At 44.6% G+C, this 115,343-nt stretch carries 113 protein-coding genes, 1 tRNA gene, 1 other RNA gene and 6 pseudogenes (2 of these 121 cut by a window edge); 13 read left to right on the top strand and 108 right to left on the bottom strand.

Annotation, left to right across the window (positions count from 1 at the left end; translation table 11 throughout):
- Positions 1 to 1,376, bottom strand: partial view of a 3-hydroxyacyl-CoA dehydrogenase/enoyl-CoA hydratase family protein gene (locus tag AC1WMD_RS10485; protein ID WP_494257133.1) — the 5' portion only. Its footprint begins 1,009 nt before the window's first position; 1,376 of the gene's 2,385 nt are visible here — the first part of the coding sequence; it begins with the start codon at positions 1,374 to 1,376; its stop codon lies beyond the left edge, outside the window.
- Positions 1,377 to 1,563: 187 nt separating this feature from the next.
- Here AC1WMD_RS10485 and AC1WMD_RS10480 point away from each other — a divergent pair, with 187 nt between their 5' ends.
- A complete protein-coding gene (locus tag AC1WMD_RS10480) occupies positions 1,564 to 1,713 on the top strand; it encodes a YuzL family protein (RefSeq protein ID WP_088124205.1) in 150 nt (49 codons plus the stop codon).
- A 125-nt stretch (positions 1,714 to 1,838) separates the two neighbouring features.
- On the opposite strand, the gene AC1WMD_RS10475 is transcribed toward AC1WMD_RS10480, so the two are convergent.
- Positions 1,839 to 2,756, bottom strand: a complete 918-nt coding sequence (locus AC1WMD_RS10475; protein WP_043905953.1) for a proline dehydrogenase family protein — start codon at positions 2,754 to 2,756, stop codon at positions 1,839 to 1,841.
- Between the two features lie 158 nt (positions 2,757 to 2,914).
- Here AC1WMD_RS10475 and AC1WMD_RS10470 point away from each other — a divergent pair, with 158 nt between their 5' ends.
- Complete coding sequence (locus tag AC1WMD_RS10470; protein ID WP_043905954.1) at positions 2,915 to 3,178, top strand: hypothetical protein; 264 nt, start codon at positions 2,915 to 2,917, stop codon at positions 3,176 to 3,178.
- A gap of 18 nt (positions 3,179 to 3,196) precedes the next feature.
- Positions 3,197 to 3,529 carry a spore coat protein gene (locus tag AC1WMD_RS10465; protein ID WP_043905955.1) on the top strand — a complete coding sequence of 111 codons (333 nt, stop codon included), beginning with the start codon at positions 3,197 to 3,199 and terminating at the stop codon, positions 3,527 to 3,529.
- Positions 3,530 to 3,699: 170 nt separating this feature from the next.
- Here the strand turns inward: AC1WMD_RS10465 and ymaG (AC1WMD_RS10460) are convergent, their stop codons facing one another.
- The 5 genes from ymaG (AC1WMD_RS10460) to AC1WMD_RS10440 all read right to left on the bottom strand — a co-directional run bounded on the left by ymaG (AC1WMD_RS10460) (position 3,700) and on the right by AC1WMD_RS10440 (position 7,104).
- Positions 3,700 to 3,852: an inner spore coat protein YmaG gene (gene ymaG, locus AC1WMD_RS10460; RefSeq protein WP_186003882.1), complete on the bottom strand. Its 153-nt coding sequence runs from the start codon at positions 3,850 to 3,852 to the stop codon at positions 3,700 to 3,702.
- Between the two features lie 163 nt (positions 3,853 to 4,015).
- Positions 4,016 to 4,330: an inner spore coat protein YmaG gene (ymaG, locus tag AC1WMD_RS10455; RefSeq protein WP_494257131.1), complete on the bottom strand. Its 315-nt coding sequence runs from the start codon at positions 4,328 to 4,330 to the stop codon at positions 4,016 to 4,018.
- 134 nt (positions 4,331 to 4,464) lie between these two features.
- Positions 4,465 to 5,832 (bottom strand): adenosylmethionine--8-amino-7-oxononanoate transaminase, encoded by a 1,368-nt coding sequence (gene bioA / locus AC1WMD_RS10450; RefSeq protein WP_494257130.1) that lies wholly within the window; start codon positions 5,830 to 5,832, stop codon positions 4,465 to 4,467.
- Entirely contained in the window at positions 5,822 to 6,541 is a 720-nt protein-coding gene (bioD, locus tag AC1WMD_RS10445) for a dethiobiotin synthase (RefSeq protein WP_494257129.1), read from the bottom strand. The genes bioA and bioD overlap by 11 nt, the downstream gene beginning before the upstream one ends.
- A complete protein-coding gene (locus tag AC1WMD_RS10440; protein ID WP_043905959.1) occupies positions 6,541 to 7,104 on the bottom strand; it encodes a biotin transporter BioY in 564 nt (187 codons plus the stop codon). Before AC1WMD_RS10440 ends, bioD begins: the two co-directional genes overlap by 1 nt.
- Before the next feature lie 560 nt (positions 7,105 to 7,664).
- On the opposite strand from AC1WMD_RS10440, the gene AC1WMD_RS10435 reads away from it, so the two are divergent.
- Positions 7,665 to 8,225: an FAD-dependent oxidoreductase gene (locus AC1WMD_RS10435; protein ID WP_494257127.1), complete on the top strand. Its 561-nt coding sequence runs from the start codon at positions 7,665 to 7,667 to the stop codon at positions 8,223 to 8,225.
- Positions 8,226 to 8,257: 32 nt separating this feature from the next.
- Here the strand turns inward: AC1WMD_RS10435 and AC1WMD_RS10430 are convergent, their stop codons facing one another.
- The 14 genes from AC1WMD_RS10430 to hpaB form a co-directional block, all read right to left on the bottom strand.
- A complete protein-coding gene (locus AC1WMD_RS10430; RefSeq protein ID WP_043905961.1) occupies positions 8,258 to 8,728 on the bottom strand; it encodes a flavin reductase family protein in 471 nt (156 codons plus the stop codon).
- Positions 8,729 to 8,907: 179 nt separating this feature from the next.
- A complete protein-coding gene (locus tag AC1WMD_RS10425; RefSeq protein ID WP_043905962.1) occupies positions 8,908 to 9,651 on the bottom strand; it encodes an ABC transporter ATP-binding protein in 744 nt (247 codons plus the stop codon).
- Positions 9,645 to 10,427 carry an ABC transporter ATP-binding protein gene (locus AC1WMD_RS10420; RefSeq protein ID WP_494257126.1) on the bottom strand — a complete coding sequence of 261 codons (783 nt, stop codon included), beginning with the start codon at positions 10,425 to 10,427 and terminating at the stop codon, positions 9,645 to 9,647. Before AC1WMD_RS10420 ends, AC1WMD_RS10425 begins: the two co-directional genes overlap by 7 nt.
- Positions 10,424 to 11,488: a branched-chain amino acid ABC transporter permease gene (locus AC1WMD_RS10415; protein ID WP_494257125.1), complete on the bottom strand. Its 1,065-nt coding sequence runs from the start codon at positions 11,486 to 11,488 to the stop codon at positions 10,424 to 10,426. Before AC1WMD_RS10415 ends, AC1WMD_RS10420 begins: the two co-directional genes overlap by 4 nt.
- Before the next feature lie 12 nt (positions 11,489 to 11,500).
- Positions 11,501 to 12,382, bottom strand: a complete 882-nt coding sequence (locus tag AC1WMD_RS10410) for a branched-chain amino acid ABC transporter permease (RefSeq protein WP_043905965.1) — start codon at positions 12,380 to 12,382, stop codon at positions 11,501 to 11,503.
- 72 nt (positions 12,383 to 12,454) lie between these two features.
- Complete coding sequence (locus AC1WMD_RS10405) at positions 12,455 to 13,624, bottom strand: ABC transporter substrate-binding protein (RefSeq protein WP_043905966.1); 1,170 nt, start codon at positions 13,622 to 13,624, stop codon at positions 12,455 to 12,457.
- Positions 13,625 to 13,856: 232 nt separating this feature from the next.
- Positions 13,857 to 14,501 (bottom strand): GntR family transcriptional regulator, encoded by a 645-nt coding sequence (locus AC1WMD_RS10400; protein WP_494257124.1) that lies wholly within the window; start codon positions 14,499 to 14,501, stop codon positions 13,857 to 13,859.
- Between the two features lie 45 nt (positions 14,502 to 14,546).
- Positions 14,547 to 16,061: a 5-carboxymethyl-2-hydroxymuconate semialdehyde dehydrogenase gene (hpaE, locus tag AC1WMD_RS10395; RefSeq protein WP_043905968.1), complete on the bottom strand. Its 1,515-nt coding sequence runs from the start codon at positions 16,059 to 16,061 to the stop codon at positions 14,547 to 14,549.
- An 18-nt stretch (positions 16,062 to 16,079) separates the two neighbouring features.
- Positions 16,080 to 16,469 (bottom strand): 5-carboxymethyl-2-hydroxymuconate Delta-isomerase, encoded by a 390-nt coding sequence (locus AC1WMD_RS10390; RefSeq protein ID WP_043905969.1) that lies wholly within the window; start codon positions 16,467 to 16,469, stop codon positions 16,080 to 16,082.
- A 19-nt stretch (positions 16,470 to 16,488) separates the two neighbouring features.
- The gene (locus AC1WMD_RS10385; protein ID WP_043906649.1) at positions 16,489 to 17,226 is read right to left on the bottom strand and encodes a fumarylacetoacetate hydrolase family protein; all 738 of its coding nucleotides are present in this window, start codon (positions 17,224 to 17,226) and stop codon (positions 16,489 to 16,491) included.
- Positions 17,201 to 18,016, bottom strand: a complete 816-nt coding sequence (locus tag AC1WMD_RS10380; RefSeq protein ID WP_494257123.1) for a fumarylacetoacetate hydrolase family protein — start codon at positions 18,014 to 18,016, stop codon at positions 17,201 to 17,203. The genes AC1WMD_RS10385 and AC1WMD_RS10380 overlap by 26 nt, the downstream gene beginning before the upstream one ends.
- A 23-nt stretch (positions 18,017 to 18,039) precedes the next feature.
- The gene (gene hpaI, locus AC1WMD_RS10375) at positions 18,040 to 18,957 is read right to left on the bottom strand and encodes a 2,4-dihydroxyhept-2-ene-1,7-dioic acid aldolase (protein WP_494257122.1); all 918 of its coding nucleotides are present in this window, start codon (positions 18,955 to 18,957) and stop codon (positions 18,040 to 18,042) included.
- Between the two features lie 159 nt (positions 18,958 to 19,116).
- Positions 19,117 to 20,100 carry a 3,4-dihydroxyphenylacetate 2,3-dioxygenase gene (hpaD, locus tag AC1WMD_RS10370; protein ID WP_043905972.1) on the bottom strand — a complete coding sequence of 328 codons (984 nt, stop codon included), beginning with the start codon at positions 20,098 to 20,100 and terminating at the stop codon, positions 19,117 to 19,119.
- 21 nt (positions 20,101 to 20,121) lie between these two features.
- Positions 20,122 to 21,606: a 4-hydroxyphenylacetate 3-monooxygenase, oxygenase component gene (hpaB, locus tag AC1WMD_RS10365; protein WP_043905973.1), complete on the bottom strand. Its 1,485-nt coding sequence runs from the start codon at positions 21,604 to 21,606 to the stop codon at positions 20,122 to 20,124.
- Between the two features lie 205 nt (positions 21,607 to 21,811).
- On the opposite strand from hpaB, the gene AC1WMD_RS10360 reads away from it, so the two are divergent.
- Together AC1WMD_RS10360 and katA are read left to right on the top strand one after the other, a co-directional pair.
- The gene (locus AC1WMD_RS10360; RefSeq protein WP_494257120.1) at positions 21,812 to 22,711 is read left to right on the top strand and encodes a LysR family transcriptional regulator; all 900 of its coding nucleotides are present in this window, start codon (positions 21,812 to 21,814) and stop codon (positions 22,709 to 22,711) included.
- A gap of 131 nt (positions 22,712 to 22,842) precedes the next feature.
- On the top strand, positions 22,843 to 24,309 hold the full coding sequence (gene katA, locus AC1WMD_RS10355) for a catalase KatA (RefSeq protein WP_494257119.1): 1,467 nt from the start codon (positions 22,843 to 22,845) through the stop codon (positions 24,307 to 24,309).
- 135 nt (positions 24,310 to 24,444) lie between these two features.
- Here the strand turns inward: katA and AC1WMD_RS10350 are convergent, their stop codons facing one another.
- The 30 genes from AC1WMD_RS10350 to AC1WMD_RS10205 form a co-directional block, all read right to left on the bottom strand.
- Positions 24,445 to 25,731, bottom strand: a complete 1,287-nt coding sequence (locus AC1WMD_RS10350) for an EAL domain-containing protein (RefSeq protein WP_494257117.1) — start codon at positions 25,729 to 25,731, stop codon at positions 24,445 to 24,447.
- A gap of 887 nt (positions 25,732 to 26,618) precedes the next feature.
- Positions 26,619 to 26,909 carry a hypothetical protein gene (locus tag AC1WMD_RS10345; protein WP_233504775.1) on the bottom strand — a complete coding sequence of 97 codons (291 nt, stop codon included), beginning with the start codon at positions 26,907 to 26,909 and terminating at the stop codon, positions 26,619 to 26,621.
- 9 nt (positions 26,910 to 26,918) lie between these two features.
- A complete protein-coding gene (locus AC1WMD_RS10340) occupies positions 26,919 to 28,121 on the bottom strand; it encodes an RNase A-like domain-containing protein (RefSeq protein WP_494257116.1) in 1,203 nt (400 codons plus the stop codon).
- Entirely contained in the window at positions 28,118 to 28,432 is a 315-nt protein-coding gene (locus AC1WMD_RS10335) for a DUF5082 domain-containing protein (RefSeq protein ID WP_494257115.1), read from the bottom strand. Before AC1WMD_RS10335 ends, AC1WMD_RS10340 begins: the two co-directional genes overlap by 4 nt.
- Before the next feature lie 163 nt (positions 28,433 to 28,595).
- Positions 28,596 to 29,087 carry a type VII secretion protein EssA gene (essA, locus tag AC1WMD_RS10330; RefSeq protein WP_494257114.1) on the bottom strand — a complete coding sequence of 164 codons (492 nt, stop codon included), beginning with the start codon at positions 29,085 to 29,087 and terminating at the stop codon, positions 28,596 to 28,598.
- Positions 29,077 to 31,884, bottom strand: coding sequence for a type VII secretion protein EsaA (esaA, locus tag AC1WMD_RS10325; protein ID WP_494257112.1), 2,808 nt, complete (start codon positions 31,882 to 31,884; stop codon positions 29,077 to 29,079). The genes essA and esaA overlap by 11 nt, the downstream gene beginning before the upstream one ends.
- A 19-nt stretch (positions 31,885 to 31,903) precedes the next feature.
- Positions 31,904 to 36,343: a type VII secretion protein EssC gene (gene essC, locus AC1WMD_RS10320; RefSeq protein WP_494257111.1), complete on the bottom strand. Its 4,440-nt coding sequence runs from the start codon at positions 36,341 to 36,343 to the stop codon at positions 31,904 to 31,906.
- Positions 36,344 to 36,384: 41 nt separating this feature from the next.
- Entirely contained in the window at positions 36,385 to 37,719 is a 1,335-nt protein-coding gene (essB, locus tag AC1WMD_RS10315; RefSeq protein WP_494257109.1) for a type VII secretion protein EssB, read from the bottom strand.
- Between the two features lie 33 nt (positions 37,720 to 37,752).
- Entirely contained in the window at positions 37,753 to 37,992 is a 240-nt protein-coding gene (gene yukD, locus AC1WMD_RS10310) for an ESX secretion system protein YukD (protein ID WP_043905980.1), read from the bottom strand.
- Positions 37,993 to 38,071: 79 nt separating this feature from the next.
- Positions 38,072 to 38,365, bottom strand: a complete 294-nt coding sequence (locus tag AC1WMD_RS10305) for a WXG100 family type VII secretion target (RefSeq protein ID WP_043905981.1) — start codon at positions 38,363 to 38,365, stop codon at positions 38,072 to 38,074.
- A 558-nt stretch (positions 38,366 to 38,923) separates the two neighbouring features.
- On the bottom strand, positions 38,924 to 39,487 hold the full coding sequence (locus tag AC1WMD_RS10300; RefSeq protein WP_494257106.1) for a 3D domain-containing protein: 564 nt from the start codon (positions 39,485 to 39,487) through the stop codon (positions 38,924 to 38,926).
- Between the two features lie 382 nt (positions 39,488 to 39,869).
- Positions 39,870 to 40,222, bottom strand: a transfer-messenger RNA (tmRNA) gene (gene ssrA / locus AC1WMD_RS10295).
- Between the two features lie 104 nt (positions 40,223 to 40,326).
- On the bottom strand, positions 40,327 to 40,794 hold the full coding sequence (gene smpB, locus AC1WMD_RS10290) for an SsrA-binding protein SmpB (protein ID WP_043905983.1): 468 nt from the start codon (positions 40,792 to 40,794) through the stop codon (positions 40,327 to 40,329).
- Positions 40,795 to 40,881: 87 nt separating this feature from the next.
- Positions 40,882 to 43,161 (bottom strand): ribonuclease R, encoded by a 2,280-nt coding sequence (gene rnr, locus AC1WMD_RS10285; RefSeq protein WP_494257216.1) that lies wholly within the window; start codon positions 43,159 to 43,161, stop codon positions 40,882 to 40,884.
- 21 nt (positions 43,162 to 43,182) lie between these two features.
- A complete protein-coding gene (locus AC1WMD_RS10280) occupies positions 43,183 to 43,923 on the bottom strand; it encodes an alpha/beta hydrolase (protein WP_494257105.1) in 741 nt (246 codons plus the stop codon).
- A 78-nt stretch (positions 43,924 to 44,001) separates the two neighbouring features.
- The gene (gene secG / locus AC1WMD_RS10275) at positions 44,002 to 44,235 is read right to left on the bottom strand and encodes a preprotein translocase subunit SecG (protein ID WP_043905986.1); all 234 of its coding nucleotides are present in this window, start codon (positions 44,233 to 44,235) and stop codon (positions 44,002 to 44,004) included.
- 181 nt (positions 44,236 to 44,416) lie between these two features.
- Positions 44,417 to 45,913, bottom strand: coding sequence for a carboxylesterase/lipase family protein (locus tag AC1WMD_RS10270; RefSeq protein WP_494257103.1), 1,497 nt, complete (start codon positions 45,911 to 45,913; stop codon positions 44,417 to 44,419).
- Between the two features lie 167 nt (positions 45,914 to 46,080).
- Positions 46,081 to 46,491 (bottom strand): YjdF family protein, encoded by a 411-nt coding sequence (locus AC1WMD_RS10265; RefSeq protein WP_494257101.1) that lies wholly within the window; start codon positions 46,489 to 46,491, stop codon positions 46,081 to 46,083.
- 594 nt (positions 46,492 to 47,085) lie between these two features.
- Positions 47,086 to 47,553 carry a DUF4367 domain-containing protein gene (locus AC1WMD_RS10260; protein ID WP_043905989.1) on the bottom strand — a complete coding sequence of 156 codons (468 nt, stop codon included), beginning with the start codon at positions 47,551 to 47,553 and terminating at the stop codon, positions 47,086 to 47,088.
- A 536-nt stretch (positions 47,554 to 48,089) separates the two neighbouring features.
- Positions 48,090 to 48,818, bottom strand: a complete 729-nt coding sequence (locus AC1WMD_RS10255; protein ID WP_494257100.1) for an RHS repeat-associated core domain-containing protein — start codon at positions 48,816 to 48,818, stop codon at positions 48,090 to 48,092.
- Between the two features lie 508 nt (positions 48,819 to 49,326).
- Positions 49,327 to 49,629 carry a hypothetical protein gene (locus tag AC1WMD_RS10250; RefSeq protein WP_494257099.1) on the bottom strand — a complete coding sequence of 101 codons (303 nt, stop codon included), beginning with the start codon at positions 49,627 to 49,629 and terminating at the stop codon, positions 49,327 to 49,329.
- Between the two features lie 444 nt (positions 49,630 to 50,073).
- Positions 50,074 to 51,366: a phosphopyruvate hydratase gene (gene eno, locus AC1WMD_RS10245; protein WP_494257098.1), complete on the bottom strand. Its 1,293-nt coding sequence runs from the start codon at positions 51,364 to 51,366 to the stop codon at positions 50,074 to 50,076.
- A gap of 17 nt (positions 51,367 to 51,383) precedes the next feature.
- The gene (gene gpmI / locus AC1WMD_RS10240; RefSeq protein ID WP_494257097.1) at positions 51,384 to 52,919 is read right to left on the bottom strand and encodes a 2,3-bisphosphoglycerate-independent phosphoglycerate mutase; all 1,536 of its coding nucleotides are present in this window, start codon (positions 52,917 to 52,919) and stop codon (positions 51,384 to 51,386) included.
- A complete protein-coding gene (gene tpiA, locus AC1WMD_RS10235; protein ID WP_494257214.1) occupies positions 52,912 to 53,673 on the bottom strand; it encodes a triose-phosphate isomerase in 762 nt (253 codons plus the stop codon). The genes gpmI and tpiA overlap by 8 nt, the downstream gene beginning before the upstream one ends.
- Positions 53,674 to 53,711: 38 nt before the next feature.
- Positions 53,712 to 54,896, bottom strand: coding sequence for a phosphoglycerate kinase (locus AC1WMD_RS10230; protein WP_494257095.1), 1,185 nt, complete (start codon positions 54,894 to 54,896; stop codon positions 53,712 to 53,714).
- Between the two features lie 123 nt (positions 54,897 to 55,019).
- Positions 55,020 to 56,027, bottom strand: a complete 1,008-nt coding sequence (gap, locus tag AC1WMD_RS10225; RefSeq protein WP_043905994.1) for a type I glyceraldehyde-3-phosphate dehydrogenase — start codon at positions 56,025 to 56,027, stop codon at positions 55,020 to 55,022.
- A gap of 41 nt (positions 56,028 to 56,068) precedes the next feature.
- Entirely contained in the window at positions 56,069 to 57,088 is a 1,020-nt protein-coding gene (locus AC1WMD_RS10220; RefSeq protein WP_494257094.1) for a sugar-binding transcriptional regulator, read from the bottom strand.
- 128 nt (positions 57,089 to 57,216) lie between these two features.
- On the bottom strand, positions 57,217 to 57,462 hold the full coding sequence (locus AC1WMD_RS10215) for a glutaredoxin family protein (protein ID WP_043905996.1): 246 nt from the start codon (positions 57,460 to 57,462) through the stop codon (positions 57,217 to 57,219).
- A 14-nt stretch (positions 57,463 to 57,476) separates the two neighbouring features.
- On the bottom strand, positions 57,477 to 58,784 hold the full coding sequence (gene rpoN / locus AC1WMD_RS10210; protein ID WP_494257212.1) for an RNA polymerase factor sigma-54: 1,308 nt from the start codon (positions 58,782 to 58,784) through the stop codon (positions 57,477 to 57,479).
- A 199-nt stretch (positions 58,785 to 58,983) separates the two neighbouring features.
- Positions 58,984 to 59,055 (bottom strand) — tRNA-Arg (locus AC1WMD_RS10205).
- A 223-nt stretch (positions 59,056 to 59,278) separates the two neighbouring features.
- Between AC1WMD_RS10205 and clpP the strand changes: the two genes are divergently transcribed.
- The gene (gene clpP, locus AC1WMD_RS10200) at positions 59,279 to 59,869 is read left to right on the top strand and encodes an ATP-dependent Clp endopeptidase proteolytic subunit ClpP (protein ID WP_017435708.1); all 591 of its coding nucleotides are present in this window, start codon (positions 59,279 to 59,281) and stop codon (positions 59,867 to 59,869) included.
- Positions 59,870 to 59,912: 43 nt separating this feature from the next.
- On the opposite strand, the gene AC1WMD_RS10195 is transcribed toward clpP, so the two are convergent.
- The 14 genes from AC1WMD_RS10195 to hisG all read right to left on the bottom strand — a co-directional run bounded on the left by AC1WMD_RS10195 (position 59,913) and on the right by hisG (position 71,744).
- A complete protein-coding gene (locus AC1WMD_RS10195; RefSeq protein WP_494257093.1) occupies positions 59,913 to 60,170 on the bottom strand; it encodes an HPr family phosphocarrier protein in 258 nt (85 codons plus the stop codon).
- A 24-nt stretch (positions 60,171 to 60,194) separates the two neighbouring features.
- Positions 60,195 to 61,157, bottom strand: a complete 963-nt coding sequence (gene whiA, locus AC1WMD_RS10190) for a DNA-binding protein WhiA (RefSeq protein WP_043906044.1) — start codon at positions 61,155 to 61,157, stop codon at positions 60,195 to 60,197.
- Between the two features lie 19 nt (positions 61,158 to 61,176).
- Positions 61,177 to 62,154 carry a gluconeogenesis morphogenetic factor MgfK gene (mgfK, locus tag AC1WMD_RS10185; protein ID WP_043906045.1) on the bottom strand — a complete coding sequence of 326 codons (978 nt, stop codon included), beginning with the start codon at positions 62,152 to 62,154 and terminating at the stop codon, positions 61,177 to 61,179.
- Complete coding sequence (rapZ, locus tag AC1WMD_RS10180) at positions 62,151 to 63,047, bottom strand: RNase adapter RapZ (RefSeq protein ID WP_043906046.1); 897 nt, start codon at positions 63,045 to 63,047, stop codon at positions 62,151 to 62,153. Before rapZ ends, mgfK begins: the two co-directional genes overlap by 4 nt.
- Before the next feature lie 19 nt (positions 63,048 to 63,066).
- The gene (locus AC1WMD_RS10175; RefSeq protein WP_494257091.1) at positions 63,067 to 63,525 is read right to left on the bottom strand and encodes an 8-oxo-dGTP diphosphatase; all 459 of its coding nucleotides are present in this window, start codon (positions 63,523 to 63,525) and stop codon (positions 63,067 to 63,069) included.
- Positions 63,526 to 63,874: 349 nt separating this feature from the next.
- On the bottom strand, positions 63,875 to 64,822 hold the full coding sequence (gene trxB, locus AC1WMD_RS10170) for a thioredoxin-disulfide reductase (RefSeq protein WP_043906048.1): 948 nt from the start codon (positions 64,820 to 64,822) through the stop codon (positions 63,875 to 63,877).
- A 76-nt stretch (positions 64,823 to 64,898) separates the two neighbouring features.
- Positions 64,899 to 66,377, bottom strand: coding sequence for a tetratricopeptide repeat protein (locus AC1WMD_RS10165; protein WP_494257090.1), 1,479 nt, complete (start codon positions 66,375 to 66,377; stop codon positions 64,899 to 64,901).
- 102 nt (positions 66,378 to 66,479) lie between these two features.
- On the bottom strand, positions 66,480 to 67,112 hold the full coding sequence (gene hisIE / locus AC1WMD_RS10160) for a bifunctional phosphoribosyl-AMP cyclohydrolase/phosphoribosyl-ATP diphosphatase HisIE (protein ID WP_494257088.1): 633 nt from the start codon (positions 67,110 to 67,112) through the stop codon (positions 66,480 to 66,482).
- Positions 67,109 to 67,867, bottom strand: a complete 759-nt coding sequence (gene hisF / locus AC1WMD_RS10155) for an imidazole glycerol phosphate synthase subunit HisF (RefSeq protein ID WP_494257087.1) — start codon at positions 67,865 to 67,867, stop codon at positions 67,109 to 67,111. The genes hisIE and hisF overlap by 4 nt, the downstream gene beginning before the upstream one ends.
- The gene (gene hisA, locus AC1WMD_RS10150) at positions 67,864 to 68,601 is read right to left on the bottom strand and encodes a 1-(5-phosphoribosyl)-5-[(5-phosphoribosylamino)methylideneamino]imidazole-4-carboxamide isomerase (RefSeq protein ID WP_494257211.1); all 738 of its coding nucleotides are present in this window, start codon (positions 68,599 to 68,601) and stop codon (positions 67,864 to 67,866) included. The genes hisF and hisA overlap by 4 nt, the downstream gene beginning before the upstream one ends.
- Complete coding sequence (gene hisH / locus AC1WMD_RS10145) at positions 68,601 to 69,236, bottom strand: imidazole glycerol phosphate synthase subunit HisH (protein ID WP_494257210.1); 636 nt, start codon at positions 69,234 to 69,236, stop codon at positions 68,601 to 68,603. The genes hisA and hisH overlap by 1 nt, the downstream gene beginning before the upstream one ends.
- A 2-nt stretch (positions 69,237 to 69,238) precedes the next feature.
- Positions 69,239 to 69,826 carry an imidazoleglycerol-phosphate dehydratase HisB gene (gene hisB / locus AC1WMD_RS10140; RefSeq protein WP_494257086.1) on the bottom strand — a complete coding sequence of 196 codons (588 nt, stop codon included), beginning with the start codon at positions 69,824 to 69,826 and terminating at the stop codon, positions 69,239 to 69,241.
- Between the two features lie 14 nt (positions 69,827 to 69,840).
- A complete protein-coding gene (gene hisD / locus AC1WMD_RS10135; protein WP_494257085.1) occupies positions 69,841 to 71,109 on the bottom strand; it encodes a histidinol dehydrogenase in 1,269 nt (422 codons plus the stop codon).
- Positions 71,110 to 71,123: 14 nt separating this feature from the next.
- Positions 71,124 to 71,744, bottom strand: coding sequence for an ATP phosphoribosyltransferase (gene hisG / locus AC1WMD_RS10130; protein ID WP_043906055.1), 621 nt, complete (start codon positions 71,742 to 71,744; stop codon positions 71,124 to 71,126).
- 39 nt (positions 71,745 to 71,783) lie between these two features.
- Between hisG and AC1WMD_RS10125 the strand changes: the two genes are divergently transcribed.
- The gene (locus AC1WMD_RS10125) at positions 71,784 to 71,960 is read left to right on the top strand and encodes a hypothetical protein (RefSeq protein WP_186003891.1); all 177 of its coding nucleotides are present in this window, start codon (positions 71,784 to 71,786) and stop codon (positions 71,958 to 71,960) included.
- Positions 71,961 to 71,984: 24 nt separating this feature from the next.
- Here the strand turns inward: AC1WMD_RS10125 and AC1WMD_RS10120 are convergent, their stop codons facing one another.
- From AC1WMD_RS10120 to AC1WMD_RS10060, 13 genes and pseudogenes are all read right to left on the bottom strand, one after another.
- On the bottom strand, positions 71,985 to 73,163 hold the full coding sequence (locus AC1WMD_RS10120; RefSeq protein ID WP_043906057.1) for an ATP phosphoribosyltransferase regulatory subunit: 1,179 nt from the start codon (positions 73,161 to 73,163) through the stop codon (positions 71,985 to 71,987).
- Between the two features lie 482 nt (positions 73,164 to 73,645).
- A pseudogene (locus AC1WMD_RS10115) lies at positions 73,646 to 73,964 on the bottom strand (RHS repeat-associated core domain-containing protein); the annotation flags it as partial.
- Positions 73,965 to 74,189: 225 nt separating this feature from the next.
- A complete protein-coding gene (locus AC1WMD_RS10110; protein WP_006324135.1) occupies positions 74,190 to 74,513 on the bottom strand; it encodes a hypothetical protein in 324 nt (107 codons plus the stop codon).
- A 434-nt stretch (positions 74,514 to 74,947) separates the two neighbouring features.
- Entirely contained in the window at positions 74,948 to 75,175 is a 228-nt protein-coding gene (locus tag AC1WMD_RS10105) for a hypothetical protein (protein ID WP_494257209.1), read from the bottom strand.
- Positions 75,176 to 75,371: 196 nt separating this feature from the next.
- Positions 75,372 to 75,534: pseudogene (locus AC1WMD_RS10100) on the bottom strand (RHS repeat-associated core domain-containing protein); the annotation flags it as partial.
- 287 nt (positions 75,535 to 75,821) lie between these two features.
- Positions 75,822 to 76,250: a WapI family immunity protein gene (locus AC1WMD_RS10095; RefSeq protein WP_052351505.1), complete on the bottom strand. Its 429-nt coding sequence runs from the start codon at positions 76,248 to 76,250 to the stop codon at positions 75,822 to 75,824.
- Between the two features lie 477 nt (positions 76,251 to 76,727).
- Positions 76,728 to 76,847, bottom strand: a pseudogene (locus AC1WMD_RS10090) (RHS repeat-associated core domain-containing protein); the annotation flags it as partial.
- A 143-nt stretch (positions 76,848 to 76,990) separates the two neighbouring features.
- A complete protein-coding gene (locus AC1WMD_RS10085; protein WP_014195316.1) occupies positions 76,991 to 77,644 on the bottom strand; it encodes a hypothetical protein in 654 nt (217 codons plus the stop codon).
- Positions 77,645 to 77,667: 23 nt separating this feature from the next.
- A pseudogene (locus tag AC1WMD_RS10080) lies at positions 77,668 to 78,633 on the bottom strand (RHS repeat-associated core domain-containing protein); the annotation flags it as partial.
- Between the two features lie 45 nt (positions 78,634 to 78,678).
- The gene (locus AC1WMD_RS10075) at positions 78,679 to 79,410 is read right to left on the bottom strand and encodes an immunity 26/phosphotriesterase HocA family protein (RefSeq protein WP_052351508.1); all 732 of its coding nucleotides are present in this window, start codon (positions 79,408 to 79,410) and stop codon (positions 78,679 to 78,681) included.
- A 113-nt stretch (positions 79,411 to 79,523) separates the two neighbouring features.
- A complete protein-coding gene (locus AC1WMD_RS10070) occupies positions 79,524 to 79,961 on the bottom strand; it encodes a DUF4304 domain-containing protein (RefSeq protein WP_052351509.1) in 438 nt (145 codons plus the stop codon).
- A 20-nt stretch (positions 79,962 to 79,981) separates the two neighbouring features.
- A pseudogene (locus tag AC1WMD_RS10065) lies at positions 79,982 to 80,950 on the bottom strand (RHS repeat-associated core domain-containing protein); the annotation flags it as partial.
- A complete protein-coding gene (locus tag AC1WMD_RS10060) occupies positions 80,926 to 81,108 on the bottom strand; it encodes a hypothetical protein (protein WP_043906059.1) in 183 nt (60 codons plus the stop codon). The gene AC1WMD_RS10060 and the pseudogene AC1WMD_RS10065, both read right to left, overlap by 25 nt.
- 283 nt (positions 81,109 to 81,391) lie before the next feature.
- Here AC1WMD_RS10060 and AC1WMD_RS10055 point away from each other — a divergent pair, with 283 nt between their 5' ends.
- Positions 81,392 to 81,847: a MarR family winged helix-turn-helix transcriptional regulator gene (locus AC1WMD_RS10055; RefSeq protein ID WP_494257082.1), complete on the top strand. Its 456-nt coding sequence runs from the start codon at positions 81,392 to 81,394 to the stop codon at positions 81,845 to 81,847.
- Positions 81,848 to 82,011: 164 nt separating this feature from the next.
- On the opposite strand, the gene AC1WMD_RS10050 is transcribed toward AC1WMD_RS10055, so the two are convergent.
- The 12 genes from AC1WMD_RS10050 to AC1WMD_RS09995 all read right to left on the bottom strand — a co-directional run bounded on the left by AC1WMD_RS10050 (position 82,012) and on the right by AC1WMD_RS09995 (position 94,352).
- The gene (locus AC1WMD_RS10050) at positions 82,012 to 82,530 is read right to left on the bottom strand and encodes an acyltransferase (RefSeq protein ID WP_494257080.1); all 519 of its coding nucleotides are present in this window, start codon (positions 82,528 to 82,530) and stop codon (positions 82,012 to 82,014) included.
- A 3-nt stretch (positions 82,531 to 82,533) separates the two neighbouring features.
- Positions 82,534 to 83,175, bottom strand: a complete 642-nt coding sequence (gene ppaX, locus AC1WMD_RS10045) for a pyrophosphatase PpaX (protein WP_494257078.1) — start codon at positions 83,173 to 83,175, stop codon at positions 82,534 to 82,536.
- Positions 83,175 to 84,110: a nucleoside recognition domain-containing protein gene (locus AC1WMD_RS10040; RefSeq protein ID WP_494257076.1), complete on the bottom strand. Its 936-nt coding sequence runs from the start codon at positions 84,108 to 84,110 to the stop codon at positions 83,175 to 83,177. Before AC1WMD_RS10040 ends, ppaX begins: the two co-directional genes overlap by 1 nt.
- Positions 84,111 to 84,126: 16 nt before the next feature.
- Positions 84,127 to 84,936: a prolipoprotein diacylglyceryl transferase gene (gene lgt / locus AC1WMD_RS10035; protein ID WP_494257075.1), complete on the bottom strand. Its 810-nt coding sequence runs from the start codon at positions 84,934 to 84,936 to the stop codon at positions 84,127 to 84,129.
- An 18-nt stretch (positions 84,937 to 84,954) separates the two neighbouring features.
- Positions 84,955 to 85,890, bottom strand: a complete 936-nt coding sequence (gene hprK, locus AC1WMD_RS10030; RefSeq protein ID WP_494257073.1) for an HPr(Ser) kinase/phosphatase — start codon at positions 85,888 to 85,890, stop codon at positions 84,955 to 84,957.
- 123 nt (positions 85,891 to 86,013) lie between these two features.
- Positions 86,014 to 86,373, bottom strand: coding sequence for a phage holin family protein (locus tag AC1WMD_RS10025; protein WP_043906066.1), 360 nt, complete (start codon positions 86,371 to 86,373; stop codon positions 86,014 to 86,016).
- A 31-nt stretch (positions 86,374 to 86,404) separates the two neighbouring features.
- The gene (locus AC1WMD_RS10020) at positions 86,405 to 87,484 is read right to left on the bottom strand and encodes a DUF4097 family beta strand repeat-containing protein (protein WP_494257071.1); all 1,080 of its coding nucleotides are present in this window, start codon (positions 87,482 to 87,484) and stop codon (positions 86,405 to 86,407) included.
- A 21-nt stretch (positions 87,485 to 87,505) separates the two neighbouring features.
- Complete coding sequence (locus AC1WMD_RS10015; RefSeq protein WP_043906068.1) at positions 87,506 to 87,835, bottom strand: magnetosome magnetite crystal formation protein family; 330 nt, start codon at positions 87,833 to 87,835, stop codon at positions 87,506 to 87,508.
- 93 nt (positions 87,836 to 87,928) lie between these two features.
- Complete coding sequence (gene uvrA / locus AC1WMD_RS10010) at positions 87,929 to 90,793, bottom strand: excinuclease ABC subunit UvrA (RefSeq protein ID WP_494257070.1); 2,865 nt, start codon at positions 90,791 to 90,793, stop codon at positions 87,929 to 87,931.
- A 10-nt stretch (positions 90,794 to 90,803) separates the two neighbouring features.
- Positions 90,804 to 92,783, bottom strand: coding sequence for an excinuclease ABC subunit UvrB (gene uvrB / locus AC1WMD_RS10005; RefSeq protein ID WP_494257068.1), 1,980 nt, complete (start codon positions 92,781 to 92,783; stop codon positions 90,804 to 90,806).
- A gap of 155 nt (positions 92,784 to 92,938) precedes the next feature.
- A complete protein-coding gene (locus tag AC1WMD_RS10000; RefSeq protein ID WP_043906071.1) occupies positions 92,939 to 93,160 on the bottom strand; it encodes a CsbA family protein in 222 nt (73 codons plus the stop codon).
- A 16-nt stretch (positions 93,161 to 93,176) separates the two neighbouring features.
- Positions 93,177 to 94,352 (bottom strand): PDZ domain-containing protein, encoded by a 1,176-nt coding sequence (locus AC1WMD_RS09995; protein ID WP_494257066.1) that lies wholly within the window; start codon positions 94,350 to 94,352, stop codon positions 93,177 to 93,179.
- A 232-nt stretch (positions 94,353 to 94,584) separates the two neighbouring features.
- On the opposite strand from AC1WMD_RS09995, the gene AC1WMD_RS09990 reads away from it, so the two are divergent.
- A complete protein-coding gene (locus AC1WMD_RS09990; protein WP_494257065.1) occupies positions 94,585 to 95,100 on the top strand; it encodes a MerR family transcriptional regulator in 516 nt (171 codons plus the stop codon).
- A gap of 184 nt (positions 95,101 to 95,284) precedes the next feature.
- Here the strand turns inward: AC1WMD_RS09990 and AC1WMD_RS09985 are convergent, their stop codons facing one another.
- On the bottom strand, positions 95,285 to 95,539 hold the full coding sequence (locus AC1WMD_RS09985) for a membrane protein (protein WP_043906073.1): 255 nt from the start codon (positions 95,537 to 95,539) through the stop codon (positions 95,285 to 95,287).
- Positions 95,540 to 95,570: 31 nt separating this feature from the next.
- Positions 95,571 to 95,695: pseudogene (locus tag AC1WMD_RS09980) on the bottom strand (IS1595 family transposase); the annotation flags it as partial.
- Positions 95,696 to 95,886: 191 nt separating this feature from the next.
- On the opposite strand from AC1WMD_RS09980, the gene AC1WMD_RS09975 reads away from it, so the two are divergent.
- Both AC1WMD_RS09975 and AC1WMD_RS09970 read left to right on the top strand, forming a co-directional pair.
- Positions 95,887 to 97,557 (top strand): DUF6044 family protein, encoded by a 1,671-nt coding sequence (locus AC1WMD_RS09975; RefSeq protein WP_494257063.1) that lies wholly within the window; start codon positions 95,887 to 95,889, stop codon positions 97,555 to 97,557.
- 17 nt (positions 97,558 to 97,574) lie between these two features.
- Positions 97,575 to 98,567, top strand: a complete 993-nt coding sequence (locus AC1WMD_RS09970) for a glycosyltransferase family 2 protein (RefSeq protein WP_494257061.1) — start codon at positions 97,575 to 97,577, stop codon at positions 98,565 to 98,567.
- A gap of 38 nt (positions 98,568 to 98,605) precedes the next feature.
- On the opposite strand, the gene AC1WMD_RS09965 is transcribed toward AC1WMD_RS09970, so the two are convergent.
- The 12 genes from AC1WMD_RS09965 to hpf all read right to left on the bottom strand — a co-directional run bounded on the left by AC1WMD_RS09965 (position 98,606) and on the right by hpf (position 111,524).
- A complete protein-coding gene (locus AC1WMD_RS09965; protein WP_494257060.1) occupies positions 98,606 to 100,048 on the bottom strand; it encodes a S41 family peptidase in 1,443 nt (480 codons plus the stop codon).
- 214 nt (positions 100,049 to 100,262) lie between these two features.
- Positions 100,263 to 100,967: a pirin family protein gene (locus tag AC1WMD_RS09960; RefSeq protein ID WP_494257059.1), complete on the bottom strand. Its 705-nt coding sequence runs from the start codon at positions 100,965 to 100,967 to the stop codon at positions 100,263 to 100,265.
- 30 nt (positions 100,968 to 100,997) lie between these two features.
- Complete coding sequence (locus tag AC1WMD_RS09955) at positions 100,998 to 101,396, bottom strand: DoxX family protein (protein ID WP_494257208.1); 399 nt, start codon at positions 101,394 to 101,396, stop codon at positions 100,998 to 101,000.
- A 166-nt stretch (positions 101,397 to 101,562) separates the two neighbouring features.
- Positions 101,563 to 102,204, bottom strand: a complete 642-nt coding sequence (locus tag AC1WMD_RS09950; RefSeq protein WP_043906078.1) for a phosphatase PAP2 family protein — start codon at positions 102,202 to 102,204, stop codon at positions 101,563 to 101,565.
- Positions 102,205 to 102,521: 317 nt separating this feature from the next.
- Positions 102,522 to 103,814 (bottom strand): murein hydrolase activator EnvC family protein, encoded by a 1,293-nt coding sequence (locus tag AC1WMD_RS09945; RefSeq protein ID WP_494257057.1) that lies wholly within the window; start codon positions 103,812 to 103,814, stop codon positions 102,522 to 102,524.
- Positions 103,815 to 103,856: 42 nt separating this feature from the next.
- Positions 103,857 to 104,750, bottom strand: a complete 894-nt coding sequence (gene ftsX, locus AC1WMD_RS09940) for a permease-like cell division protein FtsX (protein WP_043906080.1) — start codon at positions 104,748 to 104,750, stop codon at positions 103,857 to 103,859.
- A complete protein-coding gene (ftsE, locus tag AC1WMD_RS09935) occupies positions 104,740 to 105,426 on the bottom strand; it encodes a cell division ATP-binding protein FtsE (protein ID WP_043906081.1) in 687 nt (228 codons plus the stop codon). Before ftsE ends, ftsX begins: the two co-directional genes overlap by 11 nt.
- 188 nt (positions 105,427 to 105,614) lie before the next feature.
- Positions 105,615 to 105,947 (bottom strand): cytochrome c551, encoded by a 333-nt coding sequence (cccB, locus tag AC1WMD_RS09930; RefSeq protein WP_043906082.1) that lies wholly within the window; start codon positions 105,945 to 105,947, stop codon positions 105,615 to 105,617.
- Between the two features lie 59 nt (positions 105,948 to 106,006).
- Positions 106,007 to 106,867, bottom strand: coding sequence for a YitT family protein (locus AC1WMD_RS09925; protein ID WP_494257056.1), 861 nt, complete (start codon positions 106,865 to 106,867; stop codon positions 106,007 to 106,009).
- A gap of 139 nt (positions 106,868 to 107,006) precedes the next feature.
- A protein-coding gene (gene prfB, locus AC1WMD_RS09920; protein WP_494257206.1) for a peptide chain release factor 2 occupies positions 107,007 to 108,108 on the bottom strand; the annotation gives its coding sequence in 2 pieces (ribosomal slippage) (positions 107,007 to 108,035 and positions 108,037 to 108,108; 1,101 coding nt in all).
- 119 nt (positions 108,109 to 108,227) lie between these two features.
- On the bottom strand, positions 108,228 to 110,741 hold the full coding sequence (secA, locus tag AC1WMD_RS09915) for a preprotein translocase subunit SecA (protein WP_494257054.1): 2,514 nt from the start codon (positions 110,739 to 110,741) through the stop codon (positions 108,228 to 108,230).
- Positions 110,742 to 110,975: 234 nt separating this feature from the next.
- Complete coding sequence (gene hpf, locus AC1WMD_RS09910; RefSeq protein WP_043906086.1) at positions 110,976 to 111,524, bottom strand: ribosome hibernation-promoting factor, HPF/YfiA family; 549 nt, start codon at positions 111,522 to 111,524, stop codon at positions 110,976 to 110,978.
- Positions 111,525 to 111,714: 190 nt separating this feature from the next.
- Between hpf and AC1WMD_RS09905 the strand changes: the two genes are divergently transcribed.
- A complete protein-coding gene (locus tag AC1WMD_RS09905) occupies positions 111,715 to 112,794 on the top strand; it encodes an HD-GYP domain-containing protein (protein ID WP_494257052.1) in 1,080 nt (359 codons plus the stop codon).
- A gap of 36 nt (positions 112,795 to 112,830) precedes the next feature.
- Here the strand turns inward: AC1WMD_RS09905 and AC1WMD_RS09900 are convergent, their stop codons facing one another.
- The 4 genes from AC1WMD_RS09900 to AC1WMD_RS09885 all read right to left on the bottom strand — a co-directional run.
- A complete protein-coding gene (locus AC1WMD_RS09900) occupies positions 112,831 to 113,217 on the bottom strand; it encodes a DUF8042 domain-containing protein (protein ID WP_494257050.1) in 387 nt (128 codons plus the stop codon).
- Positions 113,218 to 113,229: 12 nt separating this feature from the next.
- Positions 113,230 to 113,583 (bottom strand): flagellar protein FliT, encoded by a 354-nt coding sequence (gene fliT, locus AC1WMD_RS09895; RefSeq protein ID WP_494257048.1) that lies wholly within the window; start codon positions 113,581 to 113,583, stop codon positions 113,230 to 113,232.
- Entirely contained in the window at positions 113,583 to 113,984 is a 402-nt protein-coding gene (fliS, locus tag AC1WMD_RS09890; protein WP_494257046.1) for a flagellar export chaperone FliS, read from the bottom strand. The genes fliT and fliS overlap by 1 nt, the downstream gene beginning before the upstream one ends.
- Before the next feature lie 81 nt (positions 113,985 to 114,065).
- Positions 114,066 to 115,343, bottom strand: the 3' portion of a protein-coding gene (locus tag AC1WMD_RS09885) for a flagellar hook-associated protein 2 (RefSeq protein ID WP_494257044.1). 819 nt of this gene lie beyond the right edge of the window; only the last 1,278 of its 2,097 coding nucleotides appear in the window; the start codon falls outside the window, past its right edge — the gene reads right to left on this strand; the stop codon is at positions 114,066 to 114,068.

Raw genomic sequence — 115,343 nt, 5'->3', positions numbered from 1 at the left:
TTCTCTTCAATAGGTTTATACTCTCCCCGGTCATAATAGAACACTTGCCCTTTTTCCGATTGATAAAAAGATGTAAATCCGTTGGCAAGCATATCGGTTACCCATGATGGAATTTCCATGCCTTCAGCTTGCATTTTGCGAACGGAAGGCTCAACGCCAATCGCATCCCACATTTCAAATGGCCCAAGCTCCCAGCCGAACCCCCATTTCATCGCCCGGTCGATGGCTACGATGTCATCGGCAATTTCACCGAGCAATTTTGCCGAGTAAAGCAGAGCTGGAGCGGTGATTTTCCAGAGGAACGTTCCAGCGCGGTCATCGGCATATACAAGCGCTTTCAACTTATTGGCTAGTCCTTTCGCTTGCTTGCTCATTTCCACCGCTGGAGTCGTTAATTTTTTGCGCGGTTCATATTCCAACGTTTCATAATTCAGCTCGAAAATCTCTTTTCCTTGTTTGACAAAAAAGCCTTGTCCGGATTTGCTGCCAAGCCAGCCTTTTTCCAGCATTGCTTTCATAAAGTCCGGAACGCGGAACGCTTCTTTTTCTTCTCCCTCGACTTTTTCGAAAACGTTGTTGGCAACATGAATAAACGTATCCAAGCCAACGACATCGAGCGTGCGGAATGTCGCGCTTTTTGGCCGACCGATGAGCGGTCCGGTAAGCGAATCCACTTCCCCGACGCTATACCCGCCTTTCATCATTTCTCTGACCGTAACTAATAAGCCGTAGGTGCCGATACGGTTGGCAATGAAGTTTGGCGTATCTTTCGCCATGACCACGCCTTTGCCGAGCACTTCTTCGCCAAACATCTTCATGTAAGAAACGACTTCCGGATCGGTATCTTTTGTCGGAATAATTTCTAACAGTTTCAAATAGCGCGGCGGGTTAAAGAAATGCGTTCCTAAAAAATGTTTTTTAAAGTCTTCCGAACGTCCTTCCGCCATCGCCTCAATGGAAATGCCGGAAGTGTTCGAGCTGACGATCGTTCCCGGTTTTCTTACTTCGTCCACTCTCGCAAACACGCTTTTTTTAACGTCTAAATTTTCAACTACGACTTCGATAATCCAGTCTGCTTCGGCGAGGCGGTGGAAATCATCTTCAAAGTTGCCGACTTCAATCAGCGATAAATTCGCCTTGGACATAAGCGGAGCCGGCTTTTGTTTCAACAGCTTTTGCAGCGCCTGATTGACAAGGCGGTTGCGGACTTCTTTATGTTCGAGCGTTAACCCTTTCGCTTCCTCTTCTTTCGTCAATTCACGCGGCACGATATCGAGAAGCAATGTCGGTATGCCTACGTTCGCCAAATGAGCTGCGATTCCTGAGCCCATTACGCCGGACCCGAGTACCGCAGCGCGTCGAATGCGTTTCACCATTCCTTTTCCCCCTTACCTATATTGAATGAATCATCATTCATTTTATTGTGAAAAAAAATACGCCATGAAAAAGTTTCCTATATTAAATATAAAATATGTTAATAATTTTCGCAATATATAAACTTAACAATTTTTTTCATTTATCATAACTTCTTTTTTGGTGACGCTATAAAAAGGGGGTGATACGATGGCAAAAATGAAAAAAAATCCTTCACAGCGCGGAATTAGCGCGGCAAGCGTCAAGGGCAACGCTGGTCCGACGGTGGAAAAGGACGGCGGCGGCAAACGCACGAGCCAAAATCAGCAATATAAACGGCATAATATGCAAGGAGAATAATCTTCTCGATACAGCGAAAAACGCATCACGGACTGAAACATACCGTGATGCGTTTCGCCTTTTCTTCAGACAAGTTGGAGCGACGTAACTTTACACAGTTCTTCTTTTGGGCCATTTCAGACAGTCTATTTGCGGAAAATGCCTTTTAGCACAAAGGCAACGTTGGCCGGCCGCTCGGCGAGGCGGCGCATAAAGTAGCCGTACCAGTCCGTGCCGTACGGAACGTAAACGCGCATCGTATATCCTTCACGCACAAGCTGTTCTTGCCGCTCTGGACGAATTCCGTATAACATTTGGAATTCAAACTGGCTATTAGGAATGTTATATTCTTTGACAAGCTGCTTCGTGTATTCAATGATGGCGTCGTCATGGGTCGCCACTGCCGTATAGTTACCATTTAATAAATGCATTTTAATGATTTTTTTAAAGTTTTCATCGACGTCTTTTTTGTCCGGAAACGCCACTTCTGGCGATTCTTTATATGCCCCTTTGACAAGGCGCAAATTCGGATGGTAATCTTTTAAATCTTCAATATCGTCTGCCGTACGGTATAGGTATGCTTGCAATACCGTTCCGACATTATCATATTCTGTTTTCAACTGTTTAAAAATATCGAGCGTTTTCTGGCATCTTGAGTAATCTTCCATATCAATCGTAACAAACACGCCGTGTTGTTTTGCCGTATCCAAAATGCGCCGCATATTGCGCATCACAAGCTCGTCCGAGATATCCAAACCCATCGATGTCATTTTTAGCGACAGCTGTGAATTCAGCTTTTCTCTCCCGATCGCCTTAATCGCCTCAAGGCAGTGGTTCGCCATTTCGTTTGCTTCTTGCTCATTGTCCACAAATTCTCCTAAGTAGTCGACCGTCACAGCCAACCCTTTTTTATTTAATTGTTTAATCACTTCGACAGCCTGTTCGATCGTTTCTCCTGCAACAAACCGGGAGGCACCAAAGCGAAGACCATATTTTTTCGCCAATTTGGTTAATGTCTTATTTTTCGATAAAAACAAAAAAAAGTCGCGCATCAACTGCTCCATCATTGTACCCCCTTATTCCGTAAACGCATTCATATTTTTATTGTAACATGTTTTCTTATTGTTGAATATCTTTTTCGACAAAATTCTCGCTGTGTATAGTTTTCCACAAAATGAACAATCTACAACTGAAACATTCATTTTAGAAAGGAGCATTATGTATGCAACAACAAATGAACATGCAACAGCAAAACGTTATGCCACAGCCGCCGCAAATGGTCTCAGCAAAGGACGCGATGTATTTTACCGACATGATGTCTTGGAACTTACTCGCCATGAAAAAAGCACATTTTTTTGCATCGCAATGCCAAGACAAAGAAGTGGCACAAGCGCTTGAAAAAGCAGGACAAATGCACCAACGTCACTATCAAAAAATTTTAAGCCACCTACAAAATCCAAGCCAGCCTAAAATGACAATGCAATAACAATCGGGAGGAATGATCATGAACCAAAACCAAATTCAAAATCCAGAAACGCAAGTGCCAAAAACACCGCAAATGAATGACCGCGACTTTCTTAACGATATGTTAACAACAGAAAAATATATGACATCGGCTTATAGTATATTTTTGCACGAAGCAAGCCATCAACAATTATATCAAGATATGATGAATATTTTTACAGAGACGCAAAATTGCCAACGTGAATTATACAACTTAATGTTCAAAAAAGGCTGGTACAAACTTGAAGCTGCCGATCCACAAAAACTGCAGCAATCATATCAGCAATTCCAAGGATACACCAATCAATTCCCATATCAAAATATCGTTCAGTAATACTAGGTTCGCCTTTAGGCAACAAAAAAGCCATGATCGCAAACAAAGACCTCTCAACATCTAAAAATGCTTCATGAAACCATGGTCGTTATACACCGATCCGATGGCATAAAATCATATTGCTTTTTTTTCGTTACAAGCGTCCCGCATGCTACAGGGGACGCTTTTTGTTAAAACCAAAACACGCCATACGGATAATACGGAGGATATGGATAATACGGTCTTGGACGGAAGAAAAGCGGAAATGCTAGCGCACTACCGAGCAATCCGCCTAGAAAACCGCCTAACAACGGACCGCCGAAAAATACTGGTGGATATACCATCACGATTCCCCCTTTGCAAAATAAAACTGGACACCAATATGTTATGTTAATGCAGGACAAAAAGAGCAGGGAAGACGCCCACTCTTTCATAAACTTTTAATTCTAATCGTTGCTTAAGCATAAAGCCTGCCATGCAACCGGCAGGCTCAAGCAATGTTTATTACTAATAAGGGAATCCGTAACCGCCATAACCACCATAACCGCCATAACCACCATAACCGCCATAACCACCATAACCGCCATAACCACCATAGAACGGGCCTGTTAGCGCGCCACCCAACAACCCGCCTAAAAGACCGCCAAAGAACGGGCTGCCAAAACCGCCAAAGAACGGGCTGCCAAAACCGCCAAAGAACGGGCCGCCAAAACCACCAAAGAATGGACGGCCAAAGCCACCAAAGAATGGACGACCAAAACCACCAAAGAATGGACGTCCAAAGCCCCATATTCTTGTATCTTGTAAGTTTATATCATTCATGTTTATCTCTCCTTTGCTGATCGTTTTGTTTCTTCCCTTTCAACATATGTAGGACAAACGCCAAGGGCATGGGCGATTGACCGTTTGGGCCAAAAAATAGGCTGCCTAGGCTCGCTAGGCAGCAGTTGAAACAATTATCGAACGACTTTGGCCATTTCCGCGATCGAATCGAAGAGGATATGGACCGCTGTTTCCATCTGATCCTCTGTCATCGCTAACACAGGAATGAACGTGATCACCGGGCCGAGCGGACGAACGATTAATCCTCGCTTTCGAGCTTCTAGAATAATACGATGTTCGATCATTTCGGAGCGCGGAAAAATTTGTTTCGTGTTTCGATCTTGAACAATTTCAATTCCTACCATTAATCCTTTTTGACGAATATCCCCAACGATTGGAATTTCATAAAGCATCTCTAGCTTCTTTGCCAACATTTCTGCTTTTTTCTTTACGTTTTCGACAAGATGCCGTTTTTCGATGAGCTCAATATTTTTTAAAGCGACAGAACAAGATAATTGGTTCCCTGTATATGTATGCCCGTGATAAAACGTCTTATCTTCATCAACGTCTCCTAAAAACGCGGCATAGACATCTTCTGTTGTCAATGTGGCGGCTAAAGGGAGATACCCTCCGGTAATGCCTTTTCCTAAGCAAACAATATCCGGATGGACATCCTCTTGCTCGCACGCAAACAGCGTTCCCGTTCTTCCAAACCCAACGGCGACCTCATCACAAATAAGCAGCACGCCATATTGCCGGCAAAGTGTTTCAACGCCTTTTAAAAATCCTTTTGGATGTGTAATGATGCCCGCAGCCCCTTGAACGAGCGGCTCCACGATCACGCCGGCAATTTCCTCATGGTGTCGAGCCAGCACATCTTCAAGCTGTTGTAAACAATAGCTGACAATCTCCTCTTCATCGCCATATTCGTCCATGCGATACACATACGGAGAAGGAACTTCGATTCGTTCAAACAACAGCGGCTTAAAAATGCGATGGAATAAGTCCATTCCACCGACACTCACAGCGCCAACCGTATCACCATGATACGCTTCCTTTAAAGAAACAAATTTATTTTTTGCCGCATATTTAACAGGATCGATGTTTTTCCAATATTGGTACGCCATTTTTAACGCAATTTCCACCGCGGCAGCCCCCGTGTCGGAATAAAACACTTTCGAAAGCCCCGGCCAAAGCTCAACCAGCTTTTTCGCTAATAAAATCGACGGCACATTGGCCGACCCAAGCAATGTCGAATGCGCGATCGTTTCGATTTGCATGTGCAACGCTTCATTTAGTTCAGGATCATTATGGCCGTGGACGTTTACCCATAATGATGCATATCCGTCCAAATATTTGTTTCCATTGACGTCAAATAAGTAGCTTCCGTTCCCTCGCTCAATAATCAGCGGATGTTCTTGCACATATGTTTTCATTTGCGTAAACGGATGCCACACATACTCTTTATCCCATTGTTCTAATTGTTCATAACTATACTTCAACGGACAGCACCTCCTGTAACAACTGTTTTTGCTCGTTATTCTCCAGCCAACGTTCCGCCAATGCCATCATCGTATGCTTCGTCACCTTTGCAAGGGATGGCAGTGTGGCGATGACCGGCAAACCTAACATTTTTTGTATTGTTTCAATATTATTCACATGAATGATGTTTTCGGCATCAAATTGATTAAAAATCAATCCAAGAACACGAATGCCTTGTTGCTGTGCGTAAGATACGGTTGTCACCGTATGATGAATCGCACCAAGTCCTGCTAAGGAAACGATAATAATTGGAAGGTTGTATTCTCGAATCAAATCGTTCGTCATATAAAACCCTTGTTCCTTCTCTATTAACGGGACAGCTAAACCTCCCGCCCCCTCAACAAGAACGATGTCGTATTGACGTTTCCATTGTTCGATTTTTTCCGCTATCAATGCCGGGTCAATAGTGGTATTCGTCAATGTTGCTGCCAAATGTGGCGAAACGGCGGGTTCCATATAATATAGCCCTTCTGATTGCGGCAGTCCAGCGACCTTCTCATACCAATATTGATCGGCAAACGAAACTCCATCTTCTGCTAAGCCTGTTTGAATTGGCTTAAATATTTTGGTATTCAACCCTAATTTTTGGAAAACAAAAGCAAGAAAAGAGGTTGCCACCGTCTTGCCAATCTCTGTTCCTGTTCCGGTGATAAATATTGCTTTTCCCATCAAGATACCACCTCCTGCTTGCTAATGACGACGTGGATACGCGGCAATATACGTGCAACAAGCACGGAACAAACCGCACATAACAGTAGATCGCCCGGCACAGGAAGCACAAAGCCAAACCATAACGTTTGTCCAATGGTAAGCGGCTTTTCCATGATCCATTTCATCGCCATGTACAACCAGGCACACCCAATGCAATAAACAACCAAAAGAGTAGATAAATTCGCTAGAAAAATAGTCACCGCCCTGCGAAATTGAAAGATTTGCATCATCCACCCGTTGACATAGGCCCCCACAACAAAGCCGATCAAATAACCAAACGTCGGCTTCAACACATAGCTAGGTCCTCCGCCTTCCGCGAAAACAGGCGCTCCTGCAAGACCGATAAGCACATAGACAAGCTGGCTAAGCATCCCTAGCTTCGGCCCTAATAAACATCCCGCCAAATAAACGGAAGCGATTTGCAATGTAAACGGCACATATGGAATCGGAATTTTGATAAACCCGCCAATGGCCGTAAGCGCCGCAAACAGCGCCGCTAACAAAAGCGATTTCGTTTTCATCTCTCTCCCTCCAATCCCATATTTTTTCTCTTATTTTGCCTGACAATCTATTAAATGTCAACCTTGTTTTATATATAGGTTAACATATAGGTGTTTTTTCCTATAAATAAATCAAAATCGCAGTAATAGGAAGGATTGAAAAAATAAAACGGCTAATCCTAGCCGTCTAAGTGATATTATAAATTCCTTTTTCTACTTCTTTTATCATTTCAACCACGCCAGAAACTTTGCTTGTCTTCTTTATGACTCCAGTGCCATTGATCCCTATTCCCTTACTTATGTTGGATCATCTTCATCCCACATTGACAAAGAATCGAATGTTTCAACCGGCGAATCGGCTGATGACATTGTTCGCAAATGATGGGTTTACGCATGTTTATGCTCTCCTTTTCACTGCTATGAAATGATTATTGTCATCATTTATTATACATATTATTTATAAATAGTAAATATTAAATAATAATAATTTTAATTTTATAAAGCACATTAATTGGATAGAAATGGTGGTGATGTTATAATGGAAATGTAGAAATATTCTAATAAAAAAGGAGGAGAAATCAATGTATGATATTGCCATTATCGGAGCTGGACCTGCAGGGGCTAGCGCGGCTATTTTTACGGCGAAAGCGGGAAAAAAGACGTTATTAATTGACAACGACAAAAGCATAACAAAACGCGCTTGGATCGAAAATCACTATGGGGTTATGGAAATAACAGGTCCGGATTTAGTGGAAACAGGAAAAAAACAAGCGGTCAAATTTGGAGCAGAACTTGTGAATGATCAAGTCGTCAACATCGAAAAATCAGAAACGGGCTTTCAAATAGAAACCGAAAATCAAACATTTGAAGCGAAACATGTTATTTTAGCAACTGGCGTAGCAACCGACCTCGCTGAAAAAATTGGAGTGAAAACAAAACCAGGAACAGAGCCGCGTATTAAAACAGTTATCGACGTGGATGCCGCTGGACGCACCAACATCGAAGGAATTTGGGCAGCCGGAACAGTAGCTGGCGTCAGCGTACATACGATCATCACCGCTGGCGATGGAGCGAAAGTGGCCATTAACGTCATTAGCGAATTAAACGGCGAACGTTATGTCGATCACGATGTATTAAAATAAAAAGCTGCCCACAAATGTGGGCAGTTCTTCTATTATTCCGTCGCGATGCTTCGATACTTCCCTTCGAAGAATAATAACGGATCTCCTGCTTCGTCTTTCATCAAGATGTCCGTCACTTCGCCAAAGTACAGCGTATGATCTCCCGCTACATAGGAGCTATGCACATTACATAAAATATTAGCTAAGGCATCAGGCAAAATCGGATGTCCATTTACCCATTGGAAATCTACTTTTCTCTCTTCTTTTAGTTGTCCGGCAAACAGGCGGGAAAGATCTTCTTGCTCTCTCGCCAAAATGTTGACGGCAAATTTGCCCGTTTGCTTGACAATCGGATTCATCCGCGCCTTTTCCCCGATGGAAACGACTACTAACTTTGGATTTAAGGAAACAGACATAAAGGCGTTGGCCGTCATTCCTTTTACTTCTCCTTGAAACTCTGTCGTTATAACCGTAACACCTGTCGCGAATTTCCCCATCGCATTGCGAAATGTACGATCGTCCATTTTTTCACTTCCTTTATCTTCATTATTATGAAACTGAATAAACGATAAATGACATGATATGGCAAGCACCAATGGAATTGTTCTTCCACAACATAATATTAACACTAATTCGATCTGTTTTGTAAAAATAATTCTAATATATCAAAAAATTCACTGCGTAACGGATTGCTCACCTGCGCCTATTTAGCGACGTTATATTCCTGTTTGTTTTGCATGCCTAAATAAGCTTTTTTCACTCGTTCATCGTCGAGCAGTTCGGCCGCTTTTCCTTGCATCACGATTTCGCCGCGGTCAAGCACACAAGCATAGTCGGCAATTTGCAACGCCGCGCGGACGTTTTGTTCCACCAACAAAATGGTAGTGCTAAACTGATCGCGCAATTGTTTTAATAGTTTCATCATCTCTTTAACAATCAGGGGAGCGAGGCCTAAAGACGGTTCATCCAACATCAGCAATTTTGGTTTCGCCATTAATCCCCGTCCGATGGCAAGCATTTGCTGTTCTCCGCCGCTTAGCAATCCGCCCGGCCGGTCTAGCATCGTTTTTAGCTTCGGAAAAACTTCAAGCACATGTTCATAATCTCTCATCACTTGTTGGAAATCGCTGCGATATCGATGATACGCACCGAGCAGTAAATTGTCTTTGACGGATAAATCGTCAAAGATTTGCCGGCGCTCCGGGACAAGACAAATCCCTCTTTTCACAATTTGCTCGACTTTTCCATAAGGGAGTGGTTCATTTTCAAAAATAATTTCTCCTGCTTTTGGCGAATATACTCCTGCAATCGTTCCTAACAACGTGCTCTTTCCTGCTCCGTTCGCTCCTACAATCGCCACTATTTCGCCTTTGGCGATCTGCAAGTGAATTCCCTTTAGCACATGCAAATGACCATGGTATACATGTAAATGATTCAACGTCAGCAAGATGCCACCTCCTCTTCGCCCAAATACGCTTTAATGACATCCGGATGTTGGGAAATTTCCTCCGGGCATCCCTCCGCTATTTTCTTTCCATAGTCTAATACAATGATACGGTCGGCAATCGCCATCACTGTTTCCATATCGTGTTCAACGAAGAGAAAGGTCATACCGTTGTTTCTCATCGTTAATAAAACATCCACTAACTTTTTAGACTCTTGCGGGTTTAATCCCGCCATCGGTTCATCTAACAAAATAAGGGAAGGTTGAGAGGCAGCTGCTCTGGCAATTTCCACTAACCGCTGCGTTCCGTACGGCAATATATCCGCTTTTTCAAAGGCAAGATGGGTGATGCCAACTTGTTCAAGGCAAGCCAACGCCTGTTCAAACGCTTGCTTTTCTTCTTTAAACACCTGTGGCAAACGAAACCCAGCGCTAAATATTCCTGTTTTCAGACGCGGATGCAGTCCGACCATCACATTTTCAATAACGGTCATGTTCGTAAACACCTGGAGATTTTGAAACGTTCGCGTTATGCCTAACGCCGCAAGCTGATATGGCTTTTTACCGGTGACGGGCATCCCTTTGAAAAGAACGGAACCGCTTGTTGGTGGAAGAATGCCGGTAATAATGTTAAACAACGTAGTTTTGCCCGCCCCGTTCGGCCCGATGATTGCAACGATTTCTTGATTATGGACGCGAAAGGACACATTTTGTACCGCATGAACTCCACCAAACGATTTCGACAATTGATCGATTTCTAACAATACATTTTTTTTCATAAACGCTCGCCTCCCACCGAGCCGGCATTTTCATGTTCCGTCACCAGCATCGGCTTCTTTTTGCGTCTCCATGTTGACGATATTCGTTTTATCACTCTTGGTATAGAATGGGATAACCCATTTGGCATGTAAATAAGAATGATCACAAGCAACAAGCCGAAAAAGACAATCTCAAATTCGCCGCCTGCATTGGGAATAAACATTGGAACCATTTCCTTCAGCAACTCCCCCAAACATACATACACTGCTGCGCCGATCAGACCGCCCCAGACGCTCCCGGTCCCGCCGATGACAACCATAATTAAAAAATAAATAGATGGAACAATTCCAAATAGATCGGGGTTAATAAATGTAACATAATGTGCATATAAACTGCCGGCAACAGACGCGTAAACAGCGCTAATCATAAAGATTTGCAGCTTATATTTTGTAATGTTCACCCCTAGCGAATTGGCCGCTACCTCGCTTCCATGAATCGATAGCAGCGCTCTTCCTACCCTCGAGCGAACGATATTACGGGCAAAAAGAATGCCAATTAAAGCGAAAATCCATACAAGGTAATAAAACTGAAAATCTGCTTGCAAAGGAAATCCAAATAGCTGGATAGGCGGAATGCCAAAAAATCCGTTTAATCCCCCTGTAATACCTTTCCATTCTTTAAAAAAAGTAAATACAATAACGCCAAACCCTAACGTAGCTAACGCTAAATAATGTTCGCGCAGCCGGAAAGCAGGGATGCCGACAATAAACGCCACTATCGCCGCGATGGCCGCTCCTGCCGCCATGGCAAGCCACGGCGAAACACCTGCATGCGCTGTTAAATAAGCGGACGTATAAGCGCCGATTCCATAAAAAGCCGCCTGCCCTAGCGATATTTGTCCGGCATATCCCATGAGCAATGTCAGGCCAGTGCTTACAATCGTATAAAATCCGATCATAATAAGCGTGCTTAACAAATAGTTATTCGTTGAAAAGATAAGGGGAAGACCAAGCAACAGGACCGTAAACAGTAGCGGCCATTTTGCGCTTCCTGTATAAATTCTTTTTACATCTAGTCTCATATCGTTTTCCCCCTATACCCGTTTTCCCGACATCTTGGCGAAAATGCCGTTTGGCATAAAGAACAGCACAAGCAAAAGCAATCCAAAGCTAATGGCATCTTTATATCCAGAAGACAAATATCCTTCTGTAAACGCCTCTAAAATACCGATGATAAAAGCGCCGGCAATAGCGGCAGGTGCATTGGTCAGCCCGCCAATTACCGCAGCGATAAACGCCTTTAGTCCGATCATTACTCCCATGTCATACGAAGCACCGGAAATCGGTGCAATAACAATTCCTGCCAATGCCCCGAGACCTGCGCTGACCGCAATGGCCCCCAATGACATTTTGCGCGGCTGGATCCCCATCAGGCGAGCGGCAAACGGATTCACGACACAAGCGGTTACCGCTTTTCCCATATAGGTTTTATTAAAGAAAATATATAATGCGATTAAACTTACTAAAGAAATGGCAATCGCCCATAAATTTTGCGTTTGAATAACCGCCCCGAATATTTGCAGAGATTCATTTCCAGTAAACGGGCGCAGTGCATAAGGCTGCGTGCCCCAGATAAAAATGGCAATTCCCCGAAAAACAAAGGCCGCTCCAATGGTTATGATAATTAACGTCGCAACCGATGAGTTTCTCGCTGGATGAATCGCTAGTCGTTCAAATAATCCCCCTGCTGCCATTACAGCAATAATGCTAAGCAATATAGCGATGACAAAAGGAACATCGCTGTTGACAAACGTGATACAAAGAAGCGCTCCAAGCATCGCAAAATCGCCCTGTGCGAGGTTTAAAATGCCGGTAATGCTGTACGTAATGACAAACCCAAGCGCCACTAAAGCGTAGATGCTGCCTACTGTCAAACCGGAAAAAAGCAGCTGCACGAACTGGCTCCATACATCCACGTTCCGCCCACTCCCTTTCACCAAATGTAAAAGAAAGGGAATTAGCTGTCTAATTCCCCTTATTGCGCACATTTACTCCGCAAGCACAAACTTGCCATCTTTGATTTGCACCATTACTAAGCTATCCGCAGTCAATCCGGTATGATTGTTCTTCTCCATATTAAAGACCCCGGATATCCCAACAAAGTTTTTCGTATTTTCCAACGCCTCTCTTATTTTTTCTTTATCTGTTCCTCCTGCTTTAATGGCATTCACTAATAGGTGGAACGCATCCCACGCATGTCCACCAAATGTAGTTGGTTCGTAGTTATACGTTTTTTCAAAATCTTCCTTATACTTCAGCAACGTTTCTTTTTGCGGATCACTATCCGGTAATTGGTCTGCCACTAGAATGCGCCCAACTGGGAAGATCACTCCTTCCGCTGCTTCTCCCGCTAAATCAATAAAGCTCTTTGTACCGATTCCATGGCTTTCAATCACTGGTATATTAATGCCTAACTGATGAATATTTTTTGTAACAACTGCGGATTCTTGGGCGGTTCCCCATACGATAATCGCTTGCGGATTGGCTTTTTTCACCCTCGTTAGCATCGCCTTGGCGTCGTCTACGGTCGCCTCAAATTCTTCTTCGATAACCGCTTCGACCCCATAATCTGGAGCAAACCGTTTAAATTCATCATGTCCGCTTGTTCCGTAGGCGTTAGCAACATTCAACCACGCTACTTTTGTCAAGCCTTGTTCTTTTAAATAGCTTAATAATTTATTAATGACGATATCATCACCTTGGGCAGTTTTAAACGTCCAGTTTCGCGGAGAATGATCATTTGGATTGACAATTTGTTTGCTAGCAGCGAGGGAAATGTACGGAATGCCTGCTTTTTCAATTTGAGGAATCATCGCAAGTGAATTGCCGCTGATCGTACCACCAATAATCGCTGTGACTTTCTCTTGTTCAATCAATTTTTTCGTCGATAATACCGCCTCATTTTGGTCGGACTTATCGTCATATGCAATAAGCTCTATTTTTTTGCCATTAATTCCGCCCTTTTCATTCAATTCTTTGACGAGCATCTTGATCGTTTCCATCTCCGGCTTGCCTAATGGCGCAGCACCCCCGGAAGCAGAGAAGATGCCGCCAATCTTAATCACTTCCGATTTAGAGCCGTTTGCAGGTTCCTTCCCACACGCAACAAGAATAACAGCAAATAAAATAAATACCGCAGCGGAGAAAAACTTTCTCATACCTTCCCCAATCCCCCTTAGAATATTTTCATTGGCAACGCTTTCAATAAAACGACTGATGCACAGCTAGGTGACACCAATTATGCATAATACAGAGAGGTAAAAAATGAATGCGGCAGGAAAATGCGTTTTTTTATATAGGAAATGATATATGAATAAATGCGTATCAAACCTTTTCACTCACTCCTCATTCCACTAAAGCATGATCTGCTTTAGTGGAATGAAGAAGAGGCTAACGTTGTTTAAATGCTTCCGCTGTATTTAATTTATGTTGGCGGACAAAGTGCTCGATCTCTTTTGGTGGCGCTTTTTCTTTTAATAAACGAACAATTTCAGCATGTTCTTTAATCGATTCTTTCGCCCGTTGCGGCACAAAGGTGAAGCCGTAAGCGCGGATTCGTCTCATCCGCTGCCAAATTTGCTTAATTTGCTCTTCTAAATACGCGTTGCCGCAATGTTTGTAAATAAGGGAGTGAAACTCGTAATTCAATTCGCTAAATAACTCGAAATCAAACTCATGCAGCGCTTGCTCCATTTTTTCGTTCACTGTTGTTAGCTGCTGAATCGTTCCCTCCTTCATATTGCTCGAACTCAGCGCTGTGGCGTATCCTTCCAATACCGCGAGAACCGATAACGTTTCTACATATTCTTTCTCGTTAATATTGCTGACGACGGCACCAGTGTAAGGTTTATACTGAATCCACCCTTCCGCTTCGAGCTGGCGAATCGCTTCGCGAACCGGAATGCTGCTCAAATTCAGCTCTCTGGCAATTTGATCAATGACAATCCGGTATCCCGGACCGTAGGTGCCTTTTTCAATCCGAGAAAGAATATATTCATAGGCAATTTGCGTCTTGTTTTTTACTTTTGCTTCCATACTATCATCATATACTATATACTATATGCTTACAAGCACGCCTTTTTATCGCTGTTCGACAGAAGCGGTGGAAGGCTGCTTTGCTTTCCCAAATTTCGGAATTGGATGGTCGCCGATCGCCACATGAACGACTTGCACTTCTGTGTAAAAATCAAAACTGTAATGCCCGCCTTCCCGTCCGATCCCGCTGTATTTCGTGCCGCCAAACGGAATGCGCAAATCTCTAATGTTTTGCGAATTGACCCATGCCATGCCGCTTTCAAGCGCCTGGGCGATGCGATGGCCACGTTTCATATCATTCGTCCACACATACGCCGCTAGACCATATTTGACGTCATTCGCCATGCGGATTACTTCTTCCTCCGTTTCAAAAGACATGACTGCCATTACTGGACCGAAAATTTCTTCCTGCGCCACTTTCATATCATTACGGCAGTTTAGCAGCAGCGTAGGCGGAACAAAGTTTCCTTTCTTCAGCTCCTCCGGCACGCTTGCCGCATACACTTCCGCACCTTCCTGCTTGGCGATCTCGATATAGTTGACAACCCGTTCCCAATGATCGCGGTGAATCAGCGGCCCTAATTCTGTCGCTGGGTCCATCGGGTCGCCGATGACAATGTTGTTTACCCTTTCTTTTAGCTTCTCGACAAATGAATCGTAAATCGATTGTTCGACAAACAGGCGGGAGTTGGCGGTGCATCGTTCCCCGTTGAGGGAGAAAATGCCCCATACCGCCGCATCGAGCGCCCGCTCCAAATCGGCATCCGCAAACACAATTAGCGGCGATTTTCCGCCAAGTTCCATCGATGTCTTTTTCAATGTATCGGCGCTGTTTTTAATAATTTCCGTCCCTGTTTTCGTTTCGCCGGTAAAAGAGATGAGACGGACATCAGGATGGGCGACAAGCGCGGCGCCTGCCGTTTCGCCAAAGCCGTGAACGACGTTAAACACTCCTTTTGGCAGCCCCGCTTCGTGGATGATTTCCGCCAGCTTGTTTGCCGTGAGCGGTGACCATTCCGCCGGCTTCAGCACCACCGTATTGCCGGTCGCTAACGCTGGCGCCACCTTCCACGTCTCGAGCATAAACGGAGTGTTCCATGGCGTAATCAGCCCAGCGACACCAACTGGTTTATAAATCGTATAGTTAAGAAATTGCCCATCAACATGATACGCCTCCCCGACCATACGGGTTTTTACCATTTCGGCGTAAAAGCGAAAGTTTTCCGCCGCGCGGGCTGCCTGTTTTTGCGCTTGGCTGATCGGAATCCCCGTATCTAGCGACTCCAAGTAAGAAATGTCATCCGCGTATTTCTCGATAAGATCAGCGATACGCAAAACATATTGCATTCTTTCATGAACGGACATCGTCCGCCACGGCCCATCATCAAACGCTGCTTTCGCCGCACGGACCGCCGCATCAATATCCTCTTTGAATCCTTCTGCGACTTGATTAATCGGCTCATTCGTAAAGGGATTAATATTTTCGAAGTATTTTCCTGCGGATCCTTCGACAAACTCGCCGTTAATATAATGAAGCACATTGCTTATTTTTCTTGCCATATGTCCCCCTCCTGGCCATTATCGCTTTCGGTAGCGCTGGTGAATATTATTATGTTTATAAGTCCCCGCTTCACTAAATTCATATAATTCTAGAGATAAAGCTAAATAGCGCTTTTCGAACAATGGAGCGAAATGTTCTTTCATCACGCGGAATATTTCTTCGCATACCGCCCGTTTATCTTCCTCCGAGCGGCCGGCGCCGATTTTCAGCGTACCATGCACAAACGCGTCATCCTCGGTACCGTCGGCAACGTAATATTCTTTTAATGGTATCGCCCGTGAGCGAATGCCGCCGATCGGAAACAAGTCGCTGCGTGAAATCAATACTTCATGAACTTTCCGCAATAACTCGCGAATATTCGCCTCTTCGCTAATATTATCGGTATACTCTAAAATGAAATGAGGCATCGGATCCCCGTCTCCTTTGCTAGACAACGTAATTGATTAAACGGCCGATTCGCTCGATTTCCGTTACAACCTCATCGCCACTCTCTACGTTCACCGCTCCTTTCGGAGTGCCCGTCAGAATGATATCTCCCGCTTGCAATGTCATAAAGCTGCTAATATATTCAATCAAAAACGGAATCGTAAAAATCATGTCGCGCGTATTGCCTTCCTGCACGATGTTCCCGTTCACATATGTCCGCAGCGTCAAGTTCATGGGATCGGCAACATCCGCTTTATCCACGAGCCATGGTCCTAGCGGTGTCGAAGCGTCGCGGTTTTTCACGCGGAAATTGGGTCGATAATAATTTTCTAAATAATCGCGAACCGCATAATCATTGGCAACGGTATAGCCGAGCACATAGTCATACGCCTCTTCGGCTTTCACATTGCGCGCCGTTTTGCCGATCACAACGGCGAGCTCGCATTCGTAATGCATAAACGTCGCATCGGCTGGTCTTGGCGTCTTGCCGCGATGGCCGATTAACGTATTTCTCCCTTTGAAGAAAAGAAGCGGCTCTTTTGGTGCGGAAAACGACAATTCGCTGGCATGATCGGCATAATTTAGCCCGAGCGCGAAAATGGTGCGCGGTTCCACAGGAGGAAGCCAAACTACTTCCTCCTCTTTTACGACCCAACCGTTAGGCAAACGAAGTTGCCCGTTTTCTTCGACGACCGCTTCACAAACCGTCCCGTTAAACGCTATGCGTGCGCGTTTCATCATATCCTGTCTCCTTTATCCAGTCTCCTTCCGGCACAATGATATTTTCCAAACTGCCAACTTCTTCGATTTCGATGCGCACGTGATCACCCGCCTGCACAAGCGGCGCATCATCCGGCACACCGACAAGCAGCACATCGCCTTTGTACAATGTCATAAATTCCGTAATCTCTTCTAAAAGGGTTGCGATCGAACGCAGCAAGTTTTTCGTATTATCTTGCTGAACTAACTGTCCATTGACAAAAACGCGGATATCTAGTTCATCGGGATTATCTACCTCATTTTTTTCAATAATCCATGGCCCAATCGGGGCAAAACCGTCCCTTGCGCGCTCTTTAACAGCTGGACGGTAAATCGCTTCATGCGGGATCGCGACATCGTTGACGATCGTATATCCCGCAATATAGTCGAAAGCTTCCCCTTTACGGACTTTTGTTGCAGTTTGGCCGATGACCACTCCGAGCGCCCCCCCGACTTGCAACTTATCTACCCCTTTTGGGAGCGGCACGCATCCGCCGTGCACGTTGATCGTATTGGCCGGTTTCATATACAAAATGGGAGCTTTAGGCGGTTGATAATACGGCGGTTTGGTCATCTGCTCGAGGAATTTTTCCCATTCATCCTTATAGTTTAAAAGCACGCCGTAAATCACGCCGATTTCCGGTGCTTCCCATTTTAGCCGGCTCGCATCGTATTCCCTTCCATGAATGATAACCGTATTCTTTTTGACATTTACTTCGGATTCCATCGTATGCGGAATGCCGGTTAGGCGAAAAAACGCCTTAGCCATCTTGTTTCACCACGCTTTCGCCGTTACGACGTTACTTCGGTTAACAGCCCGTATTTCACCAATGTTTTCCGGATTTTTTCTTGATTTTCTTCACTCGGCAAATCCAGCGGCAAGCGCAGTTTCGGTGTAATTTTTCCCATCATCCCAAGCGCCGCTTTCACCGGCCCTGGATTTGTTTCAATAAATAGCACATCATTTAGTTCCATCAGTTCAAAATGAAGCTCTTGCGCTCGCTTTACATCACCTTCGAACCAGGCGTTATGCATTTGTGCTACTTTTTCCGGAACGACGTTGGCAGTGGCGCTGATCGAACCCGCGCCGCCAATCGCCAGCATTGGATAGCATAATAGCTCAATGCCCGAGAATAAGAGAAAATCTCTGCCGCAATATAAAAGAACGCGGTTGACATGTTCAAAATCTTTATTCGACTCTTTCGCCCCGATGATATTTGGGCAATCCTCAACCAAACGCGCCATCGTGCGCACTTCTAAATTAACAGCTGTTCTACCGGGAATGTTATAAATAATAATCGGGATATCGACCGCATCGGCAATCGCTTTAAAATGTTTATAAAGCGCATGCTGGGACGGGCGGTTGTAATAAGGAACAATGACCATCGCCGCATCCGCCCCGATTTCCTGCGCGAATTTCGTCAGTTCCAACGTTTCGGCATGGTTCGTCGAACCGGTCGCCGGCACAAACGGCACCCTTCCATTAATCGTATTTTTGGCCGTTTCTATCACTTTTTTCCGCTCTTCTAACGTCAGCGAGCTCGGCTCTCCGGATGTACCCGTGACGGAAATGCCGTGGCTTCCGCTTTCAATCTGCCAGTTAATCAATTTTTTCATCGTTTCAAAATCGATATTCCCTTCGCTGTCAAATGGCGTAATAACGGGAGCGATCGATCCTCGCAATCTTTGTTTTACTTCTTCATAAGTCATAAGAGATACCTCCTAGAAATTCGCGCTCACTGCTTCATTGTCAGAATTTTGTTTATATTATATATAAAATTATATATGTTTTCAACTGTTAATCATATATGATGTTTGTTCCATACCTTTTCTCACTCTATTTTTATATCACCGTAGACAGGCTGCAATTTAGATGATAAAAGTCGGTTTCATTTGTTGCAGCATCGGCTCCTTCACTTCAACCGGCTTGCCACTATGCACATCCAGCACGATCGATGCTTCTTCAAACCAGCTGTCCGGCGCCTGATGCCCCCAGAACGTTTGACGACGCGGATCATTAATATCCCAGCGAATCGGCTTAAAATCCGGGTCGCTCGTTAAATAATCGCCGTTGTATAATTCGATCCGATGACCGTCTGGGTCGCGCAAATAAAGGAAAAAGGCGTTCGACAGCCCGTGGCGCCCCGGCCCGCGCTCAATGCTTGACGCATATCCCATCGCCGCAAGCACATCGCACGCGTGAATCAGACTAAGCTGGTCGGAAAGCCAAAAGCCGATATGATGCAAACGCGGCCCTTTTCCATTCATAAATGCCACATCGTGCACATTTTGTTTGCGGTGCAGCCAGGCAGCCCATAATTTCTTGTCTTCCGTTTCCGTATATTCCGAGCAGGCAAAGCCAAGCTCGTTTACATAAAAATCATACGCTTTTTGCACATCCGCCACTGCGCAGTTAAAATGGTCAATGCGCTGCACCCCGGCTCCGCGATATAAATCATAGCGCTGCAACAAGCGCTCCACCGTCTCCATGTTCGCAAAAAACTCCAGCGGCAGTCCCGATACGTCCTGAACGCGGAAAGCTCTTCCGACGGCGCGCTGCTCACCGACTTCGATCCATTTCGGGTTCATTTGTTTTTCGGCAAAAAATTGATATAGCGCTTCTAAGTCCGCCTCGGAATAAACTTTATAGCTGATCGCTTCCACCCCAGGTTGCTTCGCTTTTTTGAGCAACAAGCTATGGTGATGGTATTCTTCTAATCCCCGCAAATATAGATGCATATCGTCCGCTTCTGTCACGACAAATCCGAGTGCGCGTTCATAAAAATCGCGCGAAGCGTTTAAATCGGTCACATGCAATACGGCTCTTGCACAGCGGATAATAGAAAATGTCATGCCATCTTTCCCCCTTACTCTTTACGGATTTAAATGGGCATTGGCTGGAATATGAACGCTTTTTGGTGTTCCTAAAAATTCATAAATTAAATTTTTATAGTAATCTTTCTCGTAACCGTCGAAATAAGCCATCCCCATGCGGATCGGATCACCAAAAAAGTAATATTCATAATGCGTCTGCCGGCTGCCAAACGCACTCATCGTCATGTCCCAGGCAAGGCGGAACAACTGCACTCGCTCATATCCGTCGATATTCGCCCCCTGCATAGCGCGCCGCACGATATCGCCAATCTCTTCATTCTGGAAATCGGCCTCCGTCGGAATCGCCATCATGCCGGAAGCGCCTAGAATGCGAACAATTTCGGCAAGGCGCGGGTAAATGCGCGGATACCAATTTCGCGCTGCATCAAGAGCGGCAAAATCCGGCGTCATGGTTCCCCAGCGATCCGGTTTCGCATTATGTTCAGCACGATACAAATGGCTGCGCATTGTCTCGAGCACGAGCATAATTTCCGTTCCTTTGTCTTTGACATGCTGGAACTGGTCGATGCCAATCGCATCCATGATACAAAGCGTTACGCCAAGAATAAATTCGGTTTTGACGATGTTTTTCGCCACCACTTGGTGGGACATATGAACAACTGCGTTCGTTTCACGGAACGTCCGGTTACAAATGGATGAATTTCCACAGACGAACACGCGCTCCCACGGCACGAATACGTTTTCAAAGGAAACGATCGCATCCCCCTCTTCAAAGCGGGAAGCTAGCGGATGATCCCAATGGTTTCTGCCGTAATCAAACGCTTCACGGCAAATAAATTTAACCCCTGGCGTATTATTTGGAATCGCAAAGGCAAGCGAATACGGATCTTCTCCTGATCCCGATTTTTTGACCGTGGACGGAAAGACTAAAATTTCATCGGTAATGCCGCCTTGCGTTGCCAGCAGGCGAATGCCGCTGACGATAATGCCGTCTTTTCTTTTTTCTACTAAATGCAATGGAACGTTGGCGTCTTTTTGTTCGTGAAGGGCTTTCGAGCGGTTCATTTGCGGATGAATTAACGTGTGTGTCAGGCTGATGTCGTTTTCGCGCGCGTATTCGTAATAGTTTTTCGCATTCTCGGCAAACATTGGATCATCTTCAGCGAAAAGATCATTGGCGATTCCCATCGCCATCACTTCCGCGTTTAAGTAATCTGGCGAACGGCCCATCATTCCCGCCGAGGTGCGCGCCCATTCCTGCGTCGCTTCCCGTCTGGCGATCAATTCTTCTTTTGTCGTTGGCTGAATATACGTCATGCCGACTGGATTCCCCGTCGTTGGCGACGTATAAAGCATTTTGTCCGGCTTTTCATATTGGAGGTCATATAGACGGGCCATCGACTGGATGACATTTTTAAACGCGGGATGTTCGGTTACGTCTTCTACTTTTTCGCCGTGAATATAAACACTGCTTTTCGCCTTCTTTAGCCGTTCGATATATTCCTTCCCTGTTTTTGCAGGCATTGTTTGCTCCCTCCTACATTCTTTTTCCAAATTCATGTATAATCACAATAGTAAGCGCTTTCTAAACTAAATGTCTTACCCACCTCTCTTTCTAATTGTTATTTTCTGAATCTTTGGAATTAATATAACATATGATTTCATATATGAAAAATATAAAAAACATTGCTTTGCCATATAAAAAATATATGTAAATGGGGTGAGGAAGATGGTCGATATCAGGCATTTAAAATACTTTACGACGATCGTCGAAGAAGGGCAAATTACAAAAGCGGCAAAAAAGTTGCATATGGCACAACCGCCATTAAGCCAGCAGCTCAAACAGCTAGAGGAAACGCTCGGAGTTACATTATTGGATCGAAACGCCAAAAAGCTGGAGTTAACGCAGCCAGGGAAAATTTTATATAAAAAAGCAAAACAGCTGCTTCAGCAGTTAGAAGATGCCATTTTAGAAGTCCGCGAAATCGAAGAAGGAACAAATGGGGTGTTGTCCATCGGCTGTGTCAAATCGTGCTTTTACTATTTATCGGAAATCATTCAGCCTTTCCATCAATCGTTTCCAAATGTGAAATTTCATTTACGTGAAGGAGATAGTTTTTTCATCTGCGAGTTATTGAAACAGCGGGAAATTGACATTGGGATCGTCCGTCTTCCTATTGATTCTTATCACTATGAAATGATTCGCTTGCCAAGCGACCCTTATGTCGCCGTCCTCCCGAAGCAATGGAACATTTCTAAACCGCATATGTATATGAAAGAGTTTGCGGATGTTCCTCTCCTTCTTCTTCACCGCATCCAAGGAAAAGGACAATACGAACTCGTCATCCATGAATGCCGGCGCCACGGCTTCGAACCAAAAGTCATTTGCGAGTGCCCTGATGCAACGATTTTGCTCTCCCTCGTTTCCAAAGGGGTCGGCGCAACCATCGTCCCCAAATCGACCGTTTCTTTTTTCCGCCTTCCAGATATTTGCGTGCTTGATATTATTGATTCTTCCATTGAGGCAGAAGCAGCGGCAATCATTGAAAAAAATCGCTATGTTGCTAAAAGCGTTCATCACTTTTTAGCGATTTTGCAAGAAAAATTTCATGACAAAATCAAAAGTTAATATTTTATGCTAATTATTTTCTTTTTAATTTATATATTTATTTAAAATAATTATAAAAAAGTATTGACTTTTGTTTGAGAAATATTATCATTTAGTGGTGAAAGGAAAATAGAACGGAGGGAGAATGAAAGATGGCGGAGCAAAAAAAGTTGACGACTAGCTGGGGAGCTCCTGTCGGCGATAACCAAAACTCGATGACGGCCGGCTCTCCTGGCCCGACATTAATTCAAGACGTACATCTTCTTGAAAAACTAGCACATTTCAATAGAGAGAGAATTCCAGAACGCGTCGTTCACGCGAAAGGCGCAGGTGCACACGGCTATTTTGAAGTAACAAACGATATGTCCAAATACACAAAAGCGAAAGTGTTTAACGGCGTTGGCAAACGTACGCCCGTATTCGTCCGCTTCTCTACCGTCGCTGGCGAGCTTGGTTCCGCTGATACCGTTCGCGATCCGCGCGGTTTTGCTGTGAAATTTTATACCGAAGAAGGAAACTATGACATCGTCGGCAACAACACACCGATTTTCTTCATTCGCGACGCGATTAAATTCCCTGACTTTATCCATACACAAAAACGCGATCCACGCACGCATTTGAAAAATCCGACAGCGATATGGGATTTCTGGTCTTTATCGCCGGAATCTCTGCACCAAGTAACGTATTTGTTCGGCGACCGCGGCATTCCGCTCACTTACCGCCATATGAACGGCTACGGCAGCCATACGTTCAAATGGGTGAATAAAGACGGTGAAGCGGTTTGGGTGAAATATCATTTTAAAACCAACCAAGGCGTCAAAAACATGGACCCGGAACTGGCGGCGAAAATCGCCGGCGAAAATCCGGATTACCACACGGAAGATTTATTTAACGCGATTGAAAACGGCGATTATCCGTCCTGGACGTTATATGTGCAAATTATGCCGCTTGAAGATGCGAAAACATATCGTTTCAATCCATTTGATGTCACAAAAGTGTGGTCGCATAAAGACTATCCATTAATAGAAGTCGGCCGTATGGTATTAAACCGCAACCCAGAAAACTACTTTGCCGAAGTCGAACAAGCGACATTCTCGCCTGGAAACCTAGTCCCTGGCGTGGAACCATCTCCGGATAAAATGCTGCAAGCGCGCTTGTTCGCCTATGCGGACGCACACCGCTACCGCGTCGGCGTCAACCATAACTTGCTGCCGATCAACCGTCCGCGCGTCGAAGTCAACAACTATCAACGCGATGGCTTTATGCGCTTTGACAATAACGGCGGCGGTTCCGTCTACTATGAACCAAACAGCTTCGGCGGACCAACGGAAGTGCCGGAACATAAAACAACGCCGTTCCCGGTATCCGGTTTGGCGGAAAGCGTGCCATATGATGACGATGACCATTATACCCAAGCCGGCGACTTGTACCGCCTCATGAGTGAGGAAGAAAAAGCACGCTTAGTGAAAAACATCGTCGAATCGATGAAACAAGTCACGAAAGAAGATATTAAATTGCGGCAAATCCGCCACTTCTATAAAGCCGATCCTGACTACGGCCGCCGCGTTGCCGAAGGGCTTGGCTTACAAGTTCCAGATGATGTGATTACAAACGCGTAATCAAAAAGGATAGACGTCGCAAACGTCTATCCTTTTCTTTTTCTAATTAACCAGCCGTTAACACGAGCTCAATCCGCAGAAATGCCGGCAATCGATTGTAAAACGGTTTTAATCTTTATAAGAGTGATGAAACCGTTAGTTTGAAGTATGTCTTTGAATCCATTCTACCACCGCATCCGAAACTGGCTGTAGTTTCGGGTGTGGTCTGCCCAGCAAATACCCTTGACCGAAATGAACGCCGAGCCTTCCCACTATTTCCAGCTCCTCGAAAGTCTCGATTCCCTCCGCAATAATTTGGCAATTGATTTTCTTCGCAAACATTACCAGTGTCTCCAACAACATTTCCTTAATCTTGTCGCGGTCGATACGATGAATAATTGAACGGTCAATTTTAATATAATCAGGGCGCAATTCGGCAATTGCTTGCAAAGAAGAATAGCCCGCTCCCGCATCGTCAATCGCGATTCGGTATCCTTGTTTTCGGTAGTGGTCTAGCGCTTTCGTGAAAGACGCGTAATCATCGATGGACTGGCGTTCTGTAATCTCAAACACAACGTTTTGTGGTGTCAAATTCATCTTTTTGAGGAACGCCAAGGTCTGTCCTGGGGTAAACTGCGGGTCGTGAATCACATTGGCGTTGAGATTAATAAATAATTTCCAGTTCAAATCATTTTGTAAAAACCCTTCAATTGCCCGTTGCCGAGCCACTTTCTCCAAAGCATACAGCTGGTTTTCTTTTTCTGCAAATTCCCACAGGCGATTCGGAGTCGCAAAATAACTTGACTGCGGACCGCGCGCTAACGCTTCATATCCATAGATGTTTCCGGTAGAAAGCGAGACAATCGGTTGATAATGAGCCGTAATCTTGTGCCAAGCAAGTATATCTCGAAATTCCGCCTGCAAGCGTCTGAATTCGGCGTCCGTTTTGTTTTTCGCTTCGTGAATCGCTTCTTTGATCGCATCATACAGCAAGTTTTCGGTTGTTCGTCCTGTACTGGGATCCAACACCGCCGTTCCAGTATAAAGTTCAATCGAATCACCAGACAGCGCCATCGATTCGTTCAATTGCTTTCCAAAGATGGTACGGATCTCATGCGCTAGGCGAAGCAAAACCGTTTTCACCCAATTCGCATTTCCCTGCTCCGTGCGGACAAACAACAATACATCGTCCCCAAACATTCGGTGAGTCAACAATCCGAATGAACCAGACATTTCTGCTTCGAAGATCAATTGTTTCCATACCTGGAGCAGCTTTTGGCAAACTGTTTTCCCGTGTTTTTGCTCCATCTCCCCAAAACGTTTTATATCTAAGTAAATGAGTCCTATAGGATACTTGTTTAAATGTTTAGCAATTTTCTCTGTAAGATTTTCACTATTCAAACTGTCAGCAAGCAGCATGATGGAAGCGAGCTGATCCGCCATCCTTTAGGCTCCTTTCGATAAAAAAACAACAACCTACGTGTGGTGTTTAACATTATATCATAGTCCATACCGGTGAATCTTAAATATTTTGTAAATATTTGTCGATTTTTGTGTTAAAGAACGTGTTGCAAAACGTATAACGAATGCATAAATGCACATAAAAAATCCACCACCTTGGAAATCATATACAGTGGCCAAAACCAGCTACCAAGGGGTGGATACGATCATGATTTTCAATTGGAACAGCGAACATGCATGGGCTTATGAAATCGGCCCAATCGTCTGCGCAACTCTTCTGCTTATTTCAAAGGTTTTCAACATATTTCTTTTTTAAAAGAGCCTTGATAAAAACATTAATGACAAGCATAGCAACAGCTGAACAAATGAGGCACGCTAACCAAGCATACAATACAATTTGTGTAATTTGATGGATGATATTTTCTGTCTCAGCAGTGAACGTGCCCCCACTACATAGTAACCATTGGATTTCATAGCGACGGTAGCGAAGCGAAGACCGTCTGGGGTTTGCCAAGTAACACGATCTTCCCCGTTTTTGGCAAGAGCGAACAGTGCCTGTCACTGTTCGCCTATTCAATCGGTCCCATGAATTGAGTTATTAAGTAAATATGCTCAACCAATTACACTTTTTTCAAATAGCGATGATGATATTGATTCCGTCTCATCCCATTGTTGACGAGACGGAACCGATTGTGTTTACTGCATATTACGCTTACGAGAGAAAAATAGCTGCATAAACAAGAGCCTTTCTCTCTGTTTAACGTATCCGTTTCCGTGACATAACACCAATTTAAAAAGTTGAGTTCTTAAATTTATGGCACTCTATCACAATAAAACGTACCTTACTCTCTAAAATTCGTTACAACACTTTAACTTTGATTTAAGTTATGCAAAATAGTACGTATGAACCAAGTAAGTCTATCACTGTTCATTTTCCTCATAGCATGTTTTCTAACAAACTCTTGAATATCATCCCAATGATCAAGTTGAAGAATTTGTTCTAACTCTTGCTGAAGTTTTTGTCGATATTTACTCTCTTCAGTTAAACGAAATTCTTTGACTAGTGTTTCTAATTCTTCATAGTTAGCACTGGGGTTAAAATAACATTCAAGAAAATATTTAAAAGTATCGTACTTCAGGTCCTCGTTCAATGATATCACCCTTTATTTTTATTTAACAATAGGAAATGCAGTTAATATTCTGAATCCTAGCTCCTGTGTTGAATCCCTAATCAATACTACTCTAGAATTGGTTAGGTTATAAACGACATGTTTTTTATCTCTAAGAACCCCTTTTCCTATTGGATGATTGTGTGATACATCGAATATTTTTCTTCCCGTATCAGATTCATTTAGCCATTTCGCAATATCATCGGCATTCTTGCGCAAGTTTTCCTGAATAGCTTTAATGGCTATCTGCTTATTGGTAAACGTAGTAGCTGCTTCTACATCTTCTTGAATGGCTCTTTTAATGAGTTCTTCATTTGTTTTTGACACATGTCTATCTAAAGTATGTCCGCCAGCAGCTTCCATCCTATCAAGAAAATCAACATCGATCTTCCGTATTAAATCTGGATCTGCTTTGCCTATACCCTTACTAGCTCCCGTTCTGCCGACGATATTCATCGTCGTTTCTTTTGTTCCCCTCTCGGCCCCGCTCATCCACATGCGGGGTGCCGGGCCGCCGACTCCTGCCAAGGCCGGCTGTGGCCCCCTCAGGACAGAGCCGACATTTTCGAGAAGGTTCTCCCATTGCTGTTTGAACGAGCGGATCGTTTGGGTAATTGGCGCCTTTACGACTTGGTGGTATACCGCTTGAAGGACAGGCATGATTTTATCATAGCGGAGAACATGTTTCGTTTGCGAGACTAATTTGGAAACATCCGCTGCTGTTTCCGCCGCTTTCGCTCCTTTGATCGCGGCTTTACCGGCGACGCCTGCTCCTTTGGCTGGAGGAATGACGGACAACAATAACATTCCTCCCGCAAGCAGGCGGTCTCCTGCTGAAATCCGTTCTCCGGTGATCGGGTCGTATTCTCCAAACAATCGCTGCAAGTCATACCAGCCAAGAAGCTCTAAACCAAATTCTTTCATGTTGTCGGCAAGCGTTTGGTCTGCCTGTCTTATTGCCGCGGCCGTCCGATACAGCAGTTCTTCCGCTTCATTCAGCTTTTCTTCATAGCGGTGGAGCCAATGAATCAGCTCGTCTTTGAGCTCATAGATGGCATCAGAACCGATGCCGGTAATCTCTATCACTAAAGAGGGAAATTCCCACGAAAGTGAGGTCCGCGCACGGGAGCAGCCGTCTTCGGCATCGGGGACATGCTCGGCTACGGCTTCCAGCTCTTCTGGCTTGATTCGTATCGTCGTCATTGCAACTCCTCTATCTTTCGACGAATTTCGGCGATTTCCCTGCTTATTTCATGAAGAAGTTCATCTGCAGTCGCATAAATATGTGCCTCGATTTGCCGCAAGTCCCCGTATACCAATTCATACGCTTCTCTCGATTCTCCCTGCCAATACGGAACATACTCCTCATTTCCGCGATAAAATGCACGAGTACCTTGATGAAATTCCTCCATCGCTTCTTTGACCTGCCCCTGATAGGACTGCAGGCAACTGATCATCGTCTCGTAGGCCCTTCGTTTCATTTCTTTTTCGATCGATTCCAATAAAGACGACACCTTGATTCCTCCCCCCATTTGCACACCATCTAAATGGTAACATAAGTAAAATAAGGATAAATCATGATATATTCCTGTTTCGCCAGATGGCAATCAGGACTTTTTTCCTCATCTATGATTCAGCCATGTGAAGCATGTCAAAGCTCCTCCAAAAACAGCCTGTTTACGGAACAAACTTTTTCATGCGTGGAACGATTACCGTGAAGATGACGATAAGAAATCCTAAAATAAAAAAACCAAACAGCCATGGCAGAAACGATGATGATGGTCGTTCCGCCTCATCCAATGGTTGATGAGACGGAACCGATTGTGTTGGAGGATCAGAAAACAATCGCAGTTTTTCCGCCTTGGCGGCAATAGTATTTGTTTCTTTTTCTCCCGATAAAAATAACCGTGCTTTTGTTTGCTCAAAGAAAGAAGATGTCGGTCTTTGAAATGTCAGCGCTGTTTGTACCTCTGGCAAATCTCTCTTCTCATCGAGCAGCGACTTTTCATGAATGTAATCAGTGCGTAATTCGATGTCCTGCCGTTGATACTGATTTGGTTCAATTTCCGGCCACTCGTCCGTTTCCGCGTAAACCGTCCCTCCCATCGCAGCAAATACAGAGCAGAGGAAGGGGAAAAAGAACATCACAAGACGTCCTTTACCCTTCATATGTTTCCCCCTCTTTCTGCAAAGCGGCCAGACGCTGCTTCAAAAACGGAACAGCGGACATGAACAGCGTGACAACTCCTAGCGTAATGACAGCTGGATAAAATGCTTGCTGGTCTCCATATTGAATCGACATGTACGTTTCTGATATCGGATGGTCAAAGCTAAAGTTTGGCAATACTAAGTCGAGTAATGGAGTAATGAAAAATAGGATCAAGCCGACTCCGAGCACCCATCCGGTAAACGGTCCGATGAAAAAGGCCAAGCGAACAATAGCGGAACAGAAAAATAATAAGATGATGGTAAAGATGCTCCACTTAAGGGCCTGCACATCTTGCATCGGATAAATTCGTAATCCATATGTGCTGATGATGAAACCGACAAGCAAGTTCATCATGACCAGCAATGCAGCCTGCATCATAAGCGGAACGGAAGAATAATAATGCAGGAAGAATCCAATAAGCATGCCGCAGAGCAAAATAATGATAAACATCACGACAGGCGGCGTGTGCGTTGTTTTCTCTTCCGGAATATCTCCGCTTACTTGCACCGGATTGGTTAAGTAATCATACACATATCCATTTGTTTGTTTGTCTACCATCGTATTATCTAACAGATCATATACATCATTTTTAATTTGTTTTGTCGTGTTGACATTCGCTGCCCATTTGTTGTTTAACTCATCCGCCCGCTCTTGGACCGATGCCACTTTTTCATGCAGCTCATTGGTATAACCGATGATTTGGTCTTGCCCTTCGGCAATGGAGGTGACCAAATCAGAAATTTGTGCAACGTCTTGCATCGTATTTTGCTGCATGGTAATCACAAATTCGCCATCGTTGGCTCCTAACGTCGATTGTATTGTTCCTGCTTCATTCATGGCTTGCTGAAGCTGTGCTGTCACTTCATTCGCGGCGTCGTTTAGCGATTGTAATTGTCCCAGCAGCTCTGCTTGCACCTGTTCCACATTTTCATCATATTTTCGTATATATCCAAGTGTTGCTTCAACAAAAGAATGAACGTTATTTTCGACCGCTTCTGCATCTTGCAAAGAAGTGGCTAAGTGGTGCTGTAACTGATGAAAATATGGAATTTCGCTATGAATATTCGATAAAATTTGGTAAATATTATCTTTTTCCTTCCAATTTAAAATCAGCTGATCCACCAATGCTTCGTCAAAATTCCCTGTTCGCTTTAACGCATCCTCAAAAATCGATAGCCAAGCAAAATAAGCGAGAAGATCGTTCATGTTTCTGCTTTGAATAGCCGGTTGAAAGTAGGCTGATAATTGTTGCTTTCGCTCCCCGGATAACGATGGAGACTGAAGAATAGCTTGTTCTTTTGCAACAATTTGCTGAACCACCGTTTCTTCCGATTGCCCATTGTCGTCATTTGCCTGTTCGGCCAGCTGCTTTGCCAATTGCGCGTATTTTTCCTGCCATTGCTGCTCGAGGGCTAACTGCTTTTGCCATGCTTCCTTTGCCTTTTGCATTTCTACTTCCAGCTGATTCATCACATTGTCAATACTTCCCCAGCTTCCTGATGTATCTTGCCCTTCCTGCGTCTCTTGCGTCTTTACCGTTTGCAACTCGGTCTTTAAAGACGCCAGCTGCTGCTCGAGCCTATTCAGCCACTCCCCGTTCCCTGCTGGCTGTGGCAGCTCTCCCGGCACCGGCTGTTCATTCGGTGCTGACGGAGTTGTGGTCGATTGCAGCCGCTGCCGTAGCGGGATGAGTTTTTGCTGCACTTCGTCCAATGTCTTTGTATCTGTTTGTTGTTGATATTGACGGATGAGGTCTTTTTGCAACGCCAGCAGTTGTTCAAATTGTTCATTAACGCTTGAATTTTGCAGCTGATCTTGGAGATTCGTCAATGCCATATGGCTGTTCATCACTGTATTGCGCAGTGTAGACACCGATTCGAGCAATGTTTGGCCATTTAATTCAAACTCCGGTTTCACATTCCATGGCCGTTCTACGACGGAACGTATTCCCCCGCTCACCATTGTTTCATACTGATGAATTCCTTCTTGAATGATGTCATACTGCCGTTGTTGATACTCTTTATACGCCTGAATATCCTCGATAAACGAAGCAATTTCCGCTTCCGCCTGCTCCAAACCTTGTAACGTATCGTTGGAGGAGCTTTCGGCGTTTTTCGAAGACGAAAGCAGCTGTTCAAGCATCTTCTTTTGACTCTCGATCTCTTTTGTTAATTTGGTAGAGCTAGGGGTGTAAAAATCGTACATCGTCTTTTGAAAAGCAATTTCTTTTTCCAAAATAGCACTAAATTTTTTGCGAATATCTTCTATCGCTTGGCCGACATAGCTCCAATACAGCGTAGACATCTTTTGATTGATCGTATTTTTGGCTGCCTCTAACTCTCTCTGTACCCGCTCCCGGTTTTTCGCCTCGAGATTCGGCTGGATTTTATATTGAACGGTTGCTTTTAGCGGCTGTTTTTCATTAAACGTTAAAATGTTTCTGGAAAAATCGGATGGCAGATACACGACAGCGTCATATTGACCGTCCGCCAGCCCTTTTTCCGCCTGACTGCGATTGACGACAGACCACTGATAATTAGAAGCATCATCAAGGGCTGGTATAATTTCTTTGCCGAATTCGTATGTTTTCTTATCATAATCAGCTCCTAAATCTTCGTTGACTACCGCGATTTGGTTCGTTGTCCTCTCTGTTACCTTCATTGGGTTATGGCCAATGAACGTAAAGAATAGTACAGGAAGAGCAGCAATAAACACGATCTTCGCGATCAACTTGACGATTTTCCCTTTTTCCGTCATATGATTCACCTGATTTCCTTTATTCTACTTTTGGAATTTGTATTTTCTGTTCTTTTCCATTTAAGACAAAATAGCCAAACCCTGGGTCCACTTCTGGTTCGTGTCGCGTAAATGGCAATGCAAACAAGCTTTGTTCCGACTTTTTCATGACGAGAATCGCTTGACGAATTTGTTTCAGTTCAGTTGTCAGCGCATCAAAACCCTTCGTAAACTCATTTGCGTTTCCTGCGACGATAACACTAAATCCAAGATGGCTGTACCGCTTCATCATCATTGCGATTCGCTCGTGAATTTTACTATCGACTGACTGCTGAAGCCGAGAAAGGCTATCCGCGACAAAAACAACTGGTGAAAAGGCTTGTACGTGAACATCCGCTTTCCCAATTGCCGCTAAGTACTCTTCCTCTCTCTTTTGCAATATTCCGTTGACCTCATCAAGCCAATGGTGCATTTGCTCTTTTGTTTCTATATAGGCGACGTTTTCTTTATTAGCGTATAAAGCAAGGCCGCGGTCAACTCCGTCAAACAGCCCGATGCCTGCTGTCGGCTGGGCGAGCAATGATTCCAATATCACCTTGATCGCATTCGTCTTCCCTTTTCGCGACTGCCCTACTACAAGACAATGCGGATTTGTTTGTATATGAAGGGAAACCGGACGAACCGTCTCTTCATCAAGTCCAATCGGAATCAAGCCAGGCTGCGGCTGAACCACATATGTTTTCGAAAATATAGAAAATGACAGTCGCGATGGAAGCATCGGAATCGGCTCTGGCGTCTTCATTCCCTTATATCGCTCTTTTAATCTCGTTATCTCTTGCTTCACGTTTTCGTGCACCGCGATGTCATGATCGCCATCAGCTGGAAGATAAATTTGCGTTAAGACCGCTTGTTCTTTTTTTACCAGCGCTCTTCCTGGAATGGGCTCGACATCATACGGAGTTCGCCCAATGACGGAAAACCGTTCCGAACTGTCAAGGAAATAATGAACGATTTTTGTTTTCAAATTGTTCATGAGCGATGGACGAACTCCACTAATTCTTGTTGCCGTCAGCAGCAAAAATATTCCAAGCGATTGCCCGTCTCGGGCATATTGAATGAGCTGTGTTTCAAAATCAGGCATTTCCTCTTTGACAAGGTCAAAATTGTCAATCGTGATAAAAATAATCGGAAGCTTTTCTTCAGAAAGCGTGTTATACAACTTAATCGTACTTACTTCTTTTTCCATAAACCGTTGTTTCCGCCGCTCCATTTCCTCTTTCATGAACTTGATGAATTTTTCTATTTTCTTTCCATCATCAAATCGGAAATAATCGGCGGTATGCGGCAATTGCCGCAACGGCAGCAACGCGCTGTTTCCGAAGTCGAAAATGTAATAATGAAGCTGTTCCGGACTATAGACGGAAGCAAAGCTCATTAACAATGTCATCGCCGTTGTCGATTTCCCATATCCCGCAGAACCAAAAATGCCGATATTCCCGTCTTCAAGCCATTGATATAAGTAGTCCGATTGCCGCTGCAGTTCCGGTTCATCTTTTAGACCAATCGGAAAATGAACGGTCTCTCGTTCTAGCAAGGCAGGGCGATGCAAGCGCGAAGATAGCGGCGGCAGCCATGGGCTCGGCAGCTTTTCGATCCCAAGTTGCTGCTGCACCTTGACAATTTCTTGAACAACCATTTCAATTTCTGTTTTTTGCTTTTTCTTGTTTTTCTTCATTTTCGCGTCAATATTTGAAACCGGGATAAGCCCTAAATCCGTGACAATATAAATATCATCTTCTGATTCAAAGCCTTCTTCCATATACGGCGCACCGCTCCATGCCGATTGAAACAATTCGTATACTTCATTATTTCCGACTTGAAGATAAGCGCGGCCTGTTACGGTAATTGTAGCCGCATCTCCGTTTTTCAATATTTCCTTACTATCGCTGGCATCTTGCACTTTCAAGCTGATGCGAAAGCGGGCATTGCTCCAAATTTGCTCGTCAATGACTCCTCTTGGCTTTTGGGTTGCTAAAATAAGATGGACTCCCAAACTGCGGCCAATCCGCGCCGCACTGACCAATTCGCGAATAAAGTCCGGTTCTTCACTTTTTAATTCAGCGAATTCATCGGCGATTAGAAAAAGGTGCGGAAGAGGCTCTTTTGCTTTTCCTTGTTTATATAGCTCCATATAGTCATTGATGTGATTTACTTCATATCGATCAAACAAGCGCTGCCGCCTTTTCAACTCACTATTAATGGAAGCCAACGCGCGCGCGCTGAAGTTTTTGCTGCCATGAATATTAGTAATGGTGCCTAATAAATGTGGAATGTTTTTAAACGGCTGTGCCATGCCGCCTCCTTTATAGTCAATGAGCAAAAACGCGACTTCATGAGGATGAAAATGCACGGCCAATGACAAAATATACGTTTGCAGTAGTTCACTTTTCCCCGATCCTGTCGTTCCGGCGACAAGCCCGTGCGGACCGTGCGCTTTTTCATGCAAGTTCAGCTCTACGACGTCTTTTTTGCCTTTTAGTCCAATCGGAACGGCCAACGAGCGCGAAGGTTGATGAGTCATCCAATTTTCCTTAACGTTTATCTCTTCCGCTTTTTTCACTTGAAGTAATTCGAAAAATGTTACTTTTTCTGGAATGGAGTTGTGCATTCCTTTTTGATGATCTAAAGATCGCAATAAGCGGGCGAACCGCTCGTTTCCTTCCCGAGCATGTTCATCGAGCGTAAACGGAATATGCGCCGCTTTCCGATGCTGGATCAAAATTTCCCCTTCCCGCTCATTAATGTATCGCACAAGCGTATGAATGTTTTCCGTTAAGCTTTCCTTCGTATCCGAAGCAAAAATCACGGAAATACCGACTTCTTCGTTTTTTTCTTCCAAATATTCCAAAATGACATGTTCGGCAATTAAAGAGCGGTTGGCAACGATAAACACAAAATGCGGGGAAAACCGTTTCTTCTCTTTTTCTTCGTCCAGATCGCGCTCCCGCAACATCTCGTAAATCGACGACAACAATTGGTCCCGTGTCTGTTCGTTATAAATAAATCCTTTCGCGAAAGAATTGGGCAGTTGAAAATGCGGGAGCCACTTCATCCATTCCCAATCCTTATAATCCTTTTCATCAAAGATGGCAACAAACCGCACATCATGGTAACTGTGAAAAAAGGCGATTTGCCCTACAAGCTGCTGGATTTCATGATTAACGATCGCCGCTTTCCCGATCATTCCCATTGCCCCGCTTGACAAATCAATCGTAAGTGGCACATTTTTTACGGTTTGGTAAACTTGCGCCATCTGTTGAGCTTGCTCTAATAAATCATCGATTTCCCGATTGGCCAAATCACCCATACTCACCGACACTTCATAGGTAGACGGAACATCCGCTTTTCCGATGCGAAGATGAAGGAAATCGTCGCTTTCCATCGTTCGTTCCCAAATACGGTCGCTAATTTGCAACACGAGCGATTTCATCTTTTCAAATGACGGGAAGTGATAATATAGCACGTTTCTTTGTTTCTCGGATAGCGCGTGAAGCTCTTCCCGCTTTTGTTTCAAGTAATTCGTATAAATGCGCCGTCGCTTCTCTTTCCGTGCTTTGCGATTCTTTCTTTCCCGAAAATATTGCACGGTCGATGTCACTAACGTTGTCGCAAACATCACGATCGAAATGAGAATAAAGATGCCCCGCGGTTGAATTAAAGCAATCACTCCCATAACAAGAAGCATCATCAACGGCGGTAAAATCATTAGCCATAAACCACGCTGATCCCCGTCTCCTTCTTGGCTTGGAAACGAAACCGTAACCTTTTCGCTTGGCAGTTCATAAATCATGCGCGGTGTCCGGTGATAAACAGGATATTTTTTTTTCATTTCCGAAATCGGCGGTACTGTTTCCGTCAGCGAAGATGTTATCTCTTGGCCGCTCGTGACTGCTAATAAATCATCCTCTAAAAAAACAAATTGTACATACGGACATAGGATCCTATCCCCGTTTTGTAAAGGAGCCATATTGGATATTTTTGCTCCATTGAGAAACAGAGGCGATTCATGGTTTGGAGTAACGAACCATTCTCCCTGCTGCTTGACAAACGATACCCTCGCCGTTTTGGCTTGAATGTCTGCTTGTGGATCAGGCGCTACCATCAGTTCGGTTTTATTGCCAACATAATAAATGCGTTGTTTTATTTCTTTGTTAATCCACACGACCGTAATCGCTTGTCCATCGTCATCCACCGTAAAGGGATCATGCGGCTTCAGTTCCCCGATCGGCTTATCTCCTTGCAGCACCGTCATGGCGGAAGCATCTGTTTGTTTTCTTATTTCTACATATCCGTTATGAAATAAAAAAGACGGGATGGTGACATGATGCTCCAGTTTATTTCCAATAGAAATACAATCCTCTTGTCCTGTCAGCGGGAATAGCTGGCAAGTATCCTCATAAAAAATCCATAATTGACTCATATAATCCTCTCCTATGATGCTCGTTGCTGCGCTTTCTTCCATTATTTTTTCGTTTCCACATTGTTTGGCTGCGTACTATTAGATGCAGGCGGCGTATGATTGGACGCCGGTGCGTTGGACTGTTGTTTTGGCGTCGTCGAAGCCGGAGGAGTTGTTGCCGGTTGTTGTGCCGGAGTTTGCTGCTGGTTTGTCTCCTCTTGCTGTTCTTCTTTCAATTGCTTTTCCTGCTCCTCTCGTTCTTTCTCATATTCTTCTATCTCTCTATCAATTTCTTCTAATTTTTGCTGTTTTTCCTCTCCGGACAGCTCTTTATCTGCCTTTATTTCTTCACGATATTTTAACAAACCGTACACAATCAGCTCCCTATCTTCCATCGCTCTCGCCAATTCAAGCGCATCCTCGCTTCTTCCCCGGCCGATATAAATCCAATACAGCAAATACTGCGGGTCTGTTTTCAACGTAATATTATTTAATACCACTTTCCGCTGCTCTTCAGTAAGCGACTCCGTCATTACGTAGGAAGAAGCCAGTTCATATTGCACTACATACGGCATTTTTTCTGGAGGGTAATTTTCCAATGTCGTAATCACGTCGCTATATTTATTCTGTAAAAACAACTCCGCGCTTTGGACATATGCTTCTTGTTTTGGCTGCAAAAAAAAGAACGAATAAAACGTATACATCACAGCAGGAATTAACAAACCAACTGTCGAAAAGAAGATATATCGCTGCACGTTCCATTTTCGTTTCGGAATATGTACAGACGCTCGCTCTTTCGCTTCTTCCTCATCCATCCATCGTTCTAAAATGGATAAAAGCGCTTCTAGATGTTCTGCTTGCAACATTTCCTTAGCGATATCGGAACATTTTAATGTTTCATGAAATTTCATATATTCTTCAAAATGGTGTTGCCCGTCTGTCAGCGCTAGCACCGTCGCTTTTACTTCTTGAAGGAGACGCGTTTCATCCGGCTCATACGGCGGCAGGCTTTCCTTTATTCCAACATGAAGGAAAAAAGGCTCCAACCCATGATCAAACACGAGGTTTTCCGGGCATACAATAAGGATAAACCGACGAAGAGAGTGATTTTTCACTTTTGTGACGAGTTGATATGCCGCTCTTAGCCGGGAAAGAAGCGATTTTTTCCGTACAGCTGAAAAAGGAAAAAACGACGCGGGTGGAGTGATGGTGATTTTCACTTCATCCTCAGACACGTCAATATCCCGCAATAAATAAGGATCGATTTCCTTTATGATCTGTAATTCTAGCGGATGCTGCATTTTTAATTTCGCACGCTGGAAAACAATCGTATAATGTTTATCTTTTGTCATTACGGCATCGATTTGTGTTTCCAAATAAGTCTTTTTCTCTTCCATATAAAATAGAGCTCCTTTTCTCTTTCTCGATAGCTACAATATCACAATGCGGTCTCCATCCGTAATTCCGCTGTCCTTTAATGTAAAATAGCCCGGGTAGACCATTTGTTTATTGTCTACCCGCACCCAGTAGCCTTCTCTTGGCGGCATCGATATGTTTTTTAACTGCCAAACAATATCGATGAGCTTTTTAATTGAATAAAAATTGGACAGACGAAGATCAAATACATCCTCTGTATAATGCCGAAGATCGATAGTAACTTGAATGTACATGATGATAATCCTCCAATATAGAAAAAAGCGCCATAATCTTTCTTAAGATTTGTAGCGCTTTTTTCAAACGTGTCACTCTTTATCCACGGATTTGGCTGGCGATTTGCTGATCTGTTTCTTCCAAAATCGTAGCGGAATTGTGCAATTGTTGCGCAATTTCGTTTAATAGTACAGCCATTTTTTCAAACGCTGGGCGCAACTCGTGGTACTGCTGGATAAATGCTTCACTGGAAGCACCTTCCCAAATTCCTTGCAGCATATTGCTCATTTGATCCAATCGCGAAATCAATTCCGTGACATTAGAGCTTTCTGTATTATATTGTCTTGCGACTCCACGCAACTCTTCCGGTGTTAAACGAATAACGCCTGACATAGGTTTCTCCCCCTATACCCATATTTTCCCTTATATTTTAACGAAGGGGAGAATTACCGGTCAACAAAATATAGGAATTTATATAAAAATAAGGATATTATACCATTTTTTAAATAAACAAATTTATCTATCTACATCTTTTTTCTTAATGACATTAATAAAGAACAAAGAATAATAGGTAAAAAGAATTGTGATTATCTATTTATCTTTGACAAGATCATCACATCATAATCGTAGTAATCGGCTGCCGATTCATATCGTCCATCAAATCGCTGTAATATCGCGCGGCTTTGTGCATTTCGTCCTAGATTTCCATTTTCAAATCGGAAAATTTTGCATAGCCAAAAAAGGAAAATGAATAATCGTACCGTCAAAACCGGAATCGTTGGTGTTTATATTTTTAACATGTCCACCGAGAAGTCTCCCACCTCTTAACAGAGTGTAGGTGGGAGAGGTTCATATAGGTATCAAGTATTATATAAATAATGATAAAGGTTTTTTTCTTGGAAGGAGAGATGTTATATTATGAAAAAAGCCGGCATCATGCCGGCTCCTTGATTATTTATATACTTTCACTTTTACTGTTTTGACACCCCATTGGATAGCTTTTGCTTTTGTAGGCATGAATACGTCAATTTCGTTGCCTCTGATTCCGCCTCCTTTATCAGCTGCAACCGCATAGCCGTAACCTTCCACATAAACCTTTGAACCTAACGGAATTACCTTTGGATCAACGGCAATTGCTTTAATCGAAGGGTTTTTCTTTAAATTTAAGCCTGTAGCCGTTATTCCGCTGCAGCCTTTGCAGTCTACTGTATAAGCATATGCTTTCACGGTGATTGTTTTGTACGCTGCTGTTTTGGCTGCTGCCTTTTTTACTGTAGTTTGAGCAGCCGCTTTGGTTACCGTTCCTGAAATCTTTAACACCTGCTTTGGTTTGATTATATCGCTTTTAAGGTTATTCCAGCTCTTTAGCTGGCTGACAGTCACTTTGTATTTTTTAGCGATGCCCCAAAGAGTGTCACCACTTTTTACCTGATATGTACCGGCTGCCGATGCAGCTCCTGAAAATCCGAATGCTATAAAGATTGATAAAGTAATATATAATAGTAATTTTTTCAAGATACTACTCCCCCCTTGCTTAAATCCATAACAATAGAATATCAATAAAATATAACAATTATGTTTCATAGAATTAGCAATTATATTACAAAATGAAGACATAATTGTATCTTCTTGTTTTTTCTTGTTGTTCTTTTACAAGCCTTCCTGGTTTCTAGTTTCTGGTACAAGAAATCTATCAAATTTCGACATACTGATACTGCTACACTAAAAAAAGTGTGTGATCGGTATGGAAAACCAAAGTTTATTCAAATATGTTCATTGATCAAACTTTCAATAAAAAAGGTGCACTTCATATCAAGTGCACCCCAACTATTGACAAAGAACCAATGAAAAAACGGACTTGCCATTATCGGCAAATCCGTTGATTTATTTTTTATGTATATGGAGACGGTGGGAGTCGAACCCACGTCCAGAGATATCGCCACTTAAGCATCTACGAGCGTAGTCGGTATATTGGGTTTCGCTGCATCTTCCGCCTACCGACAGGCCTCCGAGCAGCTAGCCTGATTGTTCTCTTCCCTCGTCCTCAGGCGGCGGACTCGGGCGTAGCCCACTCGTTATGAGCCCCTGAACCGCCACGTGGGCGATGGCGGGAGGAGCTAGCTGCGGTTATTAGGCAGCTAAAGCGTAGTTTTCTTTGCCAGTTATCTTTAGGTGACGTTTTTTACGAGGACGGTCCCCTCGGCTCGCAGCTTAAGCTCGATCTATCCCTGTCGAATCCGTATCGTCCCCGTGATGGAGAAACGATAACGAGTAAGCTTAAGCTTTGGATAACTGGCTTTTGTATTATTCATTATAACATAATGCGCGTCATTTTCAATTGTGAAGTTTTGGAATTATATTTTTTGCCGTTCGCGAAACGCGCGTTCGATTTCCCGTTGCGCTTCTTTTCGTTTCATATCTTCGCGTTTATCATATTTTTTCTTTCCTTTGCCAACACCTAACAACACTTTAGCAAAACCGTTTTTAATATATATCTTTAACGGAACGAGCGTATAGCCTTGTTCCTTTGTGTAACCAATCAGCTTATTAATTTCACGGCGATGAAGAAGCAGCTTTCTTGTCCGCAATGGGTCATGGTTATAACGGTTTCCTTGTTCATACGGGCTAATATGCATATTATGAAGAAATACTTCCCCTTTTTCGACTTTCGCAAACGAGTCTTTTAAATTCACTTTTCCAGCGCGAATCGATTTAATTTCCGTTCCTTGCAGGACGATCCCTGCTTCATACGTTTCTTCGATAAAATAATCGTGATGCGCTTTTTTGTTTTGAGCAATCAGTTTCCCTTCACCTTTTGGCATACTGCGCTCTTCCTCCTCTTATAGCGACAACTGTAATTTTAGCAAAAAACTAAGGAAAGGAAAAGTCTCTTCTATCGAGACTTTTCCTTATCGCTTTTTCTTTTTCTTCTTTTTCGCTTTTAGCTGCGGAACGTCTTCGTAAAACTTCTTCGCTTTTCCATTTTGTTTATTCGCTTTTTTCTGTTTTTTTCCTTCAATCACGACAGGAGCGCTTTTGGACTTTGCAGGGCGGCGGCCTTTCATGCCGACAATTTCAAAATCGACGATCCGCTCATCTTTGTTCACGTTAATGACGCGGACGGTAATCTCGTCGCCGATACGGTATACTTTTCCCGTTCGTTCGCCAATCATGGCATAATGACGCTCATCATAACGGTAATAGTCATCCGTTAAGTAGCTGACGTGAACGAGCCCCTCGATCGTGTTCGGCAGTTCGACAAAGAGGCCGAAGTTCGTAACGGAGCTAATAATTCCATCAAACTCCATACCAATCTTATCTTCCATAAACTCCGTCTTCTTCAAATCGTCTGTTTCCCGCTCGGCTTCCACCGCACGCCGTTCCATATTGGAAGCATGCTCGGCGATATCCGGAAGCTTTTCCGCCCATTTTTGTTGCGTCTGTTCATCCATTTGCCCGTTGATCAAGTACGTGCGGATAAGGCGATGCACAATTAAGTCCGGATAACGGCGGATTGGGGAAGTAAAGTGCGTATAAAAATCGGTTGATAATCCGTAGTGGCCGAGACTTTCCGCATCATAGCGCGCCTGTTTCATCGAACGAAGCATGACCGTCGAGATGACCATTTCTTCCGGTTCGCCGCGCACCGCCTCTAAAATTTCTTGGAGCGCGCGCGGATGAATTTGGTTTCCTGTTCCTTTTACGACGTAGCCAAAATTCGTAATAAATTCGAGAAAACGCTGCAGCTTTTCCGGTTTTGGATCTTCGTGCACGCGATAAATAAACGGAACGTTCAGCCAATGGAAATGTTCGGCGACCGTTTCGTTCGCCACAAGCATAAATTCTTCAATAAGCCGCTCCGCCACCGATCGTTCCCGAAGCACGACATCATATGGCTTTCCGTTTTCATCGACCAGCACTTTTGCTTCTTTAAAATCGAAATCAATCGCACCGCGCTTCATCCGTTTATTGCGCAAAATTTCCGCCAGTTCCGCCATCAGTTCAAACATTGGCACAAGCGGCTCATATTTTTTACGCAGTGCTTCGTCTTTATCGACGAGAATTTTGTTTACATCCGAATACGTCATCCGCTCGGTCGTGCGAATCACACTTTGGAAAATTTCGTGGCTGACGACTTCGCCGCGCTCGTTAATTTCCATCTCACACGAAAGCGTTAAGCGGTCCACTTTCGGATTTAAGGAACAAATACCGTTCGATAAACGGTGTGGAATCATCGGAATGACGCGGTCCACCAAATAGACGCTTGTCCCGCGTTCGTACGCTTCCCGGTCAATCGGCGATCCTTCTTCCACATAGTAGCTGACATCGGCAATGTGGACGCCAAGCTTGTAATTTCCGTTCTCAAGCTTCGTGACTGTTACAGCGTCGTCTAAATCTTTCGCGTCTTCACCGTCAATCGTGACAATCATCTGATCGCGCAAATCGCGGCGGCCTTGCAGATCTTTTTCCGTAATCGTATCGGAAATGCGGTTGGCGTGTTCGATGACCTCTTCCGGAAATTGCAAAGGAAGACCATGCTTATGAATAATCGACAAAATATCGACACCCGGATCATTTTTATGGCCGAGAATTTTAATGACTTCCCCTTCGGCGCTCATTCGTCCCTGCGGGTATGAGGTGAGCCGCACGACCACTTTATGTCCTTCCACGGCGCCGTTGGCCGCATGTTTCGGGATGAAAATATCATTGACAATTTTTTTATCATCCGGAATGACAAACCCAAAATACTTGCTTTCCGTGTAGGTTCCGACCACTTCCGTGACGCCGCGCTCTAAAATGCGCACGATTGTTCCTTCCTTACGCGCGCCTGACGAATCGGAATGCACGCGTACTAATACGGTATCACCATGCATCGCATTTTTCATTTCCGAAGGCGGGATGAAGATGTCATCGAGCGTCGGATCTTCCGGCACGACGAAAGCGAACCCTTTCGCGTGTCCAGACACTTTTCCGCGCACTAAGTTCATTTTTTCCGGCACGCCGTAACGGTTGCTTCTCGTGCGTACAACGAGTCCTTGTTCTTCCATCGCCACCAACGTTTTGACAAACTCTTTAAATTGTGCGGCATCGGTAATGGCAAAAGCAGTTTCCAGCTCCTGGACGGTTAACGGTTTGTATGCCTCATCTCTCATAAACGTTAAAATTCGTTCCGCTAATGATGAATCCATCATTCTCCCTCCTTTCAGGGGTTACCAATCTAACGATTCCAAAAACTCATAAATATCCTCATGCAGCTGTTCTTTTTCTTTGTCTAGTGTAATGACATGACCCGACTCTTCATACCATTTGATTTGTTTCACTGGTGATTCAATGCCGTTATAAATAATATTTGCACTATCAGGGTTAATCATGCTATCATGCCGCGCTTGCACGACAAATGTCGGCGCATAAATTAAATCGATATGATCGCGGACGTCGGCAATCAGTTCCTGTAATGCTTTTAGTGTACGCATTGGCGTCTTTTTAAACTCTTCCATTTCTTTTTCAATTTGCTCCGCTGTTTTTCCTTCCCGCTTTTTATATTCACGCGCATACTCCAACACGCCTTGATACATCGTTTCCTCGCTTTTAATATACATCGGCGCGCACATCGAAATAATTCCCACTACAGGTACAGTGTAACCTAATTTCAGGGAAAATACGCCGCCAAGCGATAATCCTGCGACTGCAATTTTTTCATACCCTTTATTTTTTAAAAATTCATAGGCATTCATCACATCTTGCCACCAATCGTCCGGCCCTGTATGTACGAGTTCTTCCGGCGGAACGCCGTGTCCTTTATAAATCGGCGCGTGGCATGTATATCCTTTCGATTCAAGAAAACGGCCTAACATTCTGACATCCGCTGAATTTCCGGTAAAACCGTGCAACAATAACACGGCACGCTCCCCTGCTTCAAAGAAAAATGGCTTTGGTGGAACAATCTTCATGATGCATAACTCCTTTCGTTTTATAACCAATAGAAAAGGCAGCCCGAATTATTGATGGACCGCCCCATTGTTTTCCCATTAAAGTTGCACATACGTTACGGCAATCGTCAAGACAAAAAACAATACTGCCAATACTACGGTAATGCGCTGAAGCACCGCATCCAGCCCGCGCGCTTTTTGTTTTCCGAACAGCTGTTCCGCACCACCAGTAATCGCGCCGGAAAGCCCCGCGCTTCTTCCCGATTGCAACAAAACGATCACGATAAGCGCAATCGAAACAATGACTAACAAAGTGACAAGCAACGCATGCATGCCTACTCCTCCTTTAAAACACGCCCTACAATGTTTCCAGTTTAACATAAACGAAGAACTTGCACAATAGGGACAAGGCGCACGCATGATTCATTATAACAAATTTTTTGTAAAACCAAAAATTATAGCCATCCTTTATCTTTTTATGAACGAAGGACGGCTTTCGTTTATTGAAACTATGTTATTTTTCTTTCTTCCAAACTTCTCTTTCTTTGCCGAACGGATCGGCTTCCACGCGGCTTGACGCGCCAAAAATCATCGCTGCTCTCTTGTTAAAGTCATAAGCCGGCCATTCTTCCGGCAACTGATTATGATTAGGATTTCCATTGCGTGCAAATGAAATCCATGCATCATGCATTTGTTTGCTGATTTGTTCTCGTTCCGGTAAATCTCCTGTAAAATTCGTGATTCCCGGCTGATGAAGGTTACCGAACACAAATGGCAGTTCAAGCGCATGGCATGCCTTCAATTTGCCGCCCATAATCGGCGTCTCATAATCAAAGCGATACATCCAGACGCTTGCCCCTTGTTCCACTTGATAATCAGCAGTGCGTAACATGCCATTTGTAAATACGCGGTAAGTCATGATGCGCAGCAGTTTTTGCCATATCGGCTCCGCTTCATCTCCTTGATGCAGATAATAATCGACGACCTCGTGCGGAACGGGACCGACTTCTTTATGGATGCGCTCTAGAAGCTCTTGTTCGCTAAGCGCGGCCCATGAAGGGTCTGTCAGCGTAAACAAGTTATATTCATCTTTCGTAACGCCGATAATCATCGAAATATCGCGTGCCGCTCCTTCTTTTAACGCTTCGATCGGATGATTCGGCAATGCTTTTCCGTCTATTACCGGTCCGTAAGACATTTGCGAGCCAAGCGACAGCGCCGCTTGAAGCAGCTCTTCTGCCGGAATCGTTAGCAATCGGTCACGATCTCCCGGACGGATGCCAGCTTGGTGCAGTATCTTTTCTGCCATCGCGGTCGCTTTAGCAGCAGACTTCAACAAAAGCGCGCCCGAACCACTTTGTAAAATCGCTTTTTGAAATAATCCTTTTGCCTCAGGCATGGCTAACAACGTTCCGACGCTCGCTGCTCCTGCTGATTCGCCAAAAATCGTAACTTGTTTCGGATCGCCACCAAACGCCTCAATATTTTCCTGCACCCATCGCAATGCCGCTATTTGATCAAGAATGCCGCAATTTCCTGAAGCAGCGTAATCTTCACCAAATAAATCCGCTAAATGGAGAAAGCCAAATACGTTCAGCCGGTAATTGATCGTCACGACAACGACATCGCCATTAGCGGCAAAAGCCGTCCCGTCATACCAAGGAGTCGATCCTGAACCAAACAAAAAAGCCCCACCGTGAATCCAAACCATTACAGGACGTTTCTTGCCGTCGGCTCCCGGAGACCAAATGTTAAGGAACAAACAATCTTCGCTTCTAGGTTCCGTGGTGCGTCCCAATACCCCACCAAACAGCAAACCAGCTGGCTGCATCGCAACAGCACCAAACGTTGTAGCATCGCGCACTCCCGTCCAAGGTTCAGGCGGCTGCGGCGGCTGAAAACGAATTTCTCCTACCGGCGCTTTTGCGTACGGAACTCCCTTCCAACAGTAAACGCTTCCATTTTTGCTCCCTTGCAATTTCCCATAGCGCGTTTCGACTATGGTGTTCATCAACGATCCACCTCTTTTCTTAATTATTAGAATGTTCTTAAAAAATATAAGCGAAGCAAGACATGGTCGTCAAATTTTCTGCTTTCTTCATATAAAAAAGCACCTACCGATCACTCGGTTAGGTGCTTGGTTTGCCATCTTGGCAAACAGATGTCTGTTTGATTTGATTATTTTCCGCGGTGTTTCGCTTTTGCTTTAAGGCGCTTAAGCTCTCTTTTTCGCTCCATAAGAGCTTGACGTTGTTCCTTTCGCAATACCTTTCTTTCTTTTTTACGATGTTCCAATTCTAGCTTAAGGGCGGTTTGCGCGTAGGTGGAAAACGGACGTTCTTTCATTTCTTTTGCCGCTTCTCGCTGTATCCGTTTCGGGTTTTTACGCCGTTGCAGTTGCGCAGGGATAGCAGCGGCTGTATGGCATTTGTTTAATAACGAGAGCATCGGTCCATTGACAAACGCCAACACTTCTTCCGGTTTCGGTTCGGAACCAAACACGTAGCGGACCGCTTTTAAGGTCTCATTTTCCTTTTGTTCCACCACCCCAACCCAAAATTGGCCATCGTAAAAAACCGTCAACTTCATGAAAGGTCCCTCCTTTAGAAATTACCAACAGCGATGGACATCCCAAGGAGGGGAAGGTTACTGACACTCGTTTTCGAGTGCGCCCGGACTACCAACCGGGACTGTGTTTTTACGCTGTCTACGTTTATTATACGTACTGCATCCACTCATATGGAAGCCGTTCTTTGCTATTTTCTATCGAAAAAAGACCTAACCGCTCACCGGTTAGGTCTTGCCTCATCGTCGACAAGTGCCTGGCGCCGAAAAATCATATCCACTGCACTTTATCTTTGTTATTGAAAGTCACAATAACATGTTTCAAATTGTGTACTAAAATTCAGATGATATTATTTGCTGGAGAATCCATAATTCCTAATCGAAGTCATCAAACAGTGAAAAAGGGGTATTCGACAAGTGACAGGCACCCATTCCCTAAACGGATGGCCCTCTTTCTTTCTGACGTATCAGCCAGGTACTCCTTCCATGGGTCTGGTAATTCTTTATAAAACACTAAGTTTTGTAACGATTTCGGTCGTCTTGCCATCAATTCTAAATACGGAATCCATTTCATGGATTCCAAGGCTTCATTAATCATTTAGACGTAAAATTCCTTTACTAGAACTTTCGCCTTTTGACCTTAACAGATTTTGCTATTTTTACAAGTTCCTCTTTAGATAATACCTTTTTTCCTGTATATTCAAGCTCTAATTCTAATTCCTCCTTTTCTTCTTTCCAAAACAATAATTGTTTTCCATCTTTATTTTGATAGTAATAATTCGTACCAGGTATAATTGTGTTTTTATTCCACTTCGGGTCATCGACCCAACTTACGTAATTTGTTACGGTAACAACTAAACTTTCTTTTGAACCTTCATAAAACACTTTAATAAAATTACAATTTCTCCCACAATGGCGTATTTTCGCATAACTGTTTTTATATTTTATAGGAATGTAATTTATTTCTACTTTCATATTGACTAAATTCTGTGCCCAGTTAACTGGAAATTTAATAAAATAAGTATCAAAAAACAACACATAGAGAACAAGTCCTCCTAAAAAAAGATATATAGATAATCTTTTCATAATAATCCTCCTAGCCACATATCGATTTATGTCATTTCATACCTTTTTGAAAAACAAGTCTTTAAATAGATCAGATGTGTTGATAACCAATAAAAACCAGTTATTATTGGTCTATCCATGGCTTTTCTGACGGAGTCGGCAAAGCTACTGCTTGCCGACTGGGCATGCGATACGCATGCTCCCCCAGAACGACGAACGCTTTGCAAACAAATTCATTTATCTGCTTGGCGTTTCCGTTCGGGGCCACGACAGAAAAGCTAAGGTTATCCTCTGCTTTAATTGGTTATATAGGTTGATTGTCGTTGTTATTATGCCTTTATAACAGTGAAATAATAGATAATCAACACTCGTTAAATTAGATAAACCATGTTGAAATGATTTCAACATGGTTTATCTAATCTGTTGAATTTTAAAGGATTACAAACTATAAACAGTTAATGATTATTTATACCAATTTTCCTTCTATTTTCCAAAGACTATTAACGGGTAACCTTATTTATAGTATGGGCCAGGAATAACCTAGCCCATGATCATTTTTATATCTTCTCTATGATATCTAAAAATGTACCGAATTTTCCTAATCGTGCTTTTGCTAGTGAGGTAATCAGATCCCAAACACTGAGAGGTTCTCCTCTTGATAGGGTATTATAGAGATATTTTTGTGCCTCAGTTCTTACCCAATTAATTGCTAATGCAACCTTTGAGGATACACCAGCGTATTTCAATGCCTTGGACCAGCCGATCCCCGTTACTTCTGTAACACCACCTACAACAAATGCTGTCGCCCAAGTCTTAAGAGGAAATTTTGTTTTCCACACTTTCCAATTGAACTTATATTTTTTATAAAATTTCCATACTATATCCCATGAGTTTAAAGCACCACCTTTGAAAAATTTCCAAAGAACCCACTGTGCAAAATGCCCATCAGAATCTATATTCATTACAGGGTTATTATGTGCATAAGCATATTGATTCAAACTCTGCGGATCATCCTCAAACCCATGGAACGTATCCCTTGTAATAAACCGACCAATATTAGCATCATAATAACGTGCCATGAGATAGTATAATCCAGTTTCTTCATCGTAATAATAACCTGCATAACGGTATGGGTTGGCTGATGCCATCGCGCCGGTTTTGGAAAGAATATTCCCCCATGCATCGTATTGATATTCCGCTACAACGTTTCCGCTTGCATCCGTTAATGCCGTAACATCCCCATGACCGTTGACATGATAATAGTAAGTTACTCCGCCTTTGGTCATCGTGATTGGGTGATCATATGCGTCCCACGTATACTCCGCCACGATGTTGTTGTTTGCGCGTAACTTTTTCCGAATACTTTCCGTTTGCGTCCGTCATATAAGGTTTTTCAAAGAACCATACTGTTTTTCCCTTTGAATCTTTGAAAACAATTGTGCCGTTCTTCTCTTTATGAGGTGTAACACCCTTCATGTTCAGCTCAAAACGGAATGTATTTTCATTTTGGTATTGATGGAGAACAATATCTTCTTTTACAGCACTGCCGAGTACACGATAACGGAAATCTACATCTTGTAAAATTCCTTTAAACGTGACTTCATTATCTTTGATAGCCCCTTGTACCTTATTGGCTTTTACAGGTACAAAGCTAACACTTGTCCCCTCTTTTTCAACCGTTACAAGTTTGCTGGTTCCTGATTGTTGCGCAAAAAACGTGTTTACGTTATTTGCGGTGTTCTCAAACTTGCCTGATTTTTTCGTGCTAGTTTTTAGTTTATTATCTATTTTCTTCTATTTTTTATCCGATGGATCTTGATAAAACTGTTGTTCCATAAAGATTTCTTCGGTAAAACTTCCATCAGGATTCAAATACCGTGTAGAAAATGGAGTACGTTTACTTGTTAGCTCCAGTTTTTCCTTTAGTAGTTTATTTGGCAGTTCACCAACATCAGCTGTTAAGGTTTCCTTTTTTGGAACCCTCTTTGCCGCATCTGGTGCTGCTTCTGTAAAATTGGGCCCTACTAAACTAAAAATAAGACAAAATGACAAAAACAGTGCAACATAACGATAAATCGATCGAAACGTTGATGACATGTGCGGCGCTCTTCCCTTCTGAAGTTATGTATTATCCGGATAATTGAGAAAATTATACTTTATTTTTCAAATAATAGATATTACTAAAATATTGGAAAATACAAATCTTTTTATACAAGTATTATTCAATTCAGGATATAAACCAAACTTATTCCGTCCGCCATACGGCTTTTTAAAAGACGAACAGGCAGCGAAGCTTTATAAACTCGGATATCGAACGATTCTTTGGACCATAGACACAAACGACTAAATTGGTGCGTCTTCTGAAGAAATTTTATCCAGAGTACATCGAAATATGGTTTCGGGGGGCATAGTTCTCCAACACAGCTTCCGCGTACCGGGTCATGTAGATGGAACTATTTGAGGCGTTACCCCAAATTTTTTCTCCAAACGAAATAAAAAGAACCTAACCGAATGATTCGGTTAGGTTCCCTTGCTTAAGCATTATTTTTTCAGATTATAGAACGATTTAATGCCGTTGTAAATCGCCGTGTCGCCAAGCTGATCTTCGATGCGGAGCAATTGATTGTATTTCGCGACGCGGTCGGTGCGGGAAGGAGCCCCTGTTTTGATTTGGCCGGCGTTTGTCGCTACCGCGATGTCAGCGATCGTGCTGTCTTCCGTTTCACCAGAACGGTGGGAAACAACCGCCGTATATCCTGCGCGTTTTGCCATTTCGATTGCATCGAACGTTTCCGTTAACGTGCCGATTTGGTTAACTTTGATCAAAATCGAGTTGCCGACGCCTTTTTCGATTCCTTCCGCCAGTTTTTTCGTATTCGTTACAAACAAGTCGTCACCGACAAGCTGTACTTTTTTGCCAAGGCGCTCCGTTAATAGCTTGTGGCCTTCCCAGTCGTTTTCATCCAAACCGTCTTCGATGGAAATGATTGGGTATTTCGAAACAAGTTCTTCATACCAGGCGACCATTTCTTCGGACGTTTTCACGACGCCTTCGCCTTCTAAATGATATTTGCCATCTTCTTTGTTGTAAAGCTCAGAAGAAGCAACGTCCATTGCCAGCATGACTTCTTCGCCTGGTTTGTAGCCAGCTTTTTCAATCGCTTCGATGATCGTTTGCAGCGCTTCTTCATTCGATTTTAAGTTTGGCGCGAATCCGCCTTCGTCACCAACAGCCGTATTGTAGCCTTTTGCTTTTAGTACTGCTTTTAAGCTATGGAAAATTTCCGCGCCCATGCGAAGCGCTTCACGGAAACTTTTCGCGCCGACAGGCATAATCATAAATTCTTGAATGTCCACGTTGTTATCGGCATGCGCGCCACCGTTTAAAATGTTCATCATTGGCACTGGCAATGTTTTTGCGTTAAAACCGCCAAGGTATTGATATAGAGGCAGACCCAATTCATCTGCTGCCGCGCGCGCGACTGCTAGCGATACCCCTAAAATCGCGTTGGCGCCTAATTTGCTTTTGTTTTCTGTGCCATCCAGTTCAATAAGCGTTTTGTCAATGCCGACTTGGTCCGTCACTTCCAAACCGATGATCTCTGGGGCGATGACTTCATTGACGTTTTCGACCGCTTTTAATACACCTTTGCCAAGATAGCGGCTTTTATCACCGTCGCGCAATTCCACTGCCTCATATTCCCCAGTCGACGCACCGCTTGGCACAAGGGCACGGCCAAAGCCGCCGTCTTCCGTATATACTTCCACTTCTACCGTTGGATTGCCGCGCGAGTCTAATACTTCACGTGCGTATACGTCAATAATTGCAGACATGTTCACACTCTCCTTTATTATTTCATAATTAATGTTTTTCCTGTCATTTCTTTCGGCTGCGGCAGGCCAAGCAAATCAAGCATCGTTGGCGCTAGATCGCCTAAAATGCCATCTTTGCGAAGCTCGATTCCTTTTTTCGTGACGATCACAGGAACCGGATTTGTCGTATGCGCGGTTTGCGGTTTGCCATCCGGCGTCAATACTTCATCCGCGTTTCCGTGGTCTGCCGTAATAATGGCAATGCCTCCTTTGGCTAAAATCGCGTCGACGACTTTGCCAAGGCATTCATCGACCGCTTCAACCGCTTTAATGGTCGGTTCCAGCTTGCCGGAATGGCCGACCATGTCCGGGTTCGCGTAGTTTAAAATGATCGCGTCATATTTATCTGCTTCAATTTCTTTTAACAGCGCATCCGTTACTTCATAGGCGCTCATTTCCGGCTTTAAGTCATATGTCGCGACTTTTGGCGAATTGATCAAAATGCGGTCTTCGCCCGGAAACTTCTCTTCCCGTCCGCCGCTCATAAAGAACGTCACATGCGGATATTTTTCCGTTTCCGCGATGCGGAGCTGGCGCAATCCATGCTGCGATAGGACTTCACCGAGCGTATTATCCAAATTCGTCGGTTTAAACGCGACATAGCCTTTTACCGTTTCGCTAAAGTGCGTTAAACATACGAAGAACAAGTTTTTCGGATGTTTCGGACCGCGGTCGAACTCGCGGAAGTCTTCGTTCGTAAACGTGTTGGAAATTTGGATCGCCCGGTCTGGACGGAAATTGTAGAAAATGATCGCGTCTTCGTCTTTAATCGTCGCCACCGGTGAGCCGTCTTCGCGTACCATAACGGATGGAAGCACGAACTCATCGTAAATGCCATGTTGATAAGAGTCTTCAATGCACTCAAGCGGATCGCGATACGTCGGGCCTTCTCCGTACACCATCGCGCGATATGCTTTTTCGACGCGCTCCCACCGTTTGTCGCGGTCCATCGAGTAATAGCGGCCGGATAAGGTCGCAATTTCGCCGACGCCGTATTCTTTTATTTTTTCTTGCAATTCTTTAATATATTTCGGCGCCGTTTGCGGTCCGACATCGCGGCCATCTAAAAAGCCATGGATGTAGACGTTTTTGACTCCTTCTTTGGCTGCTAATTTCAATAGTGCATAAAGATGATTAATATGGCTATGAACACCGCCGTCAGAGAGAAGACCGAAAATGTGCAAATTTGTTCCCTTTTCTTTCACATGATTCATGGCTGCTAAAAATGTTTCGTTGCGGTCAAACTCTCCTTCACGAATCGCAATGTTGACGCGCGTTAAACTTTGGTAAACAATGCGGCCGGCGCCGATATTTAAGTGGCCGACTTCGGAGTTGCCCATTTGCCCTTCCGGCAGTCCGACCGCTTCGCCGCAAGCGGTGAGCGTTGCGTGCGGATATTCGTTCCAATACCGGTCAAAATTCGGCTTTTTCGCTTGCGCGACCGCATTGCCATACGTTTCTTCGCGAAGCGCAAATCCGTCTAAAATAATTAACGCCACTGGCTTTTTACTCATGATGTCCGGCCTCCACTAATTGCAAAAATGATTTCGGATCGAGGCTTGCACCGCCGACAAGGGCGCCGTCAATATGTTCTTGCGCTAAAAATTCGCGAATATTTTCCGGTTTTACGCTACCGCCGTACTGAATCCGTACCGCTTGGGCCACTTCTTCTGAAAAGACGTCCGCAAGAATCGAACGGATATGGCCGCATACTTCATTTGCATCTTCAGCGGTCGACGATTTGCCAGTGCCAATCGCCCAAATTGGTTCATAGGCAATGACCACTTGTTTTGCTTGTTCTACGGTTAAACCGGCAAGCGCTTTTTTTACTTGCACGCCAACAACGTCATTCGTTTTGCCGCTTTCCCGTTGCTCTAACGTTTCACCGCAGCAAACAATTGGAATAAGCCCGTGTTTAAAAGCAGCGAGCACTTTTTTATTCACCGTTTCATCCGTTTCCGCAAACATTTCGCGGCGCTCGGAATGACCGATAATGACATACGTCACACCAATATCTTTCAGCGCTACCGGGCTGATTTCCCCTGTAAACGCTCCTTTGTCTTCAAAATGCATATTTTGTGCGCCGATTTTTAAATCAGATTCTTGTGCGTTTTGGACAAGCCGGTCCAAAAATAAAAATGGCGCGCAAATGACAGAGTCTATTTGTTCCGCCGGTGGAACAAGCCGTTTTACTTCTTCCACGAAGCTTACTGCCTCCGGCAATGTTTTATGCATTTTCCAGTTTCCTGCGATAATGCGTTTTCTCATCATCTGTCCCTTCCTTTCTCGAGAAAAGAGTGAGCGCATTATTTGTCGTTTAACGCTACCACTCCAGGAAGTTGTTTTCCTTCCATAAATTCAAGCGATGCACCGCCGCCGGTAGAGATGTGGTCCATTTTTTCGGCTAAGCCGAATTTTTCTACCGCCGCTGCCGAATCGCCGCCGCCGATGACCGAGTATGTATCGACAGCATCCGCTAGCGCTTGGGCTACTGCTTTTGTTCCTTCGGCAAAGGCATCCATTTCAAATACACCCATTGGGCCGTTCCAAACAACCAGCTTCGATTTCATAATGACGTCGCGATATAGTTCGCATGTTTTTGGACCAATATCAAGCGCTTCCCAATCGCTTGGAATCGCATCAATCGCAACGACTTTCGTATTCGCATCATTCGCAAACCGATCGGCTACGACGGCGTCGACCGGCATATAGAAGTTAACGCCTTTTTCTTTCGCTTTTTCCATAAACGATTTTGCCAGTTCAATTTTATCTTCTTCTAACAGTGATTTACCAACTTCATGACCGAGCGCTTTCACAAACGTATACGCCAGTCCGCCGCCGATAATCAAATTGTCCACTTTGTTAAGCAAGTTTTCGATCACGCCGATTTTGTCTTTTACTTTCGCGCCGCCAATAATCGCCGTAAATGGACGGTCTGGATTGGACAGCGCTTTTCCTAGCACTTCAATTTCTTTTTCCATTAAAAATCCGGCAACCGCTGGCAAGTAGTGTGCAATTCCTTCGGTAGATGCATGAGCTCGATGGGCAGCACCAAACGCATCATTCACATAAATGTCCGCTAATTCAGCAAATGCTTTCGCCAGCTCTGGATCGTTTTTCTCTTCCCCTGGGTAAAAGCGGACGTTTTCTAGAAGCAATACATCGCCTTCTTTCATGTTGGCGATCTCTGCTTTTACCGCATCTCCGTATGCTTCATCTGTTTTTACTACCTGTTTGCCGAGCAGCTCGCTCAACCGTTTAGCCACCGCATTTAAGCGCATCTCTTCGACAACTTTTCCTTTTGGACGGCCAAGATGGCTCGCCAAAATCACTTTTGCGCCTTGCTCGATTAAATAACGAATCGTCGGAAGTGCGGCGCGGATGCGTGTATCATCCGTAATCGCACCATTTTCCATCGGCACGTTAAAATCGACGCGGCAAAACACTCGTTTTCCTTTCACATCGACGTCCCGAACCGTCTTTTTGTTCATGGCGCTATGCCCCCTTTTTGATGATATCGTTCCCACAAACGAAGAGGAGTGGGGATCATTTCCCCGCTCCCCCTCCACCATCCTATTATAGACTTGACCAGGCGCGAAAAACAATGGCTATCCTTATAGACCTTTTGACGCAATATATTCGGCAAGATCCACAACGCGATGGGAGTAGCCTGTTTCGTTATCGTACCAAGATACTACTTTCACCATTTTTCCTTCAATAACCATTGTGGAAAGCGCATCAATCGTGGATGAAGCAGTGTTGCCGTTATAGTCGCGAGATACGAGCGGCTCTTCACTGTAAGCCAAGATGCCTTTCAATTCACCTTCCGCAGCTTCTTTCAATGCCGCGTTAACTTCTTCAGCGGTTACTTCTTTTTCAAGCTCCGCAACAAGGTCGACAACAGATACGTTTGGTGTCGGTACACGCATTGCCATACCGTTGAGTTTGCCTTTTAGTTCAGGAAGTACAAGCGCAACTGCTTTTGCCGCACCTGTTGTTGTCGGAATAATCGATTCCGCAGCAGCACGGGCACGGCGTAAATCTTTATGAGGCAAGTCTAAAATTTGTTGGTCGTTCGTATACGAGTGAACCGTCGTCATCATGCCGCGGACAATGCCAAATTTTTCATGAAGCACTTTGGCAAATGGCGCCAAGCAGTTTGTTGTACAAGAAGCGTTAGAAATAATGTGATGGTTTGCCGGATCGTATTTGTCTTGGTTTACGCCCATGACAATCGTAATGTCTTCATTTTTCGCCGGCGCAGAAATAATGACTTTTTTCGCTCCAGCTTCCAAATGTTTTGCCGCATCTTCCCGTTTCGTGAAGCGGCCTGTCGATTCAACGACAATGTCTACACCTAATTCATTCCAAGCTAATTGGGCAGGGTCGCGTTCCGCTTTGACAACAATTTCTTTCCCGTTAACAACGATATTATTGCCATTGACCGATACTTCTGCGTCTAATGTTCCATGAACCGAGTCATATTTCAACAGATGAGCTAATGTGCTTGCATCCGTTAAGTCGTTTACCGCTACTACTTCAACGTTTGGATTTTTTAATGCAGCACGAAAAACATTGCGACCAATACGGCCAAAACCGTTAATACCAATTTTTACAGTCATGGATAGCTCCTCCTTAAAAATTTGTGTATGATAAAGGGACATTACTCCCCTAACAACGCTTTTGCCGCGCCTTCATCGGTGATTAAAATCGAGTGCGGGGCTCGTTTCATATACGCTTGAATCGCTTTCGCCTTCGACGCCCCTCCAGCAACCGCGATGACGTGTTCGACATGCGGGAGGTCCTCAAGCTGAATGCCGACCGTTTTTACTTTATGAACAACTTCCCCTTTTTCATTAAAGTAATAGCCAAACGCTTCGGCAACCGCATGGCGCGCTTTTATTTTCTCCATATCCTCTTTTCTCGTTTTCCGGCGCTCCGCCATAGTGACAGCATCTCCGATTCCGTGTACAACCATGCGGCACGACTTAATGAGTTCTAGCATTTCTTTCACAGCCGGCTCTTCAATTAACGATTCATACGCCTCGCGGCTGAGATGGTCAGGAACATGAAGAAGGCGGTAATTCCCTAGCGCTTTTTCCGCCATTGTCGCGCAAATGGTATTGGCCTGATTTCCTACATTCTCCCCTAGACCACCTCGTGCGGGAACAAATAAAAGATTGTTTAACTTCGCGTCCGGCGTCATCATCTCGGCCACTGCCGCCATTGTGGTACCTCCTGTTACCGCCACAATGTCGCCATTTTTCAACCGTTCTTTCATACAGGTGACGCAAGCTCTTCCCATTTCTTTTTTTACCCAAGGAGAAAGGTCACTATCCCCAGCAACAACAATTACTTTTTCAATATGCAGCTTTTGTTTTAACGTTGCTTCTAACTCTCTTAACCCCAGCACTTCTCTCATGACATCCTCGAGCGCATACAGCAATTCCTTGCCTTCAGGCGTTAAGCTCGTGCCGATCGAGTCAACTGCCAACAAGTTTTGCTCTTTTAAAAACTGCACCTCGGAACGAAGCACACGCTCGCTCATTCCCAAACTGTTCGCCAGCACCCGGCGCCCGACCGGCTGCATGAGGGAAACATAGTGCAATATTTGATAGCGTTTTTGCATCACTTCCAGAAGGTCGGGCAATAATTTCTTTTGCGCTTCGATTAACGATCGCATCGATCCCTTCTCCTTAGCTATGGATATTATATGGACATTAATTGTCCCGGTGTGACTTATTATGTCCCACCATTGCCAAAAAAAATTCCTCCCGCACAATTTCATTGTAACAGGAGGAATACGATTGTTCAACTTTTTCGCGTCTCTAGTAAGCGCTTTCTTATGACATCTTTTTGAACGATGCCGAAATCTATTTCTTCCCCATCGATTTCGACTACAGGAATCATTAATTGATATTTTTCCAGCAGCTTGTCGTCTTGATAAATGTCGATTTCATTGATGTCAAAGGAGAACTCGTTTTGCAGCTCTTGCAAGACTTGTTTCGCTTTATCGCATAACGGGCAGTTCGTTTTGGAATATAAATTGATCTTCATTATTTGTCCCTTCCCTATTCGTACTGTTTTCGCTTTGCCGATGATGGAATATGCAGCTGCTCGCGGTATTTGGCGACCGTCCTTCGCGAAACGGCGATGCCGTATTGCTCCTGTAACAAGTCAGCAAGCTTCTGGTCAGAGAGAGGCTGTTTTTTGTCTTCCGCCTCTATTAACTGCTTAATCACCATTTTTACTTTTACCGAAGAAGCCGCATCCTCCTCTGCATAAGCGGAAGAAACAGAGCTGGCAAAAAAGCGGCGCAGTTCTACAGTACCAAACGGTGTTTGCACATATTTATTTTTCACCGCACGGCTGACAGTGGATTCGTGAATGCCTAGTTCCTCGGCCACTTCTCGCATCGTAAGGGGCTTTAACGCGGCAAATCCCGCTTCCAAACACGGAAGCTGTTTCTCAACAATAACGGCCATAATATTTAACAATGTTTGTTTGCGTTGCTCTAAGCTTTTGGCAAGCCATAAAAACTGCCGGTATTTATCTTTGACAAAGCCGTGGACTTGGCTGTCGCGATAATGGGTCATTTGCTGTTCATACATCCGATTCCAGACGAGTTCCGGATGCACATCGTCGTTAAAGAAAATGCGCCATTGGCCTTCCGGACCGCGTTCGACAATCATATCGGGGATGATAAAATGCGGCATCTCCTTTGTATAATGAATGCCAGGGCGCGGTTCAAGCGTGCGGATTAAATCCCATACACGCTGCAACGAAGCAATATCGACCCCAAGTTGCTTCGCCAACGTTTTCCATGACTTTTCGGCAAATAAGGAAAAATGATGTTTGATGATTTGTTCGGCGAATTCATCCCGATTTGGCAAGCGCTGCAACTGCAAATATAAACATTCTTCCAAACTGCGTGCGCCAACGCCTGCCGGCTCTAATGACTGCACAATTTCAAGCGCCTTTTCCGCTTCTTCCCTTGAAATAGCTAATCGATCAGCAATTTCCTCCAACCCGATCCGCAAATAGCCGTCTTCATCAAGGGAAGCGATGAGGTAACGCACGGCGCGTTCTTCCTGTTTTGCAAGCGAAAGTGCCGGCAGCTGGGCCATTAAATGCGCCGAAAGCGTTTCGGAATGCGTGCTCATATTTTCCAGCCATTGCTTCTTGTCTTTCTCCGATAAGCGGCGCCCGCTTCGCTTCCAGCGATGATCGCGAATTTCCAAAAAAGGATTATCGAGAGACTGTTCGTATAAAAAAGTTTGCAGTTCCACGGCAGAGTACTGCAACAGTTCAATCGCCTGCGTCAGTTCTTTTGTCAACGCCAGCTTCAGCCGTTGCTCTTGCAATAATTCCGCCCTCATCATCCATCCCCCTTTTCTTTTATTGTACACTACTGTCCCTTCTGCATGGTATAGAAATAATTTGCTAACTACATGAGCAAAGTGAAACAACACGGTTACTATTTGATTCTCACCATAGCCGAACACGTTCTATAGCATATATATATATTCAATAAAAGCAAAAAACCTGCCGCTTTTCGCAGCAGGTTTCGTTTTTATACGCCCTCGGCAGGATTCGAACCCACGCTAAGAGAACCGGAATCTCTCGTGCTATCCACTACACTACGAGGGCATCATGTTCAGTTGCATGTTCAATTATAGTAGAAACTTCTCTAATTTGCAAGAGGGAAAATGTGTTTAAAAAATAAAAAAGAGGTTATGATGAAAAGAGGGATGTTTGACATCGTTCACGAATAATTATAAGGTGAGGTTGAAGGCGTTTCGTTTGACCTTCATTGACCATTCCGGTATGATAAAAATACATATGATTAGTCAATGGCAAAGGAGGAAACTTCATGTATTTAATCCCTACCGTTATCGAACAGACAAACCGCGGAGAACGTGCGTACGACATTTATTCCCGCTTATTAAAGGACCGTATCATTTTTCTCGGCACTCCGATTGATGATCAAGTAGCAAACTCGATCGTTTCGCAGCTGTTATTTTTAGCCGCGGAAGATCCGGAAAAAGACATTTCGCTTTATATTAACAGCCCAGGCGGTTCGATTACGGCCGGCTTAGCGATTTACGATACGATGCAATTTATTAAGCCGGACGTCTCGACAATCTGCATCGGCATGGCTGCGTCTATGGGAGCATTTTTGCTCGCTGGCGGCGCCAAAGGAAAACGATTCGCTTTGCCAAACAGCGAAATCATGATCCATCAACCGCTTGGCGGCGCCCAAGGTCAAGCAACTGAAATCGAGATTGCCGCCAAACGCATCCTTTTCTTGCGCGATAAGTTAAATCGCATTCTCTCTGAAAATACGGGTCAGCCGATTGAAGTGATTGAACGCGACACCGACCGCGACAACTTTATGACGGCGCAAAAAGCGCAAGAATACGGAATCATTGACCGCGTATTAACACGTTCAGATGAAAAGTAAAGCAAAAAAGGCTGCTTCGCTATCTTGTGAAGCAGCCGCTTTTTTATTTTTCTTTTTGCACATAGCTGGCCAGCTTTTCAATCGCTTCCTTTTCGTCAGGACCGTCCGCGATCAATGTAATGACAGAACCGCTGCTAATCGCCAGGCTCATTAATCCCATAATGCTTTTGGCGTTTACTCGCTTTCCGTCTTTTTCTAGAAAAATGTCCGCAGAAAAGCGGTTCGCCTCCTGCACAAACAACGCAGCCGGGCGCGCTTGCAGTCCCGTTTTTAATTTTACTTCCACTTGTTTCTCAACCATGCTCTCCATCTCCCCTTTTATTTTTTATAATGATTTATGAAAATCCACAGGCTTTCCAGCGCGAAGCCGTTCGGCAATTTCATCGATTTTGCGCAAGCGGTGGTTAATTCCCGATTTGCTGATCTTGCCTCCGGATACTAATTCCCCTAATTCTTTTAGTGTCACATCTTGATGTTGCATGCGCAATTCGGCAATTTCCCGCAGCTTATCCGGGAGGGAGCTTAATCCGATCGTTTCGTCAATGTAGCGAATATTTTCGACTTGACGGAGCGCAGCGCCAATCGTTTTATTGAGATTAGCCGTTTCACAGTTGACAAGCCGGTTGACTGAATTTCTCATATCGCGCACAATGCGAATATCTTCAAAGCGCAACAGCGCTTGATGGGCGCCGATAATATTTAAAAATTCGGCAATTTTTTCTGCCTCTTTTAAATACGTAATAAACCCTTTTTTTCGTTCCAACGTTTTCGCATTCAGTGAAAAATGACTGTTCATTAATTCACATAATGAATTGTTATGTTCTTCATAAAGGGAAAAAATCTCTAAATGGTACGAGGACGTTTCTGGATTGTTGACCGATCCGCCGGCAAGAAACGCGCCCCGCAAATAAGAACGCTTACAGCACTTTTTTTTCACTAATTCCGGCGAAATCGCGTGAATTAGTGAAAAATCCTCCTTCAATATTTGCAAATCCTTTAACAGTTTATGCGCGCCATCAATAATGCGGACAATGTACACATTATTTTTTTTCAAACGCATTTTTTTGCGAACGAATAGTTCAACCGTGACGCTATACCCTTTCTTTAACAAAGTGTAAATTCTCCGCGCAATGGCAGCGTTTTCCGTTTGTACATCGACAATCATTTTCCGGTTGGAAAACGACAAGGAACCGTTCATGCGGAGAAGGGCGGACAATTCTGCCTTTAAGCAGCACGGCTTGACTTCTAGATTAGTCAGCTCTTTTTTTGTCTCTGACGCAAACGACATCTATCATCACCTCCATTAGTTAACATGTGCAAGAAGGAGGTGCTGTAAGAAGCGAAAGAAGCAATGACGCCACTTTTTTCGTATCATGGCGGATGACCTGATCCTCATAGCTGACGATATGATCACGGATCACTTGAATCCCTAATTCCGCAAGCCGGTCGCTGTCATCTTGCACCGGTTCCGCCAGCTCTTGTGCATAGCGCTGTTGAATGTCTTCCGGAATTTGGCCGCTATTGACAATGACCGCATCAAGAAAGAAACACCCCATATGGTCATGCAGGGCTTTTACATGGTCGCTGACCGTATAATGCAGCGTTTCCCCCGCCTGGGTCATAATGTTGCATATATACACTTTTTTCGCCTTTGCCTGACAAACTTCCTGGCCAATTTTCGGTACGAGCAAGTTCGGCAAAATGCTTGTATATAAACTTCCCGGGCCAACAACGATTAAATCGGCCTGACGAATCGCTTCAATTGTTTCCGGAAGCGGTTCAATATCTTCCGGGGTCAAAAACACTCTTTTAATTTTTTTTCCTGAATAAGGGATTTTTGACTCTCCGGAAACGACGGCACCGTCTTCCATCTCCGCATGAAGGACAACGCTTTTATTCGCTGCCGGCAACACTTGCCCGTGCACATTCAACACCTTGCTCATCTCACGGATTGCTTTGACAAAATCTCCCGTAATCGACGTCAGCGCTGCCAAAATTAAATTTCCCAATGAATGACCTGACAATCCATTTCCGTTTTGAAATCGATGTTGGAACAATTCAACGATAAGCGGTTCGACATCTGACAGCGCCGCCAATACGTTGCGCACATCCCCCGGCGGCGGAATTCGCAATTCATCGCGCAATCTCCCTGAACTGCCTCCATCATCGGCGACAGTGACAATCGCCGTAATATCAAGATCATGATGTTTCAAACCGCGCAATAATACAGGGAGTCCTGTGCCGCCTCCAATGACGACCATCTTCGGTTGCGTTTTCTCTTTCATTTATGCTTTTCCTTTCTCCTCTCCATGTCACGGTGGGACACAATCGTTTTATAATCAGCGGAAAAATGACGGGCGATATATTCAGCGATCGCCACCGAGCGGTGCTGTCCTCCCGTGCAGCCGATGGCGATGACAAGCTGGCTTTTTCCTTCCCGCTTGTAATGCGGAAGCATAAAGGTCAATAAATCGATCAGTTTTTCAAGAAATTTTTGCGTTTCTCCCCACTTTAACACATACGAAGACACTTCTTCATCCAATCCCGTTTTCGGCCGCATATGATCAATATAGTGCGGATTCGGCAAAAAGCGCACGTCAAACACTAAATCGGCGTCAATCGGAATACCGTATTTAAAACCAAACGACATGACATTGACAGTAAATGTTTGTTGCGCGTGGGAAGAAAATTGCCGCAAAATTTTTTCGCGCAGCTCCCGCGGCTTTAAATCAGATGTGTCATAGATGATTTGCGCCCGCCCCTTCAGCTCCTCGAGCAATTCACGCTCTAAGCGGATCCCTTCAAGCGGCAAGCCGTTTGGCGCGAGCGGATGCGTCCGTCTCGTTTCTTTATAGCGAGCCACAAGCGTTGAGTCTTTGGCGTCCAAAAATAAAATTTGCGGCGTCACCCATGATTGCTCGGCCAGCTCGTCTAGCGCCGTAAACAGGCTGTCGAAAAAGTCGCGGCTCCGCAAATCCATCACTAATGCTACTTTATTCATTTTATTCCCCGACTCTTTCATTAGCTCCAAAAATTTCGGAAGCAGCGTTGGCGGCAAATTATCGACACAAAAAAAACCTAAATCTTCAAAGCTTTGAATCGCAACCGTTTTCCCAGCGCCGGACATTCCGGTAATAATCACCATTTGAATTTGGTTATTCACCGAGCCGTTGTCCATCCTTTCCCCCTCCTCTCCGTCAACTAGGATCTAACCGATAGGAAAGCAGTTCGAAGTCTTCCGTATATATAAACGTCCCGTACATCACGCCCGATCCCTTTAAAGCATATTCTAAAATATGATAATCCCCCGGCGCCATCGGCAATTCATGGATGGTTTCCACCGGGTGCCACTCTAGCTTGCCTTCTTCGCAATACGGAACGTTTTCCCCATCGAATTGTTCAGCAAAAAACGTAAACATCATCCATTCGGAGACGATTTGTTCCCCGGCTTTCATCACAACCGTAAAAACCCCTTTAAGCTTTGGGTTTTTTAAGTAAATCCCCGTTTCTTCGCGATACTCGCGAATGCATGCTTCACGGATGGATTCTCCTTGTTCCATCTTTCCGCCCGGGGCTACCCACCATCCCCGCTTCGGCTTTTGCAACAACAGCACCTTTCCGTCTTTTAGCAAAATACAGTTCGTTACGCGCTGCAACACGCTCACCTCAACATTGCTTCATCAAAAAGCACTTTGATTTCTATGTATTATTTATTATATTATACTATTTCTCCCAATCCGCTACAATGAAGAAAGCATGGGAAAAAGGACAGGGCAGTCGCAAACAAAGGGGGAATGGCAAAGCGTACGCACGATGCGATAAAAGGCTTCCCTTTGGACAAGGCGAAAAAACAGAGGAAATGGCTGCAAAAAAAGAAGCACGGGAAAGGGTACCCGTGCTAATAAAAAAGATCTATATAAAAGGGGGTCAATTCAACTATCTTTAGCATACAAAAAAAATGTTTCATACGTGTTACAGACGGATTAAACATCTATTACGATTTGATTACTTTATGTTTAATTTTTCCTTTAGCTCTTCCACGTAATGTTGCGCGCTTTGCGCCGCAATGCTTCCGTCGCCGGTTGCTGTCACGATTTGCCGCAACGATTTTTCGCGGACATCGCCAGCGGCAAAAATGCCTGGCACTTTTGTTTCCATCCGTTCATTCGTCACAATATATCCGTTTTCGTTCGTAATGCCAAGGTTTGCGAATGGTTTCGATAACGGAAGCATGCCGATGTAAATAAATACCCCGTCGCACGGAAACTCGCGCTCTTCTCCCGTTTGTGTATGAACGAGCGTCACGCTGCCGACCTTACCGTCTTTCTCATTAATTTGTTTCACGGTATGATTCCAGATGAAATCAATTTTCTCGTTCGCAAACGCGCGGTCTTGCAATATTTTTTGTGCGCGCAGCTGATCGCGGCGGTGAACGATCGTCACTTTATTGGCAAAGCGGGTTAAATATACCCCTTCTTCGACCGCAGAATCGCCGCCGCCGACGACAACGAGGTCTTTTCCTTTAAAGAACGCCCCGTCACAGACGGCGCAATACGAAACACCGCGGCCGCCAAGTTCCGCTTCACCAGGCACGCCAAGCTTCTTATATTCCGCTCCGGTCGCAATGATGACGGCACGCGCTTTATATTGCTTATCGCCAACGACGACCGTTTTATATTCTTCGCCATCGATAATTTCTTTCACATCTCCATACGCATATTCGGCGCCAAACTTTTTGGCATGCTCAAACATTTTTGTCGCCAGTTCCGGACCTAAAATATTTTCAAAGCCTGGATAGTTCTCGACATCTTCTGTATTGACCATTTGTCCGCCCGGAACACCGCGTTCAATCATCAGCGTTGACAAATTGGCGCGAGATGTATAGACAGCGGCAGTCATCCCTGCTGGTCCGGCCCCCGCGATAATGACGTCGTAAATTTTTTCTTCTGACACGTCGTTCCACTCCTTCATTGATTAATCTTCCCAACATTATCGTATAGAAGTTCTTGATTAGCGTCTATTGATTTGCTCAAGACAATAAGCTTCTCACTCTTTTTACATATTTTTGCACGGTTGACGGCGAAACATGATATTTTGCAGCTACCGATTTTTGCGTGACGCTCATTCCTTGCTGCTTACGCCATACATATTCCATGGCGGCCGCCCAAGCCGCATGGTTCGCAAACGGCTCATTGTCTCTAATGGCGTTAATGGCTACCGAAAACCATGAAATATACAACGTTTCCTCCATTTCATCATTGTTCGCTATCAGCGTTTTCATAATCCAATCGATATTGGCGACATAAGAAGGCAACGTTTCTCCCATACGAAATAGAAAATAATCAATAAATGGGCGAAGGAGCGGATGGGCAGGCAAATAGCGGCGAAGCGCTAACGAAACCGCAATATCACTTTTATACCGCGATTGACTAAACAAATACAGCCCATATAACATTTCCGCATTGTTTTTGCGATAAAACCAGCGGATAATGCGTTGAAGCTCTTCATCAAGCGACAGAGCGGAGAGCGCCCACGGTTCCTCCCCTTGCTTATCCGGATTTAAGGTGACGACTTTTTCCCAAATGTGTTTCGCAAACGGCTCATGCCCTGTATAATAAGCGGCATGCGCAAGCCAATAATAAAAGGCTTCATCGCCATCATAACCGATTTTATATAAATGGTATAGCCAGCGAAACGCAAGGTCAAAACGACCGACAAGGGCAAATGTCGCTCCAAGCTTATAGCGGTGTTCGATAAAAAATGGATATACACATGACAACGTTTCACAAAGGTCATTGACTTGTCGTCCATCACGCAAATAATAATAGAAAACAAGTTGATTACAAAGCGCATGCAAGTTGCCCGGATTGCGTTCAAGTACTTGTGTGATAATTTCCTGGGCTTTTTGCACATTTCCGCTGTAAAAATAGGCGAGCGCTAAGTTGTTATAAGCGGACCAAAATTCAGGGTAATTGTCGACAATCGTTTCCAACAAAACGATCGCTTCGTCAAATTCTTCTTTTTCCAATAAATAGCGGGCCCGTTCCTGCAAGGCAATTAAATTTTCATGCTCATCCGCCTCTTCTTCGCGGTCCATTTTTAACAATTCCAATAAATCGGCCAAATCTTCAGCAAAATTACCGTTTGGTTCGTGCTTTAAATACAGCTCTGCATACTTTATCGCTTCGCGGAATAGACCGAGATAGGCAAAGTTATTCGCTAAAAAATAAAAACATTCATACATCGTTTCATCCAATTCATGGATAATTTTAAACAGCCATTGATTGGAGAACTGATACTCCCCAAGCTCCGCCAACACCAAGGCAAGCTGCAAGGCAAAGGAAGAATCGTTTCCATCGTATTGGACGGCGCGTTCGAAATATTTTTTCGCTTTATATAAATCACCGAGCTGATACGCTTTCATTCCTTTTTTAAAAAAGTATTCTCCGCTTTGGATAAATGGTACAATCGTTGCTTTTCGCTGCGTTCGCTTTAGTTGTTTTCCCATTGAACCCTCCATCTTTTGTTGAATTCACCAAAAAAGTATACCATATTCTTCAGGAAAACGAACAAAAAATAAGCGGGCAGCGCAAAAAAAGCCAGCCCGTTATCACTTTTTCGAGTCATGTCGCTCTGCCAGCACCTCTAACACCGCATCAAGCGGCAGCTTTTGCTCGCGAAGCAGCACAAGCAAATGATACAATAAATCGGCCACTTCCCATTTCAGTTCGTCATGGCTGCGGTTTTTCGCGGCGATAATCACTTCCGCCGCTTCTTCTCCGACTTTCTTTAAAATTTTATCGATGCCTTTTTCCAATAAATATGTCGTATACGCGCCTTCTGGGCGTTCCGCATCCCGCTTGGCGATGATTTCCTCCAGCTTGTTAATAATCGCAAAGCGGTGTGGCGATACTTCACGGGCTTCTCCATCAATGGAATGGGAAAAACAGGAGTAGCTTCCCGTATGGCAAGCCGGGCCGGCCGGCTCGACAAGCACCAAAAGCGCATCGCTGTCACAGTCGTAGCGCATATCGACGATGCGCTGCGTATGGCCGGAAGTAGCACCTTTATGCCAAAGCTCCTGGCGCGAGCGGCTGTAAAACCAGGTTTCCCCCGTTTCTAGCGATTTTTGTAACGACTCTTTATTCATATAAGCCAGCATCAATACTTCTTTGCTTTGCGCATCTTGGACAATCGCGGGAACAAGCCCTTTTTCGTCAAAGCGGATATTTGCGAGGTTCATCGTACATTTACCCCTCTTTCTTTTAAATACGCTTTTACTTCTTTCACCGATGTTTCTTTATAGTGGAAAATCGAAGCCGCTAACGCCGCATCTGCTTTTCCTTTTTCAAACACTTCAAGGAAATGCTCCGCCTTCCCGGCCCCGCCGGAAGCAATGACTGGAACAGACACCGCTTCGCTCACTTTCCTCGTCAATTCGATATCAAATCCATTTTTTTCACCATCACAATCCATGCTTGTCAATAAAATCTCCCCGGCGCCGCGGCGGACCGCTTCTTTTGCCCATTCGACGACTTCAAAATCGGTCGCGTTGCGCCCGCCATGCGTATACACGCGCCACGAACCGATCGCTTCATCATATTTCGCATCAATCGCCACGACGATGCATTGCGAGCCAAAAAAGTCTGCCCCTTCTGTAATCAGCTGCGGGTTGCGGACGGCGGCCGTATTGAGTGACACTTTATCAGCACCGGCGCGCAAGATCGTTTTCATATCCTCTAACGAATTAATGCCGCCGCCAACCGTAAACGGAATCGCCAATTGTGCAGCGACTTTCTCGACGACTTCGACCATCGTTTTCCGCCCTTCGTGCGAGGCGGAAATATCTAAAAAGACAAGCTCGTCCGCTCCTTGTTCATCATAAAACTTCGCCAGTTCGACCGGATCACCGGCATCGCGAAGCTGAACGAACTGCACTCCTTTCACGACGCGGCCTTCTTTCACATCTAAACATGGAATAATCCGTTTCGTAATCATTCGTCTTTCACCGCCTCAAGCGCCTCTGCGACAGTAAATTGCTTCGTATAGAGCGCCTTGCCGACAATCGCGCCAATTACGCCGTCATCAGCATATTTTTGGAGCGACACCAAATCCTTCAGCGAGCTGACGCCACCAGAAGCAATGACCTGTTTTCCGGTTGCCCGCGCCATTTCAACAACTGCCGCGACATTTGGGCCTGACAGCGTTCCATCAGTGGCGATGTCGGTAAAAATAAACGTTTGCGCCCCGGCTGCGGCGAGCTCTTTCCCAAGGTCTGTTGCTTTGACATTGGAAGTGTGAAGCCATCCTTCCGTCGCAACAAACCCGTCTCTCGCATCAATGCCGATGGCAATGTGCTCGCCGTATTTTTTCAACATTTCTTTGACAAACGGCGGATCAGCAATGGCTGCGCTCCCTAAAATAACGCGAGCCACACCGTTTTCTAAATAATATACAATATCGTCTTCCGTGCGGATGCCGCCGCCAATTTGCAGTTTCACCGGCAGCTGTTTCGCCACTTCGACGACGAACCGGTCGTTGACGCGTTTCCCTTCTTTGGCGCCGTCAAGATCGACCATATGAATCCATTCGGCGCCTTGCTCGGCGAATAACGCCGCCATCTCGACTGGCGAATCGCCGTATACCGTCTCTTTCCCATAATCGCCTTGCAAAAGGCGGACGCATTTGCCGCCGCGCATATCAATCGCTGGATAAATCGTAAACACCGCCATCATCCGTTCCCCTTTCCTTCTACGATCGCCACATAGTTTTGCAATATCTTCATTCCTACCTCGCCGCTTTTTTCCGGATGAAACTGGGTGCCGAATACGTTTTCTTTGCCGACTACAGCCGGCACTTCGACATTATATGTGCTGCTTGCCAGCACTACCTTTGTATCGTCTGTCACGACATAGTAGGAATGAACAAAATAGACATGCCCTTCTTCTATATTGTCAAGCAACGGTGAAGGATGATGAAACTTTAGCCGGTTCCAGCCCATATGCGGCACTTTATAGCGTTCGCCGCTTGCTGCCGCCTCAGGGATGCGGACAACGCGGCCGCTAAGCAGTCCCAATCCTTTCGTTAATCCGTTTTCTTCGCTCTCTTCAAATAACAGCTGCATGCCAAGGCAAATGCCAAGCAGCGGGGTGCCGCTCTCCGCAGCGGTGCGGATGAATTCAGCCAAACCGGTTTCCCGCAAAATATGCATCGCGTCTTTAAACGAACCGACACCTGGCAAAATGAGCCCCCGCACCTGTTGTAATTCATCTGAATGACCAGAAATCATATACGGATAACCAAGACGCTCCAGCGCTTTGCTGACGCTGTATAAGTTTCCCATTCCGTAGTCAATAATGCCAATCATCATTACAACATTCCTTTCGTTGATGGAACGCCTTTGACGCGCGGATCGATCATCGTCGCTTCATCAAGCGCGCGCCCTAGCGCTTTAAACACCGCTTCAATCATATGATGCGTGTTGCGGCCGTAGTGGACGATGACATGCAAATTCATGCGCGCTTCAAGCGCCAATTTCCATAAAAATTCATGCACAAGCTCGACATCAAACGTTCCGACTTTTTCGCTTGGAAACTGTCCGCGAAACTCAAAATGCGGACGGTTGCTTAAATCGACGACGACTTGGGCAAGCGCCTCATCCATCGGTACAAACGCGTTTCCGTAACGTTTGATCCCTTTTTTATCGCCAAGCGCCTCGCGCAGCGCCTGCCCGAGGCAAATCCCAATATCTTCAGTCGTATGATGGTCATCCACTTCGGTATCACCTTTGGCGGTGACCGTTAAATTAAATTGGCCATGCTTTGTAAACAAATCGAGCATATGCGTTAAAAACGGCACGCCCGTATGAAGCTCCGCTTTTCCTTCCCCGTCAATGACAAACTCCAGCTGAATATCCGTTTCCTTTGTCGTTCTCGAAATCGATGCATGCCTTACCATAACCTATGTCCCCCTTATTTTTTAAAACGTTCTTCAACGGCGCGCGCATGTGCTTCAAGCCCTTCAAGTCTAGCAAACGCCGCGATTTTTTCCGCGTTTTGCTTTAGCGTCGGTTCGCTATAAAAAATGATGCTCGATTTTTTCACAAATTCATCCACGCTTAATCCGCTCGAAAACCGGGCTGTACCATTCGTCGGCAGCACGTGGTTCGGACCGGCGAAGTAATCGCCAACCGGCTCCGAGCTGAAGCGCCCTAAAAAAATCGCTCCCGCATGGCGAATTTGGCCAAGGAGTTGCATCGGTTCGGCTGTCATCACTTCCAAATGCTCCGGTGCTAATTCATTCACAACTTCCACCGCTTCCGCAATCGTTTCTGTGACGTAAATGGCTCCGTAGTTCTCAAGCGATGCAGAGGCAATCGCTTTGCGCGGCAGCGTCTCAAGCTGTTTTTCGACCTCGCGTGCGACTGCAAGCGCCAATTTCATCGATGGAGTGACGAGAATCGCGGAAGCGCGCTCATCATGCTCGGCTTGCGACAACAAATCAGCGGCAATTTCGTTCGCCTTTGCCGTTTCATCCGCCAACACGACGATTTCGCTCGGTCCGGCAATCATATCAATCGCGACTTGCCCGAACACTTCGCGTTTCGCGAGCGCCACATAAATGTTTCCTGGCCCGAAAATTTTATCGACCGGACGAATCGTCTCCGTTCCGTACGCAAGCGCGGCAATCGCCTGCGCACCGCCGACTTTATATATTTCTTTCACTCCTAATTCGTTCGCCGCCACTAACACGCCGGCCGGAAGCGTTCCGTCTTTATTTGGCGGAGATGTGATCACAATTCGTTTGACCCCTGCCACTTGGGCAGGAATGACGTTCATGAGCACCGATGACGGGTAGGCGGCTGTTCCTCCTGGAACATACAGTCCAACCGCATCAAGCGGCGTTATTTTCTGACCGAGCATCGTGCCGTCTTCTTTTGTGGTGATCCATGACTCCCGCCTTTGCCGCTCATGATAATCGCGAATGTTTTCCGCCGCTTCTTGGATGATGTGAAGCACTTCTGCGCTTACGTTCTGATACGCTCTTTCTATTTCTTCGTTTGTCACGCACAGCGAATCAAGGCGGACGCCATCGAATTTTTCCGTATAACTTTTTAGCGCTTCATCACCGCGAGCGCGCACATCGGCAATAATCTCCAGAACCGCACGGCGCTGTTCTTCCGTTCCCGATTCAATCGTACGACGCAATGATACACGGTTTGTCACTCGTTCGATTTTCACGTTTGCTCTCTCCTTCATTGCGGAATGACTTCGGATAAACGATGAACTAGTTCATCAACCGCTTCGTCTTTCATGCGGTAGCTGACCGGATTGACGATTAATCGCGATGTGACATCAGCGATTTTCTCCAATTCCACCAGCCCGTTTTCTTTCAGCGTCCGTCCGGTTGAGACTATATCGACGATGCGGTCGGCAAGCCCAATGAGCGGAGCAAGCTCAATGGAGCCATTCAACCGAATAATTTCGACTTGCTCGCCTTGTTCGCGAAAATAGCTGGAGGCGATATTTGGGTATTTCGTCGCTACGCGCGGCGCGATTTGATTCATGCGCACACCCGGCAGCCCAGCCACCGCTAAATGGCATTTGCTAATCTTTAAATCTAGCAGCTCATATACGTCACGTTCTTCTTCCATCATGACATCTTTGCCGGCAATGCCTAAATCGGCCACCCCATGTTCCACATAGGTGACGACGTCCATCGGCTTGGCGAGAATAAAGCGCATGTTTTCTTCCGGCACTTCAATCATTAGTTTTCTTGATTCGGCAAATTCCGGAGGAAGCGTATAACCTGCTTTCCGGAGCAGTTCGAGCGCTTCGTCGAAAATCCTCCCTTTCGGCATCGCAATCGTCAGCATTGTTTATCACTCCTCATGAGTGTTGATTATCCATTATGAATGAAAACAAAGAATGAACCCGGCTTTTCTGCCGGAGTCGGCAAGCTAATGCTTGCCGACTGGGCATGCGTCGCATGCCCATCCCCAACGGCGAACGCCTTGCGGACAAACTTGATTTGTCCGCTAGCGTTCCCGTTCGGGATTACGGCAGAAAAGCGATGTATAAACAAACGGTAATTTTTTGTGAATCAACGCACCTGATCATTCCTTTTCCTTGCTGCCGAGCAAATAAGTAATCGGCTTATATCGTTTGCTGTAGGCATCAATATCACGGATCCCAGAAATATGCTGAAGCACCACGCGCTTTCCTTCCCGCCGCTTTGTTCTTGCAAGCTCAATCGCTTCGGCGAACCGCTCTTGGCTAAACACGATGCACTCGATCGCTGCCTCCTCTTCCGATTCCCCGAGCGCCTCGATTAATCGGTCGACGCGAATGCCAAACCCGGTCGCTGGGGCTTTCCGAGAAAATTTCTCCAACAGCTCGTCATAACGGCCTCCATTTCCAATTGGGAAGCCAACGTGTTCAGCATATACTTCAAATAAAATGCCCGTATAATAACTCATATGGCTAACAAGCGTCATATCGATTTTCACTACATCATCAACGCCATATAGTTGAAGCGCGTTCGAAAGTTCGCAAAGCTCGTCGACCGCTCGCTTTCCTTCCTCGCTATGAACAAGCTCCTTGGCTTCTTCCATCGTCATGTCGTTGCCGTGTAAATGCAATAATTGAAGCAGGCGCTTTTGGTCGATGGAAGAAAGCGGCAGAGACTTCACATGCTCCCGATAGCCAACGTAATTTTTCTCGTATAAAAAGCGGCGCAATACGCTGGCACGTTCTTCATTCCCTACAATTTCTAAAAACAAAGCGTTGACGTAGCCGATATGACCGATCGTCACTGTGAAATGCTGCAGCCCGGCTTGCTTAAGCGCCGCAATCATGACACTAATCACTTCCGCATCCGCTGCGACCGTGCCGTCCCCGATACATTCAACACCGATTTGTTCAAACTCTGCCGGGCGCCCGCCTTCGCGCTGCTGGGCACGGAACACGTTGGCGTTATACGCAAGGCGGAGCGGATTGCCTTCCTTGTAAAGACGGGAAGCAGCGAGCCTTGCGATCGGAGCAGTCATATCGGGACGAAGGACAAGGGTATGGCCTTGCTGGTCAAGCAGTTTAAACAGCTGATGGTCGTCAATCGCCGATACGGCGCCGACCGTCTCGTAATATTCCAATGTCGGCGTTTCGATCAATTCATATCCCCATGTTTCAATTTCACGAATCATCGCCTGGCGAACACGTTTTTTTATTTCATATAAAAACGGCAATGTATCACGCATGCCTAACGGTTTTTCGAACATAAACAACTTTTTGGTCATGTTCACACGTCCTTTATGATAAATACTTTAGTTTGCTAATATGGTAGAGAAGTGAAGTTATTAGTAGTTTACTCCTCATTGGCCGTGACGTCAACCATAAACTTTATATCGACTGATTCAAAATGTTGGAGGAGAATTTTTGAAGGAAATGTTATTTACAGATTTAGTCAAGCGTTTTCCCTCACTAGTACACGCTAAATCACGCTCTGCGAAGCATTTCCGCAATAACCGAAACAATTCCCCTTCCCATTCTTTTAGGCTTAGCGACAGGCGGAGAATGGGGTTATCTTTTTGCATAGGCATTCGTTTTTTGGTCCAAATTGCTATCTTACAAGAAGAGAACTCTTTTTATGTAATTCTCTTTTTCTTTACCCATCTCCTTCGATAAAGAATAAAGCCGATTTTCTCTAACAAACATTTTACTTATACGAACAAAATTAAAACCCTACAGTATACGCGAATCCCCTATCCGGACTATCATCAGGCTGTTTGTTCGCATACGTATAGCCATTCTGCGTAAGAATGTCATTCCGCATCTCCTGGGTCTGGATCAAAGGAAAGGAACACGCCATGCGTTGGGTGGTAGTACCGGGCGATCAGATAATACAGACCTGTTTCGTTGTTATATTGGTACCCCGCATATCGGTATGAGTTTTCATCTGCTAAGGCGCCGGATTGGGAAAGAATGTCCCCCCACGCATCGTATTGGTAACGGGCCACGATGTTTCCTTGCGCATCCGTTAAGGCGATGACATCGCCATGGGCGTTATAGTGATAAAAATACATGGAAGTACTTTTTTGTGATGAGAAACTATATAAGTTGCAATTTTGTTTTACATGGCATTGTTCGCTCTTCTTGTCACCGTGCCAGCTTGTCAGGTGATAAAGACGGGACATGGAGATCGGAAATTCTTTATTACAACCTATATACCTAAATTTTTTCTTTGTTTTCTATTCATTTTTTTCACATAAAAATAAAAAGACTATCTCATAAATCATGAGATAGCCCATATTACAGCTGTTTTTTTAAACATAATTTCCATGTTCGTCTATTCCTATTGGATAATATGGCATTTTTTCAATAATTCTAAATAGCTCCTCATGTTCACCTGACAACCAATCAACACAAAAATCTTTTGGATTTACATAGTATTCATTTTCCTCATTATCGTTTAACTTGTCACACTCAAACCAATATTTCCTAAATACGGCAATTACTCTTCCGCTAATACTTAATTCGTATTCATATCTCTCTTTGTCAAGATTCGGATCTAAAAATTCCTTTTCTTCTTCAATTGCCTCTTTTAATTCTTTTACATATTTTTGAAAAAGTATTTCATAGTCGTTCATTATCATGGCCTCCATTCATCAGGATAATATCTTTCCTGTTTACTACGATTGTTTTCTGCAACTAAAAATTTAAGCGAAATGCAATGAAAAAGTTTAGCACCCTATGTTCCATAAAAGTAAATATAATCCATATACCAATATAAATTATCTTACCCTATAAGGCTTGACATGGATCCTCTGCGTGCATGGATTATTTTGCGAAGGCCGCAGCACAAAAGGAGTTCGCAGAGGCAACCAGCCTACCATGCACGCCACTCCATGTAAAGCCGTGTCTCTGAAATTATATTTTGTGAGAAAACTGACCTGTTTTGTTTCCAATTTAGTGCTTAATTTTTATCTTGCATTTTGCTAAAGTTTTATTTTGCATTAAACAATTCGGCACTACGCTCCCAAACCAAAATAGCCATAGAGGAGATCTCCCCTATGGCTAAATCTTATTCATCTATACCTAAATATTGTTTCGCATTAATTGTTGTTTGGTATAAGAGAACGGGTTTCTTCTTTAATAGTTCTTTAAGACCTTCGAGTTCTAATGATGGATTTATTATTTCTGAAATGTTCGCTTCTAATGATGAAACAATAACACTACTTTCATTTATTCTATCAAGGTCAAGACAGTCAACTTCCTTACCTTCAACTTTGAAATAGAACCTACATCTAATATCACCGTCAACATCTCGTGGAAGCTCTAGCCCTTTTATGATTTATGCATTTGTCGTCCTAATTTTAAATTTGACTTTGTATATCGTTTAGCAGCTTTCTTAACGGTTCGTTTTACTGCTTTTTTTATTAAGGATTTGGCTACTTTTTTAGCAACAATCCTTCCACCAACGGAGACCAAGATAATTATATAAGGATTCTCTCCATCTGGGTCGGTTAACATCACCGAATTGTTGTTCGCATACGTATATCCGTTCTGCGTAAGGATATCGTCCGCATCTCCTGGGTCTGGATCCAAGGAAAGGAACACGCCATGCGCTGGATGATAGTATCGGGCAATTAAGTAATAGAGAGCCACTTCTTAAATGGTTAATTCCCTGCTACAGCTTTTTACTCCATCTGAAGAGAAGGAGAGCAAATATTTTATGGAGTTTCCTTTCTTGATAACACTCATTGCTGAACTAGATTTAGGCTTATCTTATAATGTCCTATTCCCAATCCCTAATGCTTCTTTCCCCTTTAATCTTCCGTTCTTTCAATTGTTTTTCCCCGTTCTTATATATCAAAAACCCCCTTCATTTGGTCACTGCGATTATAAAACACAACTATCGAGTGTCCAATTTCATCAGGGGGTTAGTAAGGATATAACTATGAGCAGTATTTAAAAATATCTAAATGGTGCCGCAGTTGGTCAAGCATATACGGTAATGTAGAAATGTGTATATGCAGACTGCTACTAAAAAAATCCTCGCTGTGTAAATCCTTAAACTGAACCTGAACAATTCCTCCTCCACTATTGTGGATTTGCACTACAACATTTAGTTCCTTAGATTCTGAATGAAAAACTGCTTTACCTTCTTGTTCTCTGTATATTTTCTTTAAACTTTCATAGAAATGAAAGATATCATGATTGTCAAAATGAAAGTGAACCGTTTCAGCTATAAAGCCACTACCTTTTAGCTTCACTTTTCCTGTAAAGTAGCATCCACCAAAAAACGGATCCCCTTCATTTTCAAAGTCCGTGATAATTAGCTCTAGGCTTCGATCTGCGTCTTCCTCACATACAAATACTTTCATGCTTTGCATCCTTTCTACCAGTTATATTGGTTACTTATATGGCTCATAGTGGAAATGACGTACCCGTTTGGTTCTCTTATTATATACAACTGTTAACTGATATTTTTTATACTTGTAATTTCTGGGATCGCCTATGGAATGTCTTGCTTTTTCTAACTTATGCATGGTTATAGTATATTTATTATAGCCTTTAGCCCCATCTCTGGATTTCTTACCATAGACAATTGCTCTTGCTAAAATCTGTCTCGGAACATAGCGGTCCGAATTTTGCATATGTTTAAACGCCGTGCTATCAAATATCATTTTTTTAGCAATTGACTTCACTTTATAAGCTCGATATAGTGCCTTACCTGCTTTGAATCCAACTCCCCCGATAAGCCCTACACCTACAGTAATTGCCGCAGCCTTCCATCCACCTTTTTTAAATGCCTTATATCCATCATAAACCGCAAACCCTGCATTGATGGCCAGCCAGACCCAATGCCCATCCGGATCCACCAACATCACCAGATTGTTGTTCGCATACGCATACCCATTCTGCGTGAGAATATCACCCGCATCCCCTGAGTCTGGATCCAAGGAAAGGAACACACCGTGCCCTAGACAATAAGAAAGCTGCTTAACGGAACCCCATAGGATAAAAAAACAGAAGGACGAATTTGCGTCCTTCTGAAGAAAAATTTTAAACTGTCAATCTGGTGAAAAATGATTCAACTTTGATAATATTTTAGAGCTATTCATTATGCCTCTCTTAATTTTACAGAGGTATAACGCTTTGAATTTTTCTCGTAAAGCGCTATTTCATCATCACTTATCCACATTAAATGACCTAAAAACCTATCGTAAATAAGTTCATCGGGTTCAGTTGACACTATTTTTTTTTCAAGTAATACTTTATCTTTTCTATCTTTAATCACCATCTTTATTGTAAAATCATACAGATCGTGATTACAATGTACCTCAGCTTTGTATTTTTTATTTGGACTTAATTTAGGCTTGTTCCAAATAAACTCATTAATATAGTTTAACTCCTTTACTCTCTCATAAGCTTCTTGAAAAGGATTAGGATCCCAATTTTTTTCTCTAATAACAAAATCGAGGCTATTTTTCAACAGTTCTAGGATCTCTATTTTTTTTTTGTTATCTGGATACTCTAGAAATTCTTGAATATTATATGGCACTAAGACTTGACAAAAACCATCAAAACATCCTAATAGTTTCATCTCGGAGTAATTACCACAATGGAAATTTAACTGCCTACAATCAGCGGTTTTATATTTTTTATCAAAGACCCGTTCATACAATTTGGTAATACATCTAGTTTGAAAAGAAAAACTTTTTTTAACGTCGGATATCCCTTCTTCTCCTAATAATAGAAATGTTTTCAGTAACATAGCTTACCCCTTTCTTTATGTTATCACGGTCTGACATGAAGATACATATTACCCCCAGCTTTTCTCACTGCATAAGCTCTTCCTCTCTCCCACTTTAGAGCTTTCTCTCTTCCATAAATATTTCTCTTAACAATCCGAGCATAGTATCTTTGATACCCCGCTTTTTTATTCCACTTATTGACCTGACGGTTAGCCCTAGGTGATGTACCGTTTTTGTTTAGCTTAGCACCACTAATACCTACTTTAACTATACGTTTTTTACCGTTAACTATTTCATAAATTTCATACCCATGATGAATCCTCTTTGAGAATCGACTATTACCATGCACAGCTTTAATAATTTTACTAGCAGCTTTGAACTTGCCACCAAAACCAACAAAATTGATAGCCGCCGCAGCCGCGACACCTTTCCATCCCTTTCCCGACTTGTATGCCTTATACGCATCATAAGCTGCAAACCCTGCATTGATGGCCAACCATACCCAATGCCCATCCGGATCCGCCAACATCACCGGATTGTTGTTCGCGTACGTATAGCCGTTTTGTGTGAGGATATCGTCCGCATCCCCTGGGTCCGGATCCAAAGAAAGGAACACGCCATGCGTTGGATGATAGTACCGGGCAATCAGATAGTAGAGCCCCGTTTCGTTGTCATATTGATATCCCGCATAGCGGTATGGATTTTCATCCGCCACAGCGCCCGATTTTGACAGAAGGTTGCCCCACGCATCGTATTGGTAACGGGCCACGATGTTTCCTTGCGCATCCGTTAGGGCAATGACATCGCCATGGGCGTTATAGTGATAAAAGTACGTCGCATTGCCTTTTTTCATGGCAAGGAGTTGCCCGTTTTCTCCGTATATATATGATCTTACCACATTTCCACTTGCGTCCGTTTCATACAGGACGTTTAAGCTGTCGCCTTAGTAATGGTAATTCGTAATGACGCCATTCACATTCTTTTGGATGCGCCCGCTGTCTTCACTGTACAATAAAAAGGTTATCCCTTAAATCACGGGATAACCTTAAAAAGGCTAAATACATTTTTGATTTTGTTTCTCGTAGTAAGAATTAATAAGCATTTCCACTATATTATTACTACCAATCAGACCAATTGGATTTTTTATTTTTTCCCCTTCCTCTTTAGAAATAGGCTCTAATTCTGCTATTGGTGTATTCGCATCCCCTCGACTCACAAAATATTCCTTGCCATTGTAAAACACAAAATCAGGTAACTCATATTCTTCAGGGTTGAATTTCCCTTTAGACAATTTCCTAATAATTTTCCATTCTTTATTAACGATTCCATATATTCCACTGTTAATAGTATATAGAACAGAAAGTTTTTCAAATTGATTACTAAAGTTTTTTATATCTAATATTTCATTAGTGAAGATATCGAAATATTGTATATAGATGTCATCCTTTAATCCTTTTCCTTTTACTACTAAACCATAAGCATATTTTTCAATTTCTTTAAGCGGGATTGCGAATACAATACCTGGTTCAATATTAGGCGTCTTTCTTTTCTTTTTCAATTTAAAATTTACATCGACGATTTCCATTTCCCCTAATTGTTCATTAATATTTGAATCAAGTTGTAAAGCCTTCAAAATTAATGCTTCCAATTCAGCTACCGTTGGCATTCTTTCTAAATCTTCTTGATAAATTTTTTTGATTTCTAAGAGCGTATCACTTAACAAATCGATTGCATCATCACTTAAAACAACTGTTTCCTTGTTCTTTATGCTTTCCCAAAATGACATTGTATCACCAACCATACCATCTTATTACTACTTTTTCTTGAGTCAATAGCTTATCTAAATTGTTATAAAAAAGACGACACTGCTATAAAGCAAGCAGGTCGCCTAGATTGGTTCTATCGTACTGTTTGCTTTTGCTTTATTTTTTCAAACCAATTTTCTGCAACATCCAAATATGGTAAAACATTCTTAGCTATTCGAATAAATTCTGTTTCCTCTAAATTTTGGTTTTCGTTATCGAATTTAAACCAATCTTTATCTCCATTTTTATTATTCATTATTCTAAAACGATTGTTTAAGTGAAAAGCATTCATCTTTTGAAATGGTCGAACTATACCATCAACTATCACGTTTCCTTCCTCATTAACCCTTGCTACTCCAACTTCTATTATAAATCCTCCTCCCCATTTATCAAATTGAAACGATAGCAAATAACCTAACTGACCTTCTTGCTTCCTAAAATGAGGAAAAGCCCCTTTAAATCCCCTGTTTCTTAATTCTGGGACAACTATTTTTTTTAAAGCACTAACCATTTTATCCTTATTAGATAACATAAAGATCCCTCCTTTACTCTTTAAAAGCTTTCACGATGTATACTATATGATATACCATGTTTCTTTAAAAGTTTTCTAAGATTTCTACTTGGTCCTACTTTACCTGTTCTTGAGCTTACGTAGAAGTTCCAGTGCACCCTTTTTACTTTTCCATGTTTTAATAACCATGCATCCTTTGCAATCTGTGCTCTCGTGAAAGCAGAAGCTGAAACCCTTCCCACTTTCACTTCATGTAATGTACCATTTTTTACAATATCAGCTCGTCTTGTTGTTTTTCCAACACTAAATATTCTTTGAAGATGGGCTGGTTTAGCCCCTAATCTTCTAGCAAGATATGTCTCAGCAGCAAATCCAGCTTCTCTAGCTGCTTTTAATCTTCCTCCACCGACAAAACCGATAGCCGCCGCAGCTGCGACACCTGTCCATCCTTTTCCCGACTTGTACGCCTTATACGCATCATACGCCGCAAATCCCGCGTTGATAGCCAGCCATACCCAATGCCCATCCGGATCCACCAACATCACCGGATTGTTATTTGCGTACGTGTATCCATTCTGCGTCAGGATATCGTCCGCATCCCCCGGGTCTGGATCCAAGGATAGGAACACACCTTGTTCTGGGCGGTAGTACCGGGCAATCAGGTAATAAAGACCCGTTTCTTTGTCATATTGGTATCCCGCATATCGGTATGGGTTTTCCTCCGCCAAGGCACCGGATTGAGAGAGAATATTCCCCCATGCATCATATTGATAACGGGCAACGATGTTTCCTTGTTCATCCGTCAGGGCGATGACATCGCCATGGGCGTTATAGTGGTAAAAATACGTTGCTGTGCCTTTCTTCATGGCAAGGAGTTGTCCGTTTTCTCCGTATATATACGATCTTACCACATTTCCGCTTGCATCGGTTTCATACAGAACGTTTAGGCTGTCGCCTTGGTAATGGTAGTTCGTAATGACGCCATTCACATTCTTTTGGATGCGTCGGCCGTATAGGTTCTAGGTAATAATGTTTTTGCTGTCCCTTGAAGCTCTTTTAATGCCAAATAAATTTTCTCATCATCATCCTTCGGCCCAACTGCTAAGCCTGTCGGCTTCCCCGCCACACTAAACGGATAACCCCCAAAAATTAAGCCAGATGAAATCATGAAAGAACCTCTCTTCCTTATTTTTGAGAAATCATGCAACCAACCAGTTAGGTTTGTATTATTTTTCTACTTGCCTTGGCGACTAATGAAATTGCATTGTGATTCTCATCACGATAAACTAACTTTAGTAAATAAATATTTTCTATAGACCTAGAAATACTTAACAAATATTTGCTTTTATCTCCATAAATATAGCAAACACATATCAATTATCCACTAAAACCTAAATAAATAATTATTTACTAAATGCCAATGCGTTTTTAAAAAAGAAAGGATGTATGCAATGACACGGATTCAAAAAATCGCCGAAAGCTTTGCTCAACTTCTTCCTCTGTTTGATAACAAAGTTTTCAAACCGATCATCCAGGCTACCCCGATTCCGAAAAAAAAATCGGATTTAACTCATTTGCAGTTTCACATTTTGGAAACTTTGTTCCATGCAAAGACAGGGATCTCGATGACGGAGTTGGCCCAACACTTGAGAATTTCCAAACAGCAGTTGACCCCTCTAATTCGAAAATTGGAGGAAAAAGACTATGTGGTAAAAATGCAAGATTCTACTGATCGGCGAGTTGTTATACTCATGCTGACTGAAAAGGGGAAAGACATCGTAAAAAAGCGGTGGGAGGAAATTTATCATCTATTTTGTGACAAGTTAGGGAAACTCAGCGAGGATGACTTGATAGACTTGGACTATGTGATCACCAAAATGATTCGAATTATGGGCAAGCTCGAGTAAGTTTCATTTCTGAACGGCGTATGTACATGAAACAGTGGAAGCTAAAACGTACAATCTATCTCAAAAATAACAATTTGCCAATTAACCTTAGGAACTGTCAAGCTCGCTGGATGAAGGAGAAACCGGTCTCCCACCTCTGCATAAATGTAGGTGGGAGACTCCATCTATTCATTGGAATGGCCTTTTCTTCGCTCCATCTCTTCTTTTGTATAAATGATTCGCATCGGATTGCCGGCGACAAACGCTCCGGCCGGCACATCTTTATGGACGACCGTGCCGGCGGCGACAACGGCGCGATCGCCAATCACCACTCCCGGAAGAACGGTAGAATTCGCGCCAATCATCACTTCGTCGCCAATGATGACATCGCCGAGACGGTATTCATCAATTAAGTATTCATGCGCCAAAATCGTCGTATTGTAGCCAATGATGCAATTACGGCCGATTTGAATTTTTTCCGGAAACATAATATCAGGCATGACCATAAAGGCAAGCGCCGTTTTTTCGCCGATTTTCATGCGCAAAAACGTGCGGTACAGCCAGTTTTTCACCGCTAAAAACGGCGTGTAGCGCCCGATTTGGATGATGATGACATTCTTAAACACTTTCCAAAACGACACGGTTTTATAAATTTGCCATAGAGAATTTGCTCCTGACACCGGATATTTTGTCGTCCGTCTCACCCGTTATTTCACTCCTACAATCGTCAATAAGTCGCTCATTTTTTCAAGCATAAAATCCGGTTCATATTGTTCCAAATACTCCCGTCCTTTAATCGCCCATGCCACTCCGGCCGTTTTCGTGCCGGCATTTTTTCCTGCCAAAATATCGTGATAATTGTCGCCGACCATTAACGCTTCATCCGGCGTTGATTGCAGCAAATCCAGCGCTTTATAAATTGGCTCTGGGTCCGGTTTCGGGTGCTTGACATCATCGAGACCAATGACACACTCAAAAAACGGCGCAAGCCGCGTTTTTTGCAGTCCCATCACTGCCGTTTGATGGATTTTCGTCGTTACGACTCCGAGGCGGAACCCATGCTGGTGCAGCGTTTCGATCGTTTCATACACCGTTTCAAATTCGCGGATGAGCGCGTCATGATGCGCAAGATTGAATGAGCGATACGTATCAACCATTTCTTGCGTGCGCGACGGATCCAATGCGCTGAACGTTTCATGCAGCGATGGGCCGATAAATGGCAATACATCCTCACGTTTGTATTTGCCGGGATAGTAGATTTCCAACGTATGCAAAAATGATTGAATAATGAGTTCATTCGTATCAATTAAGGTTCCATCGAGATCAAATAAAATAGTGCGAATCGTCATTATGCGGCTTCCTTTCTTTTTGTTTCAACAACAAGATTCCAAATAAAACTTATAAGCATGGTTAATAAAATAGCGGTGGCCAGCCGAATGACAAGCAGCGGCCATACCGGAATTCCAAGCGGAACAAATACGAGCGTATCTTCCACAACGGCGTGACATGACACAAGAAAAATAAAGGCCAATGTTAAATCACGTTTCGATACGCCGTCTTCTTTTACCGCCTGAATCATCACCCCCGCGCCGTACGCTAAACCGAACACGAGCCCAGCTGCCAATGTCAAAGACGTGTTTTCTTTCATGCCAAGCACTTTTGTCACCGGCGCCATCCAACGCGAAAAAATATGGATCCATTTTAACTCTTTTAATATTTGAATTCCAATCATAAGCGGAATAACGATCACCGCCAACTGCACGACCCCAAGACACGCTTTTTTTACCCCAGCAAGCAAAATCGCGCCCCAGCTTGTCAACTGCTCTGGAGAATTCGAAATAAAGCCGTATTGTGCTGTTTCGCTCCCCCCATGCCAAAGATAATGAATCAATAGAGCGGAAACAAGCGCGAGCCCGATGCGAACAATAATCATTAGCGCAATACTCATACCGGTGCGCGATGCGACGGTCGACTCGATAAGCAAGTTATGAGAAAACGAAAGCATGATCGCCAAAATTAATACTTCTTTTACCGTTAAGTCCAATGTTAAAATCGCGCCAATTCCGGCGTACAAGTTTAATAAGTTGCCAAGCACAAGCGGTATCGCCGCATCCCCCGGCAAGCCAATCCATTTCATGAACGGAGTGACAAGCTGAATAATCCATTGCAATACCGGTGTATGCTGCAAAATCGATACGATTAACGTAATCGGAAAAATCACTTTTCCAAGCGTCCACGTCGTTTGCAAACCGACGAAAAACCCGCGCCGCAATATGCCAACCATCTCTTTCTCCCCTTTGTTAATCTCGATAACGCTCCTTGGCTAATCCTTTTGCTCTGCGAAATATCCATAAACATACGGCAAGGATAATAAGCGCAGCGGAAACGACTTGCGCGATGCGAAGGTGACTTGTCAGCATGAGACTATCGGTGCGCATCCCCTCAATGTAAAACCGGCCGATCGAATACCAAATTAAATAGCTGAGAAATAGTTCTCCGCGCCGCAAATTGACGCGCCGCAGCCACAATAGCAGCAAAAAGCCGGCAAAATCCCAAAGCGATTCATATAAAAACGTCGGATGGTAATATTGGCCGTTAATATACATTTGGTTAATAATAAAATCCGGTAAATGCAAGCTTTCAAGAAACTCCCGCGTCACCGGACCGCCATGTGCCTCTTGGTTCATAAAATTGCCCCAGCGCCCGATCGCCTGCCCTAAAATAATGCTTGGCGCCGCAATGTCCACCAGCTTCCAAAACGACAGCCCTCTCACTTTCGCAAAAACGGCCCCTGTCGCGACCGCGCCGATCAATCCGCCGTGAATCGCGAGACCGCCCTCCCAAATTTTCGGGATTTCCGATAAATGTTTTGAGTAATAATTCCACTCAAAAATCACGTAATAGGTGCGCGCGCACAAAATCGCGATGGGCACGGCGAACAAGACAAGGTCGACGAACGTTTCTTTTGGCAGTCCACGCCGTACCCCTTCTCTTGTCGCTAGCCATAGCCCGATTAATACTCCCGTTCCGATAATCACCCCGTACCAGTAAATGGTGATCGGACCAAGATGCAAAAAGACACGGTCTAGCGGCTGAATCGTCGAATTCATCGATTCTCCTCCTAACTATTATTCGTAATCGTGCTCCCCATCTTCAATCGCATCGGTCAAACGAGCAGAAAACTCCTCTGCAGCGTTGACTCCCATCCGCTTCAAACGGAAATTCATCGCGGCCACTTCGACAATCACAGCTAGATTTCGTCCTGGCCGAACTGGTATCGTTAATTTCGTTAATTCTGTATCCAAAATTTTCACTTTTTCTTCCTCAAGGCCAAGACGGTCATATTGTTTATTCGGATCCCAAAGTTCCAAATCAATCACTAACGAAATGCGTTTATGCGTCCGTACCGCACCGGCGCCAAATAACGTCATCATATTAATAATGCCTAACCCGCGAATCTCAAGCAAATGCTCAATCAACTCCGGCGCACTGCCAACGAGCAGTCCTTCATCTTCCTGGCGGATTTCGACACAGTCGTCCGCGACAAGGCGATGGCCGCGCTTGACTAGCTCGAGAGCCGTTTCACTTTTGCCGACCCCGCTTTTTCCCGTGATTAATACGCCGACCCCGTACACATCCACCAACACGCCGTGCACCGCCGTTGTCGGAGCGAGCTTGCTCTCCAAATAGTTCGTCAGCCGGCTCGCAAGACGGGTTGTCTTCATCGTCGAGCGCATCACCGGCACCGATTGCCGCTCAGAAGCTTCAATCAGCTCTGGCGGAACTTCCAGTCCGCGCGATATGATAATTCCCGGCGTAATATCCGTACAAAGCCGCTCCATTCTCATTCTTTTCTCTTCCGGACTTAACGTTTCATAAAATGACAGCTCTGTTTTGCCCAATAACTGAATGCGCTCGGCCGGATAATAGGCAAAATAGCCGGCCATTTCAATGCCTGGGCGAGACAAGTCGCTCGTTGTAATCGGGCGGTAAATGCCTTCCGCACCGCTGACTAACTCTAACTGAAACTTTTCAATAATGTCTTTCGTACGCACTTTTGGCATGTCGGCATTTCTCCCCTTTCTTTGTCTTTTTCCATTTTAGCACTTTTCTTGCATTCATTGAACGGAAAACATGGCCGCAAACAAAAAGAGGCGGAAAGCTCTTTTTGTTCCGCCTCTAACCGCTTATTTTTCCCGCAGCGGTTCAATAATCGCTTTTTGAATAAGCAAATGGAAAAAGGAAAGAACGATCGAAGCCAACAGCGCGGTGCCAAATCCGTTGATTTCAAACGCATTACCCATCAACGCGGCCGTCATCATCAAGGTGATCGCATTAATCACGAACAAAAACAATCCGAGCGTCAAAATCGTCACCGGCAGCGTAAGTAAAATTAAAATCGGACGCACTACCGCATTTAATATCGCTAAAATCATGCTGGCGATGAAAGCGGAGCCGATGCTGCTAAATCGAATGGAATCAAAATATCCATCAATCGCCACCAATAATACCGTATTCACAAATACGCCAATTAACCAGTTGAGCATCTTATCACCATCTTTTTATGATCACTTTCGGCTACTTGTCGCCGTCTTCAGCCACATGTAGGGAAACGGATCCGGCTTTGGAATCCGCATAAATATGAAACGGCGGTTTTGCCTCGTTTTTACATTGAAAACGAATGGTTTTTTGTGCGGTTTCTTGCTTTTCTTCCACTATCAATGCGTTCGGATGACGGCACACTAATCCACCAAGATTTGTTCTCATTTCTCCTTCCAAGCATATATCACGCGGCAGCAGCAACGTAATGTTTCCCGTTACCGTTTTTCCGGTCACGACTCCATCTTCTCTTTCCGTCGCGTACGTAATTCCGCTGCTAAACGTGCGCAACCGCGCATACCGATAATGGCCATCGAGCTTAATTTCACCATGGATCGTTTCCGCTTCGACTTCTTCAAACGTGCTGCGTTCAAGCACGATCGACCCATTGGCCGCTTCCAGCTCCGCCTCTTTGCCGACAAGGCGGTGCAGCGCCATATTACCATTCACGTTTTTAATGTACAGCTTATCCATTTGGACGTCTTCTATATTTATATTGCCATTAAGCAAGCGAAATTTTGCATATTGAAGCGATGTTTTTGGAATATAAATAACGGCATCGGTTTTCATAAACGGTTTCGACACGGAAAAGCGCAAACAACCATCCTGTACAAAAAATACCGCCTCTTCGGTAAAGGCGCGGTGCGCTGCATCCGCCGATTCCGAACGGTACACTTTCGCTTCGCACTCAACGCAGACGTCCGTTTGGTCCCATGGCACCATCTTGATATGTCCGTTAGCAATGTACACGTCAATTTCCTGCAGGTCGGCAGCGCTTTGTTGAAAAAGATGTTTTACTTCAAACGCGTTGGCAAGTTGGAAATCAAATTCTTTTACCTTTTTGACGGCCATATCGAAAACGTCAAACAGCTTTTCTTTTAAAGACATCATTTTGAAGGAATGCTGTTTGGCATCCGCATGCGGTCCGGACGTATAGGACGATGATGAAAAACCGTTATCGTTCTTTTTTTGATCTAACTGCTCCAGCAGCAGCAACGCTTCTTCCACCGTCAGCTTTCCTTCTTTGACCATGTTGAGTATGCGCTTTTTCTCCTCCACGGGACGCTCCCCTTTCCTTACTTATTTTAGGACTTGAATGCCCCTAATAATATTCCAAATGACCACAACCAAGTTGACGATCCCTGCTACAATAAAACCACCAATCCATACTAGGCCGCTGCCGACCCAAAATGACACGTCACCGCCTCCCCCTGTCCATCCAACAAAAATAGCGCCGATGATAAACAATAAAATGGTCGTGACTGGAATCAAATGGGAAATTAGTGCTTTTTTTGCATGGTGTTTTACTTCCGGATGATCAGTAACAAAGTAAACGATAATCGGAAAAATGAACCCGGCAAAGAAAATGCTGAAGTAGCATAAGGATGCAAGCACTTTATTGGCATTCACCAAAAATTCCTCCTTTTGTTCTATATGATTTATATACGGCGGCAATGCAGAAAAGTTTCGCCAGACATACGGCCACTAAAAAACGGCAAAGGCTTATGCCCTTGCCGTTTCATACAGCGTCCGCATGCGCTCGCGGTCGCGTTCCAATATCGGTTTTAAATAGCGGCCGGTGTAGGAGTTTTCTGCTTCTGCCACTTTTTCCGGCGTTCCCGTTGCCACAATTTGTCCGCCATGCTCGCCGCCTTCCGGGCCAAGGTCGATAATGTAGTCCGCTGTTTTAATGACATCGAGATTGTGCTCAATGACAAGCACGGTATCTCCGTTATCGACTAAGCGCTGCAATACTTTCAATAAACGGGCAATGTCGTCGACGTGAAGGCCGGTCGTCGGTTCGTCCAAAATATACAGCGTTCGTCCGTTCGAGCGGCGATGCAGCTCCGCCGCCAATTTGACGCGCTGCGCTTCCCCGCCGGATAATGTCGTCGCCGGCTGTCCAAGCTTCATATAGCCGAGCCCGACATCATAAAGCGTCTGCAATTTCCGTTTAATTTTCGGGATATTGGTGAAAAACTCGAGCGCATCTTCCACCGTCATTTCCAGCACTTCGGCAATATTTTTCCCTTTGTACGTCACTTCCAACGTTTCGCGGTTGTACCGCTTACCATGGCATACTTCACACGGAACGTACACATCCGGTAAAAAGTGCATTTCAATTTTAATAATCCCGTCGCCATGGCACGCTTCACATCGCCCGCCTTTGACGTTGAAGCTGAAGCGGCCTTTTTTGTAGCCGCGCACTTTTGCTTCGTTCGTGGCGGCAAACACTTCGCGGATATCGTCAAACACGCCGGTATAGGTCGCCGGGTTCGAACGCGGCGTCCGTCCGATCGGTGATTGGTCGATGTCAATCACTTTTTCTAAATGCTCCAGTCCTTTAATCGTTTTATGTTGGCCTGGTTTTGCTTTGGCACGCTGCAGTTTTTGCGCCAGCGCCTTATACAAAACTTCGTTGACAAGCGTGCTTTTTCCCGAACCGGACACGCCGGTGACCGCGACAAACGTGCCGAGCGGAATTTTCACCGACACGTTTTTTAAATTATTTTCTTTTGCGCCGACAATCTCTAGCCATCGTCCATCCGGCTTGCGCCGTTCAGCCGGAACCGGAATAAACTTTTTCCCTGACAAATATTGTCCGGTCAGCGAATTTGGATTGTTCATCACCTCTTGCGGTGTCCCGGCGGCGACAACTTCCCCGCCGTGAATGCCCGCACCCGGTCCGATATCGATTAAATAATCGGCGGCAAGCATCGTGTCTTCGTCATGCTCGACGACAATCAGCGTATTGCCGAGATCGCGCATGCTTTTAAGCGTCGCGATCAGGCGGTCGTTGTCGCGCTGATGCAGTCCGATCGACGGCTCGTCCAAAACATATAGCACCCCTGTCAGCCGTGAGCCGATCTGCGTCGCCAGGCGAATGCGCTGCGCCTCCCCGCCGGAAAGCGTCCCGGCGGAACGATTCAACGTCAAGTAATCGAGGCCGACGTTTTTTAAAAAGCCAAGCCGCTCGGTAATTTCGCGCAAAATGAGATGGGCGATTTTCTGTTCTTTTTCACTCAGCGTCAAATTAGCGAAGAACTCGAGCGCCTCCGTGACCGACAACGCCGTCACTTCGCCGATATGTTTGCCGCCAACGAGCACGGCAAGGCTTTCTTTTTTCAAGCGGTTTCCTTTACAAGTCGGACATGGCTGTTGTGCCATATATTTTTCCATTTGCTCGCGGATGTAATCAGAGCTTGTTTCGCGGTAGCGGCGTTCGACATTTGGAATAACGCCTTCAAAAACGATATATTGCTCGCGGATTTGCCCGAAATCGTTCTGGTAGCGGAAGTAAATTTTCTCGCCACTGCTTCCGTATAAAATTTTGTCAAGCTGCTCTTTCGGCAAATCTTTTACCGGCACATCCATGTCAATGCCGTAATGATTGCACACTGCCTCCAACAGCTGCGGATAATATTGCGAGCTTTGCGGCTCCCAAGGCGCAATCGCATGTTCACGCAGCGTCAATTCGGCATTTGGGATGACTAAATCCGGATCCACCTCAAGCTTCGCGCCAAGCCCGTCGCAGTCCGGGCAGGCCCCGTACGGACTGTTAAACGAAAACAGGCGCGGCTCAAGCTCGCCAATCGAAAAACCGCAGTACGGGCAGGCGTGTTTTTCGCTAAACAGCAGTTCCTCCTGCCCAATGACATCAATCAGCACCTTTCCATCGGCCAGCTTTAGCGCCGTCTCCAACGAATCGGCCAGCCGCGAAGCGATGCCTTCTTTCATCACGATGCGGTCCACTACTACTTCAATCGAATGTTTTTTGTTTTTTTCCAGTTCAATGTCTTCTGTCAGCTCCCGCATTTCTCCGTCGATGCGCACGCGTACATATCCTTGTTTGCGGATATCTTCCAGCGTTTTGGCGTGCGTCCCTTTCCGTCCGGACACGATCGGAGCGAGAATTTGCATTTTTGTCCGCTCCGGATAGGCAAGAAGGCGGTCGACCATCTGCTCGATCGTCTGCGACGTAATTTCAATACCGTGTTCCGGACAAACCGGGCGGCCGATGCGGGCAAACAACAGCCGCAAATAATCGTAAATTTCCGTCACCGTCCCGACGGTCGAACGCGGATTGCGGCTTGTCGTCTTCTGGTCGATCGAAATCGCCGGCGACAGCCCTTCAATCGCATCGACATCCGGCTTGTCCATTTGCCCTAAAAACTGCCGGGCATACGCCGACAGTGATTCGACATAGCGCCGCTGGCCTTCCGCGTAAATCGTATCGAAGGCAAGCGACGATTTCCCCGAACCGGAAAGCCCCGTTAACACAACGAGCTTATCACGGGGAATTTCGACATCAATATTTTTTAAATTATGTGCTCTTGCTCCTTTGACGATGATTTTATCGGTTGCCATAGACTGATAATCATCCTTCCGCTTTTAACTCGAAAATAATGTCGCGCAGTTGGGCAGCCCGTTCGAAATCCAACACTTTGGCTGCTTCTTTCATTTCTTTTTCCAAATCGGCAATCAGCTTTTCCCGTTCTTTCTTTGTCATCTTGCTGTAAGACGGTTTCGTGTCGTATGTTTCTTTTTCTTCCGCAGCGTACGTCGCGCGGATGACATCGCGAATTTCTTTCTTTACCGTCTGCGGCACGATGCCGTGCTCACGGTTATACGCCTCTTGAATCGCACGGCGCCGTTTTGTTTCATTAATCGCAATTTCCATCGATTTCGTAATCGTATCGGCGTACATAATGACATGGCCATTCGCATTTCTTGCCGCGCGGCCAATCGTTTGGATCAGCGAACGTTCGGAACGCAAAAAGCCTTCTTTATCCGCATCCAAAATGGCGACAAGCGATACTTCCGGAATATCTAGCCCTTCGCGCAGCAAGTTAATCCCAACGAGCACATCATATTTGCCGAGCCGCAAATCGCGAATGATTTCAATGCGCTCGAGCGTTTTAATTTCCGAATGCAAATACGCCACTTTAATGCCGACTTCTTTCAAGTAATCCGTTAAATCTTCAGCCATTTTTTTCGTCAGCGTCGTCACGAGCGTGCGTTCATTGCGCTTGATACGCTCCTGAATTTCCCCAATTAAATCGTCAATTTGCCCTTCAATCGGGCGGACGTCAATCGTCGGATCCAACAGCCCGGTCGGACGAATAATTTGCTCGACAACTTCCGGGCAATGTTCGAGCTCATACGGACCAGGAGTGGCGGAAACATAAATAATTTGATTGATTTTTTGTTCAAACTCCTCAAACGTTAACGGGCGGTTATCGAGCGCAGACGGCAGACGGAAGCCGTGATCGACAAGCACTTGCTTGCGCGCCCGGTCCCCGTTATACATGCCGCGGATTTGCGGCAAGGTCACATGCGACTCATCAATGATAATCAAAAAATCGTCAGGAAAGTAATCGAGCAACGTATACGGCGTCGAACCTGGCGGACGGAGCGCCAAATGGCGGGAGTAGTTTTCAATTCCTGAACAAAAGCCCATTTCCCGCATCATTTCTAAATCATAGCGCGTCCGCTGCTCGAGCCGCTGCGCTTCGAGCAGTTTCCCTTGTTCTCTTAATTCGCGCAGCCGCTCTTCTAACTCTTTTTCAATATTTTCAATGGCAATGCGCATTTTTTCTTCCCGCGTGACGAAGTGGGATGCCGGAAAAATCGCGACATGCTCTCTCTCGGCGAGCACTTCGCCTGTTAGGGCATCCACCTCGCGAATGCGGTCAATTTCATCGCCAAAAAACTCGACACGGATGCAATGCTCGTCCCGTGAAGCTGGGAAAATCTCGACAACATCGCCGCGAACGCGGAACGTTCCGCGCTGAAAGTCAATGTCGTTTCGCTCATATTGGATGTCGACTAGGCGGCGCAGCAAAGCGTTTCGCTCGATTTCCATGCCGACGCGCAGCGATACGACAAGCTCGCGGTATTCTTCCGGCGACCCTAAGCCGTAAATGCATGACACGCTGGCGACAATAATGACGTCGCGCCGCTCAAACAGCGCCGATGTGGCCGAGTGCCGCAATTTATCAATTTCATCATTAATTTTAGCATCCTTTTCAATATACGTATCCGTCTGCGGCACATACGCTTCCGGTTGATAATAGTCATAATAGCTGACAAAATATTCCACAGCGTTGTTTGGGAAAAACTCCTTTAGCTCGCTGTACAGCTGCCCTGCCAGTGTTTTATTATGGGCAATCACAAGCGTCGGCTTGTTTACCTCTTTAATCACGTTCGAAATCGTAAACGTCTTTCCTGTCCCCGTTGCACCTAATAGTGTTTGATGTTTGACGCCGTTGCGAATTCCCTCAACTAATTTGGCAATCGCCTGCGGCTGATCTCCTTGCGGCTTATACGCCGACACTAACTCAAAACGGTCTTCCACCGACTTGACCTCCTGTTTCTTTCATCTTAATTTTTATTGTAACACATTGCTAAAAAAGATGCATAAAAAATGCGAACTTATATTCGTTCCAAAAAAACAAACCGTTTCCAACAGAAAATGGCGAACAGCACTTACGCCATTCGCCATCTCCTCTCTTATTTCTTTAACCGCTTAACCATTTTCTCTGCGTATAAAAAGCCAACTGTCGTCGAAACAATATCGGCTAAAATTTCATGCAGCTCATCCGTATATCCTTTAAAATAGGAGGCAACGAGCAATGCGACGGTCAATAATGTTCCAACATAATGGTTGTACGTCACACGGGTGAATAATAGGACGAGCAAACATGGTACGATTAACGCCACAATAAACCACATATGAAAAACCCCTTATTTAGACGGCTTCCGATGCCCAATTTTCTCGTTCTTTCACAAACAGCAAGCCAAGCTCATGATGTTCATCCTCATATAGCGCTCCTTGGACGAAGCGAACTTCTCCCTCTTCATCGACTACTTCTAATTTACAAAATGCTCGGTTTCGTTGCAACGCTTCGTAAAACTCGGTTTCTGTTTTTACCGGTATTCCGTTTACTTTCACAATCACCTCACCGATTTGCAGCGCCATTTTTTCGGCCTTCGAGTGCGGAAGAATCCCTAAAATGACAAGCCCTTGTTCCCGTTTCGCAAAATAAGGAGGCTGCGAGCGGTCTTGGTGGTGCTGGAAAAACGCCAGCCATTCCCTGCCAAAGAAGGCGAGCGCAACGGCTACAACCGCCAGCGGCACATACCAGTAGCTAACGACGGCCAATGCACTAACAACGACGGCCAAAAGCAGCACTCTCTGCCCGGTTAGGCGCACCGACACATGCGGCAGCATCCCTTGCATGCGTTGGGAAAATCCGAGCAAAAACGGAACAAGCATCAATGAATAAGCATCATCTCCTGCCGGAAACAACGGCCACCAGGAAAGCGGAGACGGAAGCTCTCCCGTCACCGGCAGCAGCACCGGAACAAACCAAAGCCGCTGGGACCAATGTTCGCCAACCGTCAACCCGCGCTTGCTTTTCGACAGCTGCGGCGAAGTTTCCGCCGCGCCGTCGCGTAAAATAAGCCATGCCTCTACCAGCAGCAATAACGCAAGCAAAATCACAAGCGCCGCCATATTTGTCCGGCCTAGCTCCGGAAAAAACCGCTGTAAAGTGGAATGATGGCTAAACAGGCTGATGATGAAGAAGGAAATCCCGATCGTATACGCTGGGGAAAGCAGCCGCATTTGCATCGTCAAGCCAATGATGATCGTCACAAGCGTAATGAGCAAAATCGTGTCACGCGGAACCGCCATGCCGGCCATCACTGTTACCAGCGACAACACCGCTCCGGCGACAAGGCCGTTTCGCCAAAAAAATTTGCTTTCTTGAAACATGTCATAGACGCGAATATGAAAATGGCTTCTTTCCCGCTTTACTCGACGCCATCCGACAACAAGCGCCAGCGCGATCCCGTAGTAAAACAACGGCTGCATCAATAGACGCCCAATGCCGCGGAGCGCCTCCCATGCCCATACCGACATACCGCCATCACCTCGCTATGTTCGCGATTCTTTTATCTACTATTCTACCAAATCGCCTAGATAAATCCTATGCTGGCATGCATATTTTTTTCATATCTTTTGCCGACCACTGACGGATTCTTCCGCATAACCACTTTCTTTGCCGAATCGACACTAGTTTTGTCAAGGAGAAAGGAATTTGTTTTGCGATGGAAAAAATATAAAACAAGATGAAAAAGGAGGAATCGTGAAAATGGAATTAAAAACAAGCAGCGTCGCCGCACGTCTTGGCGTATCGCCAAAAACGATTCAGCGCTGGGTCCGCAAATACAACGTTCCATACCGCAAAAATGAATCAGGCCATTACGTCTTCGATGCTGAGGCCATCGCCTTGCTCGAACAGATTAAATTTGAACAAAGTGCCACACTAGAACCGTATGCTCGCCGCGAACAAACAGAAAAGCCGCAACATCAGTTCTCCGCCGACGCGTTGTTTCAAGCATATGTCGAACCGCAGCTTGACCAGTTTGCCTCCCGCCTCCAACAGATCGAGCACAAACTCGACCAAAAAGCCGATGATGTCGTTTCCGTTCAGCTTTTGCATCATCGCCAAGAAATTGAAGAACTAGTCTCCCATCTTCGCTCGCTCGAACAACGCATTGCCCGCTTAGAGGAAAGCGCTAATAAAGCACAAGCGAGTACAACGGAAAATGCAAAGCAAAAAAAGAAACGCCGCGGTCTCAGTCGCATTATGAGCCTATTTGCCTAAAAAATCTCCTTCTCTCTTAAAAAGAGAGAAGGAGATTTTTTAGGCTCTGTTACACGTTAATGTTGAAAAATATAGGGAACCCCAAGCAGTATGTAGGGTTTCCCTATCCTGTTAAATGAACCTCTCCCACCTACACTCCGTTAAGAGGTGGGAGACTTCTCGGTAAATATGCCGTTTATTACCATCAGGCAATTTTACTATATAAAAAGATTATTAATCCACAAATCAGTGCTACTCCAACGAAGGTGAATAAGAAAAAAAGAGGAGAACCTACTGTCCCGAAAGCAACTTCATTTTGAAGTGTTTCTACTTTTTCCCATCCATTTGCAATATCAGGTTTGTAGTTACTTGTTTTTATATAACCGACTAACATCATTCCAACTATATAGATTAAATGAATTATAAAGGAAACAACCAATGCTTGAATAACAATCTTCAATTTAGAACACACCCTTTCATATCCTACTCATAATTAGACGACCACCAACAGAGAAAGAAGGTTCAACATAGCGTTTTACCTATTGATAAACTTGTTCTTTTTTGTATGTGGTAATTTATCAATATGCCTTAGTAGATTGCTGAACGCTTTGCTCACCTTTACAACCGCCTCGAATGTTTGTTCTTATAAGCATTGTATCAAGATTTTGGAAAGGCATCAAATATCAACATTATTCTTTAAAAGACTTCCTTCACATCTTCTTCACCTATTTTTTATTATTTTTTAATAATCCTTATTTATAATGAATGATGCTTTACTAAAGTTACATCAAAAAGGAGCGAAGGAACATGGAGCGGAACGAACGAGTTGCCATAGGAATTGCCGTACTTCTTTTAGCCATTTACCTTTCTCCGCTTTATGTGTTAGGGGAAAATGCGCATATTCGAGTTCATGACAACATGGATTCGAACATCGCCTGGTATAAAGTGCTGACGCGAAGCGGTGAGCTGTTCGGTCCGATTAACGCAACGATTCCGCAAGTGATTAATGGCCTTCCGCGCAATGCGTTCGGCACCGAATTCAGTGGCATCGTTTGGCTCCATGCGCTGTTTCCTTCGATGGTAGCTTATGCGCTTAGCCAGACGATTACCCGCGTTTTTGCTTTCATTGGCATGTATTTATTGTTAAAGAGGCATTTCCTGCCTGCGAAAGAGTCCTATCTCATTCGCGTCGGCACATCATTGGCATTCGCGCTCACTCCGTTTTGGCCGTCCGGAATGTTAAGCACACTTGGCATGCCGCTGGCGCTATGGTCATTTTTAACGATCCGAAAAGGCGAAGCGACATGGAAAGAATGGCTCGTTCTTGTGCTCCTGCCGTTTTACGCGAGTTTTGTTCTTGGCTTTTTCTTTTTCCTTACCGCCATGGCACTGCTGTGGCTGCGTGACGTCATCGTCCGCAAAAAATGGAACTGGCCGTTTTTCGGCGCCATCGCATTGATGACAAGCGTGTTTCTAGCGATTGAATATCGGCTCGTTTATTCGCTTTTATTTGGCGAAGAACCAACGAGCCGAAACGAATTTCTTTCCTCGAGACTTAGTTTCTTTCATTGCGTGCGGCTTACGTTCAAAAACTACTTGTTTGGCCATACGCATGTGATGACCGTTCATACATTTGTCATTCTGCCTATCTTATGGATCGCTTTCTTTTTTGCTTTGACTAAACGAAACGAAACGCTGGAAAAGCGATTTCTTTTTCTATTCGTGCTGAATTTTGTATTATCCGTATGGTACGCGTTTTGGTTTTACAAGGGATGGCAGCCGTTAAAAGAACGCATTTCTTTACTAAATACATTTAACTTTGCACGGTTTCACTTTTTGCGGCCAATGGTGATCTATTTAGATTTTGCGTTAGCGCTGCAAATTCTTTGGAAACAGAAAATCGGGTGGCGTCGAATTGCCGCCGTCGCTCTTGTGCTGCAGCTATTGATTCTTGGCGGCTTTAATGAAGAGATTCGCTACCGCCGCATTGGGACGCCTTCGTTTAAAGAATTTTACGCCGAGCATTTGTTTAACGAAATCAAAAACTATATCGGCAAACCACAGCATTCTTATCGCGTCGCAAGCGTCGGACTCCATCCGGCCATCGCGCAATATAACGGGTTTTACACGCTCGATACATATAACAATTTTTATCCGTTATCTTACAAACATCAATTTCGTAAAATCATCGCCAAGGAGCTAGAGAAAAGTCCTGTCCTAAAAGATTACTTCGACCATTGGGGAAACCGTGTCTATCTATTCTCTGCCGAACTTGGGAAACATTATATGTTCCGCAAAACGTCTCATAAAAAAATTCATCATTTCGATATCAATACAACTGTGTTTAAACAAATGGGAGGGCGGTACATCTTTTCTTCCGTCCCAATCATGAATGCGAGGGAAATTCATCTTCGCTTATTGAGAACATTCGAAGATTCGCAAGCCGCTTGGAAAATTTATTTATATGAAGTGGAATAAAGAAGGAGGAATGAACGATGCAAAAACCGATTTTGACGATCGTCGTTCCTTGTTACAACGAGGAAGATGTCTTGCCGGAAACGATAAAACAGTTAACACATGTACTAGAAAATCTATTAGAGGAACATTTAATTGCAATCGGAAGTAAAATATTGTTTGTCGATGATGGCAGCCGTGACCGTACATGGATGCTGATCGAAGAAGAAAGCCAACGTAATCCATTCGTTACCGGCATTAAACTTTCGCGCAATTTCGGGCACCAAAAAGCATTGCTTGCCGGCTTGGAAACAGCAAAAAATGACTCCGACTGCGTCATTTCTATTGACGCCGATTTACAAGACGATATTTCCGTCATCCGTGAATTTGTCGTGAAATATTGGGAAGGATATGACATCGTTTACGGAGTGCGGCGCAGCCGCGATACCGATACATGGTTTAAAAAAGCAACCGCACAATGGTTTTATCGATTCATGCAAAAATTAGGCGTCCAATTAGTGTACAATCACGCCGATTTCCGATTAATGAGCAAGCGGGCGCTTGAGGAATTGAGCCGCTACACAGAAGTCAACATCTTTCTGCGCGGAATGGTGCCGATGCTTGGCTTTCGTTCGACGGAAGTATTTTATGACCGTAAAAAACGTTTTGCGGGAGAATCGAAATATCCATTAAAGAGAATGCTGGCGTTTGCGTTTGATGGCATTACCTCTTTTAGTATCGCACCGATTCGATGGATTACGTTCGTTGGATTTCTTGCTTTTCTTCTCAGCAGTGCTGCCGGCATATACGCGCTGGCTGTCAAATTGCTTGGCCATGCCCAATCAGGCTGGACATCCATCATGATTTCCGTTTGGTTCATCGGCGGCTTGTTACTAATGGGAATTGGACTCATTGGAGAATATATCGGAAAAATTTATCAAGAAGTAAAAAGACGGCCGCGGTTTACGATTGAAAAAGCGTTGCATTCCCCATCGTTCTCGCCACTTTCCAAAAAAGAAAAGGTGCAGCATTGAAAAAACGGGCAACGCCCAAGGTGGTTGCCCGTTTCGTTTCATTGAAACAACACTTTCATCGCTGTTTTTAGTTGTACATCATTGTTTTCGTCGCGAATGGCGTTCATCACTTTTGCTTGCAATACTTCGGCGGTGTTTTTATCGATTTTTCCGGTTTGTGGGAGTTTATTTGCCTTTTGGAATGCTTTTACTGCCGACTCTGTTTCTTTGCTGAAGTAGCCATCGGTACGGCCAGGGTCAAAGCCAAGCCCTTTCAACATTCGCTGGGCGTTTTTGACTTGCTCGCTATTCATATCAAACGCCAGCGCTTTTTCGATATGAAGCGGGCTGACATGGAAATAATCCGGCTGCTTTACTTCAACGTCCGGCTTAATTCCTTTTTTATGAATCCAATGTCCATCCGGCGTCAGCCATTTATAAAGCGTTAATTTAATGTTGCTGCCATCCTCCATCGGAATCGCTTGCTGCACCGTTCCTTTTCCGAACGTTGTTTCACCGACGAGCTTGTATCCTCCCGCTTCTTTCATGGCACCGGCTAAAATTTCCGAAGCGGATGCGCTGCCTTTGTCAATTAACACGACAATCGGATACGGTTTTTTCCCCGTTAAATCGGAATAAAAGCGTTGTTTATCGCCATTGCGTTCCTCGATTTGTACATATGGTTTATCTTTTGGAATGAAGTGTTTTAAAATTTCCTCCACGCTTTGCAAATAGCCGCCTGGATTGCCGCGCACATCAATGATTAACCCGTCGATATGATCATTTTCTAATTTCGCTAATTTCTTTTTAAAATCCTGTGCTGTATTTTCAGAAAACGACGTTACTTCTAAATAGCCGACTTTTTTCCCGTTATACGTTTTTACAGAATCATAAACCGTTTCAATCGGGATTTCGTCGCGGACTACTTTTACTTTAATCACTTCTTTTACGCCGGGACGAAGAATATCCAATTGTACCGTCGTCCCTTTTTTCCCGCGAATTTTCAACACGGCTTCATATAAATCAAGCCCTTCTAGGCTTTCACCATTCACCCGCAAAATTTGATCATTTGGTTTTAATCCCGCTTTTTCTGCCGGCGAGTTTTTAATCGGTGCGACAATCGTCACTTTTCCATCAATCATGCTCACTTCGGCACCGATTCCTTCAAACGAAGAGTCAAGCGACTCCGTAAATTGTTGGCTTGCTTCTTCGTCCATATAGACAGAATACGGATCGTTTAGCGTGCTTATCATTCCCTGAATCGCGCCTTGAATAAGTTTATCATCATCAACTTTTTCTACGTAGCGATTTTTAATCAGCTCATAAGCTTGTTTGACTTTCTTCAGTTCTTTCTCTTCATTGTTCGTGATCGCTTTATCTGGCGCAATAAGCGTTATGTCACGATTGCTGTCAGGTGCTGCAAGCTGCATGCCAGCATATGTTCCTCCGGCACCAACTAACATCGATAATGCCATAAGTGCTGCGGTTGTTTTTTTATTCACATTGTCTCCTCCTCACCCTATGCCATACAGGAAAGGCACCACACCGTAGGCCGTGCGATGCCTTTTATTTTCATTATATGACGAGCTTGTACACAGTATGATTAAATTCCGTTTCTCTGCATTACTAGTTTACACATTCCCAGTTGTTTTCTCAACCAAAATAAGTTTGAAAAAAAAACGCACAACTCGCGTTTCGCAAGTTGTGCCGTGTTCGTTACAGTAAATCAATTAACATAAATCGCGCACCATGTTCCGATGCAATACGAAGCATCGGCGTTTCCGTAATTCGCGCGGAATCGCGCTTATGCAATGTCGCTTGTCCGTTTAATGTAACATCTCCTTCAATAACAAAGAAAAAGATTCTTCTTCCCTCTTGCTGCGTAAATGTAAGCTCGCGCCCTGCTTCTAAATCAGAAAGGTAAATCGTTAAATCTTGATGGATATGGGCAATTTCCGAAGAAGAAGGATTTTTCGTCACAATCGGAAGCATCGCGTTTTTCATTTTCGCCACATCAAATGTTGTCCGCTCATACGAAGGTGTTAACCCGTTTACCTCCGGCAAAAACCAAAGCTGCAAAAAATTTACCTCTTCTGTTGCCGACGGATTCACTTCCGAATGAATAATGCCCGTACCGGCCGACATCCGCTGCACGCCGCCAAACGTGGTTGTCGCGGTATGTCCTACGCTGTCTTCATGTTTTAAATATCCTTTCAGTACAATCGAAACAATCTCCATTTCTTGATGTGGGTGCGCACCAAATCCGCGCAGCGGCGCAACAAAGTCATCATTTAAGACACGCAATGGTCCAAACTGAATATTGTTTGGATCGTAATATTCACCGAAAGAAAAACTATGATACGTTTTGAGCCACCCGTAATCGGCATGATAGCGGGATTCGGCAGGGTAAACCTTGATCATTCCCCCAACTCTCCTTTCATGGATCGTTTACTAAAAAAGGATGGCATCGAGCGCATATTGCCCTGGACCAATACATGCAACGCCAATAGCCACCGCCATAATGGCAAGATTATACTCATAGCCATTTTTGGTCATCCAATATCCGTTTGGCCCATGCACTTTCACAATGGCGATGATCATCGGCACGACCATTAACAAAGCGGCAAGCGGAGTCCATAAACCAAGGGCAAACAAAATACCGCCGACTAGTTCGCCTGCCCCTGCCGCAAACGCCATCATCTTGCCTGGTTTTAATCCAATGGATTCCATCCAGCCTGCCGTTCCCTCAAGCCCATGTCCCCCAAACCATCCAAACAGCTTCTGTGCCCCGTGTCCGGCAAACGTCAAGCCAAATACTAAACGGATTAATAATAATCCGACGCTAGCCATCATAACACATACCCCTTTCCTATTTATCTTTATTTAATAATTCTTGAATTCGAGATAATTATAAAATAGAGTTGTGTATATTGTCAACAAAAAAACCGAGCGGTGTTTCGCCGCTTGGTGTAATAGTTGTATAGATACAAAAATGATTCGACACGTGCCTGGCACCCTAATCAAACTTTCTTTCCTTGTACCTCTGATAAAACCAGATAGCCGCAAAGAGCCAAAAACCGCCGGCGAAGTACCCGCCAATAACGTCGCTGGGATAATGAACACCTAAATAAATACGGCTGACGCCGATAGCCATAATCATGACGAGACTGACGAAAATGAGAACTCCTCTTCCCAACCGGTTTTCTATATGACGCCACAGAAGAAAAGCGAGAATACCATATAAAGCGACAGCCTCCATCGAATGTCCACTCGGAAAACTAAATCCACTGGCTTCAACAAGACGATGTAAACTGGGGCGATCACGATGAAACAGACTTTTTAATAGCTGATTCAGGATGGATGATCCTACAACGACCGTAACGAATAACACCAACTCAGAACGGTACTTCCACACTTTGTATAGAATAAACAGTACAATCAACGAGATGATGGTTACGATTCGTCCCGATCCGATCCAACTAAAAAATTGCATCACTGCAGTTAATATAGGCGATTCAAATCCTTGAATGAAAGATATGATAGAGTCGTCAAAACGGGCCACCTGGCTATCACTGACAAGAAAAGCCGTCAAGCCGAAAACAGTCGCTGAAAATAGACTTAAGAAAAAAGCTCGCGTAAGCTCAAGTTTTAAGTTCACTTGGTTCCACCTCTTTTTAAATGCGAAATATCACCATGAATAGTGCAGCCAAAACGGCAAGTGATCCACTGACTCCAAACGTAATCACAGGACCAAACGACTGCCTTAGAAGATCTGCCATTACGCTTGCGAGCAATGCGGCGAAGCCAGTGAGGGCATTGAATGTGCCCATTGCTCGACACGTGCCTGGCACCCCAATCAAAAAAATACACAACTTGCTGATAATCATATTGAAGCAAGTTGTGTACTTTTATTCCGTTTTTCAAAACTTTTTTGTAACTCGTTTTAAAAGATATTTTTGTCACTACTCATAAAAATTAATTAATATAATCAAGCGGATTTACCGCATTCGATTTCGCGGCATTCCATTGTCCACGATGTAGTTCGAAGTGAAGGTGAGGGCCTGACGACTCACCCGTATTACCCATATAGCCGATGATTTGTCCTTTTTGAACGCGCTGGCCTTCGCCAACGAGGCGCGCATCGAGGTGCGCATATACCGTTGTGTATACTTGGCCGTTGATGACATGCGTAATGAAAATAACATTTCCGTAGCTGCTAGAGAAATAGGAACGGAACACATATCCGTCTGCTGCGGCCACCACAGGAACGACAGGAGCAGTCTTACCGATATCGATTCCCGGATGGAACTCGTTATCAAAACTGCGATAACCGAATCCGGATGTAATCGGACCGTTTGCCGGTCTCATAAACGCACCGCTTGTAACCGGCGGAACATTAGAAGACGAAGCATGGCTACCTCCAGAAGAGGAAACATGGTTGCCTCTAGAAGGCGAAGCGGAATTTTTACGTGCTGCTTCCGCACGTTTTTGCTCCTCCAGCTGCTGGAGCTGCTGTTTTACCGCTGCTTCCTGCTTTTTCAACAATTCCTGTTCTTCTTCGAGCTCCATTTTGTGATTATGATGTTCTTCTTCTTTTTGCTTCAAATCAGCCATTAAACGGTTTTTCTCATCCATCTGTTTATTTAATTGTTGTTGCAGCTGTTGTAGTTCCTCTAAATTTTCTTGCAGACGATTCCGTTTTTCCGTGAGTTCGTTTTCTTTTTTCTCTTTTAACGCTTTATCCGCCTGCTGTTCGCGAATAATTTGCTTGTCGGCTTCGAAAATCGTCGTCACCGCACTCATGCGGTCAATAAAGTCGCTGAAGCTTTGCGATCCAAGCAATACTTCTAAATAGCTGATCACTCCGCCGCTTTCCTGCAAAGAGCGGACGCGCTCTTTTAAAATCTCATTTCTTTTTTCAATACGCGCTTGTACTTCGGCAATCTCTTTTTGCAATTGCTCGATATCTTGTTCGGTTTGATCAATATCCGCTGTTAAATTGCGGATTTTCCCGCTCGTTTCTTCGACCGCTAAATCCAGTTTTTTAATTTCTTCGGAAAGCAATTTTTGTTGGGATTGCAGTTTTTTAATTTCCTGATCCGCATTATTGATTTTTTCTTGAACAGCAGATTGCTTCGAACGAATGTTGCTAATCTCATTCCGTTTTTCTTGAATAGCGCGGTCGCTTACCGCCCCCGTGGAATGAGGAAAAGCACTGAAACTTAGCGCCGTTGCCGCAACAAGCGCCATCACTTTCCTCTTTTTCATCGATCCATTCCCCTCTCCCTTAAATCTTGCGACTTTTTTCAATTAAACTTTCAAAAACTTGCGGACAGACATGATGCTTCCCCAAACGCCGATGCATGCTCCGACAAGCAATAAAAGCAAACTAATCTGCCACATAAACGGATTAAACGGAAGAAGTTCTAAAAATGGAACCGTAATTTTCGGTTCTAAAAATTTGTAAATGTTATAATAAACAACAGAAATGGCAGCGATCGGAAAAATCGCACCGATGACTCCAAGCCATAATCCTTCCAAAAAGAATGGCCAGCGGATAAACCCGTTCGTCGCTCCTACTAATCTCATAATCTCAATCTCGCGCCGCCGCGCGAAAATCGTGATTTTAATAGTATTGGAAATGAGAAACATCGCGGTAAACAATAAGCCGATGATGAGCACAAGGCCAATATTGCGCGCTACCTTCAACGTGCTAAACAATTTTTCCACTTGACCTTGGCCGTAATTCACTTTATGGACAAATTTCAATTTTTCAATTTCCTTCGCTACTTTGATCGTATCGACCGGATTTGCCGTTTTCACTACATATACGTCGCTTAACGGATTATCCTGCTCAAACAGACGGAACGAAGATCCTTCCTCGCCGAAGCTTTTAATTAGTCTTTTCAGTTCTTCGTCTTTCGAGGAATAATGGATTTCCTTCACTTGAGGAATCTTCTCAATCTGCGCACGAAGCGCTTGTTTATTTTTTTCATTCGCCGTTACATCAATATGAACGCGGATTTCGACATCATTTTCGATGTTTTTCGCAAAATGATTCATGTTAAACATGACGATTAAAAACGCACCAACTAGCAATAATGTGACCGTCACCGCACTAATGGAAGCAAACGTCATCCAGCCGTTGCGGCCAAGACTTTTCACGCTCTCCCGCATATGTCGCTTCAGGGTACTAAGCCTCATAGCCGTATTCCCCTTTCGCCTCGTCACGGACGATTTTTCCTTTTTCAATGGCGATAACACGGCGGCGAATCGTATTAACAATTTCGCGGTTGTGCGTCGCCATGACGATCGTCGTGCCGCCGTCGTTAATTTTCTCAAATAGGTCCATAATTCCCCATGATGTTTCCGGGTCTAAATTCCCGGTCGGCTCATCGGCAATGACAATTTTCGGAGAGTTGACAATCGAGCGTGCGATGGAAACGCGCTGCTGCTCCCCACCGGAAAGTTCGTTTGGATAAGCGCGGACTTTATGCTTTAATCCGACTAATTCCAGTACTTCCATCACTTTTTTGCGAATGACTTTTGGCGATTCCTCAATCACTTCCAAAGCGAACGCTACATTTTCATATACCGTTAGCTTAGGAAGCAATTTGAAATCTTGGAACACGACGCCAATGTTCCGGCGCAATAATGGAACTTTACTGTCTTTTAATTTTGCCAGATTTACCCCATTGACCATAATCGTGCCGCTCGTCGGTTTTTCTTCGCGGTACATCATTTTTATAAATGTTGATTTTCCTGCACCGCTAGGTCCGACGACATAGACAAATTCTCCTTGTTTTATGCGAACGCTAATGCCATTTAGGGCTACTACCCCATTCGGATATGTCTTATATACATCCTGCATTTCGATCATTTTTATCACCTAGTCTCATTGTCCTTGTTGTCATTCCTCGAGCTGTTTCGTGTCATTTCGAACATATTATACAAAATTCCGCAATTTTTATTATAGCACTATTTCGAAGACTGTAATTTTACATTTATATTTCAAATACATTACGCAAACAAAAAATCCGGTCCCTATAAGGAACCGGACGGTAATTGTTACTTTTTGGACGCAAGCCATTCTGCGACTTTGTCTGCATCTTCTCCTTTGATGATTCCTGGTGGCATACCGCCGCGCCCTTTTTCAATGATCTGTTTAATTTCGTCTTTCGAGTATTTGCTTCCGACTTTTTGTAAGTTCGGTCCTGCCCCGCCTGATAAATCTTTCCCATGACAAGAGGAGCAGTTTTGTTGGAAAATATCCTCTGCTGCTGCGGTAGTATCCCCTCCACCATTATTGCCATTGTTGTTATCTGTTGCATTGTTGCCGCCGCCACAGGCCGCGAGCGCTAGCGAAGCACCTAGAAATACAGTAGCAAGTTTCCATTTCATAGATGAACTCCCCCTACTTGAATAGTAATTCATGTTTATTATAACCGATTTTGCAAAAATTACGTACGTTGAAATCCTTCACCAAACACTTCTGTCGCGTTCGTTACAATGACAAACGCTGATGGATCAATGCTTCTGACCAATTGTTTCAATTTTGTGAACTCCGATTGCTGCACGACGCACATCAGTACCGGGCGCTCATGTTCCGTGTAGCCGCCATAGGCCGGCAGCTTTGTCACCCCGCGGTCAATTTCATGCAAAATCGCCTGGCGCACCTTTTCTTCCTCGTTCGTAATAATCAGCGCCATTTTCGAATAGCCGAGGCCGACTTGGACTAAATCGATCGTTTTGCTTGTCACATAAAGGGCGATAAGCGCATAAAGCGCCCGTTCAATATCAAACACAAACGCCGCTGTTAAGACGATCAGCCCATCAATCAAAATGACGCACATCCCAAGCGACAGACCTGTATATTTATGGATAATTTGCGCCGCTAAATCCGTTCCGCCTGTCGATGCTCTGCCGCGAAAGACAATGCCAAGACCAAGACCAACGCCAATGCCGCCAAACAGCGCGCCCAATAACGGGTTATGGGTGGCTGGTTCAATTCCTTTTGTTACATACACAACAAATGGCAAAAACACCGTTCCGACAAGCGTTTTGATGCCAAACTGCCGACCTAGCAGCACGACACCGGCAATAAATAACGGAATGTTAAGCGCCCACTGGACATAAGCCGGCTGCCAGCCAAACAGTGCATACGTGATCGTGCTAATGCCGCTTACCCCGCCAGAAGCGACGCGGTTTGGCAATAAAAAGACATTGAACGCTACCGCGACGATGGCAGAGCCAATCAATATGCATACATATTCCATGGCAAGTTTCATTTTTGGATGTCTTGACCGATTTCTTCTTCCCATTCGCCAAACCTCCCATGAGAGTATAGCACGACCATTCCCACAAGTAAATGACAGCGAAATAAAGCAGTAACGCAGTAAAGTTAGTTTGCACAAAAAAAGGCACCTACTATCGAACGGGCGATAATAGATGCCTTTTAACTTATTTTAGTTTCGCACGCAAATAAGCATCGATAAAGATATCGATCTCGCCATCCATCACTGCTTGCACATTTCCGACCTCGACGTTGGTGCGATGGTCTTTGACAAGCGAGTAAGGATGAAACACATACGAACGAATTTGGTTTCCCCAGCCGATTTCCTTTTGTTCGCCGCGAATTTCGGCAAGCTCGGCTTGCTGTTCTTCGAGTTTCTTTTGGTAAAGTTTCGCTTTAAGCATGTTCATCGCTTTTTCGCGGTTTTTAATTTGCGAGCGCTCCGATTGGCATGTCACGACAATGCCGGTCGGAAGGTGGGTGATGCGCACCGCCGAATCGGTTGTATTGACGTGCTGCCCGCCGGCGCCGCTCGAGCGGTACGTGTCGACTTTAATCTCTTCCGGGCGGATTTCGATTTCAATATCATCATCCATCTCCGGCACGACTTCGCAAGAAACGAACGACGTATGGCGGCGCCCTGACGCGTCAAACGGCGAAATCCGCACGAGCCGGTGCACGCCTTTTTCCGCTTTTAAATAGCCGTAGGCGTTATGCCCTTTAATTAAAAGCGTGACGCTTTTAATGCCTGCTTCTTCCCCAGGCAAGTAATCCAGTGTTTCGACTTTAAACCCTTTTCTCTCCGCCCAGCGCGTATACATTCTTAGCAGCATCGAAGCCCAGTCTTGCGATTCCGTACCGCCTGCGCCCGGATGGAGCTCTAAAATCGCATTGTTTTTATCATACGGCTCGTTTAATAAGAGCTGAAGTTCAAATTCGCTAAAGTCCTTCGTCAATTTTTTCGCTTCCGCGACCAGCTCCTGCTGCAAATCTTCATCCGGCTCTTCTTTAATCAATTCGTACGTCACTTCTAAGTTTTCAAAGCGCTCTTGCAAAGCTTCAAATTCACTCACTAAGTCTTTCAGCGCATTGGCCTCCGCAATCACCGTCTGCGCTGCTTTCTGATCATCCCAAAAGTTTGGCGCGGCCATTTGTTCTTCTAGCTCGCGAATGCGCGCCTGCTTTGCTTCGAGGTCAAAGAGACCCCCTTATTTCCGCTAATCGCTTAGCCATTTTTTCCAATTCGTGTTTAATTTCAATTAAGTCAATCATCATGCCTTCACCTCGTTACTTTATTGTACTAAAATTTTCCATGCTCGCCAATGGGCTCATGCCCCGTTCTCGCGCAAAACAAAGTGAGAGGAAATCCCCCCACTTTGCCCTTTCGATTATGCGTTTTTCCCGCAGCAATGTTTATACTTCTTGCCGCTGCCGCAAATGCAAGGATCGTTACGGCCGATGCGCACCGCCTTGCGGTACGGTTTTCGCTTCGTTTCTTCTTCTCCTTCTTTCGGATGAACCGCTTCGCCTTTTGCCACTTCCTGGCGCTCGAGATTGCTATGAATTTCGGCCTTCATAATATATCTTGCCACTTCTTCTTCAATGGAAGCAATCATGTTTTCAAACATCGCATATCCTTCCATTTGGTACTCGCGAAGCGGATCCACTTGTCCATATGCGCGCAAGTGGATGCCTTGGCGCAGCTGCTCCATCGCGTCAATATGATCCATCCATTTCATATCGACGGCACGAAGGACGATAACACGTTCAAATTCACGCATTTGTTCCGGCGGAATTTGCTGTTCTTTTTCATCATAGCGCGCTTTGACTTTTTCCCAAATGAGCTCGATCATTTCTTCCGGCTCTTTGCCGCGCAAATCGTTAACGGTCACATCGCCTTCCGGCAACAGGTTGGCATTGAGGTAATCAATGATCCCTTGTAAATTCCATTCTTCTGGAAGCTCTTCTTTCGGCGTATGCGCGTTAACAACGCGCTCAATAACCGACTGAATCATTTTTTCAATAATGCCGCGCAAGTTGTCAGAGTCAAGCACTTCATAGCGCTGGCGATAAATGATTTCGCGCTGTTCGCGCAATACATCGTCATATTGAAGCAACTGTTTGCGCGCATCGAAGTTGTTGCCTTCGACCCGTTTTTGCGCCGATTCTACCGCTTTTGTCACCATTTTACTTTGGATCGGCTGCGAATCGTCCATGCCTAAGCGGTCCATCATCGCCATTAAGCTTTCCGAACCAAAGCGGCGCATGAGTTCATCTTCGAGCGACAGATAAAACTGCGATACCCCCGGGTCTCCTTGACGTCCGGAACGGCCGCGCAACTGGTTATCGATCCGCCGGCTTTCATGGCGCTCCGTACCAATGACCGCCAAACCGCCGAGCTCTTTCACTCCTTCACCGAGCTTAATGTCGGTACCGCGCCCGGCCATGTTCGTTGCGATCGTCACCGCGCCTTTTTGGCCAGCTTGAGCGATAATTTCCGCTTCTTTCGCATGGTTTTTCGCGTTCAATACATTATGCGGAATGCCACGTTTTTTCAACATGTCCGAAAGCAATTCCGACGTTTCAATCGCTACTGTCCCAACAAGCACCGGCTGTCCTTTCGCATGGCGCTGTGCGATATCTTCCACCACGGCGCGGAATTTGCCTTCCATCGTCCGGAAAATCAAGTCCGGACGGTCTTCGCGAATGACCGGCTTGTTGGTCGGAATGACGACGACTCGCATGTTATAAATATTGCGGAATTCTTCTTCTTCCGTTTTTGCCGTCCCCGTCATTCCCGCCAGCTTTTCGTACATGCGGAAATAGTTTTGGAACGTGATCGTCGCGAGCGTCATCGATTCGTTTTGAATTTCGAGCCCTTCTTTCGCCTCGATCGCCTGATGCAATCCATCGCTATAACGGCGGCCATGCATTAGGCGCCCGGTAAACGGGTCGACGATGACGACTTTGCCGTCTTCGACGACATAATCGACATCCCGCTGCATCGTCACGTGCGCTCTCAGCGCCAAGTTAATATGATGGTTTAGCGTAACATGCTTTAAGTCGAATAGGTTATCAATGCCAAACGCTTTTTCCGCTTTCGTAATTCCTTCTTCGGTCAGCTGCACGCTTTTCGTCTTTTCATCGTACGTATAGTCGACACCTTTTTTCAACGTGCGCACAAACGCATTCGCCTGGATATACAGCTTTGTCGATTTTTGCGCCGTACCGGAAATAATGAGCGGCGTCCGCGCTTCATCAATTAAAATCGAGTCGACCTCGTCAATAATCGCGTAGTAAAGCGGGCGCTGCACGATATGCTCTTTATAAAGCACCATGTTATCGCGCAAATAGTCAAAGCCGAATTCGTTGTTCGTGCCATACGTAATATCGGCATTATACGCCGCCTGCTTTTCTTCGCGCGACATGCCGCTTAAGTTCAAGCCGACGGTCAAACCTAAAAACTCATACAGCTTGCCCATCTCCGTCGCGTCGCGGGTCGCTAAATATTCGTTGACCGTCACGACATGCACGCCTCTTCCCGTCAAGGCGTTTAAATAAACTGGCATCGTCGCCGTCAGCGTTTTTCCTTCCCCGGTCTTCATTTCTGCGATATCGCCCTCATGAAGAACAATACCGCCCATAATTTGTACTTTATATGGATATAAGCCAAGGACGCGCTTTGCCCCTTCGCGCACGACGGCAAACGCTTCAACAAGAAGATCATCGAGCGACTCGCCTTGCTGATAGCGAGCTTTAAACTCCTCCGTCTTTTGCCGCAACTGTTCATCCGATAACTTTGCCATCTCTGGTCCAAGCGCATCGACTTGGTCCGCAATCTTTTCTAAACGACTCAGTTGGCGTTTGTTTGGGTCAAACACCTTTTTCAATACTCCAAACATAGAAAACGCTCCTTATTTTCAATAGAATCACTAATTTACATAATATCACGTACACGAATGGGTGACAACTAAGAGGCGGAAACGGGAGAGGAGACAAATGCTAAAAAGAAAAAAGAGGAAGTGAAAACGGAGGTTGCTTCATTTTATTTACTGCAAAATCGTCTCCACCGTTTTTTCCTTCCTCCTGTCCAACAGGATAACAATCCCCTGCCGGAAGACAGCAGGGGATGAACGTTAATTCGCCTCAATTAAGCCATATTTCCCGTCTTTGCGGCGATACACGATGTTTGTACGGTTTGTTTCCGCATTCGTAAAGATGAAAAAGTTATGGCCAAGCAAATTCATTTGCAAAATCGCTTCTTCGCTGTTCATCGGTTTTAAGCTAAAATGTTTCGTGCGGACAATTTCAAATTCTTCTTCCTCATTCTCCACTGCCGCATGGTTAGGCACGGCAACGACTTGTTTTACCTCTTTATCGCGATCGCGCAATTTGCGGTTGACTTTCGTTTTATGCTTGCGGATTTGTCGTTCCAATTTATCGGCAACTAAATCAATGGCCGCATACATATCATCATGGCGTTCTTCCGCCCGCAACAACAAATGTGGCATTGGAATCGTCACTTCAATTTTTCCGTGTTTATCGTTATATACTTTTAAATTTACATGAACATGTACATCTTCCGTATGATCCAAATATCTTTCCAATTTCCCAATTTTTTTCTCTACATACTCACGCAATGCCGGAGTTACTTCGATGTTTTCCCCGCGAACGTTATAGATCATTGCTGATCACTCCTTTATCAATCTATATGTTTTATATTCTACAACACTCATGAAAACCCTTCCTGAATCGGCAAAATGTTTTTGAAAATTTTGTGAAAGCCAAGAAAAAATATGGTAATATTTACTTAGCAAATAATCTTTTTTTCATAAACAAAAAATAGTCCTATTTTACCATCTGGAGTGTGGCAAAATGCGAAAAATACATATTTCAAAAGCCAAAAGCGGCGACGTGCTTGCCGTCGATCTTTTCGGCGTAAACGGCGTCATTCTTCTGTCCAAAGGCGTGCGCCTGACCAACCAATACATCCGCTCGCTGCAAATGAAAGGCGTTCAGTATATTTACATCGACGACAAACATACGCATGATATTAAACCGCGGCCGCTTATCAGTCCGACCGTCCGCCAGCAGGCCGTAAAAAAAGTATACGACACGATGACCGCTTTGATCGAACAAAAAAAGCTGATAAGCCGTGTTTCTTCCCTAGACCTAGGGATGGAATATCAAAAAGTGTTTAAAGAAATTTTGGATTATTTGCTGACAAAAGAAAATCTGATCATTAACTTATCGGACTTAGTGGTGTCCAACGGCTACTTTTTTCACCACTCCGTCAACGTCGCGACGATTGCCGGCGTCATTGGCATTGCGAAAGGATATAGTCCCCAGCAGCTGCTCGATCTTGGGGTCGGAGCGCTCTTGTTTGACATCGGCATGACGCAGCTTCCGGAAGGGCTTTGGCGGAAGAAAGGAGCGCTGACTGAAGAAGAAAAGGATATTCTTCGCCGCCATACTTTTTTCGGCTTTGAGCTTCTGCGACGGCAGCGCAACATTTCCCTGTTGTCCGCCCACTGCGCGCTCCAGCATCATGAGCGCTATGACGGCAGCGGCTACCCGCGCCAGCTGGCGGGGGAAGAAATTCATGAATATGCGCGCATTGTGGCCATCGCGGATGTGTTTGACGCGCTTACCTCGGCGCGCTACCATCGCAAACAATATTCACCGCATGAAGCGGCAGAATATTTATGCGCAGCCGGTGGCATTTTTGACTATGAATTAATTAAACTATTTCTCTCGTACATCGCCATTTATCCCGTCGCTACAACCGTCGTATTAAACACCGGATATATCGGAGTCGTATCGCAAGTATTCCCAGACTTTCCGCTGCGGCCGGTCGTGCGCGTGATTAAAGATCCGTACGGCGAAGAGCTAAAAAGCCCGTACGAAATCGATTTGCGCAAGGAAATTAATGTGACGATCGTCAAAGCCGTATAAAAAACACCGAGCCCCACACAATGGGACTCGGTGTTTTCATTGCTCCACATATCGCTTTAACAGCCGGGTGATGGTCATCTTCCACGCTTGAAACGCGGGAGAAAGATGCTGTCCGATAATGTGCTGCTTTATGTTCGTATCGGCAAAATTTCCATCTAGTTTATACGCTTCTTCCAACACATCGGAAAATAAACGCAAGTGATGGACGATGTCTGTTTCCTCGGCAAACAGCTGGCATAAATGCACATTCGTCTCGCTTATCTTCGCTAACGCTGTAAAAATATCAGCTAGCACCTCGTCCCCTTGCGTCCGCTCGTAATTCACGAAACTTTCTTCCACATATGCAAACCCTTCCTCGATCGTATCGAGAAGCGCCACGTATTTTTGCACCATTTCAAGCTGCGGAGTTGTTAACACAGTCATCTCTATCACAACCTATCGTTTTTTATCGTAAAACATCCCGTCCATTACTAAAGGCTGCTCGTACGGATTCGTGTAATGGGCATTGGCCCGCCTTTTCTCGCCGATCATCGCCAAATCGCGCTGGATTTGCCGCTTGATCGCCTGCAATTGTTCTTCAATCTCCCGATTCCACGCAACGATTTGCCGCCCAAGCCGCTGTTCTTCCTCGCTATACGGCGGACGAAGCTCGGCCATGAGCTTCTCCCGCCGTATAAGCAGCCGCTCGATCGCGGCTATCTTCTCATCGCGCGCTTCCGCTGTGATCGGCATCGCAACGAGGTCACGCAGTTCTTTCGTCACCGCCAATAAATCATGGACGACGCCCATTACGCTTGCCCGCCTTGCGCGTATTGACGCTGCCGATTGATTTGTATCACTTGCTTCCACGTATCGCGGAACTCGGTCACATACCCTTCGACTTCATCCAAAATCGCCGCATCATTTTTCACATTCGCCTCGACAAGCCGGCGGTAAATGTAATCGTACATGAGCATCATCGATTTCGCTACGTCATATTCCATATTCAGCGTCACCATCAGCTCTTGAATAATGTTTTGCGCTTTAATTAAATTTTCGTTCCGCGCTGGGATATTGTTTTCTTCGATCGCCTTGCGCGCTAGTTTAATAAATTTCAAGCAGCCGTTGTATAACATCAATGTCAGCTCACCTGGCGACGCTGTCTGCACCGCGTTCGTTTGGTAGTTTTGATACGGATTGTTCATGGTCATATCGTTCACTCCTTTTTGGTCATGATGGAATGGCGCGCTTCAAGTCATTACGCAGCGCAAGCATTCATCCAGCATTTTCCGTTACCCTTGCATTCCCCCACCAAAGGCGTTCATTAAGTACATGCTTTGCTGATTGGCGCGCTGAATCGCTTCTTCCATCGCCGTAAACTGGCGCCAGTAGCGGTCTTCGATTTGTTTGAGACGGTCTTCAAAGGCATCGATACGTCTATCAAGGTCGAGTAAGTTTTTCCCAATCGTAAATTGGTTGTTTGCCCATGTTGATTTACCAGCACGTTCATTAATTTTTTCCATTATATTATCAATCGTATCATATAATCGAGTCATAATCCCTTTTTCAGAATCAGTTGTACCTGAGCTTATAAATAATTTTTCAATCGATTCAGGATCTTCTTCGATTGCCGCTTTTAACTTTGCTTCATCAATAATTAATTTACCACCATCTAAATAGTTTGGTGATGTTGTAATACCGATGCTAGCAAGCTGTTTATATTTTTGATTAATTGTTTCATTAGAAACAGGTTCATAAAAATTGAACCGCATTTGTGATAATCCACTAGAAAGGATCGGGTCTCTTCTGAGCAAACCGCTCTTTGCTTTCTCTTCCCAAAGTTCGATTTGCTTCTCGGACATCGCTTCTTTTTGTTCATCGGTTAATGGTGGATAATCACGATAACGCTCCTCTGAAATTTTATTTTGAATTTTTTCAATCGTTTCATTGTATTTATCAATGAAATTTTTAATGTTTTCAAACACCGCTTCTGTATTATTACTAATCGAAATAGATACACTCGGATCAGATGTCGAAAATGTATCTTTAAGTGTAAACGTTACCCCTGATATCTCAAATGTATTGGACGTACGTTCCGTCTCTAACCCGTTAATCGTAAATTTTGCATTTTGCCCACCTTGTTCGACAGCACTTCCAAATTTCAATACGGTGTTCAAGAATTCACCAGATGTAATGATTTCATCACCAGATTTATTAAAATCTCCTGTTTCCTTTCGCGTTAAAGTAACTTTATCGGAAAATGAATCATAAAACATGGTAACGCCAACACCTGAACTATTAACGCGGTTAATGACTGTATTTAATGATTCATTGCCTTGAACACCAAATTTTTCTGTAACAGCTTGCCCAGATGCATCATAAGTAGTGATTCCAAAAGTAAAATAATTTTGCTGGTAAGTGATTTTAACAACCGTATCTTTGGCAATCTCAGTATCCATTGTAATTTTGCCACTTTCTAAATCAATAGTACCAACTTGATTGCCATTTTCATCTTCAATCCTCTTGTCTACCGCATCGTATGTATATACTTTGCTGCCATATTCAAGCTT

Source organism: Parageobacillus sp. NEAU-HV-2 (assembly GCF_059115485.1).
The sequence above is the reverse complement of the archived record's forward strand: the minus strand, read 5'-3'. Positions and strand labels throughout refer to the sequence as shown.

Bases quoted from the DNA above. Each gene is read 5' to 3' on its own strand.
- clpP (WP_017435708.1), top strand. From the start codon at position 59,279: ATGTATTTAATCCCTACCGTTATCGAACAGACAAACCGCGGAGAACGT.
- AC1WMD_RS09925 (WP_494257056.1), bottom strand. From the start codon at position 106,867: ATGGGAAGAAGAAATCGGTCAAGACATCCAAAAATGAAACTTGCCATG.
- rnr (WP_494257216.1), bottom strand. From the start codon at position 43,161: ATGGATTCATCATTAGCGGAACGAATTTTAACGTTTATGAGAGATGAG.
- AC1WMD_RS10305 (WP_043905981.1), bottom strand. From the start codon at position 38,365: ATGTCAGGCGTTATTCGTTTAACACCGGAAGAGTTGCGTGGAGTCGCA.
- AC1WMD_RS10110 (WP_006324135.1), bottom strand. From the start codon at position 74,513: ATGAACGACTATGAAATACTTTTTCAAAAATATGTAAAAGAATTAAAA.
- fliT (WP_494257048.1), bottom strand. From the start codon at position 113,583: ATGGGCGTCGTCCATGATTTATTGGCGGTGACGAAAGAACTGCGTGAC.
- AC1WMD_RS10430 (WP_043905961.1), bottom strand. From the start codon at position 8,728: ATGGACGATCGTACATTTCGCAATGCGATGGGGAAATTCGCGACAGGT.
- AC1WMD_RS10260 (WP_043905989.1), bottom strand. From the start codon at position 47,553: ATGAAAAGATTATCTATATATCTTTTTTTAGGAGGACTTGTTCTCTAT.
- AC1WMD_RS10480 (WP_088124205.1), top strand. From the start codon at position 1,564: ATGGCAAAAATGAAAAAAAATCCTTCACAGCGCGGAATTAGCGCGGCA.
- AC1WMD_RS10420 (WP_494257126.1), bottom strand. From the start codon at position 10,427: ATGAAAAAAAATGTATTGTTAGAAATCGATCAATTGTCGAAATCGTTT.
- hisB (WP_494257086.1), bottom strand. From the start codon at position 69,826: ATGGTAAGGCATGCATCGATTTCGAGAACGACAAAGGAAACGGATATT.
- AC1WMD_RS09960 (WP_494257059.1), bottom strand. From the start codon at position 100,967: ATGATCAAGGTTTACCCTGCCGAATCCCGCTATCATGCCGATTACGGG.
- AC1WMD_RS10025 (WP_043906066.1), bottom strand. From the start codon at position 86,373: ATGCTCAACTGGTTAATTGGCGTATTTGTGAATACGGTATTATTGGTG.
- AC1WMD_RS10060 (WP_043906059.1), bottom strand. From the start codon at position 81,108: ATGATTTCATCTGGCTTAATTTTTGGGGGTTATCCGTTTAGTGTGGCG.
- AC1WMD_RS10220 (WP_494257094.1), bottom strand. From the start codon at position 57,088: ATGCGATCGTTAATCGAAGCGCAAAAGAAATTATTGCCCGACCTTCTG.
- hisH (WP_494257210.1), bottom strand. From the start codon at position 69,236: ATGATTGGCATTATTGACTACGGAATGGGAAACTTATACAGCGTCAGC.
- AC1WMD_RS09975 (WP_494257063.1), top strand. From the start codon at position 95,887: ATGGAGCGGAACGAACGAGTTGCCATAGGAATTGCCGTACTTCTTTTA.
- whiA (WP_043906044.1), bottom strand. From the start codon at position 61,157: ATGTCGTTTGCGTCAGAGACAAAAAAAGAGCTGACTAATCTAGAAGTC.
- smpB (WP_043905983.1), bottom strand. From the start codon at position 40,794: ATGCCAAAAGGTGAAGGGAAACTGATTGCTCAAAACAAAAAAGCGCAT.
- AC1WMD_RS09995 (WP_494257066.1), bottom strand. From the start codon at position 94,352: ATGTCGGTATGGGCATGGGAGGCGCTCCGCGGCATTGGGCGTCTATTG.
- AC1WMD_RS10405 (WP_043905966.1), bottom strand. From the start codon at position 13,624: ATGAGAAAGTTTTTCTCCGCTGCGGTATTTATTTTATTTGCTGTTATT.
- ymaG (WP_494257131.1), bottom strand. From the start codon at position 4,330: ATGAATGATATAAACTTACAAGATACAAGAATATGGGGCTTTGGACGT.
- AC1WMD_RS10250 (WP_494257099.1), bottom strand. From the start codon at position 49,629: ATGTCATCAACGTTTCGATCGATTTATCGTTATGTTGCACTGTTTTTG.
- AC1WMD_RS10195 (WP_494257093.1), bottom strand. From the start codon at position 60,170: ATGGTTGAGAAACAAGTGGAAGTAAAATTAAAAACGGGACTGCAAGCG.
- hpf (WP_043906086.1), bottom strand. From the start codon at position 111,524: ATGATCTATAACGTTCGCGGGGAAAACATCGAAGTAACTCCGGCATTG.
- AC1WMD_RS09990 (WP_494257065.1), top strand. From the start codon at position 94,585: ATGGAATTAAAAACAAGCAGCGTCGCCGCACGTCTTGGCGTATCGCCA.
- AC1WMD_RS10215 (WP_043905996.1), bottom strand. From the start codon at position 57,462: ATGAAGATCAATTTATATTCCAAAACGAACTGCCCGTTATGCGATAAA.
- AC1WMD_RS10465 (WP_043905955.1), top strand. From the start codon at position 3,197: ATGAACCAAAACCAAATTCAAAATCCAGAAACGCAAGTGCCAAAAACA.
- hisA (WP_494257211.1), bottom strand. From the start codon at position 68,601: ATGGCGGTGTTTACGATTTATCCAGCGATTGATATGCGCGGCGGCAAA.
- hisIE (WP_494257088.1), bottom strand. From the start codon at position 67,112: ATGAACCTCGCAAATATCCGCTTTGACGAAAAAGGGCTTGTTCCCGCG.
- tpiA (WP_494257214.1), bottom strand. From the start codon at position 53,673: ATGAGAAAACGCATTATCGCAGGAAACTGGAAAATGCATAAAACATTG.
- AC1WMD_RS10385 (WP_043906649.1), bottom strand. From the start codon at position 17,226: ATGAAACGCGCACGCATAGCGTTTAACGGGACGGTTTGTGAAGCGGTC.
- mgfK (WP_043906045.1), bottom strand. From the start codon at position 62,154: ATGAAAGAGAAAACGCAACCGAAGATGGTCGTCATTGGAGGCGGCACA.
- AC1WMD_RS10400 (WP_494257124.1), bottom strand. From the start codon at position 14,501: ATGGAAGCAAAAGTAAAAAACAAGACGCAAATTGCCTATGAATATATT.
- hprK (WP_494257073.1), bottom strand. From the start codon at position 85,890: ATGCCAAAAGTGCGTACGAAAGACATTATTGAAAAGTTTCAGTTAGAG.
- hpaI (WP_494257122.1), bottom strand. From the start codon at position 18,957: ATGACTTATGAAGAAGTAAAACAAAGATTGCGAGGATCGATCGCTCCC.
- AC1WMD_RS10350 (WP_494257117.1), bottom strand. From the start codon at position 25,731: ATGGCGGATCAGCTCGCTTCCATCATGCTGCTTGCTGACAGTTTGAAT.
- AC1WMD_RS10380 (WP_494257123.1), bottom strand. From the start codon at position 18,016: ATGGCTAAGGCGTTTTTTCGCCTAACCGGCATTCCGCATACGATGGAA.
- AC1WMD_RS09945 (WP_494257057.1), bottom strand. From the start codon at position 103,814: ATGAAAAAGAGGAAAGTGATGGCGCTTGTTGCGGCAACGGCGCTAAGT.
- AC1WMD_RS10470 (WP_043905954.1), top strand. From the start codon at position 2,915: ATGCAACAACAAATGAACATGCAACAGCAAAACGTTATGCCACAGCCG.
- yukD (WP_043905980.1), bottom strand. From the start codon at position 37,992: ATGTACATTCAAGTTACTATCGATCTTCGGCATTATACAGAGGATGTA.
- AC1WMD_RS10085 (WP_014195316.1), bottom strand. From the start codon at position 77,644: ATGTTACTGAAAACATTTCTATTATTAGGAGAAGAAGGGATATCCGAC.
- ymaG (WP_186003882.1), bottom strand. From the start codon at position 3,852: ATGGTATATCCACCAGTATTTTTCGGCGGTCCGTTGTTAGGCGGTTTT.
- AC1WMD_RS10360 (WP_494257120.1), top strand. From the start codon at position 21,812: ATGGTCGATATCAGGCATTTAAAATACTTTACGACGATCGTCGAAGAA.
- AC1WMD_RS10280 (WP_494257105.1), bottom strand. From the start codon at position 43,923: ATGAAGATTGTTCCACCAAAGCCATTTTTCTTTGAAGCAGGGGAGCGT.
- AC1WMD_RS10120 (WP_043906057.1), bottom strand. From the start codon at position 73,163: ATGACCAAAAAGTTGTTTATGTTCGAAAAACCGTTAGGCATGCGTGAT.
- AC1WMD_RS10000 (WP_043906071.1), bottom strand. From the start codon at position 93,160: ATGTGGTTTATTGTGGCGTTAATCGTACCATGTTTGCTCGTCCTATTA.
- essC (WP_494257111.1), bottom strand. From the start codon at position 36,343: ATGAGTCAATTATGGATTTTTTATGAGGATACTTGCCAGCTATTCCCG.
- AC1WMD_RS09970 (WP_494257061.1), top strand. From the start codon at position 97,575: ATGCAAAAACCGATTTTGACGATCGTCGTTCCTTGTTACAACGAGGAA.
- AC1WMD_RS10270 (WP_494257103.1), bottom strand. From the start codon at position 45,913: ATGAACACCATAGTCGAAACGCGCTATGGGAAATTGCAAGGGAGCAAA.
- AC1WMD_RS10255 (WP_494257100.1), bottom strand. From the start codon at position 48,818: ATGACCAAAGGCGGAGTAACTTACTATTATCATGTCAACGGTCATGGG.
- AC1WMD_RS10095 (WP_052351505.1), bottom strand. From the start codon at position 76,250: ATGAAAGTATTTGTATGTGAGGAAGACGCAGATCGAAGCCTAGAGCTA.
- essA (WP_494257114.1), bottom strand. From the start codon at position 29,087: ATGAAGGGTAAAGGACGTCTTGTGATGTTCTTTTTCCCCTTCCTCTGC.
- secA (WP_494257054.1), bottom strand. From the start codon at position 110,741: ATGTTTGGAGTATTGAAAAAGGTGTTTGACCCAAACAAACGCCAACTG.
- AC1WMD_RS09905 (WP_494257052.1), top strand. From the start codon at position 111,715: ATGCGAAAAATACATATTTCAAAAGCCAAAAGCGGCGACGTGCTTGCC.
- gpmI (WP_494257097.1), bottom strand. From the start codon at position 52,919: ATGAGTAAAAAGCCAGTGGCGTTAATTATTTTAGACGGATTTGCGCTT.
- ftsE (WP_043906081.1), bottom strand. From the start codon at position 105,426: ATGATCGAAATGCAGGATGTATATAAGACATATCCGAATGGGGTAGTA.
- eno (WP_494257098.1), bottom strand. From the start codon at position 51,366: ATGTCTGCAATTATTGACGTATACGCACGTGAAGTATTAGACTCGCGC.
- bioD (WP_494257129.1), bottom strand. From the start codon at position 6,541: ATGGGAAAAGCAATATTTATCACCGGAACAGGAACAGAGATTGGCAAG.
- hpaD (WP_043905972.1), bottom strand. From the start codon at position 20,100: ATGACATTTTCTATTATCCGCTGTGCAAGAGCCGTATTGCATGTGACC.
- ppaX (WP_494257078.1), bottom strand. From the start codon at position 83,175: ATGACGATTCGCACTATTTTATTTGATCTCGATGGAACCTTAATTGAT.
- esaA (WP_494257112.1), bottom strand. From the start codon at position 31,884: ATGACGGAAAAAGGGAAAATCGTCAAGTTGATCGCGAAGATCGTGTTT.
- hpaB (WP_043905973.1), bottom strand. From the start codon at position 21,606: ATGCCTGCAAAAACAGGGAAGGAATATATCGAACGGCTAAAGAAGGCG.
- AC1WMD_RS10390 (WP_043905969.1), bottom strand. From the start codon at position 16,469: ATGCCTCATTTCATTTTAGAGTATACCGATAATATTAGCGAAGAGGCG.
- AC1WMD_RS10475 (WP_043905953.1), bottom strand. From the start codon at position 2,756: ATGGAGCAGTTGATGCGCGACTTTTTTTTGTTTTTATCGAAAAATAAG.
- essB (WP_494257109.1), bottom strand. From the start codon at position 37,719: ATGGAAGAGAAAAAGACTTATTTGGAAACACAAATCGATGCCGTAATG.
- ftsX (WP_043906080.1), bottom strand. From the start codon at position 104,750: ATGAGGCTTAGTACCCTGAAGCGACATATGCGGGAGAGCGTGAAAAGT.
- cccB (WP_043906082.1), bottom strand. From the start codon at position 105,947: ATGAAATGGAAACTTGCTACTGTATTTCTAGGTGCTTCGCTAGCGCTC.
- uvrA (WP_494257070.1), bottom strand. From the start codon at position 90,793: ATGGCAACCGATAAAATCATCGTCAAAGGAGCAAGAGCACATAATTTA.
- hisG (WP_043906055.1), bottom strand. From the start codon at position 71,744: ATGCTGACGATTGCGATGCCGAAAGGGAGGATTTTCGACGAAGCGCTC.
- lgt (WP_494257075.1), bottom strand. From the start codon at position 84,936: ATGAATTCGACGATTCAGCCGCTAGACCGTGTCTTTTTGCATCTTGGT.
- AC1WMD_RS10230 (WP_494257095.1), bottom strand. From the start codon at position 54,896: ATGAACAAAAAGACGGTTCGGGACGTCGATGTGAAAGGAAAACGAGTG.
- AC1WMD_RS10055 (WP_494257082.1), top strand. From the start codon at position 81,392: ATGACACGGATTCAAAAAATCGCCGAAAGCTTTGCTCAACTTCTTCCT.
- fliS (WP_494257046.1), bottom strand. From the start codon at position 113,984: ATGACCATGAACAATCCGTATCAAAACTACCAAACGAACGCGGTGCAG.
- AC1WMD_RS10070 (WP_052351509.1), bottom strand. From the start codon at position 79,961: ATGTTATCTAATAAGGATAAAATGGTTAGTGCTTTAAAAAAAATAGTT.
- AC1WMD_RS10340 (WP_494257116.1), bottom strand. From the start codon at position 28,121: ATGACGACGATACGAATCAAGCCAGAAGAGCTGGAAGCCGTAGCCGAG.
- hpaE (WP_043905968.1), bottom strand. From the start codon at position 16,061: ATGGCAAGAAAAATAAGCAATGTGCTTCATTATATTAACGGCGAGTTT.
- AC1WMD_RS10165 (WP_494257090.1), bottom strand. From the start codon at position 66,377: ATGGGAAAACAACTAAAGCGAACGCAGCGAAAAGCAACGATTGTACCA.
- AC1WMD_RS10125 (WP_186003891.1), top strand. From the start codon at position 71,784: ATGAAAACAAAGAATGAACCCGGCTTTTCTGCCGGAGTCGGCAAGCTA.
- AC1WMD_RS10265 (WP_494257101.1), bottom strand. From the start codon at position 46,491: ATGAAGTTGACGGTTTTTTACGATGGCCAATTTTGGGTTGGGGTGGTG.
- secG (WP_043905986.1), bottom strand. From the start codon at position 44,235: ATGCATGCGTTGCTTGTCACTTTGTTAGTCATTGTTTCGATTGCGCTT.
- hisF (WP_494257087.1), bottom strand. From the start codon at position 67,867: ATGATTACGAAACGGATTATTCCATGTTTAGATGTGAAAGAAGGCCGC.
- AC1WMD_RS09955 (WP_494257208.1), bottom strand. From the start codon at position 101,396: ATGGCTAGCGTCGGATTATTATTAATCCGTTTAGTATTTGGCTTGACG.
- AC1WMD_RS10040 (WP_494257076.1), bottom strand. From the start codon at position 84,110: ATGGTTGGCATATTGCGGCGCGGGTTTTTCGTCGGTTTGCAAACGACG.
- AC1WMD_RS10075 (WP_052351508.1), bottom strand. From the start codon at position 79,410: ATGTCATTTTGGGAAAGCATAAAGAACAAGGAAACAGTTGTTTTAAGT.
- rpoN (WP_494257212.1), bottom strand. From the start codon at position 58,784: ATGAGGGCGGAATTATTGCAAGAGCAACGGCTGAAGCTGGCGTTGACA.
- katA (WP_494257119.1), top strand. From the start codon at position 22,843: ATGGCGGAGCAAAAAAAGTTGACGACTAGCTGGGGAGCTCCTGTCGGC.
- rapZ (WP_043906046.1), bottom strand. From the start codon at position 63,047: ATGGACAACGGCTCGGTGAATAACCAAATTCAAATGGTGATTATTACC.
- gap (WP_043905994.1), bottom strand. From the start codon at position 56,027: ATGACTGTAAAAATTGGTATTAACGGTTTTGGCCGTATTGGTCGCAAT.
- AC1WMD_RS09900 (WP_494257050.1), bottom strand. From the start codon at position 113,217: ATGACTGTGTTAACAACTCCGCAGCTTGAAATGGTGCAAAAATACGTG.
- AC1WMD_RS10415 (WP_494257125.1), bottom strand. From the start codon at position 11,488: ATGAGACTAGATGTAAAAAGAATTTATACAGGAAGCGCAAAATGGCCG.
- AC1WMD_RS10440 (WP_043905959.1), bottom strand. From the start codon at position 7,104: ATGAAAACGAAATCGCTTTTGTTAGCGGCGCTGTTTGCGGCGCTTACG.
- AC1WMD_RS10435 (WP_494257127.1), top strand. From the start codon at position 7,665: ATGTATGATATTGCCATTATCGGAGCTGGACCTGCAGGGGCTAGCGCG.